General features: G+C 46.8%; 81 protein-coding genes and 1 pseudogene. 42 read left to right on the top strand and 40 right to left on the bottom strand.

What is annotated here, in order from left to right:
* The first annotated feature begins 70 nt into the window (after positions 1 to 70).
* From ACX0G9_RS11085 to ACX0G9_RS11075, 3 genes are all read left to right on the top strand, one after another.
* On the top strand, positions 71 to 1,120 hold the full coding sequence (locus ACX0G9_RS11085; RefSeq protein WP_459064965.1) for a dihydrodipicolinate synthase family protein: 1,050 nt from the start codon (positions 71 to 73) through the stop codon (positions 1,118 to 1,120).
* Positions 1,121 to 1,263: 143 nt separating this feature from the next.
* Positions 1,264 to 3,687, top strand: a complete 2,424-nt coding sequence (locus ACX0G9_RS11080) for an ABC transporter permease (RefSeq protein WP_459064964.1) — start codon at positions 1,264 to 1,266, stop codon at positions 3,685 to 3,687.
* Between the two features lie 115 nt (positions 3,688 to 3,802).
* Entirely contained in the window at positions 3,803 to 4,792 is a 990-nt protein-coding gene (locus ACX0G9_RS11075) for a GlxA family transcriptional regulator (RefSeq protein ID WP_459064963.1), read from the top strand.
* Between the two features lie 31 nt (positions 4,793 to 4,823).
* On the opposite strand, the gene ACX0G9_RS11070 is transcribed toward ACX0G9_RS11075, so the two are convergent.
* Positions 4,824 to 5,990 carry a hypothetical protein gene (locus tag ACX0G9_RS11070; protein ID WP_459064962.1) on the bottom strand — a complete coding sequence of 389 codons (1,167 nt, stop codon included), beginning with the start codon at positions 5,988 to 5,990 and terminating at the stop codon, positions 4,824 to 4,826.
* A 399-nt stretch (positions 5,991 to 6,389) separates the two neighbouring features.
* Between ACX0G9_RS11070 and atpD the strand changes: the two genes are divergently transcribed.
* From atpD to ACX0G9_RS11050, 4 genes are all read left to right on the top strand, one after another.
* Positions 6,390 to 7,889, top strand: a complete 1,500-nt coding sequence (gene atpD / locus ACX0G9_RS11065) for a F0F1 ATP synthase subunit beta (RefSeq protein WP_459064961.1) — start codon at positions 6,390 to 6,392, stop codon at positions 7,887 to 7,889.
* A 139-nt stretch (positions 7,890 to 8,028) separates the two neighbouring features.
* Positions 8,029 to 8,298, top strand: coding sequence for an ATP synthase F1 subunit epsilon (atpC, locus tag ACX0G9_RS11060; protein ID WP_459064960.1), 270 nt, complete (start codon positions 8,029 to 8,031; stop codon positions 8,296 to 8,298).
* Between the two features lie 176 nt (positions 8,299 to 8,474).
* Positions 8,475 to 9,137 carry a DUF4136 domain-containing protein gene (locus ACX0G9_RS11055; RefSeq protein WP_459064959.1) on the top strand — a complete coding sequence of 221 codons (663 nt, stop codon included), beginning with the start codon at positions 8,475 to 8,477 and terminating at the stop codon, positions 9,135 to 9,137.
* 85 nt (positions 9,138 to 9,222) lie between these two features.
* On the top strand, positions 9,223 to 9,843 hold the full coding sequence (locus ACX0G9_RS11050) for an outer membrane beta-barrel protein (RefSeq protein WP_459064958.1): 621 nt from the start codon (positions 9,223 to 9,225) through the stop codon (positions 9,841 to 9,843).
* A 67-nt stretch (positions 9,844 to 9,910) separates the two neighbouring features.
* On the opposite strand, the gene ACX0G9_RS11045 is transcribed toward ACX0G9_RS11050, so the two are convergent.
* Positions 9,911 to 10,462, bottom strand: coding sequence for a YqgE/AlgH family protein (locus ACX0G9_RS11045; RefSeq protein ID WP_459064957.1), 552 nt, complete (start codon positions 10,460 to 10,462; stop codon positions 9,911 to 9,913).
* A 147-nt stretch (positions 10,463 to 10,609) separates the two neighbouring features.
* On the opposite strand from ACX0G9_RS11045, the gene ACX0G9_RS11040 reads away from it, so the two are divergent.
* The gene (locus ACX0G9_RS11040; RefSeq protein ID WP_459064956.1) at positions 10,610 to 11,965 is read left to right on the top strand and encodes a sensor histidine kinase; all 1,356 of its coding nucleotides are present in this window, start codon (positions 10,610 to 10,612) and stop codon (positions 11,963 to 11,965) included.
* An 11-nt stretch (positions 11,966 to 11,976) separates the two neighbouring features.
* Here ACX0G9_RS11040 and ACX0G9_RS11035 read toward each other — a convergent pair whose 3' ends face one another.
* Positions 11,977 to 13,368 (bottom strand): S-adenosylmethionine:tRNA ribosyltransferase-isomerase, encoded by a 1,392-nt coding sequence (locus ACX0G9_RS11035; RefSeq protein WP_459064955.1) that lies wholly within the window; start codon positions 13,366 to 13,368, stop codon positions 11,977 to 11,979.
* Between the two features lie 256 nt (positions 13,369 to 13,624).
* On the opposite strand from ACX0G9_RS11035, the gene ACX0G9_RS11030 reads away from it, so the two are divergent.
* Positions 13,625 to 17,338 (top strand): hypothetical protein, encoded by a 3,714-nt coding sequence (locus ACX0G9_RS11030; RefSeq protein ID WP_459064954.1) that lies wholly within the window; start codon positions 13,625 to 13,627, stop codon positions 17,336 to 17,338.
* Between the two features lie 16 nt (positions 17,339 to 17,354).
* Here the strand turns inward: ACX0G9_RS11030 and ACX0G9_RS11025 are convergent, their stop codons facing one another.
* Positions 17,355 to 21,443 carry a hybrid sensor histidine kinase/response regulator transcription factor gene (locus tag ACX0G9_RS11025; RefSeq protein ID WP_459064953.1) on the bottom strand — a complete coding sequence of 1,363 codons (4,089 nt, stop codon included), beginning with the start codon at positions 21,441 to 21,443 and terminating at the stop codon, positions 17,355 to 17,357.
* 185 nt (positions 21,444 to 21,628) lie between these two features.
* Here ACX0G9_RS11025 and ACX0G9_RS11020 point away from each other — a divergent pair, with 185 nt between their 5' ends.
* The 5 genes from ACX0G9_RS11020 (at position 21,629) to ACX0G9_RS11000 (ending at position 34,969) form a co-directional block, all read left to right on the top strand.
* Positions 21,629 to 24,652 carry a SusC/RagA family TonB-linked outer membrane protein gene (locus ACX0G9_RS11020; RefSeq protein WP_459064952.1) on the top strand — a complete coding sequence of 1,008 codons (3,024 nt, stop codon included), beginning with the start codon at positions 21,629 to 21,631 and terminating at the stop codon, positions 24,650 to 24,652.
* A 55-nt stretch (positions 24,653 to 24,707) separates the two neighbouring features.
* Positions 24,708 to 26,183: a RagB/SusD family nutrient uptake outer membrane protein gene (locus ACX0G9_RS11015; protein WP_459064951.1), complete on the top strand. Its 1,476-nt coding sequence runs from the start codon at positions 24,708 to 24,710 to the stop codon at positions 26,181 to 26,183.
* Between the two features lie 202 nt (positions 26,184 to 26,385).
* Entirely contained in the window at positions 26,386 to 27,870 is a 1,485-nt protein-coding gene (locus ACX0G9_RS11010) for a SusF/SusE family outer membrane protein (RefSeq protein WP_459064950.1), read from the top strand.
* Complete coding sequence (locus ACX0G9_RS11005; RefSeq protein ID WP_459064949.1) at positions 27,871 to 29,670, top strand: endo-dextranase; 1,800 nt, start codon at positions 27,871 to 27,873, stop codon at positions 29,668 to 29,670.
* A 19-nt stretch (positions 29,671 to 29,689) separates the two neighbouring features.
* Positions 29,690 to 34,969, top strand: a complete 5,280-nt coding sequence (locus ACX0G9_RS11000; protein ID WP_459064948.1) for a TIM-barrel domain-containing protein — start codon at positions 29,690 to 29,692, stop codon at positions 34,967 to 34,969.
* A 19-nt stretch (positions 34,970 to 34,988) separates the two neighbouring features.
* Here ACX0G9_RS11000 and ACX0G9_RS10995 read toward each other — a convergent pair whose 3' ends face one another.
* A complete protein-coding gene (locus ACX0G9_RS10995) occupies positions 34,989 to 35,315 on the bottom strand; it encodes a hypothetical protein (RefSeq protein ID WP_459064947.1) in 327 nt (108 codons plus the stop codon).
* A gap of 441 nt (positions 35,316 to 35,756) precedes the next feature.
* On the opposite strand from ACX0G9_RS10995, the gene ACX0G9_RS10990 reads away from it, so the two are divergent.
* The 4 genes from ACX0G9_RS10990 (at position 35,757) to ACX0G9_RS10975 (ending at position 41,696) form a co-directional block, all read left to right on the top strand.
* Positions 35,757 to 38,780 (top strand): SusC/RagA family TonB-linked outer membrane protein, encoded by a 3,024-nt coding sequence (locus ACX0G9_RS10990; protein WP_459064946.1) that lies wholly within the window; start codon positions 35,757 to 35,759, stop codon positions 38,778 to 38,780.
* Between the two features lie 55 nt (positions 38,781 to 38,835).
* Positions 38,836 to 40,464: a SusD/RagB family nutrient-binding outer membrane lipoprotein gene (locus tag ACX0G9_RS10985; protein ID WP_459064945.1), complete on the top strand. Its 1,629-nt coding sequence runs from the start codon at positions 38,836 to 38,838 to the stop codon at positions 40,462 to 40,464.
* A gap of 195 nt (positions 40,465 to 40,659) precedes the next feature.
* Entirely contained in the window at positions 40,660 to 41,517 is an 858-nt protein-coding gene (locus ACX0G9_RS10980; RefSeq protein WP_459064944.1) for a serine hydrolase, read from the top strand.
* Entirely contained in the window at positions 41,481 to 41,696 is a 216-nt protein-coding gene (locus tag ACX0G9_RS10975) for a hypothetical protein (protein ID WP_459064943.1), read from the top strand. Before ACX0G9_RS10980 ends, ACX0G9_RS10975 begins: the two co-directional genes overlap by 37 nt.
* A gap of 38 nt (positions 41,697 to 41,734) precedes the next feature.
* On the opposite strand, the gene ACX0G9_RS10970 is transcribed toward ACX0G9_RS10975, so the two are convergent.
* The 4 genes from ACX0G9_RS10970 to ACX0G9_RS10955 form a co-directional block, all read right to left on the bottom strand.
* Positions 41,735 to 42,556, bottom strand: coding sequence for a universal stress protein (locus ACX0G9_RS10970; RefSeq protein WP_459064942.1), 822 nt, complete (start codon positions 42,554 to 42,556; stop codon positions 41,735 to 41,737).
* Between the two features lies 1 nt (position 42,557).
* Positions 42,558 to 43,343, bottom strand: coding sequence for a DUF6544 family protein (locus tag ACX0G9_RS10965; protein ID WP_459064941.1), 786 nt, complete (start codon positions 43,341 to 43,343; stop codon positions 42,558 to 42,560).
* Positions 43,344 to 43,480: 137 nt separating this feature from the next.
* Entirely contained in the window at positions 43,481 to 43,840 is a 360-nt protein-coding gene (locus tag ACX0G9_RS10960; RefSeq protein WP_459064940.1) for a hypothetical protein, read from the bottom strand.
* 11 nt (positions 43,841 to 43,851) lie between these two features.
* Entirely contained in the window at positions 43,852 to 44,691 is an 840-nt protein-coding gene (locus ACX0G9_RS10955) for a hypothetical protein (protein ID WP_459064939.1), read from the bottom strand.
* Between the two features lie 156 nt (positions 44,692 to 44,847).
* Here ACX0G9_RS10955 and ACX0G9_RS10950 point away from each other — a divergent pair, with 156 nt between their 5' ends.
* On the top strand, positions 44,848 to 45,888 hold the full coding sequence (locus ACX0G9_RS10950) for a zinc-dependent alcohol dehydrogenase family protein (RefSeq protein WP_459064938.1): 1,041 nt from the start codon (positions 44,848 to 44,850) through the stop codon (positions 45,886 to 45,888).
* Positions 45,889 to 45,936: 48 nt separating this feature from the next.
* Complete coding sequence (locus ACX0G9_RS10945) at positions 45,937 to 47,514, top strand: sensor histidine kinase (protein WP_459064937.1); 1,578 nt, start codon at positions 45,937 to 45,939, stop codon at positions 47,512 to 47,514.
* Positions 47,515 to 47,546: 32 nt separating this feature from the next.
* Here ACX0G9_RS10945 and ACX0G9_RS10940 read toward each other — a convergent pair whose 3' ends face one another.
* The 8 genes from ACX0G9_RS10940 to ACX0G9_RS10905 form a co-directional block, all read right to left on the bottom strand.
* Positions 47,547 to 48,251 carry a sulfite exporter TauE/SafE family protein gene (locus ACX0G9_RS10940; RefSeq protein ID WP_459064936.1) on the bottom strand — a complete coding sequence of 235 codons (705 nt, stop codon included), beginning with the start codon at positions 48,249 to 48,251 and terminating at the stop codon, positions 47,547 to 47,549.
* A 12-nt stretch (positions 48,252 to 48,263) separates the two neighbouring features.
* The gene (locus ACX0G9_RS10935) at positions 48,264 to 48,713 is read right to left on the bottom strand and encodes a FixH family protein (protein WP_459064935.1); all 450 of its coding nucleotides are present in this window, start codon (positions 48,711 to 48,713) and stop codon (positions 48,264 to 48,266) included.
* Positions 48,714 to 48,761: 48 nt separating this feature from the next.
* A complete protein-coding gene (gene ccoG, locus ACX0G9_RS10930; protein ID WP_459064934.1) occupies positions 48,762 to 50,162 on the bottom strand; it encodes a cytochrome c oxidase accessory protein CcoG in 1,401 nt (466 codons plus the stop codon).
* A 19-nt stretch (positions 50,163 to 50,181) separates the two neighbouring features.
* Positions 50,182 to 51,288 carry a cbb3-type cytochrome c oxidase N-terminal domain-containing protein gene (locus tag ACX0G9_RS10925; protein WP_459064933.1) on the bottom strand — a complete coding sequence of 369 codons (1,107 nt, stop codon included), beginning with the start codon at positions 51,286 to 51,288 and terminating at the stop codon, positions 50,182 to 50,184.
* Between the two features lie 16 nt (positions 51,289 to 51,304).
* Positions 51,305 to 51,463 (bottom strand): CcoQ/FixQ family Cbb3-type cytochrome c oxidase assembly chaperone, encoded by a 159-nt coding sequence (locus ACX0G9_RS10920; protein WP_459064932.1) that lies wholly within the window; start codon positions 51,461 to 51,463, stop codon positions 51,305 to 51,307.
* The gene (gene ccoN / locus ACX0G9_RS10915) at positions 51,460 to 53,571 is read right to left on the bottom strand and encodes a cytochrome-c oxidase, cbb3-type subunit I (protein WP_459064931.1); all 2,112 of its coding nucleotides are present in this window, start codon (positions 53,569 to 53,571) and stop codon (positions 51,460 to 51,462) included. Before ccoN ends, ACX0G9_RS10920 begins: the two co-directional genes overlap by 4 nt.
* Positions 53,572 to 53,619: 48 nt before the next feature.
* Entirely contained in the window at positions 53,620 to 53,826 is a 207-nt protein-coding gene (gene ccoS / locus ACX0G9_RS10910; RefSeq protein WP_459064930.1) for a cbb3-type cytochrome oxidase assembly protein CcoS, read from the bottom strand.
* Between the two features lie 97 nt (positions 53,827 to 53,923).
* Positions 53,924 to 56,395 (bottom strand): heavy metal translocating P-type ATPase, encoded by a 2,472-nt coding sequence (locus ACX0G9_RS10905; protein WP_459064929.1) that lies wholly within the window; start codon positions 56,393 to 56,395, stop codon positions 53,924 to 53,926.
* A gap of 188 nt (positions 56,396 to 56,583) precedes the next feature.
* Here ACX0G9_RS10905 and ACX0G9_RS10900 point away from each other — a divergent pair, with 188 nt between their 5' ends.
* On the top strand, positions 56,584 to 57,648 hold the full coding sequence (locus ACX0G9_RS10900; RefSeq protein ID WP_459064928.1) for a response regulator: 1,065 nt from the start codon (positions 56,584 to 56,586) through the stop codon (positions 57,646 to 57,648).
* Here the strand turns inward: ACX0G9_RS10900 and ACX0G9_RS10895 are convergent.
* A complete protein-coding gene (locus ACX0G9_RS10895; protein ID WP_459064927.1) occupies positions 57,637 to 57,939 on the bottom strand; it encodes a hypothetical protein in 303 nt (100 codons plus the stop codon). The genes ACX0G9_RS10900 and ACX0G9_RS10895 overlap by 12 nt on opposite strands.
* Before the next feature lie 158 nt (positions 57,940 to 58,097).
* On the opposite strand from ACX0G9_RS10895, the gene ACX0G9_RS10890 reads away from it, so the two are divergent.
* The gene (locus ACX0G9_RS10890; protein ID WP_459064926.1) at positions 58,098 to 61,052 is read left to right on the top strand and encodes a glycoside hydrolase family 9 protein; all 2,955 of its coding nucleotides are present in this window, start codon (positions 58,098 to 58,100) and stop codon (positions 61,050 to 61,052) included.
* A 36-nt stretch (positions 61,053 to 61,088) separates the two neighbouring features.
* Here ACX0G9_RS10890 and ACX0G9_RS10885 read toward each other — a convergent pair whose 3' ends face one another.
* From ACX0G9_RS10885 to ACX0G9_RS10865, 5 genes are all read right to left on the bottom strand, one after another.
* Positions 61,089 to 62,366, bottom strand: a complete 1,278-nt coding sequence (locus tag ACX0G9_RS10885; protein ID WP_459064925.1) for an HlyD family efflux transporter periplasmic adaptor subunit — start codon at positions 62,364 to 62,366, stop codon at positions 61,089 to 61,091.
* 39 nt (positions 62,367 to 62,405) lie between these two features.
* Positions 62,406 to 64,610 (bottom strand): peptidase domain-containing ABC transporter, encoded by a 2,205-nt coding sequence (locus tag ACX0G9_RS10880; RefSeq protein WP_459064924.1) that lies wholly within the window; start codon positions 64,608 to 64,610, stop codon positions 62,406 to 62,408.
* Between the two features lie 39 nt (positions 64,611 to 64,649).
* Complete coding sequence (locus ACX0G9_RS10875) at positions 64,650 to 66,257, bottom strand: vitamin K epoxide reductase family protein (RefSeq protein WP_459064923.1); 1,608 nt, start codon at positions 66,255 to 66,257, stop codon at positions 64,650 to 64,652.
* Between the two features lie 223 nt (positions 66,258 to 66,480).
* Positions 66,481 to 66,771, bottom strand: coding sequence for a hypothetical protein (locus ACX0G9_RS10870; RefSeq protein WP_459064922.1), 291 nt, complete (start codon positions 66,769 to 66,771; stop codon positions 66,481 to 66,483).
* A gap of 72 nt (positions 66,772 to 66,843) precedes the next feature.
* Positions 66,844 to 68,574, bottom strand: a complete 1,731-nt coding sequence (locus ACX0G9_RS10865; protein ID WP_459064921.1) for a DUF6734 family protein — start codon at positions 68,572 to 68,574, stop codon at positions 66,844 to 66,846.
* Positions 68,575 to 68,792: 218 nt separating this feature from the next.
* Here ACX0G9_RS10865 and ACX0G9_RS10860 point away from each other — a divergent pair, with 218 nt between their 5' ends.
* The 15 genes and pseudogenes from ACX0G9_RS10860 (at position 68,793) to ACX0G9_RS10790 (ending at position 88,609) form a co-directional block, all read left to right on the top strand.
* Complete coding sequence (locus ACX0G9_RS10860) at positions 68,793 to 69,599, top strand: hypothetical protein (RefSeq protein ID WP_459064920.1); 807 nt, start codon at positions 68,793 to 68,795, stop codon at positions 69,597 to 69,599.
* A gap of 318 nt (positions 69,600 to 69,917) precedes the next feature.
* Entirely contained in the window at positions 69,918 to 70,379 is a 462-nt protein-coding gene (gene mraZ, locus ACX0G9_RS10855) for a division/cell wall cluster transcriptional repressor MraZ (RefSeq protein WP_459064919.1), read from the top strand.
* The gene (gene rsmH / locus ACX0G9_RS10850) at positions 70,376 to 71,353 is read left to right on the top strand and encodes a 16S rRNA (cytosine(1402)-N(4))-methyltransferase RsmH (protein ID WP_459064918.1); all 978 of its coding nucleotides are present in this window, start codon (positions 70,376 to 70,378) and stop codon (positions 71,351 to 71,353) included. Before mraZ ends, rsmH begins: the two co-directional genes overlap by 4 nt.
* 76 nt (positions 71,354 to 71,429) lie before the next feature.
* Positions 71,430 to 71,972 carry an FtsL-like putative cell division protein gene (locus ACX0G9_RS10845; protein WP_459064917.1) on the top strand — a complete coding sequence of 181 codons (543 nt, stop codon included), beginning with the start codon at positions 71,430 to 71,432 and terminating at the stop codon, positions 71,970 to 71,972.
* 79 nt (positions 71,973 to 72,051) lie between these two features.
* Positions 72,052 to 74,151: a penicillin-binding protein gene (locus ACX0G9_RS10840; RefSeq protein ID WP_459064916.1), complete on the top strand. Its 2,100-nt coding sequence runs from the start codon at positions 72,052 to 72,054 to the stop codon at positions 74,149 to 74,151.
* 29 nt (positions 74,152 to 74,180) lie between these two features.
* Entirely contained in the window at positions 74,181 to 75,647 is a 1,467-nt protein-coding gene (locus ACX0G9_RS10835; RefSeq protein ID WP_459064915.1) for a UDP-N-acetylmuramoyl-L-alanyl-D-glutamate--2,6-diaminopimelate ligase, read from the top strand.
* Positions 75,648 to 75,795: 148 nt separating this feature from the next.
* Positions 75,796 to 77,076 (top strand): phospho-N-acetylmuramoyl-pentapeptide-transferase, encoded by a 1,281-nt coding sequence (gene mraY, locus ACX0G9_RS10830; RefSeq protein ID WP_459064914.1) that lies wholly within the window; start codon positions 75,796 to 75,798, stop codon positions 77,074 to 77,076.
* Between the two features lie 204 nt (positions 77,077 to 77,280).
* Positions 77,281 to 78,552 (top strand): annotated as a pseudogene (murD, locus tag ACX0G9_RS10825) (UDP-N-acetylmuramoyl-L-alanine--D-glutamate ligase); the annotation flags it as partial.
* Positions 78,553 to 78,667: 115 nt separating this feature from the next.
* A complete protein-coding gene (locus ACX0G9_RS10820; protein WP_459064913.1) occupies positions 78,668 to 79,897 on the top strand; it encodes an FtsW/RodA/SpoVE family cell cycle protein in 1,230 nt (409 codons plus the stop codon).
* A gap of 42 nt (positions 79,898 to 79,939) precedes the next feature.
* Positions 79,940 to 81,097, top strand: a complete 1,158-nt coding sequence (murG, locus tag ACX0G9_RS10815; protein ID WP_459064912.1) for an undecaprenyldiphospho-muramoylpentapeptide beta-N-acetylglucosaminyltransferase — start codon at positions 79,940 to 79,942, stop codon at positions 81,095 to 81,097.
* Positions 81,098 to 81,123: 26 nt separating this feature from the next.
* A complete protein-coding gene (gene murC / locus ACX0G9_RS10810) occupies positions 81,124 to 82,566 on the top strand; it encodes a UDP-N-acetylmuramate--L-alanine ligase (RefSeq protein WP_459064911.1) in 1,443 nt (480 codons plus the stop codon).
* 14 nt (positions 82,567 to 82,580) lie between these two features.
* Positions 82,581 to 83,708 carry a cell division protein FtsQ/DivIB gene (locus ACX0G9_RS10805; protein WP_459064910.1) on the top strand — a complete coding sequence of 376 codons (1,128 nt, stop codon included), beginning with the start codon at positions 82,581 to 82,583 and terminating at the stop codon, positions 83,706 to 83,708.
* 59 nt (positions 83,709 to 83,767) lie between these two features.
* Positions 83,768 to 85,144: a cell division protein FtsA gene (gene ftsA / locus ACX0G9_RS10800; RefSeq protein ID WP_459064909.1), complete on the top strand. Its 1,377-nt coding sequence runs from the start codon at positions 83,768 to 83,770 to the stop codon at positions 85,142 to 85,144.
* Between the two features lie 118 nt (positions 85,145 to 85,262).
* Positions 85,263 to 87,293, top strand: a complete 2,031-nt coding sequence (gene ftsZ / locus ACX0G9_RS10795) for a cell division protein FtsZ (RefSeq protein ID WP_459064908.1) — start codon at positions 85,263 to 85,265, stop codon at positions 87,291 to 87,293.
* Positions 87,294 to 87,625: 332 nt separating this feature from the next.
* Positions 87,626 to 88,609, top strand: coding sequence for a TIGR01777 family oxidoreductase (locus tag ACX0G9_RS10790; RefSeq protein WP_459064907.1), 984 nt, complete (start codon positions 87,626 to 87,628; stop codon positions 88,607 to 88,609).
* Positions 88,610 to 88,617: 8 nt separating this feature from the next.
* On the opposite strand, the gene ACX0G9_RS10785 is transcribed toward ACX0G9_RS10790, so the two are convergent.
* From ACX0G9_RS10785 to ACX0G9_RS10720, 14 genes are all read right to left on the bottom strand, one after another.
* Positions 88,618 to 89,421 (bottom strand): ABC transporter permease, encoded by an 804-nt coding sequence (locus ACX0G9_RS10785; protein ID WP_459064906.1) that lies wholly within the window; start codon positions 89,419 to 89,421, stop codon positions 88,618 to 88,620.
* 18 nt (positions 89,422 to 89,439) lie between these two features.
* Positions 89,440 to 90,333, bottom strand: a complete 894-nt coding sequence (locus tag ACX0G9_RS10780; RefSeq protein WP_459064905.1) for an ABC transporter ATP-binding protein — start codon at positions 90,331 to 90,333, stop codon at positions 89,440 to 89,442.
* Between the two features lie 102 nt (positions 90,334 to 90,435).
* Entirely contained in the window at positions 90,436 to 91,887 is a 1,452-nt protein-coding gene (locus ACX0G9_RS10775; protein ID WP_459064904.1) for a T9SS type A sorting domain-containing protein, read from the bottom strand.
* Positions 91,888 to 91,923: 36 nt separating this feature from the next.
* Positions 91,924 to 93,834, bottom strand: a complete 1,911-nt coding sequence (locus ACX0G9_RS10770; protein ID WP_459064903.1) for a S8 family serine peptidase — start codon at positions 93,832 to 93,834, stop codon at positions 91,924 to 91,926.
* A 53-nt stretch (positions 93,835 to 93,887) separates the two neighbouring features.
* The gene (locus ACX0G9_RS10765; protein WP_459064902.1) at positions 93,888 to 94,667 is read right to left on the bottom strand and encodes a tail fiber protein; all 780 of its coding nucleotides are present in this window, start codon (positions 94,665 to 94,667) and stop codon (positions 93,888 to 93,890) included.
* 40 nt (positions 94,668 to 94,707) lie between these two features.
* Positions 94,708 to 95,472 (bottom strand): phage tail protein, encoded by a 765-nt coding sequence (locus ACX0G9_RS10760; protein ID WP_459064901.1) that lies wholly within the window; start codon positions 95,470 to 95,472, stop codon positions 94,708 to 94,710.
* Between the two features lie 83 nt (positions 95,473 to 95,555).
* Positions 95,556 to 96,314, bottom strand: coding sequence for a phage tail protein (locus ACX0G9_RS10755; RefSeq protein ID WP_459064900.1), 759 nt, complete (start codon positions 96,312 to 96,314; stop codon positions 95,556 to 95,558).
* Positions 96,315 to 96,634: 320 nt separating this feature from the next.
* Positions 96,635 to 97,066, bottom strand: coding sequence for an Hsp20/alpha crystallin family protein (locus tag ACX0G9_RS10750; RefSeq protein ID WP_459064899.1), 432 nt, complete (start codon positions 97,064 to 97,066; stop codon positions 96,635 to 96,637).
* A 68-nt stretch (positions 97,067 to 97,134) separates the two neighbouring features.
* A complete protein-coding gene (locus tag ACX0G9_RS10745; protein ID WP_459064898.1) occupies positions 97,135 to 97,782 on the bottom strand; it encodes a peptidase M10 in 648 nt (215 codons plus the stop codon).
* Positions 97,783 to 97,855: 73 nt separating this feature from the next.
* A complete protein-coding gene (locus ACX0G9_RS10740; protein ID WP_459064897.1) occupies positions 97,856 to 98,995 on the bottom strand; it encodes a redoxin domain-containing protein in 1,140 nt (379 codons plus the stop codon).
* A 15-nt stretch (positions 98,996 to 99,010) separates the two neighbouring features.
* Positions 99,011 to 101,416 carry a 3-hydroxyacyl-CoA dehydrogenase/enoyl-CoA hydratase family protein gene (locus ACX0G9_RS10735; protein ID WP_459064896.1) on the bottom strand — a complete coding sequence of 802 codons (2,406 nt, stop codon included), beginning with the start codon at positions 101,414 to 101,416 and terminating at the stop codon, positions 99,011 to 99,013.
* A gap of 248 nt (positions 101,417 to 101,664) precedes the next feature.
* Positions 101,665 to 102,309, bottom strand: coding sequence for a hypothetical protein (locus ACX0G9_RS10730; RefSeq protein ID WP_459064895.1), 645 nt, complete (start codon positions 102,307 to 102,309; stop codon positions 101,665 to 101,667).
* A 452-nt stretch (positions 102,310 to 102,761) separates the two neighbouring features.
* Positions 102,762 to 105,038 carry a methionine--tRNA ligase gene (gene metG, locus ACX0G9_RS10725; RefSeq protein WP_459064894.1) on the bottom strand — a complete coding sequence of 759 codons (2,277 nt, stop codon included), beginning with the start codon at positions 105,036 to 105,038 and terminating at the stop codon, positions 102,762 to 102,764.
* A 96-nt stretch (positions 105,039 to 105,134) separates the two neighbouring features.
* The gene (locus ACX0G9_RS10720; RefSeq protein ID WP_459064893.1) at positions 105,135 to 106,043 is read right to left on the bottom strand and encodes a hypothetical protein; all 909 of its coding nucleotides are present in this window, start codon (positions 106,041 to 106,043) and stop codon (positions 105,135 to 105,137) included.
* 108 nt (positions 106,044 to 106,151) lie between these two features.
* Here ACX0G9_RS10720 and ACX0G9_RS10715 point away from each other — a divergent pair, with 108 nt between their 5' ends.
* Entirely contained in the window at positions 106,152 to 107,165 is a 1,014-nt protein-coding gene (locus ACX0G9_RS10715; RefSeq protein ID WP_459064892.1) for a S66 peptidase family protein, read from the top strand.
* Positions 107,166 to 107,239: 74 nt separating this feature from the next.
* Positions 107,240 to 108,148: a S66 peptidase family protein gene (locus ACX0G9_RS10710; RefSeq protein WP_459064891.1), complete on the top strand. Its 909-nt coding sequence runs from the start codon at positions 107,240 to 107,242 to the stop codon at positions 108,146 to 108,148.
* Positions 108,149 to 108,186: 38 nt separating this feature from the next.
* Here the strand turns inward: ACX0G9_RS10710 and ACX0G9_RS10705 are convergent, their stop codons facing one another.
* Positions 108,187 to 110,034: a c-type cytochrome gene (locus ACX0G9_RS10705; protein WP_459064890.1), complete on the bottom strand. Its 1,848-nt coding sequence runs from the start codon at positions 110,032 to 110,034 to the stop codon at positions 108,187 to 108,189.
* 316 nt (positions 110,035 to 110,350) lie between these two features.
* Between ACX0G9_RS10705 and ACX0G9_RS10700 the strand changes: the two genes are divergently transcribed.
* Entirely contained in the window at positions 110,351 to 111,775 is a 1,425-nt protein-coding gene (locus tag ACX0G9_RS10700; protein WP_459064889.1) for an AAA family ATPase, read from the top strand.
* 27 nt (positions 111,776 to 111,802) lie between these two features.
* Here ACX0G9_RS10700 and ACX0G9_RS10695 read toward each other — a convergent pair whose 3' ends face one another.
* The gene (locus ACX0G9_RS10695; protein ID WP_459064888.1) at positions 111,803 to 112,696 is read right to left on the bottom strand and encodes an isocitrate lyase/PEP mutase family protein; all 894 of its coding nucleotides are present in this window, start codon (positions 112,694 to 112,696) and stop codon (positions 111,803 to 111,805) included.
* Between the two features lie 247 nt (positions 112,697 to 112,943).
* Between ACX0G9_RS10695 and ACX0G9_RS10690 the strand changes: the two genes are divergently transcribed.
* The gene (locus tag ACX0G9_RS10690) at positions 112,944 to 113,702 is read left to right on the top strand and encodes a dienelactone hydrolase family protein (protein ID WP_459064887.1); all 759 of its coding nucleotides are present in this window, start codon (positions 112,944 to 112,946) and stop codon (positions 113,700 to 113,702) included.
* On the opposite strand, the gene ACX0G9_RS10685 is transcribed toward ACX0G9_RS10690, so the two are convergent.
* Positions 113,703 to 114,599 (bottom strand): AraC family transcriptional regulator, encoded by an 897-nt coding sequence (locus ACX0G9_RS10685; RefSeq protein ID WP_459064886.1) that lies wholly within the window; start codon positions 114,597 to 114,599, stop codon positions 113,703 to 113,705.
* A gap of 127 nt (positions 114,600 to 114,726) precedes the next feature.
* Here ACX0G9_RS10685 and ACX0G9_RS10680 point away from each other — a divergent pair.
* On the top strand, positions 114,727 to 115,343 hold a 617-nt coding region (locus ACX0G9_RS10680; RefSeq protein WP_459064885.1), incomplete at its 3' end, for an alpha-L-fucosidase.

The raw sequence follows: 115,343 nt of genomic DNA, 5'->3' as shown, positions 1-115,343 counted from the left end.
CGATTTTAAGTTGGGATAATGATCATTACGGATTTATTTTATATGTTTGCCTACCCTAAATAACCACCCCTTGAACAACAAAAAATCCTCACGCCGTATTTTTATAGAAAGAATTGCTGCAGCCTCCCTGAGCCTGCCCTTTTTCCTTCAGGCAACAGCCCGGAAAAATTCAAACGGAATTTCACCGGCTTATTCCCGGAGCCCGGAAAAAAAATTCGTTCCGGTCATGATCACTCCCTTTGGTACGGATGGAAAGATCGATTTTGACGGATTGTCCCGCCTTATCGATTTTTATCTCGCAGCCGGGGTAAAAGGTTTTTTTGCCAATTGTCTCAGCAGTGAGATGTATTCTCTTAGCGAAGAGGAAAGGCTGGCACTGACCAGACATGTAGTAAAAAAGGTAAATGGCAGGGTTCCCGTTGTCGCTACCGGATCCTTTGGGAAAACTATGGAGGAAAAGGCGGAATTTTCAAAACGTATATATATGACCGGTATTAGCGGGGTCATTTTGATCACCAGCCATTTTGCAGAAAAAGACGAGAGCGACGAAGTGCTGTTCCGCCGTTTTGAACAGTTCTGCAACCTGACCGATAATATTCCGCTCGGCCTGTACGAGTGTCCTTCTCCTTATAAACGGATCATCGGGCCCGGATTGTTCAGGTCTTTGCTGGATACCAACCGGCTGGTGTACTTTAAGGACACGACTATCGATATAGAAAAGGTAAAAGCCAAACTGGCCCTTATCGGTGATAACCGGCTGGAATTCTATGATGCGCATACGCCCAATGCCATGGATTCCCTCCGGTCCGGTGCAAAAGGAATGTCCTCGATTGCCGGTAATTTTTACCCGGAGATCCTCGTATGGATCTGCAATAACGCTACCAATCCGGACAGGCAGGAAGAAGTAAAATGGATGCAATCGGAGTTAACTAAGGCTGATATCATCGTGTCCCGGGGATATCCCATGAGCGCGAAATATTTCCTGCAAAAAAGAGGCTTGCCTCTTCAAACCATCAGCCGTTCTTCACCGGCTGAATTGACCCCGGAACACAAAAAAGACCTGGACAATTTACATTCGGTTTTTCTGGGTTGGTGCACCCGTTTGAAGATTCCTGTATAGTTTTAGCCGGACGAGTCAGTCACCATTCATTAACGTACATCCGGCGTATCAAAATCGTACAGCTATCTCCTTGTATTTTAGATTGCAAAGATCTGATTATTAATTACTTGTAAAACTGGCATTTTCTTGGCTTCCCACCTTGTATGCTAAAGAATTTTATAAAAATAGCCTGCCGGAGCCTTTGGCGGAATAAGGGTTTTTCTGCTATCAATATATTTGGCCTGGCTATAGGTATCGCTACCTGTCTTATCATCCTGCTTTTTGTGCAAAATGAGCTGAGTTACGACCGTTATAATGAAAAGGCGGACCGGATGGTAAGGGTAGTGATGCGGGGTTCAGTACAAGGAGAAAAGATGAAAGAGGCGAATATAATGCCCCCGGTGGCTCAAACGCTCAAACAGGATTATCCGGAAGTACTCGAGTCTACCCGTTTGCGCAATTATGGACTGCCCCGCATTTCCTATGGGACGCAGACCTTCCGCGAATTTGACCTTGCCTTCGTCGATTCCAATTTTTTCCAGGTCTTTACACTTCCTTTTGTCAAGGGAGATCCCGGGACTGCCTTATTACAACCCAATACGGTGGTCATTTCGGAGTCAATGGCCAAAAAATATTTTGGTAAAGAAGATCCCATCGGAAAAGTGCTTACGTTTAAAGATCAGCATGCCACTTGTAAGGTAACGGGAGTGATGCGGGAAATGCCGGCCAATTCGCATTTTCATTTTGACATCTTCGCTTCCATGGTCGGTTTGCAGGAAGCGCGTTCGACTTCCTGGCTGACTTCTGATTTTTTTACCTATTTGGTATTACCTAAGGGTTACGATTACAAGAAGCTGGAAGCCAAAATGCCCCAGGTCATTGAGAAGTATATGGGAGGAGCCGCGTTTGAAAATGCGCTGGGCATGAGCCTGGCGGAATTTCGCAAAAGGGGGAACGACATCGGTCTTTTTCTTCAGCCCCTTACGGATATTCATCTGCATTCTGATCTCACCAATGACCTGGCTCCCTCCGGTGATATCCGTTATGTGTATATATTGAGCGCCGTTGCCTTGTTTATGCTGTTGATCGCCTGCATCAATTTTATGAATCTTTCCACGGCCAGTGCATCGAAACGGGCAAGGGAGGTGGGCATCCGCAAAGTAATGGGTTCGGTAAAAAGACAATTGGTGGGCCAGTTCCTGCTGGAATCCCTTTTACTGACGGCTGTTGCTTTGGTGCTGGCCGTCCTTTTTGTGTATATGGCTTTGCCTGCCTTTAATCAACTGTCCGGGAAAAATCTGAGTCTTCAGTTTATGTCTGCTCCCTGGTTGCTGCCTGGTTTGTTGCTCTTAGGTTTACTGACGGGGGTTCTGGCGGGAAGTTACCCGGCCTTTTTTCTTTCTTCCTTCAATCCGGTCTCCGTGCTGAAAGGCCGGTTTACCTCGGGCAAAGGAAGCATCAGTCTGCGGAGCGGCCTGGTCGTTTTCCAGTTCTTTATTTCCATTACGCTGATGGTGGGTACGGCGGTGGTGTACAAACAACTTTCATATATCCAGAACAAAAAATTGGGCTATGAAAAAGATCAGGTATTGATCGTGCATGAACCTTACTGGCTGGGTGATAAGCAAGAAGCTTTCCGGCAGCAGGTCCTGGCTGATCCCAGGGTATTGCAGGTAAGCAGCTCCGGATTTCTTCCTGCCGGTCCTTCAGACAATAATAATTTCTTTGTTTCCCCGGATGACCATAATTCCCAAATGGTCAAGACGCTTCGTTACGATGTGGATTATACCTATATCCAGGCCATGGGGATGCAGATGGATTACGGACGGAATTTTTCCAAAGAGTTCGGTACGGATTCTTCCGGCGCGATCCTCAACGAAACTGCGGCCAAGGCCTTTGGCTGGGAAAAAAATGCCTTGGGTCATATGATCACCCGCAGGGAGAACGATGGAAAAATGCAGCAATTCCGGATAGTGGGCGTGGTAAAGGATTTTCATTTCAGATCCTTGCATGAACGTATTTCGCCCCTGGTGATGACCCTTGGAAATAATTCCGGGGCAATGATCATCAAAACAAAGACCAGGGATATAGGCGGTTTGTTGACCTCCTTAAAAAAACAATGGGCTATCTATACCCGTGAAGCGCCCTTTGCTTTTTCTTTCCTGGACGAGCGTTTCCAAAAATCATTCCAGGCAGAACAGACGATCGGGACGATCCTGGCTGTTTTCTCCGGTCTTACCATATTTGTGGCTTGTCTGGGATTGTTCGGTCTGGCCACTTTTACGGCTGTTCAACGCACAAAGGAGATCGGGATCCGCAAGGTGGTCGGGGCTTCTGTTGCCGGGATCGTGACCTTATTGTCCAAAGATTTTTTAAAACTGGTAGGTATTGCTTTTTTGATTGCGGCTCCTATTGCCTGGTTTGTAATGAATAAATGGATACAGGATTTTGCTTATCGAACGGATATAAGCTGGTGGATCTTTGGTCTGGCGGCAATAGGAACTTTATCAATAACCTTGATAACAGTTAGTTTTCAGGCGGTTAAGGCTGCTGTTTCCAACCCGGTTAAAGCCCTGAGAAGCGAATAGGGTGGCGTAGAGTGCCTAATGGAAATGCAGGTAAGGGACGGTTGGACGGTTATAATTAGTGTTTGGTGCGGCATTAATAAGGTAGATTTGTCGTAGTGAAAACAAACACCAAGCCATGAAAAAAATTGCCTTGCTGATCTATGAGGATGCCGTACCTTCTTGCATATCGGGAGTGATCGATATCCTGTCGGCAACAAATTACTTTTTGCAGCAGACCGGTAAACCGGAAGCGTTTACCCTGGAATTGATAAGCGAAAAAGGGAGCGCTGCAATTGGGTATCGATATGGGCCAGGGTCGAATATTTATAAGACCCTGGAGGAAGTAACACATACCGATCTGATCATCGCCCCTGCCTTTAACGGGAGGGACATTGAAGGCGTCCTGCAAAAAAATAAGGCCCTGACCGGGTGGATAAAGGAAATGAATAAAAAAGGTACCGAAGTGGCCAGCCTTTGTTTTGGAAGTTATTTCCTGGCGGAAGCAGGATTGCTTAGCGGAAAACCCTGCACTTCGCATTGGATGGCCATAGAAGATATGCGAAGGCGGTACCCGGATGTAAAATTACTGCCTGACAGGGTAATGACGGATCAGGATGGAATCTATACCAGCGGTGGAGCTTTCTCCTCTTTGAACCTGGTGCTATACCTGATCGAAAAATTTTGTGGCAGGGAGGTCGTGATCTGGGTAAGTAAAATGTTCTCCATCGATCTGGACAAATCGAACCAGTCGCATTTTGCCGTTTTCCAGGGACAGCATCAGCATGAAGATGCGGAGATATTGCAGGCGCAAAAGTTCATCGAGCAGAACTTCCACCTGGAGATTTCCGTGGAAACCATTGCAGAAAAAGTGAATATGAGCAAACGGAATTTTATCAGGCGTTTCAAAAATGCCACGCAGAATACACCGCTGGAATACCTGCAGCGGGTGAAAATGGAATCGGCTAAAAAAGAACTGGAAAAAAGCGCGCAGAATATTAATACGCTCATGTATAATGTTGGCTATAACGATGTAAAGACCTTCCGGAAGGTGTTCAAACGGGTGACCGGTCTTACCCCACAGGATTACCGGCGTAAATATTCCAGGACCCTGGCTCAGACAGGTTAGTAAGACCGCGAATCGATCTTATGCCAGTATCTTATGCGAGCATCGGATGCCTTTTGAATTCTTTGGACCGGTCGAAGAGGTAACGGTAGGTGGTTAGTTTCCGGCTAACTTCTACGTCTCCGAGACCTTTGGCTATGTTTACCATTTTGGGGTTGAAGTCTCCAATCCATTGCATTTCATATTCTATATAGGGGGTTTTATGTTTGACCATTTTGTCCGATTCCCCGATCAGGTAGGCATCCACTCCTTTTGACTGAAATTCCGGGACGACGGCAAAGACGAGACCTGTGAATTTTTTGCAGGCTCCCCGAAAACGCAGCCAGAGAAAATGCAGTTTTTGCAGCAGCCCGAATTTTCCATTAAAATGGGAAAAATATTGATTCAGATCGGGGATATTGAGGAACATGGCGATCGGGCTATCCTTGTAATAGGCAAACCAAACTACATGTTCATCGAGGATCGGTTTCATCTTATTAAAGATCTGCAGAGCCTGGTCTTTTTTCATTTCTTTCAACCCGCCATGCCCTGCATAGGCTTTATTATAAATAGTGACAAAGTCCTGAGCGTACTTTTCAAGCTTCTTTTTTTCAATGGTCCTGACCTCGTAACCGGGATCGGTAGCCAGGGTATCATGTCGTTGTTTGATCTTGGCATTCAGCGGTTGCTGAGGATCCATACTGAAACATAACTGATAAAAAAAGGGCCGGAAGCCATAATTTTCGAACAATTCCCGGTAATAAGGAGGATTGAAGTTCATGGAATACAAGGGTTTATGAAAACCCTCCGTCACCAGACCCCACCAGTTATCCCGTTCCCCGAAATTGATCGGACCGTCCATCGCTTCCATACCTCTTTGTGACAGCCAATGCCGCGCCACATCGAATAACATGTCGGCCGCCACCTGGTTATCGATACAGTCGAAGAAGCCAATGCCGCCGACGGGTACATCGTCTCCCTTGGATTTGTATTTTTTGTTGACAAAGGCGGCGATCCGGCCGATCAGGCGGTCTTCTCCGTCTTTTAAGATCCATCTCACGCATTCTCCATGCCGGTAGGCCTTGTTTTTGGCGGGATCGAATACCGTATTGATATCGTTGTCCAAGGGCCGTATATAGGCAGGGTTCCCCCGGTTCAGTCCGACATTGACCTGTATGAATTCTTTCGCCTGGGATGGAGAGTTGACCGGTATCAGTTGCATAGATGGGTAAAACGATTCAAAAGGATTCTTAAATAGCGACAAATTTAGAGACGGAATGGGGGAAAAGAATACCTTTTGAACATTATTCTTTTCCCCCATTCGAATAATTATGGTGAGCCTCAGCCTTCAGCTGAGCTCACAAACTGGGTTCCACCCAGTTAAAAGGGGGAAAATATCTTTTTTTCTTCCATCTTTCCATGATTTTTAGACAGATTTTAGGATTTTGGGACTTGTTTTTTGGACTTTCCTTTTCTGTCCCGTACTTTTGCAGCCGAAAAAGCAAACCATTGGTTTGCTGTCTGCTTAAGCGGACCATTCTTAGCAATTTTACGCCTTATGGGTGATTTTTTATAGCCATAAGGAGAAAAATTTGGAACCCCTTATATTTAAAATAACTATATGGCAAATACCGGTAAGATCAAGCAAATCATCGGAGCCGTTATCGATGTGCAGTTTGAAGGAAAACTTCCTGATATCTATAACGCCCTGGAACTTCAACGACCCACTGGTGAAAAACTGGTGATGGAAGTGCAACAGCATCTCGGAGAGGACAGCGTGCGTTGTATCGCTATGGATGGAACAGAAGGGTTGGTCCGCGGTCTGCCGGTCTCCGATACGGGAGCCGCTATCGCTATGCCGATCGGAGAGGGTATTAAAGGACGTTTGTTTAATGTGACCGGGGATCCAATCGATGGTCTGCCTGCCGTTTCGAAAGTAAATGGCCGTCCAATCCACAGCAAACCTCCCGCATTCGAAAATCTGAGCACCAGCACAGAAATATTATTTACCGGTATTAAAGTAATTGACCTGATCGAGCCTTACGCAAAAGGGGGTAAAATTGGTCTTTTCGGTGGTGCCGGGGTGGGTAAGACGGTTTTGATCCAGGAATTGATCAATAACATCGCCAAAGGATATGCCGGTTTGTCGGTTTTTGCCGGTGTTGGAGAACGCACCCGTGAAGGAAATGACCTGATGCGTGAAATGATCGAAGCCGGTATCATGAAATACGGTGAGGAGTTCAAACACAGTATGGAAAACGGTGGCTGGGATCTCAGCAAAGTGGATATGAAGGAGCTGGCTGATTCTAAGGCGACCTTTGTGTTCGGACAAATGAATGAGCCTCCCGGAGCACGTGCCCGTGTCGCCTTAAGCGGTCTTACCCTGGCAGAATATTACCGTGACGGAGATGGCAAGGGCCAGGGTCGCGATATCCTGTTCTTCGTAGATAATATCTTCCGTTTCACCCAGGCCGGTTCAGAGGTATCTGCCTTGCTTGGCCGTATGCCTTCTGCGGTTGGTTATCAGCCAACCCTGGCAACGGAAATGGGTCTGATGCAGGAAAGGATCACTTCTACCAAGAATGGTTCCATTACCTCGGTACAGGCCGTATACGTTCCGGCGGATGACTTGACTGATCCCGCTCCGGCAACGACCTTCGCCCATCTGGATGCAACTACTGTATTGAGCCGTAAAATTGCGGATCTTGGTATCTACCCTGCGGTGGATCCTTTAGATTCCACTTCCCGGATCCTTACTCCCAAGATCGTGGGTGATGCTCATTACAATTGCGCCAACAATGTTAAACTGATCTTACAACGTTATAAGGAACTGCAGGATATCATCGCGATCCTGGGATTGGATGAATTGAGCGACGAAGATAAACTGGTCGTATCCCGCGCACGTAAGGTTCAGCGTTTCCTGTCCCAGCCCTTCCATGTGGCTGAACAGTTTACAGGCCTGAAGGGTGTATTGGTACCGATCGAAGAAACGATCCGTGGTTTCAATATGATCATGAATGGTGAAGTGGATGATTATCCCGAAGCAGCGTTCAACCTGGTAGGTAGCATCGATGACGCTATCGAGAAAGGTAAGAAATTGATCGCTCAGGCTCAGGGTTAACACCCCCCAACCCCCTGAAGGGGGATCTATATCGAATAGATTTTGATAATGAATAGAAAGTATTATTATTAAATAATTTCAATTAAATTTCCTGCTTTTGTTCCCCCTTTAGGGGGCTAGGGGGTGGGATTGGGCAACTATGAACCTGGAAATATTAACACCCGAAAAAAAATTGTACAGCGGCGATGTATATGGAGTACAATTGCCGGGAGTGACGGGACTTTTCGAAGTGCTGGACCATCACGCTCCCCTGGTAAGCGCCCTGAAATCGGGTAGGGTAAAAGTGTTAAAGGATAAGAATAACCACCTTGCTTTTTTTGATATCCAAAGCGGTTTTGCCGAGGTAATCAATAATAAGGTGACCGTTCTGGTCGAAGGAGCAGTGGCTGTCGAATCCGCTTCCAGGTAATTTTCTACGTTATTTAAATAATTGAACCCCTGGCAGAATCGCCGGGGTTTTTTTTGTTCACTCCTTTTGCAATTTTAATAAGATTTTAAAGAGTGTTAGACCGGTGTTAAAGCAGAGCAGGTCATTAAACCGGGACATTTTATTTGCGTCTCATTAGTTAGCAAAAAATGCCCTTTATGAAAAAAAGCTTATCGACGAAGAGCCGTCAAAAAACCGGTTGGTTAGCGGGTGGTGTGTTAGTGGCGATCCTTGCCTTCAACAGTTGTAAAAAAGACGCGCTTAATAATCTTACCAATGAGGAGTCGCGTATTTATATCACCAACTATGATACGACTGCCAGTTTTTCCAGTTATAAGACATTCAGTATTACCGATTCCGTAGCGGTGATCCAGGACAATCAGCTTCTGGGGAAAGAGCTAAAAGCTTTTGATACGGCCGTTATCGCTTCCGTCTCGCAATCCATTCAGCAACGGGGGTATCAATTGGTGAGCAGAGAATCCGGCCCTGATCTGGCTATAAATGTATCCAGGGTGTATAACACCTCTACCGGTGTCTTTAGTTACCCCGATTATTGGGGGTATTATGGCAGTTACTGGGATCCGTATTATTGGGGTTATGGCGGCTATGGGTATTATTCACCTTACGCGGTTGGGATTTATTCCATCCAAACCGGCGGACTGGAGATCGATATCCTTGATTTGAAGAATGCAGCCTCGCATGCCAATAAGATTGCCTCGGTCTGGACGGGCCTTGCCCGGGGTGAGCAGGTCTTTACCACGGCCAATGCTGCAACGGAAGTGAAGGCGTTGTTCGATCAATCTGCCTATCTGAAAAATTAATAGGGAAACTAAGGCAATGAAACTAAGGCAATTAAAACAAGGTCATTGAAACCAAAGAATTGAAAACCTAAACATAAGGTCAATCATGAAAACAGTACTGTTAAAATACGGAGGAATAGCGGCGATCTTTATGATCACGTTTTCTGCAGCCCAGGCGCAAAATGAGTTGCAGATGAATATCAACTATAACGTGAATATTCCATCCGGTTCTTTTCGGGATTTTATTAAGAACCCTGCCTACAAGGGATTTACGGCGGGTCTGGCTTATCCCCTGAATGACCGTCTCAGCATTGGATTAAGCCTGGGTTATAACGATTATTATCAGAAATATCCCCGCGATGTCTACGACCAGGGTAAAGGAACCAATATCTCGGCGGTAGTAAGCAACTCTGTTCAGCAAATACCTTTATTGTTCACTGCCAATTATACCCTGGTTAAAAAGGGTTTTATCAGACCTTATATCGGAGCGGGAGCAGGAGTGAATTTTGTAAGTTTTGACCAATATCTGGGTGAGTTCGATGACCCGCATTCCCTGACCAAATGGGCTTTAAAAGGAGAGGCAGGTGTGCTTATTCCTTTAAGCAGTTATTCTTCCACGGCCCTGAAGATAGGAGCCAGCTATAATTATGCACCTTTTAATAGTTATGGGATCAGTAACCTGGATAATTGGGGCATACAAGCCGGGGTAAGGTTTCCGATACGATAAGATTAGCTTGCAGGTTGAAGTTTCCAGCTTGCAGCTTGAGGCTAATTTGGCTTGTGGCTTGCAGCACCTAATTCAACTGGGGATCGATCGGGAAATTAACCATGATCTCATAATCACCTCCCATATGGCGAAGGGCCTCTTTCCATATTTCGTCGGGATTCTTGTGAAAGACCAGTTTGCGGATCGCCTGGACCGTAAGCCAGGTCTTTTCTTTTAATTCGTCGTTTAACTGACCGCTTCCCCAACCTGAATAACCGATATAAAAACGAATCCTGGCCGGATCGATCTCCCCTGTGCGGATAAGTTCGATGGCTGTTTCGAAACTTCCTCCCCAATATACCCCATCTATGATCTCATAACCACCGGTAATCTTATCAGGGTATTGATGCAGAAAATGGATCGTATCCATTTGAACCGGGCCGCCTTGATAAACAGGGATTTGCAGGTCTTCCAGCCCGCTCACCAGTTCATTCAGGGTGTGGTCGTAATTTTTATTCAATACAAACCCGAAGCTGCCTTCTTCCTGATGTTCACACAGGAAGACGACCGTCCTCATGAAATTCGGATCTTTTAAAAAGGGATCCGCGATCAACAATATGCCTGCGGAAAGACTGTCCATAATCTAAATTAAGTAATTATCGGAATTTTTATCCTGAAATCCCCTTTCTTTGTGAAACCTGTGTTAAATACCCGTCCCTGGCGGCGCTTTAACAGGGGAGCCCTTTAAGCTTTTGGTAAATTTGCCGTTGGATTAAAAAGTACAGGATTGAAAAAAAGTTTCCCCGTCATTGTCGTTTTGATCACCTTATCGCTCATTGGGATTATCTATATCCAGGTCAACTGGATATTGACGATGGTTGAGAATAAGCGGGAATTATTCAAGCATAAGTTATATGATGCGATGAATGAAGTGGGCCAGCAATTGATCGAACAACGGGGAGCGGCGCCCAATCATAAATCCCTGCGTCTGAAACCCGGGTTTACCTGGAGACCATCCGACCAGTTCCTGATGGAGCTGATGCGTCCGCTCACCATTGCAGAGCGCTTTTCTGTGGAAGATATCAATGAAAAGCTGAGAAAATCCCTTGGCAATCGGGACGTAAAAAACACCAAATTCGAGTTCTGTATCTCTACAGACATGGGCCCCTCCAATCTGACCTACCGGGCTCCGGAGATAAAGTCGAAAAATTTTCTCGTCGAAGTACAGGATACCACACACAACCTAACCTTGTTCTATCCTTTGCAAGCGCCTTCCAACAGTCTGGCTGGAAGCCTGCTGCCGGATGAGTTGTTAATGGTGGTCGTACCCGATTTTAATAATATCGTCCTGGGGCAGATGAGGATGATGATCGCAGGCGCTATCTTTTTTACCCTGGTGATCATTGCTGCCTTTTATGTTACGTTGAGCGCCTTGCTGCGGCAAAAAAAGCTCAGCGAGATCAAGAACGATTTTATCAATAATATGACGCATGAATTCAAAACGCCGCTGGCTACCATTTCCCTGGCCGTCGATGCGCTCCGTAATGAAAAAGTGGTCAATGACCGGCAGAAGTCCGAGTACTTTTCCAGCATTATTAAGGAGGAGAACAAACGGATGAATAAGCAGGTGGAGACCATCCTGCAGGCTTCACAGCTCGATCGCCAGGAACAACAGCTCAATCTGCGTCCTATCCATGCGAATGCCGTTATCCAGGAAGCTATGGAGAATTTCCATCTGCAACTGGAAGGTAAAGGAGCCAGGGCGGAATTGCAATTGAATGCCAAAAATGATCTGCTGGAGGCCGATGAAGTACATTTTACGAACCTGTTCACCAACCTGATCGATAATGCGATCAAGTACTCCAAAGATAATTTACTGATTCGTGTCACTACGCACAGCGCTTCCAAAAGCCTCGTCATCCGGATAGAAGACAACGGGATCGGGATGAGTAAAGAAACACAAAGACGTATCTTCGAAAAATTCTACCGCGCGCATACAGGCAATCTCCATAATGTCAAAGGATTCGGGCTTGGGTTGAGTTATGTGAAAACCATTGTGGAAGCGCATGATGGAAAGATCAAAGTAGAAAGCCAGATCGGTAAAGGCACCATTTTCACCCTTGAATTTCCGTTGAAGAAATAAGTGCTCCCAAGCTAAAGGAAGGAGTTAGGGGGATACAACAAACATCCATCTCCATAACTCAGGAAACGAAAACCATTATCCAGCGCATAATTATAGACCTCCCTCCAATCGGGTCCGATCAGAGCGGCAATCAACAGTAGTAAAGTAGATTCCGGCTGATGAAAGTTGGTAACCAGGGCCTTTGTTATTTTCCATTCATATCCAGGGGTGATCAGCAATTGTGTTTTGGCAAGAAGCTGCTCCAAACCTTGTCGTTCCATCCAGGCCAGCAGGCTTTGTAAAGCGTTTGTAGGGCTTATTTTATTGAATTTCTGCTGATCGGTCTGGTTATTGGTCTGCTGATCGTTCTGCTGATCGGTCTGCTGGTAAGGATCCCATTGGTCCACAACCATGTCTTCGGGAAGAATCTCCGGATGCAGGATCACCTTTACCCCCAGCCAATAAAGGCTCTCCAGTGTTCGCAGGGAAGTGGTCCCGACGGGGATAATCGGCCCGGGGACTTGACGGCTTACCCCCATGTTCCGGTCTTTACCATCCGGTTCCCCGATATGTGCCAATACATTCAGGAGAGTGGTTTTGGTGACGGTTATAAACTCGACATGCATCGTATGCTGTCCCAGGGTCGGGGATTTTACCGGCATAAAGGTACCGGCCCCTACGTGAAGCGTCACGAAGTCGCGTTGAATATGTTTGGTTTCCAGGCTTTCGAAGATGACCCCGGTAAAATGAAGACCGGCAGTAGGGGCCGCTACCGATCCGTCATGACGGGCATAAATTGTCTGGTATCTTTCACTGTCGGACTGTTCCGCTGCCCGCCGGATATAGGGAGGCAAGGGGATCAGGCCAGCCTGGTGCAGGAGTTCCGCAAAGGTTAATGAGGCCGGGATCCAGGAAAGTTCGACCAGAAAGGATCCTTCCAGTTTCTCTATATAGCGGGCTTCGAGAACGACAGCTTCTTCCGTTCCGTCGACCCGGCCGGAAGTTTGGTCATCCGTTTGGGCAGACCTTTCTCCGGAACTTCCAATGGTTTTGGTGAGCACCTGGCCTGGCTTCCATTTGGAGGCGCCTCCGATCAGGCATTTCCAGCGGACTTTTCCCGTTTGCATCATGGCGGCGGCTATTCCCGGGTACTCCGCAGGCGGTTCGAGGCAGAACAATTCGATCTGCGCCCCTGTTGCTTTTTGGAACAGGATCCTGGCCTCTACCACTTTCGTGTTATTAAAGATCAACAAGGCGTTTTCGGGGATATAATGACTGATATTCCGGTAGATGTCCTCCTTGATCCTACCTTCCCGGTAGATGAGTAATTTGCCCGCATCCCGTTCTGCTAAAGGGTAATGCGCAATACGTTCCAGGGGTAGGTCATAGCTGAAACCGCTGATGGAAATGTCTTTTGGATGCATAGCAAGGGCGGCTGACTGCCGCCGGTTTTATCCGGCAAAGATAATACATTACTGGTTTTCAGGTATTAATACGGTTGCTATAGCCCCTTATTTTTAATACCTTTCAGTATCCGAAATCACGCTATCCAGGCTGTTGATCCAATATCTTCCCTGCTTTTCCATCTACCTTAACCCCCTTGCCGTTAATCAGCTACCCGGAATATTATTCCAATACCTAAGCTATCAGGATTTTGCTAACCAGAATTAATGGCTATCTATGGCAGATGTTAAAAAGGCAACTCCCAACACCCGGACGGTTACTGTACTGATCCTGGTCTTTTCTTTGCTGGCCCTGTTCCTCCTGCCTTATTTTTTTTACTTCATGCCGGTAAACGAGTCCACGCTTCATCAACAGGGTTTTCTTAAATTGAGCCGCGCTGCTCAGATCATTATCGATAAACAAAAGGATTATAAGAATTTCAGTAAGTATGCCAAGATCAGTATGGATACACTGAGTGATTCCAGTCTGAACACCCAGAGCTGCAGGAATAATAAAGGAGATTCGCTTTGTTTTGTTTACGATAATTCCGGAGGGTGGAAGATCGTTTATAAAATGAATAAGGTTCCTTCAAAGCCTTCCTCTTTCCTTACTTATCAGTTTCCGCTTTCCGATTTTGTAGCTCCTTGTCTTACTTCGGCCAAAGAGCTTTTTGAGTCCCTTAGCCTCGTTCATTATTGTGACCGGGGAGGCAAAGATTCCACGAGCGCACTGATCTATCAGGATGATCCGGAAAAGATGGAGTACAGTCTGAATGTGGATTCCCTGGCTCCCCGCAGACAAGGTGTCCGGTCCCCGGATATTACGGATATACGTATCGAAGGGATCAATTATAAAATGTTCACCTGGCCATTCCAGATAAGCAGCCACAAGTTGATCCTTTGTGGTTTCCTGAAGGCCTCCGCTTATAATTCCAGAGTCCGGGTTATGCCGGTATCGATCGTATATATCCTGTTCATCAGCTTGTTTTTATTTTTTCTTAGTCTGCCGGTCTGGAAAGTTTTCATCATGAATGAGCTGGACCGGTTGAATATGACCAATGTGAAGACCAGCATTGCTTTTCTGCTGATTTCATCCACCTTCCTTACCTTGGCCATTGTTCAGTTCTCCTTATTACACAGAGGCAACAGGGAGGTAAAGGAAAACCTCCGGAAATTATCGGGGAAGGTGGCTGCTTCGCTGGGCACGGAATTGACCGAAGCAAGGGATGAAATGATCTCCCTGGAAAAGCTGCGTCTAAAGAAATTAAAAGATTCCAGCCGTATGCGATCCGACACTGCCCGGCCGGATACCTCAGCAGGCACGAAGGTGCGTAAAGGAAAGGTACCGGTTTTCTGGTTCGGTAACATTCCGGATCCGAACAAGAACAAGGATAGTGCCGGTAGGGGGAGGTTAACAAGTGTAAAAGAAATATTATGGGACGATACTGCTTATTATCATAGTTTTTACCATGTATCCTGGATCAACAATGAAGGACAGGTAAGGGAACAGGGCTCTTTTTCCGATCTTCAGCTACTGAAGATCCTGGCCAAAAAAGGGTCCTCCTATAATTTCCTGGACGTGACCCAGCGGGATTATTATACCTATTTCAAAAACCGGAAAAGCAGGGAGCCGCTTTCGGATTCCCTGCTCCTGATCGCTCCCGTTTATAGTTGGACTAACAATGAATTCAGGGTCAATATTTGCCGGAAATCCAATCTTCCGGACAGGCTGATGCAAACCATGCAAACCAGGTTGTATTCCGTGTTAAATACTGTTTTGCCGGCCGGTTACGGATTTTGCCTCATCAGGGCGAATGGAGACGTACTGATCCATTCCAATCCCTCCAAAAGTCTTCGGGAAAACTTTTTTGAAGAGACCAACCGTTCCTACCAGATCCGGAGGGTCATCAACAGCCGTCAGACCGATTCTTTATCCAACGTTTCTTTTTACGGAAAATTTAATGAATTACGCATACAGCCTCTTGCGCAACATCCGTTATTCCTGGTATTCTATCACGATAACAGTTACCTGGAGCCTGTAAATATCCGGATCCTCTTTTTTGCTGTTTTATTTTGCCTGGTGGTTTATGCCTTTATGATCCTACTTATCCTTGCGTTTTACCGCGCACCGCGCAGAAGTTTCTTATTTTCTTCCACAGATTATTATAACTGGTTATTGCCTCAAAGTAATTTCAGGAGTATTTATTATAACGGAGGCATTTTCTTATTGTTTTTCCTGCTGGTCCAGGTCCTGTCGGCGATGATCATGAACGCAGCAGGCATGGATGATTTTGATTATTCATGGGTAGCCGTTACCGCTATTATCCCCTTTAATATACTGTTCGGGCTAAAACTTTTACGGTTAGGGAACAGGCCCTCTACCTATAAAAGAACGCTCGGGCACATAGCGGTTCCGGTTATGGTGAGCTGCGCATTGTATGGGTGGGCGGGGTTTTACCACCCCCTGCTCCTGTCTTCTTTTGTTGGTTTTGAAGGTGTCTTTATCCTGCTAATGGCCGGTATTTCCTATAAAAACGGAAAATTATGGTATGCATTGACGAAGGGCCTTTCCGATCGGGTAACGCGGATGAGATGGTGGAGAAGGGCTTCAGGCAAGGACCGGACCATTTTTCTGTACGGCTGGTTTGTGACCCTTTTCATACTGACTATGGCCATATTTCCCGGGTTGGTTTTCAGCTGGTTCGGCACCAATCACGAGTGGCGACAAACCATCCGGAAAGAACAGCTTTTACTGGCTCAGGGCCTGCGCAAAAGGGAAATGGATAACCGGTTCTTTATACGCACTTATCAGCCGGCAAAAAGCGTTGCCGGCGATCTTTTCAGCGATCTTCAATATACAAAGGGAATTTATCCGGTTTATCACGATAAGATCATTTATGGTATGGGACTCAGGCGAATCCCGGATTCCTCCGCACATCTCTGTCCGGCAGAGCCTTTTTACCTGGACATCACCAATGCCCTTGGAAGCAGGAATGACGATACCTCTTTTTTGCCGGCTTTAATGGACAGCTCTCAGCATGATAATCTGTATCACTGGGATAGTTATGCGGATACTATTGTCTTCGATTATTCCCATCCGGAATGGAAGGTCCCACCTGCCGACCCTGGAAAATCCAACCCTGACCTGGCCTTCCGGATAAGATCCTACAGCTCATCCGAATCTCCCTATTTCCTGGCTGCACCCCTGATGATCGTTCTCGTTACAATACTAATGGTCATTTGTCTGTTCCGGCTGGTAACGACAATGGCCGCAAAATTCTTTTATCCCAGGAAAACAGAGGAGATCGACGGGCTAATGACAAATAGCAAGGTACTGGAAGAGGGCATTTGGAAAAAATCATGGGACCAGGTCGTCGATAATTTTGCCTTAAAAGAAATTGTGTCAGGACCGGAAGAGATTCCTGCTTTATTGAAAAAAGAGTATGCCGATTTTATGGTCCACAAATCGACCGATATTGCGGAAATGGAAATGGAACTGACCCTGCGGGCGGAAAAATTAAAATTGCTATTCGATTGCGCCTGGAAAAATTGCAGTCCGGAGGAACGTTTTTTGCTATATGGTCTTGCGGGGGATGGATTGATGAATCATAAAAATGAATCACTTGTCTATAAATTATTGCGCAATAAGTTGATCTGCATCGACCAGGAAAGAATTAAACTGATCAGTTACAGTTTCCGGAATTATATTCTCTCCAAAAGGGGAACGGATGAAGAAAGGGAACTGCTGGTAAAAATGCAGACAGCAAGTTCCTGGACTACTATCAGAACGGTTTTTATTGTAATCATCCTGACTGTCCTTGTGTTCCTTTTCCTTACTCAGCAGGATGTTTCCGGGAAGATCATCGCGATCATTACGGGGCTTACTACGGTTATTCCTTTGCTGCTAAAATTCCTATCCCTTAAAAAAGACGAACCCGCAAAAAAAGATTAACTGCCGCCCGTGGGTGCTAACTGGGTTTACCCGTTGCATCGGATTGCAGGTTACGGGTATACTGGGACGGGCTTATGCCGAATTGTTTGTGGAAATCCCTTGAAAAGTTGGTGAGCAAACTGTAACCGACGATCCTGGCCACCTCATTAATTTTGTATTCTCCTCCCGCGAGCAATTCGGCAGCTTTTTTGAGCCGGGTCAGGTTGATTAGTTCATTCGGCGTCAGATTGGACAAGGCATTGATCTTTCTATATAAGCTCGTTCTGCTCATATTCATCATTTTGGATAACCGGTCGACGTCCAGATCCATATCCGTAATGTGTACGGAAATAGCATTACTCAGCTGCTCCAGGAATTGCCGATCTGCCACTGAGCAGGCGATCCCTTTGATATGGGTCAGCGGCGACCGGGCAAAATACTCCTTGATGATATTCCTGTTGGTGAGTAAATTAGAGATCTGCGCCTGCAGGTGTTCGAAATTAAAGGGTTTTTCAATATAGGCATCCGCCCCCACTTCCAATCCTTCGATCTTTGCCACTACGGAATTTTTTGCCGTCAGCAGAATAATCGGTACATGACTGTACTGGAGATCATTTTTTATCCGCCTGCATAATTCTATTCCGTCCATGACAGGCATCATAATATCGCTGATGACCAATTGTACATTTTCCCGGATAAGGATATCCAGTGCTTCCTGGCCGTTGGTTGCCATGAGTACGTTATAGGAACGGCTCAATTCCTTTTGAATGAAATGGAGGATCTCCCTATTGTCTTCAACCAGCAGGATTAATGGGCCGGAAGCAGGAACGGTTTGTTTTTCTTCGCTGGTATCGGGCCCGGTCGCCGGGATTTCATAATTCCCGAAGCTGATCTCTTTTTCCTGGTGAATGGGCAAGGAAAGTAAAAAGACATTTAAGACACCGTCCCGTTGTTTGAGTTCCAATGTCCCTTTATGTAATTCCGCAAGGGACCGGGAGAGTGCAAGGCCAATTCCGGTTCCTTCTTCCTTTTCGGTCTCTTTTATCCGGTAGAAGGGCTCAAAGATTTTTTCCTTTAATTCAGGAGGGATCAGGAAACCATCATTCCTGATCTCGACATGGAACAGGTTGTCTTCGCTGCTAAAAGGTAAAAGCCGGATGAATACCTGTTTGTCTGCATATTTAATCGCATTGTTAATAAGGTTGGTCAAAATTTTTTTAAGGGCCTCTGCGTCCACAAAAGCATATAGCGGCATCCGGGGCAGATCCAGACTATAGTGCAGATTCTTTTGTTCGGCGGAAGGGTTTAAACTGGTAAACACCTCTTTCAGGATATCCGCACTGTTCGTTTCTATAAAGTTAAGACTGAATTTACTGGCCTCCGCCTTACGGAAGTCAAGTAATTGGTTGGTAAGATCAATCAACCGGTTTGTATTTTTGTTGATCATCTGCAGGCTTTCATTTAAGGTTAACGTATCCGTTTCGTTCCTGATCAGTTTGTCCAGGGGCATTTTTATTAGGGTCAGCGGTGTTCTTATCTCATGTGCTACATTGGTAAAGAACTCTATCTTGGCGTTATAGATCTCTCTTTCCTTCCCGATCTCCAGCACCTCTATCCTGCGTTTGTTCTTTTCATCCAGTGCAATATAATAATACCGGAGGATAATGACGATGATGGCGGTCAGGATCAATATATAAAGGAGGTAGGCCCAGGGAGTAGCCCAGAAAGGAGGAGATATTCTTATCACCAGTTTTTTTTCCTGCTCATTCCAGATCCCTTCATTATTGGATCCTTTTACCAGAAAGGTATAGTCACCCTGGGGTAATTTGGTATAATAGATCTTCCGGTTGCTGGTTATCTGTGTCCATTCCTTATCCAACCCTTCCATTTTATAAGCATACTTATTCATTTCCGGAGCTGCATAACTTAAGGCTGCAATATCAAGGCTGATGGTGGAACTGTTGTAGGGTAGGGTCATTTTCTGGGCATAGGTGACAGATTCCTGCAGGGGGGAACCGGTTTCATGGATATCCAGTCCCTTGTTGTTGATCTGGAGCCCCGTAATATAAACCGGAGGGATAAAGAGATTCCGGGTGAAGGTGGATGGATTAAAACTGACCATGCCCTTAATACTTCCGAAGTATAAGGTGCCATCTGCGCGTTTAAATGCGGAGTTATAATTGAACTGATCGATTAGCAGACCGCTGGAAACCGTATAAACTTTGCTTTCTTTCATCCTCTGGTTAAAACAAACCAATCCTTTGGCTGTCGAAGCCCAGAATTGATGCGCTTCATCTTCCAGTATCCGGAATACCTGGTTATCCGGTAATCCGTCGGCAATAGTATAATTACTGAATTTACCAGTATGCGGATCATATTCGGATAGCCCTCCTTCCGTACAAAACCATAAATGTTTACGGCTGTCCTCTGTTATATTGTTGATATAGTCGTTGATGAGGCCCGCCGGGCGGCGGGCACCAGACATGATTTCCCTGCCGGCTCCGGTCTCCGGATGCGCCGGTCCTGCTCTCAAATGACCGCTCCTTCCTGTCAGGGGATTGTAAAAGGAAACACCATATCCATAGGTGCAGGCCCAGATCGTACCCTGCTGGTCTTCATGAATGGCCTGTATCTGGGTGTTAAAAAAGGGAAGTGCGGAAAAATTATCAGTCTTCCTGTTGTACCGGAATAGTCCGTTCCAGGTGCCCACCAGGATATCCTTACTCCTGGTCTGGTAAAGAGTGACGATAAAATTACTTTTTATGGAATTAGAATCATTGCCTGCGTCGTAATGACGAATGACCTTTTCGGTTCGCAGATCCATGACATCCAATCCATGTTCATAGGTGCCAATCCATAATTCATTCCCGGCCGCGACCAGCCCATGGACATTGTTAAAGGAAATGCTGCCCCTTCCGTTGGCGGAACCTTTGGCGCTAGCTAAGGCCGGGCCTTTGCTCTCCCTGGATTGAAAATGCCTTATCTGCCCGTTTTGCCCATCGATCTTATTCAAACCCGCATCCTCCGTACCTACCCATAAATTCCCATTACCGTCTTCGCAGATCTCATGGATCAGGTTTCCGCTCAGATTATCCACACCGTGATGACGGAAGTATTTTTGAAATTTATTGTACTGAGGGGAATAATAATTGACCCCCCCAAAAAAGGTCCCTATCCAGGTTCCTCCTTCTTTATCCATATAATAGGAATAAAGTACATTATTGGTAATGGAATAGGGATTGTCATATTCGTGCTGAATGAGGTCTGTCTTTTTTGTTTGCAGATTATAGATATAGAGCCCTGTTTCCGTTCCTAACCAAAGCTCATTTGTATGCTGCTCAAAGATGCGGTGGATTTGAATATCATGGCCCCAGGGGAACTGACTCAACAGGTTTTGAGCTTTTAAGGTGTTCAGATCGAATAACAAGGCGGAATGATTCGTTCCTACGATCACCTCGTTTTCGTTTAGCGGATAGATATCCTGGATCTGGTTGAATTCATTCTTTTTGAGCGATGCGGAAATGGAATAGGTGATGAAGAGGTCTTTTCCTGCATCGTATTTTTTTATAACTCCCGCACTGGTAGCAATCCAGAGGGTCCCGTTCTGCGCAATATGGACAGCCACGATACCGGCACTGTTCGCGGGGCTATAAGACAAGGTCCGGCCCGTTGACCGGTTAAACCGGTAAAGTTTAAAATCGGCGACGATCCAGATATTATGATCCTTATCTTCTTCGATAAATTTGATCTCTCCTGCCGGAACGGAAGTAAAAGGGGTAAACTTTTCTTTGGCAGGATCAAACAAGTAAATGCCGGAATGGGTACCGATCCATAACTGGTCCTGCTGATCTTCATGAAGACTGACAATGGAATTGCTGCCAAGACTGGCTGGATCGGTCTGGCTGTAACGAAAGATCCTGAATGCAGATCCGTCAAAACGGTTCAATCCGTTTCGGGTACCGAACCACATAAATCCTTTCCGGTCCTGGGTAATACAGGTTATGGTGTTGCCGGATATTCCGTCGCCGGTCTGGTAATTTTTAAAATAATAAGGTTTAGACTGCGGATAGACAAAGCAGAAGGGTACCAGGAACAGGGATAATATAAGAAGCGTTCGTTTTTTCAAGTTAAATGGGCTGCTTAAAGTTAGTTCTATTTATGTTATCTATTTTCTGCCTGTACCGGATTTGGGACGTTTTGAAAATAATATGGAATGGATAGATCAGCATCCCTCGGGAATTATCCTTTTCTTCGTACTCTATTTTTTAGTAGCTTTTTTAATTTCATCAATTTCTACCAAAACGATTGCGTATGTCATGTAAAAAGAGAAGCCATCTCCGGCTTTTTGTATCCCTCCTCCTTTTTTCCCTGCCTTTGCTTACCCTGGCCCAGAGCGGCAAGATAACAGGACAGGTACGTTCCAAAGAGGATAATAAAGGGTTATCCGGGGTTTCGGTGGCCATAGCGGGCTCTGCAGATGGTGCCTCCGGAGGAACATTCACGGATGTATACGGATTTTTTACCATTAATGCCTCTCCCGGAGCGAGGCTGATCATTTCTTCCATCGGTTATGAAACGGTGGAGTGGAAAGTCGCTGGTTCTGACACCATCCATATTTTGCTGACGTCTGCCACCAGGACAATGCAGGATGTAGTAGTCATTGGTTACGGCACTGTGAAAAGAAAGGACCTGACCGGTTCTGTCGCATCGATCGACACAAAGAATTTTTCTTCGATACCGGTGACCAATGCCGGAGAGGCCGCACAGGGGAAGGCTGCCGGCGTCCAGGTAATCTCTTCGGGGGCTCCTGGCTCTAATGTGACCTTCCGGATCCGTGGTGCGGGTACGATCAATAATGCAGATCCCCTGATCGTCATCGACGGCGTTCCCACAGATGCTCCGCTCAATAATATCAACACCAACGATATTGCTTCCTTTGAAGTGCTGAAAGACGCTTCGGCAGGCGCCATTTATGGATCACGGGGTGCGAACGGGGTTATTCTTATCACCACGAAAAAAGGATCGAACGGCCAGGGCCATCTTTCTTTTAATTTTTTTACGGGATTGCAGTCTGCGGCTAAGGTGGTGAAAATGTTGAACGGATCGGAATTCGCCAAATTAAACAATGAAATGCTGGTGAATAATAACCTGTCTGCCAATCCTGCCTATGCAAAACCGGATACCCTTGGAACCGGCACAGACTGGTTGGGCGCTTTGTTTCAAACGGCTCCTATGCAGAATTATACGTTGTCTTATTCCGGGGGCTCCGATAAATATAACTATTATGTCTCCGGCGGGTATTTTAATCAGCAGGGAATCGTGATCAATACCGGCTACAAACGGTTTACGATACAATTCAACAGCGAGGCCAAACCCCTTGATTGGCTCAGGTTCGGTAATAACCTGACCCTGACCCATGATCAAAAACCCAGCGGAGCTTATAATATCCGTAATGCTATGGCCGCCAATCCGACACAGGCAATTTATAATAAAGACGGAACATATGCCGGTCCTTCTGGTAATCCACAGTGGTACGGAGATGTGACCAACCCCATCGGTCAGGCAACGATCATTAATAATAATATCCAGGGTTACAATATCCTGGGCTCAGTTTATGGAGAAGCAACTATACTGCCCGGTTTAAAATTTAAAACTACCGGCGGCGTACAGGCACAATTCTTCGATAGCCTGACCTGGTCGCCAAAGTATAACTGGCAGCCCATTCCACAGCCTAATGCGTACCTGGCGCAACAATATAATAAAAGGCTTACCTGGCTCTGGGATAATTATTTTACCTATGACAGGGTCATTGCGGCGGATCATCACCTGACTTTGCTGGCAGGTACCAGTTCCCAGACCAATCGTTATGATTACCTCAGCGGCAATATAAGTTCCTTCGCCAGCGAGCTTACCCAGCAGATGAATAACGGAACGCTTAATCCAAATACAGGGGGTGACGCTTCCGAATGGTCCCTGCTTTCTTATATGGGCCGCATCAATTATGCCTACCAGGATAAATACCTCTTGACCGCAACAGTAAGGAGGGATGGTTCTTCCCGTTTCGGTCAAAATAATAAGTATGGCACTTTTCCTTCCGCCTCTGCCGCCTGGCGGATCTCCCGGGAAAGATTCTTCCATGCCGATTTTGTAAATGACCTCAAACTACGGGCGGGTTATGGCATAACCGGGAACCAGAATATTGGGAATTATTCCTTTGCCGCAGTCCTTCAAACGGCCCAGTATAATTTTAATGGAAATATTGTCAGCACCGTTATCCCACAGGTCCTGCCCAATCCGGGTGTACAATGGGAGACGGTAGCCCAGGGAAATATCGGACTGGACGCCACCTTGTTCAAAAACCGGTTGACTGTCACTGTCGACGGTTATGTCAAGAATACCTCCAATATGCTGGTACCGGCTGTCGTACCGGTGACCACAGGTTATTCCAGCACCAACGTTCCGTTTATCAACGCGGGAAAGGTTCGCAATACCGGAGTTGAACTAACCTTTTCCACGAAGAACATGACCGGTGAATTCACCTGGAATACAGATATTAATGTTTCCTTCAACCGTAATAAGATCGTCAGTCTCAACGATACGACTCCATTATACAACGGAAGTATCGGTCTCAATTATTACCTGGGGATCAATCAGGCCGGACATCCTGTCAACGAATTGTATGGATACGTGGCGCAAGGCATTTTTCAGAATCAATCCGAAGTCGACAAACATGCGGTTCAGCAACCTGGCGCCGATACGTATAACCGGACTTCTCCCGGTGATATCCGGTTCACGGACCTGAATAATGATGGTGTCATCGATGCCAAAGACCGGACTTATTTGGGTAATCCTAACCCGACGACTATTTTTTCGATGAATAACAGTTTTGCCTACCGGGGTTTTGACCTGGGAATTTTTATCCAGGGCGTAGCGGGTAATAAACTATTCAATGCCAATAATATTTTCCAGGAAGGCATGTCGGTAGCGCAGAACCAGACGGAGCGTACCCTGGGACGATGGGAAGGCGAGGGAACTGGTAATACGATGCCCAGGGCTATTTACAATGATCCTAATCAGAACACCCGGCCTTCCACCCGTTTTGTCGAAAATGGTTCCTACTTGCGCATCAAGAATATTACGCTGGGCTATACCCTGCCGCGAGCAATATTGCAGAAAATTAAATTCTCTTCTATCCGCCTGTATGCTTCCTGTCAGAACCTGCATACGTTCACCAAATACACCGGTTTCGATCCGGAAGTTTCTGCGAACGGGATCGATTACAGCGTATACCCTGTCACAAGAACTGTGAGCGTCGGTGTCAATCTAAATCTGTAAGTTCAATATTATGTCCAACGCAAAAGGCAATCAACACCATTTAACAGCATTCAATATGAAAATTATATATTTCCTAACCGGTTTAGCCCTGCTTACCTCTCTGGGGGGATGCAAAAAATACCTGGATAAAGCCCCCCTGGACTCTATCAACAGCGCAAATTTCTTTCAAAATGCAAACGATGCAGTAACCGCTGTCAATGGAGCCTACCAGCCATTGCAATGGCCCAAACTATTCAACCTGCGGATGTGGGCTACCGATATCGTTGCCGGCAACAGCGTCGTTGGTGCGGGCGGCGGCACGGATGGCATAGAAACAGTCCAGCAATCCAATTTTGTGACCGACCCGAGTAATGCCGGTGTACTCGATCTTTACAGGGGGCCATATCCCGGCATCCTTCGTTGTAACCTGGTTATCGGGAACGTACCGGGAATAAAAATGGATACGCTCTTACGGAACAGGATCCTTGGCGAAGCGCTGTTTCTGCGGGCGCATTATTATTTTATTCTCGTCCGTTTTTTCGGCGATATTCCCCTGATCACCAAACCGCAGACTCCTTCCGATAATCTGCGTCCCGCACGTACGCCGAAAACGCAGGTTTATCAACAGATCATTCAGGATCTTACGGCAGCTGCCGGACTCCTGCCGGCACGGGAAATTTATTCGGGCTCTGATGTAGGACGCGCCTCCAAAGGAGCGGCAACGGGTATGCTGGCAAAAGTATACCTGACCCTTGGGCAATATCAGCATGCCCTGGATCTTTGCAAACAGGTTACAGCTTTGGGGTACTCTCTCAATCTTAATTATACCGACAATTTCGATCCGGCCCATAAAAATTCCGTAGAGTCCTTGTTCGAGGTACAATATAGCGGAACTACCACCTATGGTTTTTTTAACGATCTGAATCAGGCCTCCTGGTCCAGTACATTTATGGGTCCGCGTAATGCCAACTTCGTAGGTGGGGGATATGGGTGGAACCAGCCGACCCAGGAGTTTGTGGATGCGTATGAAAGCGGTGACAAACGTAAGGATGCTACTTTGTTGTACCAGGGATGCCCTTCCTTCGACGGCAAATCCTATTCCGCGGGTTTTTCCACCACGGGTTATAATGTGCGCAAGTTCCTTGTGCCCTTATCCGTTTCGCCAGATTATAATACCAATCCGGAGGATTTCCCTGTTTTGCGTTATGCGGATATATTGTTGATGCAAGCGGAAGCCCTAAATGAATTGGACAAGACAAACGAGGCGGAAGCTCCGCTGAACCTCGTCAGGCAGAGAGCTGGTCTGCCTCCCATTGCTTCCGGTCTTTCCAAAACGGATTTCCGTATCGCGGTATTACACGAGCGTCGAATGGAGCTGGCTTTCGAAGGTCAGCGATGGTTCGATCTCGTTCGGGTGGACAATGGTCAGTATGGCCTGGACTTCCTGCATTCCATCGGGAAGTCGAATGCCGGTTCCAAATATTTGCTGATGCCGATTCCGCAAATTGAAAGAGATGCCAATCCCAATCTTACACAAAACACAGGCTATTGAAAATGCAGTGCTTATTTTTAAAATATGTCGCACTGCATTTTCTATACTCTTTGCGTCGCGGAACAGCCAAGGCGCAGTGCTTATTTACCAAAAATGCCGCACTGCATTTTCTAAACTCTTTGCGTCGCAGAACAGCCAATGCGCTGTACTATTTTCCCAAATATGTCGCACTGCGATTTCACGAACAACTAAACTAAAGACCATGCAAATCAATAAAATGGCCAATCTGTTACTGGCTCCCGTATTTGTTCTTCTTCTTTTTGTTGCCTGCAAAAAGACAGAAAATTTTTCTCCCCTTCCCGTCAATAATCCACTGGTCCTGTCAGCGGTTGATTCCGTATTGGTGTTGAATCAGGCGGATCAATATAATCCCGGTCTTACCCTGAACTGGACGACGGGAAGTAATCACGGAACGAGTTCCTCGATTTCCTACCTTGTGAAGATCGACAAAAAAGGGAACGGTTTTAATACGGCGATCATTGCAGATATGGGTAAGAATATATTCAGCCTGGTTTATAAAACCGGTGTATTGAACGATAGTTTGCTGGATCATTGGCATTTTACTCCCGGAACCGCTGCGCAGCTGGAAGCAAAAATTGTAGCGATCATTGGGGACGGCTCACATCAGCCGGATACCTCGGGAATTCTTAATCTGACGATCACGCCCTATACGCCGGTTTCAAAATCTTTGTATATTATAGGAGATGCCACGTCTACAGGCTGGGATCTTACTACCGCCGGTGCTTTGACGCCCGATCCCGCCATACCGGGTTTGTTTCATTACCAGGTTACTCTGACGCCGGGAGATTTTAAATTCATTACCACCCTCGGTTCGCTGTTGCCTTCTTACAACAAGGGTGCCGACAGCAGCAAGCTGGTTTGGAGAAAATCTGCTGCCGACCCGGATAATACCTTTGCTATTACTTCCACGGCTGTTTATGCGATCAGTGTAAATCTTATTGAAGATACGATCAATGTTCACCCCTTGGCTCTTTCGCCTTATTCCAAACTTTGGATAGTAGGTGACGCTACACCAAATGGCTGGAATATTGACCATCCGAATGAATTTTTCCTGGACCCTGTGAATTCTTTTTTATTTAAGTTTAATGCTGTATTAAAAACCGGGGAATTTAAGATCCCCGTGACTACCGGGAATTGGGGAGCCGATTTTTACCGGCCTTTGATCAATCATCCTGCCATTACGGATACTACGGTGCAATTTGTTCCGCATGGTCCTTCTCCGGCGGATGCCAATGATTATAAATGGAACATTACAACAGCCGGTCCTTATAAGATCAAACTGAACTTACAGTATCCGTCCATTACCATCACGCCTTTTACTCCTTATCCAACATTGTGGATGGTTGGAGATGCCACGCCGACCGGCTGGAATATCAATAATCCCACGATCCTGATCCTGGATCCTGCAAATCCTTATCTGTTTACGTATAATGGACCGATGAATGTGGGTGAGTTTAAAATTCCGGTCCGTACGGGAGACTTCGGTTGCGATTATTTCAGACCCTATATGAATCATCCGATTATTTCGGACACTACGGCTCAATTCGTTCCTGCGGGTATGGCTGTAGCCAACACGGACGATTATAAATGGAACATTACGGCAGCCGGTACCTATATGATTATATTTAACCAGTTGACCGAAACGATCAGTATACAAAAACAATAGATGAGCAGGGCCAGTATTTTTTTGATGATTTGTTGGCTGGCACAGGCATGCGCCAAATCGGGTTCAGGATCTGTGCGCAATCCTGTTACGCCGCCCTTATCGGATACGGTTGTCAGTCTCACCACGGATAAGGCCTGTTACCGGCCTGGTGACCAGATTACTATTACTATCGATAAAAATCTTCCTGTTTCGGCGAAGTTCAGGGTCTGGAAGTTGGATAAGATCATAAGTGAAATCCCGGTTACCGGGAAGATCTGGAACTGGACAGCCCCTTCCTCCGATTTCATGGGTTATATGGTGGAGGTCTGCAATCCAGTGGCGGCTGCAGGTTCGCCGGATGGAACGGGCGGAGCTGGCGGCGCGGAGAAAAGATATGGGTGTATTGCCGTTGACGTTTCCTCTGACTGGTCCCGTTTCCCGAGGTATGGTTTTCTTTCGGCCTTTGGACAGATCCCCGGTACTGCTATGGCTGCGACCCTTGCTGATCTGAATCGTTATCATCTGAACGGCATCCAGTTCCAGGACTGGGAGTATGCGCACCATCTCCCGCTGGCAGGTACCGTTGCCAGTCCTGCTGCTACGTGGAAAGATATTGCGAACCGCGATAATTACGCTTCTACCGTCCGGCAATATATCGACCTTGCCCATGGGTATAACATGAAGGCCATGACCTATAATCTCTGTTATGGTGCTTTAAGCGATGCGGCTTCTGCAGGTATCCCTGACCAATGGTATTTATATACAGATCGACAACATACCAAAAAGGAAGTGAACCAATTGCCCAAGCCGCCTTTCAAAAGCGATATTTATTTACTCGATCCATCCAGCCCCGACTGGCAGCAATATATCGTTTCAAAGACCAGCGATGTCTATTCCGTTTACGATTTTGATGGTTACCAGGTCGATCAGTTGGGGGACCGGTCAAAAAATCTGTATGCCTATGATGGATCGCTGAAAAATCCCGAAACGGGTTTCGGTGACTTCCTGGCCGCCATGAAAAAAGCCGCTCCTTCAAAAAGGCTGGTCATGAATGCCGTTAATCAATACGGCCAGCAGATGAGTATTGCCAAGGCACCTGTGGATTTTTTATATACCGAAGTATGGTCGCCCAATGAGGATTACAAGGATCTGGCCGCTATTATTCAGCAAAATGACGCATGGAGCAATTATACACAAAAGACAGTTCTGGCGGCCTATATGGATTATAACCTGGCTGAATCCCCGGGCTATTTTAATACGCCGGGCGTGTTACTGACGGATGCCGTTATTTTTGCCTTTGGCGCATCGCATCTGGAACTGGGCGAACACATGCTGGGAAAAGAGTATTTTCCAAACGGGAATCTGTCGATGAAGAATGATCTGCAGAAAGCGATGGTGAACTATTATGATTTCCTGGTGGCCTATCAGCATCTTTTAAGGGATGGCGGTCAGTTCAATACGCCCGGACTGACATCGACAGACGGAAAAATGATGCCTGCCAGCTGGCCTCCGAAAACAGGTGCCGTATCTTTTATAGGAAAAGATATGGGAACGGCCCAGGTGATTCATTTGATCAATTTTGCCTCCGCGTCCGGTTTTGACTGGCGTGATACGAACGGAAAGCAAACCGTGCCTGCCCCCTTTCAAAATACCGGACTTACCTGTACCGTAACCAAACAGATAAAAAAAATATGGTTTGCCTCTCCGGATATTGCCGGGGGCCTATGTTCCGAAATACCTTTTACCCAGACCGGCCATTCAGTGAGTTTTCTCCTGCCTGCCTTGTTCTATTGGGATATGTTGGTTTTGGATTATGAATAATAAAAGTAACAGGATTAATATGAAGAGTGTTATCAGGATGATCATGCCGGGGATTATGCTACTATGTTTTTTTCTTCGTTCGGCTGCGGCGGCAGGAGATTCAGGGGACATACACCCTGGTAATTGCCGGTCTTTTACCAGGACCGGGAATGTCTTTGTATTTCATTGCACTAACGGAAGCAAAGTATCGGTAAAGGTATGCAGCCGGGAAGTGATTAAAATAAGTTATGCGCCTTCCGGTAGTTTTAAACGGAATAATGCCTCCTTCGCGGTGATAAAGGAGGACCTTGAAACAATAAGCGCCGGAACGGTTCAGATGCAGGAACAACGACAAACCTATGAGATCCATACCGGAAAGATTCAGATCCGGATCGGCAAAAGACCGTTCCGGCTGGATCTTTTTGACAAAGACGGGAAATTGATAGTGGGTGATTTTAAAGACAGCGGTCTGATCAGGGAAAAGGATACCGCTAAAATCATCTCGTATAAAACACTCCGTCCGGATGAGCAGTTTTTTGGTCTGGGCGAAAAAGCCGGCCCCCTGAACAGAAGGGGAAGGACCTATAAAATGTGGAACAGCGATCAACCCTGTTATGGCCCCGATCAGGATCCATTGTATAAAAGCATTCCATTTTTCCTGAGCAGTTACCGCTATGGGATCTTTTTTGATAATACCTATAAGAGCGAATTTATATTCGGCAAAAGATCGGCTGACGGCGGACCGGCCACCAGCGGAGCGGACAACAGCGGACCGGACAATAGTTTTTCTTTTGGGGCTGCCGGCGGAGAACTCGTCTATTATATTTTGGCGGGGAAAGATTATAAGGATATCCTCGAAAAATACAAACAACTTACCGGTAGCCCGATCATGCCACCAAAATGGGCCCTCGGATTTTCGCAATGCAGAGGATTGTACACGCGGGAGGACCAGGCCAGGAATATCGCCGCTGAATTCCGGAAAAGAAAGATCCCCTGCGATATTATTTACCAGGATATCGGCTGGACGGATGGCCTTCAGAATTTTTCCTGGAGAAAAAGAAATTATACCGATCCGAAAGGCATGCTGAAGACCTTGGATTCGCTGGGCTTTAAAATGATCGTTTCACAGGACCCTGTGATCTCACAGGCAACGAAGGAACAATGGCGGGAAGCGGACTCCCTTCATTTTTTCACTATAGACGTCCGTACCGGTAAATCATACGATATGCCCTGGCCCTGGGGAGGGAATTGCGGTGTCGTGGATTTTACCAATCCGGCCGTGGCCGACTGGTGGGGAGCTTATCAGCAGAAACCACTGAACGACGGTGTACGTGGCTTCTGGACCGACATGGGTGAACCCGCCTGGAGCAACGAAGATGCCGGCGATCGTTTGTTTATGAAACACTATGCGGGGATGCATGAGGAGATCCATAATGTATATGGGCTGACCTGGGATAAGATAGTTAAAGAACAATTCGAAAAACGAAATCCGGGCAAACGTATTTTCCAAATGACCAGGTCTGCCTATGCCGGTTTGCAACGATATACCTTCGGATGGTCCGGAGATTCGGGGAACGGAAATGATGTACTGGAAGGCTGGGACCGGCTTGCCGGGCAAATACCAGTCGGTCTTTCTGCCGGGATGGGTTTGCTGCCCTTCTGGGCCTGCGATATTTCCGGCTATTGCGGAGATATAAAAAATTATCCGGCCATGGCGGAATTGTATACCCGATGGTTGCAGTTTGGGGTGTTTAATCCGTTGAGCAGGGCCCATCATGAAGGAGATAATGCCGCCGAACCCTGGCTTTTCGGTAAGGCTTCCGAAGACGCCTGTCGGGCTGCCATTGAGTTGAAATACCAATTATTCCCTTATATCTATACCTATGCCAGAGTGGCGCATGATAAGGGTCTGCCACTGATGCGGGCCCTGTTGCTCGAATACCCTGACGATCCCGAGGCAGTAAAGGCGGACGGAGAATTTCTTTTTGGTAAGGAATTGCTGGTGGCACCCGTAGTTGAAAAAGGAGCAGTTACGAAAAAGGTATATTTGCCAAAGGGAGAATGGATCGGTTTTAAGGATGGTCAATTTAATGGCGTCCAAAAATATTATACGGGAGGGCAATGGGTGACCGTCGATGCACCTCTATCCGTCACCCCTTTATTCGTTCGCCGTGGCTCGATCATCCCTATGATGCCGGTTATGCAATTTATTCATGAACAAAAGTCTTATCCCGTTGCCCTCCATATTTACCCCCCCGCTCTTAATGAAAAGGCTTCTTTTGAATTGTATGAAGACGATGGCGAATCTTTAGGGTATCAAAAAGGAGAATTTGCCAGGACGACCTTCCGTTGCAGTACGATAAAGAAAGATGGTTATCGTTTTCAGATTTTAGCAAAACAAGGAAAAGGATACAGTACGCCGGGACCAAGGAATTTTTTATTGGAATTTCACGGGATGGTTAAGCCCGGATCCGTTATCCTGTCTAATCCGCGCCAGGCAAAAAAACATTCTGTCCCCATCCTATGGACCTGGAATGAAACGACCCATACCTGTACCGTTACTCTTCCTGATACCGGTAAGTCAACAGAATTGGAGATATTACCCCCCATCCCGGATTCGGCCTTCTTCCTGAAAAGGAGTACAGGTCAACCCCAGGCCTCACCTATATGGTACACGCAGGAATTCTCCCTTTACCGGGATAGTATCGTACAGCAACCCGGTTTCGTTTCCCATGCCTTGTCTTCCACCCGGCTCGTATCCAATTACAGCAGCCAGGGAAGTACCTTTAAAAGTTCCTCCATAAGTTTTAAATTCTGTATCAATGGGAAGGATAATGAAATGCTCTCCGGTCACGATCATCTCTTTAGTTATATACCCGGGAAAAACAAATCGGGTAACGGTTATGAAGAAACACCCCTTATCGTATTCGGAGAGCAATACGTAGATACGGCAATCGTACCCGCGAATGTCTTTCTTCCGGTGAATGCCAAATGGAAGGTCCGGTTGGATATGCGTCAGGTATTCAGGGCTTTCCATGAAAAAGGATTCTACACGAATTTTAAGGGGGAGAGGATCTATCAGCAGGATTTCCGCTCTGTAAGCATTGCCGGTAGTTCTTACCCCTTGATCTGGGTTTTTGATAATATCGCCAGCTACCCGGAATTACAAGTAAAGGACGATGACGGAGACGGAATCTATGAAGCGATCATTACCCTGAACCCGGCTAATCCTCCAGGGCAAAATCCAGGAAGCTGGAGTCTGACAAAGGATATATCTTCCTTTCCCCAATACCATTCGGATTATCCCATAACCGATGCAGTATACAATATGGCCCTGGAGGAAATGCAGAAGGCCATAGAACCGGATAGCACTTTCCGGACCGGCAAGGAATGGGCTGGTGTTTGGACCCGCGATATCAGTTACAGTATTCTTTTATCCATGGCCCGTCTGCAGCCCCGGGTTGCCCGGTATAGTCTGCTTAAAAAAGTGAATAAGAACGGGAAGATCATACAGGATAACGGGACGGGTGGCGCCTGGCCGGTTTCCACCGACCGGCTGATCTGGGCTGTTGCAGCCTGGGAATTATATCAATCCACCGGGGATAAGGATTGGCTGGAACAGGCTTACCGGATCATTAAAAATTCGATCGAAGACGATCTGCCTGTGATCTATGATCCGCTGACCGGACTGGTTAAAGGCGAATCTTCTTTTCTTGACTGGCGGGAACAAACTTATCCGAAATGGATGCAACCTGCCGATATTTTTGAATCGGAAAACCTGGGCACCAATGCTGTGCATTACCAGGCAAATAATATCCTGGCGCAAATGGCCGTCCTGCTGCATGATCCTGCGACGGCTGCTAAACATAAAATTATCGCGGAAAAAATTAAGACAGGGATCAATCAGTATATGTGGATGCCTGAAAAAGGATACTACGGTCAATACCTGTATGGCAGGGGTACCAAACAGCTTTCTCCCCGTTCGGAATCTCTGGGGGAGGCACTGACCGTTATTTTTAATATAGCGGACAGCGGCAGGAAGCAACAAATTCTCGGGCATACTCCGGTCACTGCATTTGGCATTCCCTGTATTTACCCGCAAATACCTGGCATCCCGCCTTACCATAATAACGCTGTGTGGCCTTTTGTACAGAGTTTCTGGTTATGGGCTGCAGCTAAAACCGGTAACGAACGCTCAGCTTTGGAAAGTATGGCCGATATATACCGGCCTGCTGGTCTATTCCTTACCAATAAAGAAAATTTTGTAGCTGATAACGGGGACTATCAGGGTACGCAGATCAATTCCAGTAACATGCTCTGGAGCCTTTCGGGGAATTTAAGTATCGTCTATTCCGTTTTGTTTGGGATGGAGTACCGGCAGGACAGCCTCGTCTTTCATCCCTTCGTTCCAAAGGCTCTTGCAGGTAAAAGAACACTTACGAATTTCTCCTACCGCAACGCACGCTTATCTATTTCAATGGAGGGCTATGGGAACCGAATACGTTCTTTTAGCATCGATGGGAAACAAACGGATCAAGCGGCCCTTCCAGGGGGCCTGAGTGGGGAGCATACGATTCATATCCTGCTGGCCAGTCAGCCGTTCCCGGAAGCAGCCATACATAAAATGGCAGATTATACTTCACCGCCTACACCGGAGCTCAGATTGACAGGAAGGGAGATCCAATGGGAACCGGTGGCAGGCGCGGTTTCCTACCGTGTATTCCGGAATGGAAAACCAGTTGCCGGAACGCAGAAGATATCCATGGCTGTGCCGGACACCGGCTATGCTGTTTACCAGGTTGAAGCAGTGGACACCGGACACCAGGCTTCCTTTTTAAGTGAACCTGTTTCCTTTTCTACGCAGGAGGCGGCTTTATACCAGGCAGAGGAGTATGGGCAAAAGGAGTCTTTGGAGGAGTCTTTGGAAACATCTTCGGTTGTTTGTAAGGGATATACCGGCAGCGGTTTTGCAGAGATCAGCACGAAAAGAAATACCCGTATGACAATCCCTGTCGTTATGGCAAAACCAGGAAAGTATTGGATTGATTTCAGGTATAGCAATGGGAATGGACCAACGAACACAGAGAATAAATGTGCCATCCGCACACTGAAGATCGACGGACTTTTCATCGGTTCTCTGGTTTTTCCACAAAGAGGTAAAGGGGAATGGTCAAATTGGGGTTTTAGTAATGGCTTACCTGTTCAGCTAAGAGCCGGTAAACATTTTATAACGCTCTCTTTTGAGCCTTACAATGACAATATGAATGGGGAGATTAACCAGGCGATGCTGGATTATTTGCGGGTGACGAGGGTTGAATGACCTCCCGATGATAATACGTTTAGAACCTGTGAAAGCCGACCACTTCCACGGATCTCCGTGGACGTTGATCCCAACCACCTTCCGGACGTTCGATCCTGCCGGTGTCGATAAAACGCAAAGTGGCATGTATATTCAAATAAGTTTCCCACCTTGCTTCCTTAAAATCATCGGAAAGTATAATTTCATTGGTGCTGTCTACGATGAATACATGCCCCATGCCATCGGTTTGGGGATTGGAATATCGAAGGATTCCGTTGATTTCTATCCCTGGCTGAGCCACCTCGGTTTTATGACATCCTGCCCAAAAGACGCAGGACAAACAAAAAAGGAACAATAGTTTTTTCATTAGAAAGATGTGCTTTTTCCTTAGACATCATTTTTCCACGGATCGTTGCCTGCTGTCTTGTTAAATCCTTGCATTCGATTGGAAAGAATTCAATTTAAATTGCGGTATTTAGCTTTTTATACCTAAATAAAACTGCACAAATATGCAATTTCTGACATTAGTGGAAACATTTAGGTATAGTTTAAGGGTTTACTATTAATTTAAATTTTTAATTCACAGTATATCAACTATTTATATTTTAAATTTTATTCGGTAAAATGCTGCTTAATGCAATAGGTAGCGGTTTTAGCAATTATATTTTTGTGCTATTTTGGTTACGCTGCTGCTATTTTTATTTTTTTTGACCGGAAAAACAATTCTACATTTGATTAGTTGCCGTTTTATGCGTTTTATTGCGTTTTTAAAATGACCACTCAAAACCAACTAATTAACTAATTGTTTATGAACAAGAAACTCTTTCTCCTTATCCTGGGTGTATGGTTCCTCGTGCATCCGGGTTTTGCCCAACTTTTTAATGTGACCGGAAAAGTAACCGCAGAGGATGGTTCTCCTTTATCCGGCGTTTCAGTAAAAGTAAAAGGCGCCCGTGCCGGGATCAGTACTAATTCCGATGGCTTTTTCTCCATCAAGGCGCAAACCGGGCAGATCCTGATTTTTAGTTTTGTAGGTGCTACACCGCTGGAAAAGGTAGTGGATGCATCAGGGGTTCTGAATGTGCAACTCATACAAGGCGCCCAAACATTAAGCGAAGTTGCTGTTACCGCCTTCGGCGTAAAACAGCAGGTCAGGAGCCTGGGTTTTTCCACACAGAATATTAAACCCCGTGAATTGGTTGAGTCACAACAGCCCAATATCGTGAATGCCATGCAAGGGAAGGTCGCCGGGGTGCAGATCACCAATTCAAGTGGTTCACCCGGCGCTTCTTCCAGCATTATGATCCGCGGGGGAAATTCCCTGAGCGGAAACAATCAGCCCTTATTCGTGGTCGACGGGATTCCCATCGACAACTCAACACCCGTGGGACAGGGTGGAGTGGTAGCTTCTTATGGTCCGGCTACCAACAGGGCCATTGATATCAATCCGGAAGATATCGGAAGTCTTACTGTGCTGAAGGGGCCCGCCGCTGCTGCGTTGTATGGCATCCGGGCTGCCTCCGGGGCGATTGTGATCACCACCAAAAAAGGATCCGGCGGAGCAGCCCGGGTAACCTATCAGGGAACGGTATCCCTGGACAAGGTCAATAAGCTGCCTAAATTGCAGGATAAATTCAAACAAGGGGCGAATGGCGTCTACGATCTTACTCAGCCTACTTCCTGGGGTTCCGCCTTTGCACCCGGTGAAACCATTTATGATAACCTGAAAGACTTTTTCAAAACTGCCTTTACCCAAAGTCATGATGTGTCGGTCAGCGGCAGCAACGACCGGTCAAATTATTATGCATCCGGTTCCTATTTTGATCAGGGGGCGGTATTCGATAATTCCCGTTTTAAAAGATCGTCATTCCGGATCAATGCCGATACCAAGATCGGAGAAAAAATTACGGTTGGCGCCTCAGCCAATTATGTACGAACGGAAAGAACTTATCTTCCCCAGGGCGATGGGAACGGAATAATGGGTGGCGTTTACTGGCCGAAGAACGATAATATGAAGAATTACCTCGATTCCAATGGCAATCAACGGGTCTTAAGTCCCGGAAGTTTTGATAACCCTTATTGGACCATTCAGAAAAAACCCATAACGGATCAGGTCAACCGTATCCTGGTGGTAGGTAATGTAGATTATAATCCTTTTTCTTTTTTGAATATTTCTTACCGGTTGGGAACCGATTATTATAACGACAGTTATAAGTCGGTAAAAATGCCGACGGGTTCCTTTAAAGGATCCGTTGATCAATCCATCAGTAATAACCAGATCACAACATCCACCCTGATCGTAACCGGAAAAAAATCCGTCAGGGATTTTAATTTCAGTCTGTCTGTTGGCCATAACCTGGAAAATTCGGTTTACCAGAGCACGACTTCGAATGCCGTACGTTTCATCGATCCTACTTTTCCCAGTATCAATAATACGGTTGCAGCGGATCGCTCCGTATCTGAATACCTGACACGCAGAAGGATCGTAGGTTTGTTCGGTGATTTCAATTTCGATTGGAAAGGGATCGTCTATCTGAATGCCAGGGGAAGGAATGACTGGTCTTCCACTTTGCCCGTAAGCGATAATTCCTTTTTTTATCCCGCCATCAGTACTTCGGTCATCCTTACCGACCTGTTGAAGGAAACCGGTGTACATTTTAATGACCATGTTTTTTCTTATGGCAAGATCAGGGCGGCCTACTCCGAAGTGGGCAAGGATGCTCCTCCGCATACGCTGACCACTTCGCTGGAGACGACTACCAATACATTCACGATCAATCCCAGGGGTTTTATCACCAACGCCAACAATGCTTTTGGCAATCCATCCCTGAGACCGGAATTTACCAAGGCATTCGAAGCAGGCGCCGATCTTCGTTTTATCGACAACCGTATCGGGCTGGATTTTACTTATTTCAGAAGCCAATCGGATAACCAGATCCTGGCTACCCGCGTCCCTCCTTCTGCAGGCGCCTTTCTGACCTATCTGAACGGGGGCTCGATCCGTAACGAAGGAGTGGAAATCGTGCTTAATGCCCGGCCCGTTGTCAGCCAGCATTTTCGCTGGTCCATCGATGTTAATTTTGCCCACAATACGTCCTATGTTAAGGAATTGCCAGGTCTGTTGACCAAGGTAGAGCTGTCCGATGCCTGGGTGAACAATAACGCCGCTGAAGCCGCCGCTTTCCTGCACGGAAGTTTATTCGGAATAAACGGACAATCCTGGAAACGTAATGCCACAGGACAGTTATTGTTGAATGATAACGGTTACCCGCAGGTAAAGGACTATTCGAATATCGGGGACCGCAATCCCCGATACACGGCAGGCATCACCAATACTTTCAATTATAAGAGTTTTATGTTCTCCTTCATGGTCGATATACGCCAGGGAGGAAAGGTCTTTAATGCCACCGAAAATACCCTGGTGGTCTCAGGCTTAAGCCGCAAAACACTGGACCGCGGAACCAAAGTTTTTGACGGGGTCATCGAATCCACCGGTAAACCCAATACTATTGCGGTTCCTTTAAGCCAGGATTATTACCAGCAGCTCTACGCTAGCCAGGGTTATGATTTTGTTGAGGATGGAGGCTGGACAAGACTTCGTTATGCTTCATTGAGCTATAATTTCCCGGCCAGACTTATCGGATCACAGATCAAGGGGTTGTCGATTACCCTGACAGGCCGTAACCTGATCCTGATCACCAAATATTCCGGTGTCGATCCGGAGGTTTCCGGCAGTGGCGCGGGAGTGGGCGGATCCGGTTCCTTTGGTTTTGATAATCTAGGCGTTCCTGCAACCAAAGGTGTAGACCTGGGCTTAAAAATCACGTTTTAATTCATCTGTACGGGCAATTATCCATACGAGCCGTATAAAATAAAAACATCAGCGTATGAAAAATTATATAAAGTACATGGACAAAGGAATCGCCGCCATTTTATTTAGCGGTTTGATGTTGTCTGTTTCCTGTAAAAAATACCTGGACGTAAATAAAGATCCCAATAACCCTTCTGTTGTATCGGCGGCTAATCGTCTCGTAGGTGCCATTACCACCTCCAATGGCGCCGCCATGTGGCGGGGTGCCAGGGAAGTAGCGGCCATCACACAATATGGTTGTGCGAAAACCCGGAACAACGCCGAAACCTGGCGTATGACCTCGGCTTATTTCCTGATGCAGAATACCTATGTGTGGTCGATGCCCAATTGTGTCGATATGATCAATTTAGGTAGAACGGAAGGCAGCCCCGTCTTTATGGGCGCCGGCGAAACCTTGCTGGCCGTCAATTTCGGGTTGCTGACCGATCAGCTGGGGAGTATTGTGGTGGATGATTTTTATAATGGAACGTCCCAGCTTAATCTGCTGCCCAAATTTCAGGACCAGCAAACCGTTTATCTGCGGCTGGATTCCCTGCTGAATGCGGCCATCTCCCATCTCAGCGAAACCAATAATAAGACCACGCTGAACTCGGCGGGTGGAGATATCATCTATAAAGGAGATGCCTCCAAATGGAAACGGTTCGCCTGGGCGCTGAAGGCCAGGTATCTGAATCATCTTTCCAAAAAAACAAGTCTCTACAATGCGCAGAAGATCATCGAGGCTTGCAGCAATGCCTTCAACGGAGATGGCATGGACGCTGAATTTGCCCATCTGCATGTAGATCCCAATCAGAATACCAATCTCGATACGGACAGAAATCCCTGGTTCTCCTGGGGTGGTTTCGATACCGGGGGTATTACAGACCCCAACAACCCCAATTACAATCCAAGATATCTTTCCTGGAGCCAGTTTTTTGTGAATATGCTGACCTCTTTCCCGGTTACCAATAATTTGTACACCGATCCGCGGATCGGCAAGATCATGCAGCCTGCTCTTTCAGACGGGCAATACAGGGGTCAGCGGTCGGGTGGCAAACTGACCGGCGGTCAGGGTTTATTACCCGATGGTCAGCCTGGTGATGCGACGAAGACCAATGCCAATGATTTCGGCAGGTTCAGCAATAGCGGCTTTTATACGAACGAGACTTCGGCTACTGCTTTTATAACCTATTCCGAAGTCAAGTTCATTGAATCCGAAGCGCGGTTACGGTCAGGTGATAGTCCCGGTGCTTTGGCCGCTTATGAAGAAGGCGTGAAATCCAATATGCGCAAAATGGGTGTTTCGGTAACGGATATAAACACCTATTGGGCCGCACAACTCGCCGATGGATTGAACGCTCACTTTAGCGATCTTACCCAGGGCCTGAGCCATATTATGCGGCAGAAATATATTGCCCTCTGTCTGAACCCGGAAACCTGGGTCGATATGCGGAGAGCCGATTACAGCCAGGATATTTACGGGCCATCCCTGGTTCGTCCACTGGATCTGAATTCGACTGTATTTACAGCTCCCAATCAATGGATACTGGCCCTGTGTTACGAGAGCAATGAGGAGGTACGTAACCCGGCTGCCATTCTTTCTGCCGGGGGCAATACACCTCAGGTCCGTTTGCTCACGCCGCTTTGGTGGGATACGGCGAATTAATAAAGCAGGTAGTAAGTATTATAACATGAGCAACACACAGACAAACGGAAGCCCTTACCTTAGGGCTTCTTTTTTTGTGGGCCTAGCCCACAAAAAAGCCGAAGGCCGACATTAGCGATTAAGGGCAGGGCAGTTATTTTTTGAAGAAAACTGCCCTGCCCTTAATTTTGTTTTATTCAGGGAAAAAAGAAATTTATGCGGTTTTGTCATTCAGTTTATATTAAGTCAATACCTCTTCTGCTGATCGTTCTGTCAATGGGTTCATTCTCCAGGGTTTTCGCGCAGATCCCTTCACAGACTTCATCAGGGAATTCCGACTTTGCAAAGATCGACAAACAACTGGAGGCCAGACTACGGGTACTGGTGGACTCTTTTCACGGCACTGCCGGTATCTATGTTCGCAACCTTAAGACAGGAAAAGAGGCTGCGATAAATGCGGATACGATTTTCCCAACGGCCAGCATCGTCAAGCTACCTATTTTGATTGGTATCTTCGATAAGATCCGTCAGGGCGCCTATACCTACCATCAACCGCTGCGCTACAGGGATTCCATGGCGCGTGGAGGTTCCGGCCTGATGCAATATTTTAAAGACAGTACGGAAACCGATCTGAAAACGGCGATTACCTTAATGATCACGCAAAGCGATAACGCGGCCTCTGTTTGGTGCGAAAAACTGGCTGGCGGAGGGATCGCCATCAATGCCTGGCTGGCTGCTCATGGGTTCGGAAATACGCGGGTGAATGCCCGGACCCCGGGCAGGGAAGGAAATAAAGAATTATATGGCTGGGGACAGACCACTCCCCGGGAAATGGCGGATCTGCTTGCGATGATCCGCCAGGGCAAGGCAGTCAGCCCGGAGGCGGACGAGACCATGTACCGCATCCTTACACATATTTTCTGGGACGAATATGCTCTTTCTCAAATACCGCGTACCGCATCCTTACACATATTTTCTGGGACGAATATGCTCTTTCTCAAATACCGCCTTATATACAGACGGCATCCAAACAGGGAATGGTGGATGATTCCCGGTCCGAGGTGGTGCTGGTAAATGCCCCTCACGGAGATTATGTATTTTATGTGGCTACCAGGAATAACAAAGATCAAAGATGGGTCCCCGAAAATGAAGCCTGGCAATTGGCGCGAAAGGTATCTGCCTTCTTATGGAATTATTACGAACCACATTCCGGGTGGAAACCCGCAGCCGGTGCAGAGAAATATTGGGAGTAGGCAGGTAGGTTCAGCAAGGCTATTTAAGGAAACGGGTATTATTCATGAATGCTCATGACTGGTACAGAACAATGAGCCGCGATTTTCTTTGCATGGCTCCTGTGAAATTCCAACAGACTATGTTTTTTGGGAAAGACCAGCAGAAGATCAATCTGATTTTTTTCTACATATTCGTTGAGCCCCTCTTCTACCTTTTCGGCGTGGATAAAATGGACATCCGGGAAAATATCCCTGAAATTGTCCTTGCGGGAGTTATAAGCGAAAACGGTTTGGCCTTCCAGTTGTCTGTCTTTTTCCCCTGTGCTGATATGGATCACTTCCAGGCTGGCCGAAAAAATTTCCCGGAGCTCATTCAGAAAGGCAACCTGCATACCGGCAGTGAGGTCTTTGGGATCACATGCCAATACGATCTTTTTTATGGGTTGGAAAGAGCTTTTTGCCGGAACGATTATTAGGGGATAATGTAAATTATGGATGGCGACCTGCGTTTTACGGCCTGCCAGTAAAGTTTCAAACGAAGGAACAGAATTGCCCATGATCACCGCAAACGGGTTTTTCCGGGCGCAAAATTGTTCAAGCCGGTATTCCAGCGATCCCGTTTCCAGAGAGATAAAAATATTCTGTTTGCCCTTTGTTCTTTTGAGCAATTCTTCCCAGATCTCCTGGAGTCCTTCTGCCCCGTTCTTTAGCATTTCTTCGAAGATGGCGTCGCTCATAGGGATTTCGGCCGGAGTAACGGGCATCTCTACTACATGGATCAGGTGCAGGTCAGCCTGTATAGACTGGGCCATATCCGCGGCATAACGGGCAGCATTGTTGGAACAGACTGAAAAATTGACAGGAACTACTATTGTTTTCATGTTATTTTTTTCGTTTTGTACAATTGTATTCGATTTCTGTAATATCAAAATTGGCATAACAAAAATCTCCTTCCTCCAATCTCCAGATAGCCTTCGCCTTTGTAGGAATATGTACGCCATTGATTTCCTTATATGCATCCATTTGAAGGATCCATGTTTCCAGCCTTTTTTTGTCCATGAATCTTTTTGTTTCCATTTCGGCTATTTCTCCCTTTTCATTAAAATGCACCTTAAACTGCAGGAGCTGATCGTAATATCTCAAATTCAACATCGCCGTTTGCTCGTCGACCGGTATCCATTTTAAGACTTTATCCGGTTTATTCCGGCCATCAGGCATCAGGTTTGTCGGGAACCAGACGCTTTCACCCAGCCATCTCAGCAATTCACCCTGATTATAAGCTACTCCTTCGCCCTTCAAAATCCTGAACAGGGACAGGAGATATACCTGTAGCCGGCCTTTTCCTTCTAAATAGGAATCGAAGGCGGTAAAATACCGGGTGCTTCCTTTCCAGATAAATCCTGGGTTTTCGGTAGTAAAATATTCTTCTCCCTCTATATTCGTCCATTTGCCTTTAAGGCCGGTCTTAAATTGTCCCGTATGTCGAAGCCTGACTGAACTGATATAGGGCTGTCCTTCCTTCAATACATACCGGAAATACCGCTGAACCGGGCCTGGCAATCCTGTTAGCCGGCGGAATTGAAAAGTTTTATGGCAGATATCCGGCGATAGGGATAACAGACGGGTTAGGTCTCTCTTATAATTCCTGTTCGAAAGAATTTTTCCCATTATTCCCGCCATTATCATTATTATCACTAAACTGATTACAATACTCATAACCGACATTTCAAGGTCTAAAATACCCGATAAAAGCCTTGCAAAACATGATAGTAATGGGAGGGGAACATGATCTTGCTCATTGTCTCTTAAATATCTTCCGGGTGATAATTGATATGCCGGGAAATGGGATGCAAACTTTCCCATCTTTCAACCGGAGAACCGATTATTACACGGTGATCACCGGCAAAACAGGGTATTTTAAGGTGATTACTTAACTTGGCGGCGATGATCAGTTTTAATTCAGTCTGCTCCTTGTTTTCCAACTGCAGATCGGCCTGAATGGAACCACCTATTTCTCTGATCAGGTGATTGTCATACAAAAGCCTCTCCAGTTCCCAGTCCAGGACCGTGATATCAAATTCCCTGTCTCCGGTCTTTTGTTTGTAACGGATAACTGCATTGTAAGAATGCTCTTTATAATCGAAATCAATAAAAACTTTTTTCATGATTTTGTATTTTAGTAATGTGCGATAAAAATCGGAAGATTGACTGTCTTTACGATAAGCCGGGCATGACTGGGTTTAAAGAACCGGGATAACATGGTCCTGCCGTAAGCTCCCATTACCACGATCCCGTTTTTTCTTTCAATAAGGTATGCGAATAACTGATCCGATGGCTCTCCTTTTAGTATGACGAACTCCACATGGGAATAATGATTTTTTAGCCATTCCTTCATTTTGAATTGTTCCTCCAGGGCTTCCCCGCCGTCCCGGAAAACGCTGATCACTATGGCTTTTTTGTCCTTCAGTTCCGGGAAAAGGTAAGTGAATTGTTTGATGGCGAATACCGAAGATTTTGACCCGTTATAGGAGAAAAGGATATCATCGATACTTTCGAAGCTGTATGGGGAAATGATGACGGGGCATTCGGCCTCCACCAGCACCTCTTTCACGAAACGCCCTGGAAGTACCTCGTTGTTTTGGGTGAAAGAAGTCTCCGGGTCAATGACTACAATATCCGCAAATCGGCTCTCTTCTACAATCTCCGTTGACGGCACGCCCCGGTCACGGTGAACCCGGGTCTGTACCCCCCTGCAGTCGCAGGCCACTTTAAAGGTCCGGATAATTTCTTCAGTAATTCTGGTTTCTTTTTTTTCTACCAAAGAACTTGATCCGGATGCGCTATTTATATAGGGCGACCCTTGTACTATCTTCATTACGAGTCTTTCTCCAAAATAAAGGTCTTCCAGGAATACGCCTGTCAGATGGGAACGGGTAAGGCTGGCCAGGTAACACGCAAAATCGATGCTGCTCATATTTATGTTCTGCGGGTCGAGGGCTAACAATATCTTATCCATGATTATTATTTTTATAAAGTAACAACGATCGGAGACGGATAAAAATGAGCAAGGTCATTGGTTGATGTGATTGTCATCATTGCTGAGGCATCCGGAATAAGGGTACCTTTATCCCATAAAACGGTAAACTATCTCTCCCCATCTAAAAAAGAAAATATGAAAGCATTAGTATACGAAGGTCCCGGGAAAAAATCATGGATGGACAAACCAAAACCCGTAATTAAGGAACCGACCGATGTCATTGTCAGGATCCTCCAAACGACGATTTGTGGTACGGACCTCCATATTTTGAAGGGGGATGTGCCGGAAGTGGTGAATGGCAGGATCCTGGGCCATGAGGGTGTAGGAGTTATTGAGGAGACTGGCAGCCAGGTCAATCATGTCAAAGTTGGAGATCATGTACTTATCTCCTGTATCACTTCCTGCGGCCAGTGTGCATATTGCAAAAAGGGCATGTATTCTCATTGCGAAAAGGGAGGGTGGATATTAGGTCACCTGATCGATGGTACCCAGGCAGAATTTGTAAGGATCCCTTATGCTGACAATAGCCTTTATAAGATACCTGCAGGCATGGATGAAGAGGCGCTGGTCATGTTAAGTGATATATTGCCCACCGGATTCGAATGCGGAGTCCTGAATGGCAGGATTCAGCCTGGAAATACGGTAGCTATTGTCGGAGCAGGTCCGATCGGGCTCGCTGCCTTACTGACGGCACAGTTTTACTCCCCAGCAGAAATAATCCTTATCGACCTGGATGATAACCGGCTGGAAGTGGCCAGGCAATTTGGCGCAACCCGGACGATCAATAGCCGGACTGAAAAGGCTATAGAAAAGATTATGGAATATACCGGCAATATAGGGGTGGATACAGCAATCGAAGCGGTAGGCATTCCGGCGACCTTTGAATTATGTCAATCCATCATAGCTCCGGGAGGGACGATTGCGAATATCGGCGTGCATGGTAAAAGTGTCGAACTCCACCTGGAAACTTTATGGTCAAAAAATATTACTATTACCACACGCTTAGTGGACACCGTTACCACGCCGATGTTGCTAAAGACGGTACAATCAAAAAAATTGACACCTTCCCTGCTGATTACTCACCGGTTCAGGCTGGAGGATATCCTTAAGGCCTATGATACCTTCCATCATGCGGATAAAGAAAAGGCGTTGAAAGTGATATTAGCCAATGATTGAGGGAAAAACCGGTTACTTGCCGTAATTTAGCCCGAATCTTCTTCAATCATGTTCAAGGAAAAATCACTTCCTGTACTTTTATTCTGTTCCATCGTTACGATAGCTTCTGCTGTATTGCAGTATCTCAACCCGGGGTTCAGCTTTTTTGACGGAGGATTGATCGCTGCCATCCTGCTGACCATCTTCCTGAAAAATGACAGCTACACGAAATTGTTCGGTGGAGTCAGTATCCTTTTGATCGTGATCGCCTCTTTTTACGATTATGAAGGGATGCTCCGTCAACAGGTAATTATGCAGCACCTGTTCTCCCTGATCATCGTCATCATGGCGACGATCTTCGTGTTATATGTAAAAAAACTGTACCGGTCCATCGAATCCGAACAACAACAGGTGAATGCCTTATTCGAGCACGCGACGGAAGGGATTATCCTTACCAACGATAAAGGAAAAATAGTGCTTTTAAATCCTGCAGCATCAAAGCTGTTCGGTTATGAAAAAGAAGAATTGCTGGGAGGGTCAGTAGAATTATTGATCCCACAGCGGATCCATCCTTCGCATGAAAAATACCGGGAGGGTTTTTATCATAACCCGGGGAACCGGACAATGGGGCATGGAAGGGATTTGTTTGCCCGTAAGAAAGATGGAAAGGAATTTCCGGTGGAGGTGAGCCTAAGCTATTACCAGCAAAAGAGTGCTCTTTTCGTTATCGCTTTTATCGTAGATATTACCCAGCGCAAACAAGCCGAACAGGATTTACTGGCCCAGAAAACCCAGTTGGAAAAGATTACGGAAGATGTCCGGAAATTAAACATCGATCTCGAAACTAAAGTGGAGCAAAGAACCTTGATACTTCGGGAAGCCTTGCAGGAGCTGGAACGTTCGCAACAGGAATTGAACGATGCGTTGAGCAAAGAAAAAGAGCTGAGCGAGATCAAATCACGTTTTGTGTCGATGGCTTCCCATGAGTTCAGGACTCCTTTAAGTACTGTCCTTTCCTCTGCAGCCTTATTGTCCAGATATACCCGGTCAGAAGACCAGGACAAAAGGGATAAACATATCAAACGGATAAAGGATTCTGTCAAACATCTAAATGGCCTGTTGGAAGATTTTCTATCCCTGGGAAGATTGGAAGAAGGGAAAATATTGGCGAAACCGGAAAGTTTCCTTGTAAATGATTTTCTGGAAGAAGTAGTGGAAGAAATTAAAGCGCTGGCAAAAGATGGTCAGACAATCGATTATGAATATTCGGGTGCGGGTGAGTTTTTTAGTGATAAACGCCTGCTCCGGAATATCCTCATTAATCTTTTGAGCAATGCAGTTAAGTTCTCTACGGAAGGAGGGAAAGTCCGGTTAAAGGTCTCGGATACACCGGCAAACGGATTAACCCTGTCTGTAACAGATCAGGGCATCGGTGTTTCGGAAGACGACCAGCAACACCTGTTCAGCAGTTTCTATCGTGGAACAAATGCCTTGAATATAGAAGGAACAGGATTGGGCCTTCATATTGTAAAAAGATACCTTGATTTGTTAGACGGCTCCATCCGGTTGGAGAGTGTTTTGGATAAAGGGACTACGATAACAGTTACCGTTCCTGAAGGGAAGGGCCGGGAGGAGCGAATGGATTAAGGAATGGGTTAATGTGTGGGTTAATGTGTGGGTTAATGGCAGGAGATCGTTTGACCCGGCTTCCCGGCCAGAACGGGACTGATGAAAGGGATGCCGAGGTTAAGACCCCGTAAAATGAGAAGGATACCCATGAAGGCGATAAAGACCGGTATGCTCCTTTTAACCCGGTTGCGAAAGGACATGTTGATGAAACGACTAAAATAACTCAGACCCAAAAGGACAGGCAAGGTTCCTGCTCCGAAAAAAAACATGAAGATCACCCCCTCTTTTATGTGTGATGTGCTGAGCGCGCCGGCAATGGCGAAGTAGACCATACCGCAAGGGAGCAGTCCATTAGCCATCCCCAGAAAAACAAAACTGCTTTTTGCAGGAGATTCCCAGAGCCTGATAATCCATTGCTGTAACCTGTAATATAATTTGCCCAATAAAACCGGTCTCGCCCTTTTCCTGTTAAATCTTTTTGTCATCACCCAAAAGAGGAGTACTAAACCAAGCGTGATCGAAAAGCCTTGCTGAAAACCGGCCATATAAATACGTTGACCCAGCAAACCGGACACAAGACCAAGGCTGGCATAAATGAAAATTCTTCCGGTATGATAAGAAAGGATAGCAAAGATCTGCCAGGGGCGGGAAAGGCCCTGGACCGGAAGGGCCATGACCAGGGGCCCGCACATGCCAATGCAGTGAAAGCTGCTGACCATCCCCAGAAAAAGACCTGCTGTTAGAAACTGCCACATAAATTTATGTATTCACTGCACCAAAAATGGCTGTTCCGTAAAATAACGAACGCCTTTGTTTTCCCATTGGACCTTTACAGTATAATTTCCAGGCCGAAGAGCTTCTCCTCCTGTTGTTATCTCCTGACGGGCTGCGCTGTCAGGCTGCAGGATCATATGCCTGTCTTTCGTTACATCAGACGGGCAATAAAAAAAGATAATCCCTTTTAGTCCGGAGCCCGTGTTTCTCATTTCCTCCGGTAATTGCAGGGATAGGATCCCTGCTTCCTGCCGTATTTTTAATTTGCCGGATAAGGCATTCGCTTTTTGACTTCCGTCTATCACCTCCTGGTAGACCAGTTCATCCCGGTAGTATTCCTTGTTGACCAGGTCCACAGGTGTTTGCATACACCGGTAGACCATATAGGAGATCATTCCGCCGAAGGAGGCGAAAACGAGTAATAATTTATTTCCCCAGTTCATAAAAGATGTATTAATGATTCTATAGCCAAACCTGTTTTTATCCTTTCCTTATTCTTTGTCCGGGACCGGCCCCAGGAAATTCGTCCTGATCTCGTCGATTTTTTGGTTGCCTTCGTATAAACCAAGACGGATGCTCGTCTTACGATCATGTATCCATTGGCGGGGGAGGATCACAAAAAAATTGCCGGCTCCCTCCTCTTCCTTTTTGACAGGAATCGTCTCTCCCCCGATTACCTCGATTTGCCCAATCGCGTCTTCCAGTTTCAAACGCAAAGGAATCTGCCGGATGGTCTTATTGGCGATTTTTATGGTATACAGATTGGATACGCTATCGGTGCCCCTTTCCTGGAATAACATACCCGGAGTACGCATAATGGTGGCATCAACATCCTTACGGCTCAGCAGGAGGGCCGACAGGATCATCACCAGAATACCAAGCAGACCGGTATAGAGTTTCATCCGCAAGCTGTATCGCAAGGGTTCGTTCTGGGAAATCCCATTTTCAGAGGCGTAACGGATCAGGTCGGTGGATCGGCCAGTCTTTTCCATCATATGGTTGCAGGCGTCGATACAGGCCGTACAACCTATGCACTCCATCTGGGTTCCATTGCGGATGTCGATACCGGTGGGGCATACTTTTACACATTGAAAACAATCCAGGCAATCGCCAGCATGACTTTCGGCTTTTTTGGTGAATTTTTCCCTTGGCTCGCCTCTCTTGTAATCATAAGCTACGATCATCGAGTTCCGGTCCAGCAACACGCTCTGCAAACGACCGTAAGGACATACGACGGTACAGGCCTGCTCCCGGAAAAATGCATATACCGAATAAAAAACGCCGGAGAAAACCAGAATGGAGAACAGCCCGCCGATATGTTGTGAAACCGGCTCGGTCATGATCTTTCCCAACTCGCTGACTCCGATGATATAGGAGAGGAAGGTATTGCCAATGATAAAAGCCAACAGGAAAAAGAGCAGGTGTTTGACGGCCTTCTTACTGAATTTTCCAGCAGACCAGGGCGCTTTTTTCAATAACTTCTGGGCAGCGGCGTCTCCTTCGATGAGGTATTCCACTTTTCTGAACAACATTTCCATAAAGATGGTCTGCGGACAGACCCAGCCGCAAAAAAGACGACCGAATGCAGCGGTGAATAAAACCACGAAAATAATGAAGGTGACCATCGTCAGGCCGAAGATGAAAAAATCTTGTGGCCAGAAGACCTTTCCAAAAATAATGAATCGGGCGCTGGGAATATTAAACAGGAAAAGGGGTCTTCCCTGTACATGGACGAACGGCAGCGTAAAAAAAAGAATAAAAAAACCCCAACTGATATAACTCCGCAGATTGTACCATTTTCCGCTTGGCCGCTGGGCGAATATCCAATTGCGCCTGCCCGTTTCATCTACGGTAGCCAGGTGGTCGCGATATGATTGATTCAATGTTTCCATGTCGGGAGGCTGGTTTTATTCATTTGGATATGGTGCCTTGGGGTGGTTTCGGGTTTGGAGGATGTGTACCTCCCAAAGATTTTACATAACTGGTGATCTGGGCGATCTGGGAAGGTGAATAATCGTCCTTCCAGCTTTTCATACCCTTTTCTGGCCACCCGTATTTGATAGTCTTGAAAATCTCCTGTATGCTGCCGCCATGCAGCCAATATTCGTCGGTAAGATTAGGGCCGACTCCGCCTTCTCCGGCTTTCCCATGGCAGGGGAAACAGGTTGATTCAAAAATTGCTTTTCCCGGTGCAAGCTGATCTGCCCCTGTAAGTAGTTTCACCGAATTTTCGTCGATGTTATTAGCCGCTTTTTTAAGATAGGCTGTTTTCTGTATCTCAGCCTGCTGCATGGCGATCTGGTATTCTTCACTGCTTGATGGCGCCGAGTGCGATACATGATAACGCCACATATACACACAGGCGAAAAGAATGGTGCAATAGAAGCCATATAACCACCAGGGGGGAAGACGGTTATCCAACTCGCGGATCCCGTCATAATCATGACCCAGGTCCAGGGATATTTCCTGTTCGAGCGGTTTGAACCGGTTGAATTTTTCCCACCAGTTGATAGGAGGGACCGCAAGGATTGCGGCTTCCCGGAGAATATCTTTTTTTTGTTTCTGCAGGGAAAGCAGGAATCGCAGGTTATAAAGAAGTACCAGCAAGATCAACATTTCCAGGAAAACCACGCTGGTCAGGGTATAAAATGCCGTATCCGTTAGGCCATTGACCATGGAGGAAACATTGGAAGCGGTAATCAGCGTTTGATCTCCGGCCGGCACCTGCGCTCCGGCAGGAGAAGTAAGGAACAGGGCTCCTGCCAGGAGTATACCGGCCATCTGGTATGTCCCGGAAGCCTTGTCCCTGGCTGCCGAAAATTGTGCAGCGCCAAGCAGGACATTCGCCAGCAGCGAGATTGCCAGAGCGAGGATAATGATGATGATGATCATGATTATCACAAAAGGGCTGTCCGTCGAAGGATGCGGTGGCGGGCCTCCTGCCCTGGCGATTGTTGCCAGCAATATTGTAGTTATGAGTAATCCAATTGTTTTGCCGGTTTTTTTCCGAAACAACATATAAAATAATTTGAGTTTAATCCAATGGAATGTGCCTGATCTCCTCGATCATTTTTTTATCCGCCTTTACTGTCCAGATCAGCATGATCAGAAAGAACGAACCGAAGAAGAGCAGGGAAGTCAGCCCGTATATATTGATGCCGCTTATTTTTTCGAGATAGTTGATAAATTTCATAACGAGGTTTTTATATCCTTGCCCATTCTCTGCAGGTAGGCGATCAGGGCGACGATTTCTTTGAGTTCTCCGGATGGAACCTTATCTCCTTTTAAAGAGGTGCGGATGCCGGCGGCCTGGAATTGCAGATCTTTATTTGCAATCTCCGCATAGCCTTCTGGGTAAGGGACCCCCATTTTTTGCATCGCCCGGATCTTTCCCGGCGTGCTGGCTGTGTCGATGGTATTATCCAATAACCAGCCATAGGAAGGCATTATGGATCCCGGAGACATGGATTGCGGATCCATCATATGATTATAGTGCCAGCTGTCGGGATATTTCCCGCCTATCCTGGCCAGGTCGGGCCCGGTCCTTTTGGAACCCCACTGGAAAGGATGATCGTAGACGAATTCACCTGCTTTGGAATATTCCCCATATCGGGCGACTTCGTCCCGGAAGGGGCGGATCATTTGGGAGTGACAGAGATAACAACCTTCCCGGACATAAATATCGCGGCCCTGCAATTCAAGGGGAGTATAAGGTTTTACACTACTGATGGTCGGGATATTGGATTTTACGAGGAAGGTCGGTATCAGTTCGAGAATCCCCCCTATGGCCACGGCGATAAGGCTGAAGACCAACATCTGCATGGGGCGTTTTTCAATCCACCGGTGCCAGTATTGTTTACCATGTGGTTGAGCGGCTGCGGACAAAGGAGCCGCTTCCGCTAATTCATTGGGCATAAAGGCCCCTTGTCTGATCGTTTTACGCAGATTGTAGATCATCAGCAAAGCACCAATAAGATAAAGGGCGCCACCCAGGCTGCGGGTGATATACATAGGTAATATATGCGTGACGGTTTCCAGGAACTGGAATTTTAATTGTCCTTCTTCCGTGAAGGTCTTCCACATCATACTCTGGGTGAAACCTGCCCAGTACAGGGGAACTACATAAAGAATGATCCCGATGGTGCCGATCCAGAAATGGGTTCCGGCCAGCTTTTTGGAATAGAGCGGTGTATTCCACATTTTTGGAATTATCCAGTATAAGACTCCGAATGTCAGGAAACCATTCCAGCCCAGGGCGCCTACATGCACGTGGGCGATCGTCCAGTCCGTAAAATGAGAAATGGCATTTACATTCTTCAGGGCCAGCATGGGGCCTTCGAAAGTTGCCATCCCATAACAGGTAATGGCGACTACGAGAAATTTCAGCACGGGCTCTTCTCTGACCTTATCCCAGGCGCCCCTGAGCGTAAACAATCCGTTCAGCATTCCTCCCCAGCTTGGTGCTATCAGCATTATGGAAAAGACGACCCCTAAGGATTGCGCCCAATCGGGTAAAGCGGTATACAGAAGATGGTGTGGACCGGCCCAGATATAAATAAAAATGAGGGCCCAGAAATGGATGATGGAAAGACGATAAGAATAAATGGGCCTGTTGGCCGCCTTGGGTAGAAAGTAATACATAAGCCCCAGATAAGGGGTGGTCAGAAAAAAAGCTACAGCATTGTGTCCGTACCACCATTGTACCAGGGCGTCCTGCACCCCGGCATACCAGCTGTAACTTTTCCATAAGGAGACCGGCAGTTCAATGGAATTGACGATATGGAGCATGGCCACGGTAACCCAGGTGGCGATATAGAACCAGATGGCCACATAAAGATGTTTTTCCCTTCTTTTTAAGATGGTACCGAAAATATTGACACCGAAGATCACCCATATGACGGTGATGGCAATATCGATCGGCCATTCCAGTTCTGCATATTCTTTGCCGCTGGTCTTACCGGCCCATAAGGTGATGGCGCCGGCTACGATGATCAGTTGCCAGCCCCAGAAATGGATCTTGCTGAGCGTGTCACTGAACATTCTTGTTTTGCAAAGACGCTGCAGGGAATAATATACCCCCATAAAGATGCCATTACCCACAAAGGCAAAGATTACAGCATTGGTATGTACAGGTCGCATACGGCCAAAGGTTGTGGCAGGAAGCCCCAGGTTCATGGGAGGGTAATAGAGGGCAATGGCGCACCATAGCCCGGCCAGCATTCCTACTATACTCCAGAACAGGGTTGCGTAAGCGAACCATTTTACTGCTTTGTTGTCATAATAAAATCTTTCTATCTGCATACGGTGCTGTTTCGGTGTTGGGGAATCTCCCCGTTGAATTTTATTTATTTAAGATGGCTTTACTATTTTTGGCTGATCAGTGGCGCCAATAGGCAGGACAGGTGGCGGAACAGGCGTCGGGTCTTCGAAGAGGATACGGCGGGGAGGCGAATATCCATCCTCGAATTGCCTGTTCTTTACGCTCCAGATAAATGCCCCCAGGAAAAGAACGGCTACCGAGAGACTGGCGAACAACAGGAGAATAATGGCGCTCATATATTTCTTTCCTGTAAAACTATATTGCCGTGTGTGAATAAGAGATGATCTATCTCAACTATCGGGATGATCTGTCTCAAGGACCGGAATAAATTTTTCAAAGCCTCAGGTGTTTAGCCATCAGCTTACTGCTACCATAGGCGACCAACAGGATGCTGAGTGAGCTGGCGGGCATCAGCAATGCGGCAATAAGAGGAGAGAGATTTCCCTGTACGGCAAAAAATAACCCGATAAGGTTATATAGGATCGATACTATAAAACTGGCGATGATGATCCGCTTGTTGGCCACGCAAAGCCGGATGAATTTGGGAAGAAGGAACAATTGACCGGCCTCCAGGATAGCATCGCTGGCGGGTGTGAAATGATTGGTATTATCGGACAGAGCGATCCCGATATCGCTTTCCTGCAGGGCCCCGGCATCATTCAGGCCGTCACCGATCATCATGACCTTCCTGCCCGTACCTTGTAATTGCCGGATGTAATCGGATTTATTTTTCGGAGTCTGGTTAAAAAGGAGATTTGTATCCCGACCCAGCAACTTTTCCAGGTAGGGACGTTCATTTGCATTATCCCCGGAGAGGACCGAGACAGACTGCCCGGGTCTCAATGACCGCAGCATTTCAAATATCCCTTCCCGGTAATGATTGGCTATGCTGAAATGTCCAAGGAGGATCCGGTCGCGGGAAATGTACACCCCCGTACCGAAATTATCCTGCCCCTGTTTATTCCCGGTTACATATGACCGGGACCCAATTGCCAGTTTTATGCCATTGACAGACCCTTCCAGACCTTTTCCCGGTACTTCCAGGAATCCCATGAGATCGAACCTTTTTCTTTCAGGGTTATTTTTTTGCGCCCACTCCAGATGTTGCGCAAGGGCGCGGCTCAGGGGATGGGTAGATTGAGACGTAAGGAGGGCCAGGCCGCTTTGTTCCTCCCGCGTCAGGGGTGTTCCTTTATATACCATTTCCTGTTGCCCGTTTTGCGTGAGGGTTCCCGTTTTGTCGAACACGATATGGGAGACATCGGCTATGCGTTCAATGATCTGTGCATTGCGCAGATAAAACCGGTTTCTGCTTAAAATGGTCAGCATATTCCCGTTGGTGAATGTACTGGATAAAAGAAGGGCGCAGGGACAGGCGATGATCAATATGGCGGTGACGGCATTTCCGATCTTAGCCGGATCATGAAATCCCCAATACAAGACCGCGGCAGCAGCGATAGCCAGCACGATAAACGTGAAGTTCCGGCTTAGCAGATGGACAAAGGAATTTTTACCGGAACTGTCGGTGAGACTGTTTGCCGATCCTTCTGTATCTATGGAAGGTTGATCCTTGTCCTTCCTGTTCCATAGCTGGGTCAGGTAGCTTTGGACTACTTCTTTGACAACCAGGATTTCGATGACTTCCCCGGTTTGCTTGCCCCCGGCATAGACGATTTCTCCGGTATTTTTTATTACCGGGATCGATTCTCCGGTTACAAAGCTGTAATCGATCAGCGCCTTTCCCCGGGTTAGGATGCCGTCAGCCGGTATCAGCTCACCATTATGAATGCGAAGCGTATCACCGCACCGGATATCCGGAAGGCTGGTGGGGATCTCTTTATGGATGGATGATATTTTATCTTCCTTTAGTACACTGACAGCGATGGGAAAATAGGCCGTATAGTCCCGGTCAAAAGCCAATTGCCGGTATGTTTTGTCCTGTAATACCCTTCCGGCGAGCATCAAAAATACAATACCGGTCATGGAATCAAAATATCCCGGCCCTGTGCCGGAAAAGACTTCATAGACGCTGCGGCAAAAGGTTATGAGGATGGCCAGCGCGATTGGACCATCGATATTCATAAATTTGTGACGGATCCCTTTCCAGGAGGAAATAAAAAAGGGTTGTGCGCTGTAAAAGAATACAGGCAGGGATAAAGAGAAATTGAGATAACGAAAAAGGGTTTGAAGGGATCTTTCCGATCCATCCAATCCCAGGTATTCCGGGAAACTTAACAACATAATATTGGCAAAACAGAATCCTGCAATCCCCAGCTGATAGATTATTTTTTTTGAAACCACCGGGGGAGCCTGTCCCAGGTCACGCAGGCTTATATAAGGCTCATAACCCAGGGAGGTTAACAATTCCGCCAGTTCCCGGAGGGAAATTAACCGGTGATCGAAGATGATAAAGATTTCTTTGGCGGTAAAATCCATCCGGGAAGAAAGGACACCCTGATGTAACTGGGGTAGATTTTCCAGTAGGTAAAGACAGGAACTGCAATGAATTTGGGGAAGATAGAACGTTACATGTGTTTCGGCTTCATTATGAAAAATGATCAGCCTGCCGGCAATTTTTTCGTCATGCAGAAAGGCGAATTTGTCTTTTCTTACCGGAATACGCCGATTTATTCCGGATCGTTCATTAAGCTGGTAATAATCGCAAAGGCCCTTCCTGTCCAGTAATTGGAATACCATTTTGCAGCCTTCGCAACAAAACAAGTTTTCTCCGACCCTGAAGTCATCCGTCCCGCAATTTTCTCCGCAATGAAAACAGCCTGTCTTTTTTTCTGTGATTGTTCCCATAACCTTATATGTAAAAACTACCGGGGGCAGTAAATAAGTTAGAAGCAAGATAGGCTTCCGAAGTAAAAAGGGAAATGACGGATATCAGGAATTTCCCTGATCCTGATCAGGTATTCGCAGCCTCAAATTCTTAGAATTGCGAAAGTTTTTATCTTAATGTACCTTACCAGTCAAAATCTCCAAAAAATATGCGCAGATTGCTCGTTATTGATGACCATGACGATATCCGGGAGAATATTGCGGAGATCCTGTCTCTGGCAGGTTATGAAACCCAGACGGCTGAGAATGGAAAAAAGGGTGTGGAAAAAGCACTTAAAGAAACGCCGGACCTCATCATCTGCGATATTATGATGCCGGAACTTGATGGCTATGGCGTTTTACACCTGTTGCGGAAGAACCCTTCCACCGAGAATATTCCCTTTATCTTCCTTACGGCCAGGACGGAACGGGGCGATTTCCGCAAAGGGATGGAAATGGGAGCAGATGACTATATAACTAAACCCTTCGACGATATAGAACTGTTGAATGCCATCGAGATCCGTCTCCGGAAATACGATATCCTCCAGGCAAAATATTCTTCGGATGAAAAAGGAGCCAACAACCTGATAAAGGATCTGAACACCTCCGGCATGCTGAATATGAAGATGGATCTGTATGAAACGGAAGAATTATCAAAGAAAATATCCCTTTATATAGAAGGAAGAAGGCCCAGGTTCCTGTACTATCTCAAAAAAGGAAAAATTAAGGCTTTCCGTGTTCATGAAGACGGGAAGGAATATATCACTAATCTCTACGCTGCCGGGGATTTTATCGGCTACCTCCCCTTGTTGGAGAACAAACCCTACGAGGATACGGCAGAAGTCCTGGAGGACGCTGAACTGGCCATGATTCCCAGGGAGGAATTCCTGGAAGCTATTTATAATGATATCAGGGTTGCTTCAAAATTCATCGGCCTGATTGCGCAGAATGTTCATGAGAAGGAGGAGCGCTTGCTGAATCTTGCTTATGGTTCCCTGCGCAAAAGAGTAGCCAAAGCCCTGATCGATATCGATACGAAATTCATTAAAGAAGGGGAAAGGGGCTCAGGCGCACCCCTGGATATACCCCGGGAAGATATAGCCCAGTATGTTGGAACGGCTACGGAATCCCTGATCCGTACCCTTAGTGATTTTAAGGCAGAGAAGCTGATCGAGATCCGGGAGGGAAAGATAAGGATTACCGATCCGGCAAAATTGAAGAACTTATTGTATTAAAGCCTCTCCGTGTTCATTTTGCTGCGCTAGTGTCCAGTGTCTGGTCATGCGGGTCTCGATCCAGAGATTGCCACTTTTCCGGAAAACCTGTGCGGAAATACCGAACCGGGTTTCCAGCATTTTTTCCAAGTCTATAACTTTCATGGAATCGGAGACTTCCATTTCATTCACTGGTTCATTCCGGGGAATTTTCGCGGTTTGTAAAAACTCAATTTTAAGGAATGGATAGGTTTTACTGAATTCCTCCTGAACCTGTTTGATAAGATGATATTTGCCGATGAGAAATTTCATTGATTATTTTTGCCGGTTTCGGTACTAAAGATATCCCGAATGTTATCCTGCTTTGATGACTATTGTCAATAAGTCTCATGATTACTGTCATAATTTCGCGGGAGAAGATTACCGCTTTTTCGGTAGCTTTAAATCCAATTTGTAAAACTGCGGGCTTCATGAGAAATCACCTGTTTTCATTCGTACTGCTTATTTGTCTTTTTGGGTTCGGCTCGGTTCAGGAACCGCTACGCGAACCGCTGACTGTAAAATTTGAAAACTCCGCCTCTTATCGCTGGCTTAATAAAAAAGTGTTGGATAGCCGCCTGCTGGACGATATGGAAACACTTGACAATTGGAGCGGCTACACGGTTGGCGGAGATCCGATCGTGGATGCACGGGTAACCAATAAGGCAAAAGAAGCTGCTAATGTAGCTGATGTTTCCCTGAGTTCGGAACAGGTCCATAGCGGAAAACAATCCCTGCTGCTGCGTACACCCACCCGGCTCGAAGGACCGGCTCCCAGGAATGGCCGTAGCTGGGGGCGTTCTGGAATAAAACGTCATTTTGCCGGGGATGACTGGTCCGGGTTCAACCGCCTATCTTTCTGGATCTATGCCAACCTGCCGGGATTTTATACGACAGCCCTGGATCTCCGGCTTTATAATAACGGCAAACAAAAACTGCCCGGGCTTTTTGGCCAGGAAGGAGAAACCTCTATCATCCTGCGTAATCATGAATGGAATCATGTTGTCTGGGAAATTGGAAATGTCGCCAGGGACCGGATAAAAGATTTTGAAATTTCCTACGGTTTATCCGGTAGTGGGCCGGGGGAAGCCGATTCCATTAAATTTTTCTTTGATCGTCTGGACCTGGAACGGGTAGAACCGGACAAGACCGAAGGCTGGGAGGTATGGCCGGGCAGGATCTCCTATAGCCATGCCGGTTACCAGGCAGGGGGAGAAAAAACGGCTATTGCCAATGGCCTGGATGCTGCCGCTTTTGAATTGATCGATCAGGCAAACGGAGAGGTTGTTTTGTCAAAGCCTGTCCGGAATGAAAATACGCATTTGGGGAATTTCCAGGTAATGGATTTTTCGGAGATTCGCCAACCAGGGACTTATGTGCTCAGGGCAGGAGCGGTAAGCACACATCCCTTCCCGATAGGAGGAGAGGTATGGGAGTCTTCTGTCTGGAAAGCGCTCAACTTTTTCTATACGGAACGTTGTGGCGCGGAAATTCCCGGTGTACACGGTGTCTGTCACCGGGACTGGATCTGCGTACATGATAATAAAAGGATGCTGATCAATGGAGGCTGGCATGATGCGGGAGACCTTACCCAGGGTCTTGGCAATACCGGCGAGATCACCTATGGGCTTTTTAGCCTGGCGGAACGTTTGCATGAGCGGAATGAAAACCCGGCCTTATATGAACGGGTCCTGGAAGAGGCCAGATGGGGTTTGGACTGGATCCTCAAAACGAGTTTTGGTGATGGTTACCGAAATGCTGGTTCTATCAGCAGCCGCCGGACAAACGGAATCATAGGTGACGATGACGATCTGTCCGCTACAGCCCGAAATAATCCCCAGGATAACTTTGTGGCCTCAGCCGCAGAGGCCATTGCCGCCAGGGTTTTGAAGGAGAGCGATCCCAGGCTTGCCGCACAGGCGTTGAAAACCGCGCAGGCGGATTGGCAATTCGGAGTAGCCGGAATGGATAGTATCAAAAATAAGCTTATCAAATCTCCGGGCAGAGGAGCTTCAGCCGGAGTTACGGAGGGAATATGGACAGGAACATTTGATTCTGACAATATTGAATTCGAGACGGCCGCCGAAGGAATACTGGCCGCTGTGGATCTCTGGAAGGCCACCGGTGATCACCGGTATGAAAAGAAAGCCGCAGACTGGTCACAACTGATCGTAGGCGCGCAGCAGCGGAAAAGAACAGACTGGGATATCCCGTTGACAGGGTTCTTTTATACCGGGCGGGAAAAGGATCGGGTGCTTCATTTTGTACATCGCGGCCGTCAGCAGGCGCATATCCTTGCCCTGACTGAACTTTGCCAGGCTTTCCCGGATCATCAGGACTGGATGAAATGGTATTCCGTAGTGACCCTCTATTCAGAATATGTCAAGACGGTAACCAAGTATACGGAGCCCTATAAGGTGTTTCCAGCATCTATCTATAATGACAGCGAATACCGGAAGGTGCCCGAAAGCCGTCGGGAATCTTTTCGCAAACAGGTGTTGAACGGCGTTCCTTTAGGGAAAGGTAATTACCTGCGTTTGTTCCCGGTGTGGATGGACTACCGGGGGCATTTCGGAACGATCCTGCCGGAGGCCCAGGCCCTGGCAGCGGCTGCACAATTGAGGGGCGATCTTCCTTCCGCCCGTCTTGCCACGCACCAGCTGGAATGGGTGATCGGACGCAACCCTTTTTCTCAAAGCATGATGTGGGGAGAAGGGTACGATTATGTACCGCTGTATACCCCATCTTCCGGGGATATGGTCGGCGGCTTGCCGGTTGGAATCCAGACCCGTGAAGAGAACGATGTGCCCTATTGGCCGGTGCAGGCTACCTGGACGTATAAAGAAATCTGGGTGCATCCGGTAGCCAGATGGGTTTGGCTGATGAAGGATCTCCTGGGCCCGGCGCTGGTAGAGGGACAGGCTGCCGGAACCATCGTGTTTAAAGAACTGACTACCGGGCAGGAAACTGTCGTTGAACCCGGCAGGAATAATTCAACGTTCAGGGTTATGATTCCTGAAGGAAAATATATCGTTCGTTGCCAGGGAGAAGAACAAAGCCTGAATTGTTTGCCGGGGGCTTCTTATCATCTGGATCTTCGACCGGGCCGGATGTCTTTTGAAGTTACTGCAGTTACCTCAGCGAAAGGAGAGGTAACTATTCAGTTAAATGCACATGGAACGGGGAGTCATCATTTCACCATACGAGCGGATAACCTTAGTTTTTCCGGTAACAAACGATCCCTGATCCTCCAGCCGGGCCGTGATGGAAAGCTGGAGTGGCGGGCTACGATCGCTGCACAAGATACGCCATGGGTGCTCGTTGTGATACCGGACGATGATCTGACGCAACGAAAAGAGGTGAGAGGTGCGGCCTGGGAACATTAGCGAAGGAAACTCCTGAATTTTGTATCGACCGCTTTTCTATCTGCTGACCCCATTGCGGAAAGAATAATAGAACCGTTCCAATAAACGTTTGTTCTGTGTTATAATTAGTGCCTGTGATTTCAGACCATAGCGATATTGGATCTCTTTTTTATAATCCGTCATAAGACCTTCCGGTAAGGTGATAGTGGCCAGAAACCCGCTGTCCGTTGAGATTTTGGATATATAATCCAGATTCCCATTTACGACTCCGAACTCTTGGTAAGGATAGGCATCGAATCGAAGCTGTACTTTTTGACCGGCTGTAGCCTTGCCCAGATTATACTGGGGGAGATTCACCTGGGCATAATAGTGGGTATTAAAAGGATTTACAAAACCCAGGGATCTTCCGGACTGGATAAACTGATTTTCCTGGAGAGGCACGATAAAAACTATTTTTCCCGCGGATGGCGCCTTAATGATAAAACGGCTGATCCAGTCATCTACGAGGCTTTTGATCGTTTGTAATTCCTGCAGAAAAAGAACCTTCTGCTGGCTGATCGTATGCTCCAGTTCATTAATCTCTTTTTCTTTGTTGATCTGCTGGTTTTCATTGGTGAGTATGGCACTGTTCAGTTGAGGAAGACTCAATTGGCGATTAACCAGCCTGCTTCTTTGCTGCCGGAAATCCTCTTTGGAAATTACCTTATCTGCGTATAAGGAATTGCTGGAATCAACGGACTCCTGTGTCAGCTGTATATCCTGTTGGGTAAGGTCATTTTCTTTTCTCAGGGAAATGTTGAGCTTACGCAGAAAACTCAGATCCGCCAGGAGCGTTTTTTTCTTTTGATAATAGTAACCATTGACCAGGTAATCGTTAAACTGCATCCAGGAACCGGTAAAATGCTGGTAAGCCGTTTGCAGTTCTCCCAGGTTGAAAAAATGATCGATAAAAAGCCCGGATACTTTTTCCGTTTCATTTTCTGCCACCAGACCGATCCCTTTTTTGAGCAGAGACGACAAGGTGATGACGTTCTCATGGCTGGCTGTACTTTGGATCCAGGCTATCATTTGATCCTGTTGTACGATTGTATCGTTGTTCACGAATAACCTGATCAGTTTGCCATCCTGACGGGGCATAATTTCCATAGGCGCATTCGTTGCCGTCAATTTGGCGTTGGATTGAATGATGTCGGGATATTTGATGAACCAGGAGCTGGCCAGCAGCAGCAATAACAATAACAGAAAGAGCCATAAAGCCCAACGGGACAAAAAATCAGGCCTGGCTGAAATAAGTTCGGTGGCGGCTTCAGAGCGGCGTGGTTGTTCAGTTGGCATATTTTATAGTTAATTATGCATAATGTTTGTGCGGTCTTTTTACCCCAGGTCCAATTGATTTTTTACCAGTTCGAAATATTTTCCTTTTGCGGCCGACAAGGATAGATGGGTTCCTTCTTCCACAATACGGCCCTTATCCAGTACGATGATCTTATCGGCATTTTTTACGGTACTCAGCCGGTGGGCTACCACGACCACGGTTTTGCCGGTAAAGATCTGCTCCAGGTTCTCCACGATCAGTTTTTCGTTATGGGCATCCAGGGCATTGGTTGCCTCGTCAAAAAACAAATACTGCGGATTATGATAAATGGATCTTGCGATCAGGATCCGTTGTTTCTGTCCCTGGCTTACGCCCATTCCATTTACGCCCATTTGTGTTTCAAAACCATTAGGAAGGGATTCGATAAAAGGTAGGATATTGGCTATTTTGCAACAACGGATTAACCGGGCCTGATCGACAATGTCTTCACCCACTACGATATTGCTCGCAATGTTGTCGTTGAATATAAATCCGTCCTGTAAGACTGCCCCGCATTGTTTGCGCCAGAAGGAGGGGCTGAAGTGGCTGAAGTTAGTTTCCCCCACCCTGATCTGACCGTTAAAATCTGCATAGAACTTTAACAGCAACTTGATTAATGTGGTTTTACCGCTTCCGCTCAGTCCTACGATAGCCGTAGTTTTTCCCTCCGGTATTTCGAGATCGATGTTATCCAGAACGGGCTCATTTCCGGCACCCGGATAAGTGAAGGACAGATTCTCCAACCGGATCGTTTTTTGGTCGGGAAGGGCTCTTATATAGTTTTTGGAAAGATCTTCCTCATCTTTCAATTGATGGATCTCATTAAGGCGTTCCATACTGATTTTGGCATCCTGGGCACTTTGCATGAAGGAGACAAAGTGTTCGACGGGGCTGGTCAATTGCCCGATTATATATTGCACGGCCAGCATGGCTCCGAAGGTCAGCTCGCCCCGGATGACCAGACGGGCGACGATAAAAGTGATCACGGCATTTTTTCCTTCGTTGATCAAAAGAGCGCCCGCCTGCTGGACCTGACTATAGGAAAGGCTTTTAAAATTTAGTTTGAAGATCCCGGCCTGAATATTTTCCCATTCCCATCGTTTGGGCTGCTCTGCGTTATGGAGCCGGATCTCCTGCATACCCTGAACTAATTGCAAAGTGGCATCATTCTCTCTGGACGCAATGTAAAAGGTCTGGTAATTGATCTTGCGTCTGACGCGAAGAAAGATCCGGACCCAGACGAAGTACAGTATACTGCCCAGCGTAAAGATCAGGAATAATTGCAGGTTGTATAGTGCCAGTACGATCGCAAAGATGACAAAATTAAACAGGGAGAACAGGATACTCAGCGTAGTATCGGTTAAAAAGCCCTGGATCATTTTATTGTCATTCAATCTTTGCAGGGTATCCCCGGTATGCCGGCTATCGAAATAGGAGAGGGGAAGACGGGTCAATTTAATGAGGAAGTCGGACAGGATGGACAGGTTGACGACTATGGATATTTTCAGGAGTAACCGGCTTCGGATGAATTCCACAATGGCCCTGCTGAAAATAAGCATCAATTGGGCGATGAGCACGATCACTACATATTGCAGATTCTGGGTATTGATACCCGTGTCTACGATACTTTGCGTAAGGAAGGGAAAGATCAGCTGGAATATGGAGGTGATCAATAAGGCGATGAGCACCTGGAAGACCTGCCAGCGGCAGGTCTTAAGATACTGTAAGATCAACCGCCAGCTCAGTTTTTTTTCTTCTTCTCCTTTTTCCATATAAAAGGCTGGCGCAGGTTCTAATAACAGGGCTGTTCCGGTTTGTTCCCCCTGGGCATTGGTGGTACTTATCCAATGATTGAGGAACTCATGACGCGTATAGGAGGAAATGCCATCGGCAGGGTCCGCACAACGCTGGATGTCTTTGTTTCTTCTCCACCGGGCTTGGGGAAGGAGCACTACAAAGTGATGATGGTCCCAATGAAGGATACAAGGCAATGGGGCCTCCAGCGTCAATTGTTCATAATTGATCTGTACGCATCTTGTCCTGAAACCTATTTTCTCAGCGGCCTCGCTGATGCCGAGGAGGGAAACGCCTTCTTTGCCAAAACCAGTGATCTTACGCATGCTGTCCGCATTGTAATGCCTGCCATAATAACGGGCGATCATCCGCAGACAGGTTGGTCCGCAATCCATGGCATTCAGCTGTTGGTAAAAAGGGAATGATTTCATGCGTTGTTATTGAGCGGTTTGAAACAGGAGACCGGAAATTTAAAAAACCTGTTTTTGCAGGACTGGTATACCCGGTTCCGCAATCAGAGGGATCAATAGTTTCAAATCGTTCAGGGTATATTGTTTAGGTAATTCATAACCATTCAGGAAGACCGTTGGTGTATGTGTGATATTGTTTTGCATATACCAGTCGGCGTGTTTGTTAAGTAAAGCCTGATGCCGGTATGTTTCTTTACTGAGCAGGTTCCCATACTTGCTTTTCCATATTTCCGGGTCCATCGTAGCAAACCAGTCATGCAGGATCGTTTCCTGGCTGTTTTTCCCGTTGGGAGAAAGACAGGCGTCCAATAGAAGATCGATTGCCAGGTTCCGCCTGTCGGAGGGATCCCGGGAGATCACGGCCCAACGGATGATGACGCAGACAAGGTCCGGGTAAGCTTTTAGCAGCATCTGCAATTGAGTGTATTCCCGCGCACAAGGGATGCAATAGGGGTTGTTGACTACAAGAAGTTGAATAGGAGCGTTCCTGTCGCCCAATAAGATATCATCCTGCCATACCTGATTTTCCACCTGCCGCTGCTGATTCAAAAAAGTCGAAAAGATGCCGGCGTTTCGTTTCCAGGATAAAATATCAATTTCTTTACTATCGTAAAGCGCTGCTCTCCGGTAGAATTTTTTTATAAAAAACAAGGCGGCAAAAAAAAGAAAGAACAGGGTCAGGAAAAGAAGGGCGGCAGATAGTATACCGTTCGGCTCAAAACCATTTATCCATAGGGACCTGGCGCTTAATAAGAGGATCGCCTGTGCCCAGATGATGCCTGCCACGATCAGGCACATGCGACACCAGCCTTTAACCACCAGGCCCTGATACCAGAAAGAAACAAAGGAGAAAATAACGGAAAGCCCTGCGGGAATAACCAGTAAAAGAAGGTTGAGGCTGGAAGATAAGGTAAGCTGTCCCAATAACAGGAACAGGAATTGGGTGCTGAAATAAAGCAGGCCCAGGTCGGCCAGGCTCAGGAATCCCGGTATTTCCGCTCCTTTTGAATAAAGAACTTTGTCGCATCCTGACTGACCCTCCCCCTGACAAAGTTTTTTGCTGATCGCGTTTTCTTTGCCCAGACTACGGAGGACCAGCAGGCTGCAGATAAAACATCCTCCCGCACTAAGCAATGATACCATAAAAGTAACCGGTTCCCATTTCAGCACTATTGTGATTATATACATATGGGCTATTCCTGCGAGGGCTGCCAGGGATACCCATTTATTTATTTTTTCTTCTTTTAAAAAGTTCTCCTGTTCTTCATGAATGATCCTGCTGTTCTTATCAACCATCAATACAATACCATCCCATCTTTTAAGGAAACCTTCCTTGTTCCTGTTGACTTCTTTCAGGGAACGAATGATCTCAAATGCATCTGTTCCTTCGCTGGAGGTATGCACCAATACCGGGAATGGAAAGTCTTCCAGTTTTGTTTTATCGGCATCGATGACCAGATGTTCTATACCGAGATCATCTAATAGGTCAGTCAGGGAGGTCAGATAGGGATAGTCAGGATGAGATCTTAACTGCCGGGTAAGGAAGCGTGAACTAATAGTCAGACCACAGCTTTTTAAAAATTGTCTGGCGATGGCATCGAATTCCATATGGCGACTGGTTGGATTTTTTAGCCCTTAATTAATGAACGTATTTAAGAGTTTACATGTATTTAGCAGAAATCTTAGATACCGGTAAGGGTTTATGTTTACCGTTTTTTAACTTTTTGCATAATTGCTCCCCGGGAAAAACAATTATTCATTTTTTGGTTCCTACAAAAAAACTGCCCTAACCTTGCAGTTAAGGCAGCTTTTTTTTGGCTGGTTAGATTGCTTATGCGCAATACAGGAATGAACCATGGCCCGCTGCAGGACAATAGGCTGGCTGGCATCCGATCTGGCTGCTACAGCCATAAGGTCCGCAGGTGGGGAAAGGTCCGGAACCCCCGCCACTACAATAGGTTTGAGCGCCGCTTGGGGTAGTGCCGCCGCCGCCGGTTCCGCCGCCCCCGGTACAAGAGGGTTCATTGTACCCTCCGCATCCACCGACAATTTTCTTTTGCTCATTTTTGGAAAGTTCTACTCCAAGATTGAGTCTTCCGAAACTTTTGAATTTGTCAAGCATCGAAAAAAATTTAGACGTTAATAAATATGATACCCTGTTAAGGTAAAAAAATACCAGTATAAACAAAACCGGCTATGGACTGACCCCGAGTATTCCCGCGTAGGTCATCCGTTTGACAGAGTCGGTAATCAATTTAAAAAAAGCGGACAGGTTTTTGTCTACTTCCTCCTGCCCGAAGAAGGGTTTAATCTTATCCGCGATCTCATTTATTTGCTGCGGTTCCTTGCAGATCTCAGCGATGAGCATATCTATTTCATCCAGGTTATATTCATCGACTGACGCCTGTAAAACAGAGGGGATCAGGGCTATTTGCCTGAACAAGGCGGGTTCGCCGAATATTCTGGAAACTAAGGCTGGGATCTGTTCCACATATTCGTATCGCCAGCCCCAGTTCACATCCATCACCTCAACCATTTCGTTTAGTTTTACCCTGATGGTAAGCGCTTGCTCAGGAGTCCTTCCAAAAACTTCCTGGATGATGTTGAAACTGGTTACGTCCTGGTTATAAAGGTGGGTGAGTGTATCCGGGTCTGCAATCCATTTGACAAAGCTTTTTATTCTGGCAGACTCGAGTGCAAAAATTTCCAGGAGACAGTCTTTTTCGGATTTCTGAAGGCCGGGAATGTCGAATGAATCGATAAAAGCATACAGTTCCTCCTGCTGAAGATCTTTAATAGCCGGGTTTTCCTGGACCGGGGGGCCGGTATGTTTGCGTTGAAGCAGATCGATAGCCGCAATTGTTCTTTCAAAGCCGATGACCCCGTTACCCGGCGTCATACCCTTTACGAGGCCTCTGTCATCGGCATAATACCGAATATTCAGAGGGACTTCCGCCTTTTTTAACGTCCGTATGATCTTATAATAAAAGTCCGGGTAATCTTTTCTTAGTTTTTTGGCAAGCTGGTTGCAAATGTTGTGCATTTTTTTAAATCCCCCGACCGGATGGATCATTTTCAGAAAAGGATGATCTTCAAAACGTACATAGTCGCGGAACAACGGATTGTCCACAATATCCTCCATAAAATAATGGATGGGGATTTTCTGCTGTGCAGCCAGTTGATATAAAAGGTATTGTTCAAAAAGGAAATTCAGGTTGCCGGTATTGACCTTTTGCAGACAGTTCATATTCCGGTCAATAAAGTCGAAGGCGTTCCTGCAATATTTCGCTATGAAGCCCAGGTCATTGCCGCCGATGATCCCTGCATTACTGGAACGGATATCCTTGTTCTCATAATGGATTTGGGAAAAATACTCTGGGATGTAGCTGAAATTGGCATTGACCTCATCGAGAATTGTCTTGTAAAAAAAAAGATTCAATTCCTGGTTTTGAGATATGACCGGTGCATGCAGCAAATCCCGGTTAAATGGCTGCCAAAGGAATACATCTCCGTCGATATGTATGAACGGCTCTTTTTGAATGCTGTAGGAATGGACTTTTGCCAGCGCCCATAATTCTTTTGGATAATGATCGAGCGTACCTTCCAGACTGGTGCTGACTTTGGAATATGGCAGTCCCAGGGTATCGATCAGGACCTTTTTTCCTTTTTTGTCCGTTATTAATTCAACTTCCCCATATAGTTCTTTTAACCGCAGACAACTCAGCGCCCAGCTCATCCAATGGAATTCGGGGGACAGCCATCCGGCTTTTATCGACAGGCCGTTATCATGCATTAGTCCGTTGTCCCGGCCGGCAACAGGAAAACCATTATTGTCCCGTAGATCTTTTTTTCCCGGCGGTTCTTTTTTTTCCGACGGATCTGTATTGCCCGGTGGTCCCGACCAAAAAGTTTGTATGATTTTCATGCAGTATTGAAATGTAGAATTTTGCTTTCACCGGAAAATGTAATTGGCTTTTATTTAGCGGCCTCTAAGGGTTAACGCTATCCGGAATACAGGTTTTTCTCTATATTGCCATAGGTTTATCTCTTCACTTTGCCGCTCTTTTTAGTTTTAATCCGGAGTAATACCTAAGGCATTTGAGGTAGCTGGCCTGGAACAGGAATTGCATAAATAACCCCATCATGAAAAAAGCCCTGCCTATTGCTAACGGGATCGCTCTGATCATCACGATAATCATCAATTATCTTTCTAACAAGGGTGGGTTCAACGGCACCACCATTGCCGCTGTCTCAGCAAAATACCCGGCACTGTTTACACCCGCAGGTTACGCCTTTTCCATATGGGGTCTGATCTATCTTGGGCTGATTTGTTTTGTCGTTTTCCAGCTTCGCGGTCTTTGGAGTAAGCCCGGAACAATCACAAAAGCGGAGACGGATGTGCTCACCAGGCAGACAGGTTGGTGGTTTGTACTTTCCTGTCTGGCCAACAGCGCCTGGGTACTGGCCTGGGTGTTTGAATTTACAGGGCTTTCCGTGTTGATCATGGTTGTTCTCCTTTTTTCCTTATTAAAAATTATTCTGCGGACGGATATGGAATTAACCGATCCTCCTTTACGAACCATTGCTTTTGTCTGGTGGCCTTTTTCCCTGTATGCAGGTTGGATATCGGTCGCCCTGATTGCGAATGTCTCCGCCTGGCTGGTAAAAATAAACTGGAATGGTTTCGGGATTGGAGAGGTTAGCTGGGCCATTATCATGATCCTGGTCGCAGGCGGCATTAACCTTTTTATGACGTGGATGAGGAATATGCGGGAATATGCATTTGTGGGAGTCTGGGCTCTCGTCGCCGTTGGAGTGGCTAACCGGGACAGGGAATCGCCTGTTGCACCTACTGCCTTTTTCGTAGCGGGAATTTTATTCCTAAGCAGCTGTATCCACGGTTACCGGAACCGTAAATTCTCCCCCTGGAGAAAACGCCCCGCTCTATAAAATTCAAATTTTACCTCTTTTTTGAGCATTTATCCCATCTCCTGGCATCTGACCAATTTATGTTGTTATCTGGGGGCTATTTGATTATAATTCAGCTTTTCACATCGTAATCCACAGGTTATCCACCGTAATTCACAGTTAATCCACATCTTATAAGTGGTTTCCCTCATCTATTTGGCTCCGAATTACTTACTACGCCCATCTATCATGGGTAATGCACTGTTGTGGAAAAATTAAATTTTTCAAATCCCCCGCTGAAAGTGGGAAAATGTGTTATTTTGTGTTAGTTTTAGTTTAACTTGATTCAACACCTCATAAATGATTGGTTTTCTGGGCGAATACGAAGCTACGCTGGACTCAAAAGGTCGCTTCCTGCTCCCGGCTGGCTTCAAAAAGCAATTGCCGGAAGATGGAAACGCGCAGTTCGTAGTGAATAGAGGGTTTGAAAAATGCCTTACCCTGTACCCCATAAAAACCTGGGAACCCATTTTTGCCAAGATTAGCCAACTAAATGATTTTGATCCCAAAGTACGGGAATTCCGAAGATATTTTTTGAATGGGGCTACTATGACAGAATTGGACTCGGCCGGGCGGTTGCTGGTCCCTCAAAATCTGAAGGAGCATGCCAGCCTGGAAAAGGACATCGTGCTGGTATCGGCAGTTAATAAAATTGAAATCTGGGATAAAAATAAGTATCAACAGTTCTTTGAATCTTTTTCACCCGAATCATTCAGCGATCTGGCGAGTCAGGTGATGAACCCCGGAGGGGTCCAGCCTTGATCGGACAGGATGCCCATAAGGAGGATAGTTATCACGTTCCCGTGATGCTGCAGGAGGCGCTCGATGGATTGGAAATAAAACCGGACGGAATCTATGTCGACTGCACTTTCGGCGGCGGCGGTCATTCCAAAGGTATACTCGGACGTTTGGGGGAGGCGGGCAGATTGTTTGCTTTCGACCAGGATAGCGATGCTAAACGGAATCTGCCGAACGACACGCGCATCACCTTTTTGCCGCACAACTTTCGTCATTTGAGCCGCTTCCTTCGTTTGCACCAGGTCAAGCAGGTAGATGGTATACTAGCCGATCTGGGTGTCAGCAGTCATCAGTTCGACGAACCGGGAAGAGGGTTTTCCATCCGGTACGAAGGCGATCTGGACATGAGAATGGATCAGCGGCAGACGCTTACCGCTTCAGAGATCGTCCATACCTGGTCAGAAACCCGCCTGCACAAACTATTCGAACAATATGGAGAGGTGACGAATGCCAAAACACTGGCCAGGAGGATCGTTGAATTGCGAAACGCAGCGCCGCTAAAGACCATCGTTCATTTTAAAACGGCTCTGAACAGCGTGGTGAAAGGGAATCCCAACAAGTACTTTGCCCAGGTTTTCCAGGCTTTACGCATCGCAGTGAATGATGAATTGGGAGCATTACAAGAAATGTTGCAACAATTGCCTGGCCTGCTTCTTCCCGGCGGTCGCGCCGTTATGATCACTTTTCATTCCCTGGAAGACAGGATCGTTAAGAACTTTTTTAAAAGAGGTTCTTTCGGGGAAGAAGAAGAATCTACTGACCCCTTCGGACATTCTGCCACCACCCTTCTGCTCAAAGTGATTACCAAAAAACCGGTTATTCCGGGTGATCAGGAACAAAAACAAAACCCCAGGGCCCGTAGCGCAAAACTGCGCATAGCGGAAAAACTGGATTCCGGACCGGCGGGAACCGGAAAAAAAGAACGGAGAGCTGAATGAAGAGAGGGATGAAAAGAAAAGGAGCAAAGTGAGTTGTGAAAAGGCTGGCGGGGACGGCCCTTGAAAATTGAACGACATGAACACCATTAAACAAAACAAAAATAAAGAAACGGATCCGGTTGCCTTGGACGACGCGGATATAGAAGCTCCGGGTGCAACGCCGAAGCGCAAAAGAAAAAAGGCGCCGCTCACGGGTAGTGAAGATGCCGGAGGGGACATCGTAGATATAGAGGAAGATGAAACAGAAGGTTCGGAAAAGGGAGGAACGGAACTGGAGAAAAGCAGGGGAAAGGGCAGAAAAGGAAAGGATGGAGAACCGAAGGTTCGTTGGAGACCAACCCTGAGTTACCGCTGGATCATGAGGAATATCTCATTTTTCCTGTTTCTCGCGGCACTGGCAGTGGTTTATATCTATAATGGCCATTATGCGGATAAGATCGTCAGGGACATCAACAGAACGAATAAAGAATTGAAGGAACTGCAATACGAATATAAAACATTGAAGAGCGAGGTGATGTTCCGGAGCAAACAAAGCGAGCTGGCTAAAGCGGTTGAGCCTTTTGGACTGAAAGAACTGGTACAACCACCCATCATGCTGATCGACAGTGTGAAGAAATAAACCGGGCGGAAAAAGGCAGATAACTATCGATAAGAATACAATAAAAATAGTTAAGCATTAAATAAAGACAAACAAGAACTTGGAGATCAAACGCGACATATTATGGAGAGTATATCTTTGCTTCATCGGCATGGTGGTGATCAGCCTCTGTGTTCTCGGTAAGGCATTTTATATTCAGCGCGTCCAGGGGGCCTATTGGAGAGGATTGAGCGACAGTCTTCATCAGAAATTCATTGAACTGGACGCAGACCGGGGAACGATCTACAGCGAGGATAGCAGTATGCTGAGCACCTCCGTTCCTTATTTCAATATATATATAGATTTTGCCGCCGATGGCCTCCGCGAAAAGAACGGCAAACGGTTTAAAGAAAATGTCGATTCCCTCGCCCATTGCCTGGCCGGTCTTTTCGGAGATCAATCCGCTGCTGCCTATAAAAAAGATCTGCTGCAAGGTTACCGGAATACGGATCGTTATTATGCATTACAGGCTAATTTGTCTTTCGACCAATATAAGAAACTTCGCAATTTTCCACTTGTCCGCCAGGGGCGTAATAAGAGCGGTTTTATTGCGGAGGTAAACAGTAAAAGATTAAATCCGTTCGGCTTGCTGGCCAATCGTACCATTGGCCTGGCAAGAGCGAATGCCCAGAACGTAGGACTGGAACGTACCTACGATACTTTATTAAAAGGGGAAAGCGGCAAACGCCTGGTCCGTTATATTGCAGGAGGCACTTATATCCCTGTCGAAGGTTACGAGATCGAATCGGAGAACGGTAAGGATATTCTCACCACCCTGGACGTAAATATCCAGGATATCGCCGAGAATGCCCTGCTGAAGGCACTCACTGAAAATGATGCCGAACACGGAACCTGTATCGTGATGGAAGTCTCTACCGGTAAGATCAAAGCTATCGCTAATCTCGGAAAGCAGCCTGACGGAACGTATTGGGAAGACCTCAACTATGCGATCCGTGCTACCGAACCGGGATCCACCTTTAAGCTGGCTACGATGCTCACCTTGCTTGAAGATAAGCAGGTAAAGCTGACCGATATCGTTAATATAGAAGACGGGTGGAAAGTTGCCGGTCGTACGATCTATAATTCCGAGAAACATGAGAACAACAATGTAACCGTTAAAGAGGCTTTCGAAGTGAGCTCTAATGTTGGCATGGCCAAACTGGTTTACAATCATTATAACGATAACCCTACCCGGTTCATCGATCATCTGAAAAAACTGCAGCTGAATCGACAAACAGGCATTGACCTGGTCGGCGAGGCCATGCCGGTCGTCAAGACACCAAAATCCAAAACCTGGAGTAATACCACCCTGCCCTGGATGGCTTTCGGATATGAAGTGCTGGTGAGCCCGCTTCAAACCCTTACCCTCTATAACGCGGTGGCCAATAACGGACGAATGATGCGGCCTTACCTGGTGAACGCTATCCAGGTTTCGGGAATCACCGTGAAGGAAAATCAGCCGGAGGCGATTATCGAAAAAATATGCAGCGAGGAAACACTTCGTCAATTGAAGGAATGCCTGGAAGGGGTATGCACGGAAGGGACAGCAAAGGATCTTTTTAAAACGGCCTTCTATAAGTCTGCCGGTAAAACAGGAACAGCCCTGATAGCGAGTGGGACCCGTGGTTATGCAGAACATATCTACCAGTCTTCTTTTGCCGGGTATTTCCCTGCGAAGAACCCCCAATATTCCTGCATCGTAGTGATCAAGAACAAACCTTTTGCAAAAATATATTATGGCGGCAAAGTCGCAGGGCCGGTCTTCCGGGAACTGGCAGACAAACTGATGAGTGCGCAGGGCAGCCAACAGGAAGCTCCTGCACTGAAAAAGGATAGCGCTCAATTTTATTATGCAGGCTGTACCCGGGATATGAAAGAGGTGATCCGGTCCCTGGGGCTGGATTATAAGGATTCCGCAGGAAAGCAGGAATACAGCCGGTTATACGGCGCTGCCGGAGAACAGCCGGTGCTTAATCAGGAAAGGGTATCCCGGCAAACGATACCGGATGTAAAGGGAATGGGATTAAAAGATGCGCTGTATCTCCTGGAAAGTATGGAATTGCGGGTAGCGGCAAATGGCAAAGGAAAAGTAAAGACACAAAGTATAGAACCGGGATCGGCCCTTCAAAAAAATGAAACAATAATTCTTCAACTAAATTAAAACCCCTACCCTAAAGGGAGAAAGGAAGTATGGCACATCTGCAGGAGATATTGTATAAGGTTAGTATCCGGTCCGTTCATGGGGAGCTGGACAGAAAGGTGCCTGACTTGCAGACCGATTCCAGGAATATCGGATCCGGGTCTCTTTTTATTGCCGTCAGGGGAACCCATGTCGATGGTCATCTTTTTATCGATCAGGTAATAGAATCCGGAGCCGGTACCATTGTTTGTGAAGTGTTACCCGAAAAACTGGTAGCAGGGGTTACCTATATACAGGTTGAAGACAGTGCAGCCGCAACCGGAATGATCGCTCATAATTTTTACGGACAGCCTTCGGAAAAGTTAAAGCTCATTGGTGTCACCGGTACAAATGGAAAAACGACCATCGCCACCTTATTATATAAATTATTCACGGCTTTGGGGGCCAAGTGCGGATTGCTAAGTACCGTTCAGAATCATATCGGCGAACGGATCGTTCCTGCTACGCATACTACCCCTGATGCCATTCATCTCAACGCCTTGCTAAAGGAGATGGTGGACGAGGATTGTACGTATGTGTTCATGGAAACCAGCTCACACGCCATCCATCAGCACCGCATCTCCGGGTTGCGGTATGCCGGGGGGCTATTCAGCAATATTACGCATGACCACCTGGACTATCATAAGACTTTCGACGAATATATCCGGGTGAAAAAATCCTTTTTCGATTCCCTGCCTTCGGATGCCTTTGCTATATCGAATGCAGATGATAAAAGGGGACCGGTGATGCTGCAGAATACCCAGGCAAAGAAGTATTTCTATAGTCTGAAAACGCTGGCGGATTTCAAAGGAAAAATCCTGGAAAACAATCTGACAGGTCTGGTGATGACCGTCAACGACCAGGAAGTGCATTTCCGGCTCATCGGGGAATTCAACGCCTACAATTTACTGGCCGTGTATGGTGCGGCGATATGCCTGGGCGAGGACAAACAGGAAGTGCTGCGTTGTCTGAGTGTACTGACCGGTGCGGAAGGCAGATTCGATTATGTGCTGTCCCCCAAAGAAAGAGTGGTGGGTATAATTGACTATGCCCATACTCCCGATGCCCTGGTCAACGTCCTGGAGACCATTCACAAATTGCGGAAAGGGCATGAGCATATCATAACAGTAGTAGGTTGTGGCGGAGACAGGGATAAGACCAAAAGACCGGTAATGGCCCTGGCCGCCTGTGATTATAGTGATAAAGTGATCTTCACCTCCGATAATCCCAGGAACGAAGACCCTGCGCAGATCATAAAAGACATGGAAGAAGGTTTGAACACGGCGGCCAAAAGGAAGTATACGTCGATTGCCGACCGAAAAGAGGCGATACGAACGGCGATCAACCTGGCCGGACCGGAAGATATCCTGCTGATCGCAGGGAAAGGACATGAAAAATACCAGGAGATAAAAGGAGTGAAATATCCCTTTGACGATAGACAGGTGTTGCTGGAATTGTTTGAGTTGCTGGAGAAGTAATATTGCAGGGAATGCGCTTAATAAAATGTAGCACATTCCCTGCAAAGGGCTAAAGTCTGTCCTTCGGACGATCCGCTTCCAGCGGATCCGCTTAGGCAGGGAATGCGCTTAGGCAGGGAATGCACTTATTGAAATATAAAAGACCGACATGCTGTATTCTTTATTCGAATGGTTTAAACAGACTGGCATAAAAGTGCCTGGGGGAGCCTTGTTCCAATTCATCACCTTCCGGGTGCTGTTGGCAGTACTGTTATCGTTGGTCATCACCCTTATTTTTGGCAAACGCCTGATCAATTACCTGCGACGCAAGCAGGTAGGCGAGAGCGTTCGTGACCTGGGTTTGCCGGGAGAACAACAGAAAAAAGGAACACCGACCATGGGTGGATTGATCATTATCATGGCCATACTGGTTCCTACGCTGTTGCTGGCCAATCTGAATAAAGCTTATATACGGCTGATGATCTTCAGTACCATCTGGCTCGGCATTATCGGATTTATCGACGATTACCTGAAACTAAGGTCCAAACGCCTGGCTCAGCAGCAGGGGGTATCCTACAAAAAAGCCGATAAGGACGGTCTGGCCGGCTGGTTTAAGATCCTTGGGCAGGTAGTATTAGGTGTGGTCGTTGGAGCTACCCTTTATTTTAATTCCAATACAAAGGTTTGGCGGGAGTATGTAGGACAGGCACGGATTTCCGATACGACAGGGATCAAAGTGGTCGTACTGGACGGGAAGGAGAAAAAGTTCGTTGAGGCAAAGGAGCCTATCACTACCATTCCCTTCGTCAAAAATCATGAATTCAATTATTCCAAGTTATTGCCTGCCGCAGTGCGGGGTGCTACATGGGTACTATATATTTTGATCGTGATCGTTATTGTCACGGCCGTTTCGAACGGTGCCAATATTACCGATGGGTTGGATGGATTGGCCACCGGCACCAGCGCCTTTATTGGCGTCTGCCTGGGCATTTTCGCCTATGCCAGCGGCAACATTCGTTTTGCCGAATACCTGAATATCATGTATATCCCTAACCTGGGCGAGTTGTCCATTTTTATCGGGGCCATGGTCGGGGCCTGTGCAGGATTTCTCTGGTACAATGCTTATCCCGCGCAGGTGTTTATGGGCGATACCGGCAGCCTGACCCTGGGAGGTATTATTGCCGCCCTCGCCATTATCGTGCGGAAGGAATTGCTGATCCCTATTTTCTGCGGCGTATTCCTGGTAGAAGAACTGAGTGTAATCATTCAGGTCTCCTATTTCAAGTATACGAAAAAGAAATATGGAGAAGGTCGCCGGGTTTTTCTCATAAGCCCCCTGCATCATCATTATCAGAAGCTGGGTTATCATGAGAGCAAGATCGTAACAAGATTCTGGATCGTGACCATCCTCTGTGTAGGATCGGCTATCGCGACCCTGAAGATCAGGTAAACATATTTATGGAAAACCAAGTACCGGAACACGGCAATCAAATGACCCCCTGACGTAAAGAAATTGTGGTGCAGTGAAGTTCATACTTTTGAAAAACCCCACTTAATCCGCCCTTAAACCGGCATTGGAATGTTGTCCCCGCGAGGGAACCGGAAGGTTCGCCGGAGGAACCTGTTGCCTGAATGAATTGAAAATAAGGATGGGATGAACAAACGATTGGTCATATTGGGAGGTGGAGAAAGCGGTGTTGGGGCGGCTTTGCTGGCTGTTCAACGGGGATATGACGTTTTTGTTTCTGACGGCGGATCGCTAAAAGACAATTACCGGGAGGATTTGAAAAAGGCGGGTATCGCTTTTGAAGAAGGCGGGCATACGGAAGAAAAGATCCTGAACGCTGACGAGGTGATGAAAAGCCCGGGCATTCCGGACAAAAATGAAATGGTGAAAATGATCCGTTCAAAAGGGATCCCGGTCATCAGCGAGATAGAGCTGGCTTTCCGGTATAAGGGAGACAGTAAGATCATTGGCATCACGGGCAGTAACGGAAAGACGACGACCACCGCAATGACCTACCATATTTTTAAACACGGCGGTCTGGATTGCGCCCTGGTCGGGAATATCGGGTATTCCTTCGCCCGCCAGGTGGCAGAGGATCCGAAGAAGTGGTATGTGGTTGAGATCAGCAGTTTTCAGTTGGATGATATCGTGGAGTTCAGGCCGGATGTAGCCATTCTGACCAATATCACGGAAGATCATCTCGACCGTTACGATTACAAGTTTGAGAATTATATCCGCAGCAAGTTCCGGATCGTGATGAATCAGACAAAAGAAGATTTTTTTATTTATTGTGAAGATGATCCGGTGACAAAAAAGTATATAGACGAGGTTCCCTTTCATTCTAACCCATTACCATTTACTATGCAACACGAACTAAACAAAGGCGGATTTATCAGGAACGGACAAATGAACATTGAGACCGGCAGCGAGAAACTGCAGATGAGCATTTATGATTTTGCCTTGAAGGGCATTCACAATCAATATAATACTATGGCAGCAGGAATTGCATCGGCCACCGTGGGCATTCGTAAGCAAAAGATCCGCGAGGCGATCCAGAGCTTTGAAGCGCTGGAGCACCGTATGGAATACGTCAGTACGGTAAGGGGGGTGGAGTTTATCAACGACTCCAAGGCGACCAATGTCAATAGTACCTGGTATGCCCTTGAAAGCATGGATAAGCCAACCATTCTGATATTGGGCGGGGTGGATAAAGGGAACGATTATTCGCTGATCAGGGATCTGGTAAAGGAAAAGGTGAAGGCGATCGTTTGCATGGGAGTGGATAACCGTAAGATTCACGAGGCTTTTCAGAATGATGTGGCGCTGATGGTGAATACAGGGAGCGCGGATGAAGCGGTGAAAGCTGCCTTTCATTTTGCGACCAAAGGAGACACGATCCTGTTGAGCCCAGCCTGCGCCAGTTTTGATCTGTTTAAGAATTATGAGGACAGGGGCAAACAGTTTAAGGACGCGGTGAAGGATCTGTAACCCCCCAACCCCCTAAAGCGAGAGTAAAAAAGACCTGAATGCATACATGAATGAACGGGTAACGATAGAAAGAACTCCTTTCGGGAGTTTGCGGTCCAGGACCCAGGGAGATAAGGTCATCTGGACAACAGTGGTGCTGCTGGCTGTAGTGTCATTGCTTGTCGTGTACAGCTCAACCGGATTGCTGGCCTATAAGATGTATAAGGGAAATACGGAAGTTTACCTGTTCAAACAGTTTGCTTTTATCCTGGTTGGGGTACTGGTGATCTATTTTGCACACCAGGTAAATTATACGATCTATTCCAAAGTAGCGAGGATTTTGTTCATTCTGTCCATACCCTTATTGCTGTATACCTTATTCTTTGGGGTTAAACTGAACGAAGGAAGCCGGTGGATCCGTCTGCCGATCATCAATATGACCTTCCAGACTTCGGATCTGGCCAAACTGGGGTTATTTATGTACCTCAGCCGCCTGTTGAGCAAGAAACAGGATAATATAAAGGATTTCAAAACAGGCTTTCTGCCGGTGATCACACCGGTCGCCATCGTTTGTGTGCTGATCGCTCCGGCTAATTTGTCCACCGCCCTGCTGATCGGAGCAACCAGCCTGATGTTGTTGTTCATCGGAAGGGTAAGTGCAAAACATTTATTGCTGACCCTTGCCGTGGCACTTATTCCCGTCATTATCCTGGTAATGGCGGCCATGATTCGTCACAAAGGCGGAGATACCCCGGTAGAAAAAACAAAGCCGGAAGGAAAATCCAGGTTGTTCGTTCGTGTGGATACCTGGATCAACCGGGTGGAGACATTTATGTATGGCGGAGGAAAGGAAGATAACAATGACGATAATTACCAGGTGAACCAGGCTAAGATCGCCATTGCCAAAGGAGGGATCGTGGGGCTGGGACCGGGAAACAGTCAGCAGCGGAATTTCCTTCCCCATCCCTATTCGGATTTTATTTATGCGATAATCATAGAGGAATATGGATTGATCGGAGGGGCGTTTATCGTGTTTATTTACCTGGTGTTCCTATTACGCAGCATCCGCATTTTTCGCAGATGCCCTTTTGCGTTCGGAGCATTTCTGGCCTTGGGTCTCAGTTTTACGCTGGTGATCCAGGCCCTGGCCAACATGGCCGTTAATGTGAATCTTTTTCCGGTTACCGGGGTAACGCTGCCCCTGGTAAGTATGGGAGGAAGTTCGTTTTTATTCACCTGTCTGGCCATCGGGATTATTTTAAGTGTGGCCAGGAATGAGCACCCCCCAGCCCCCTAAAGGGGGAGTATGAAAATGAAGACCCTTAAATTAAACCATTGAATGAATGAAAATAACATAAAGAGTAGCGAGTTACCAAACTCCCCCTTTAGGGGGGTGGGGGGTAGTGGCCGAAGGAAGATCATAATCGCAGGCGGAGGTACCGGCGGCCATATATTTCCGGCCATCGCCATTGCGAATGCCCTGAGGCAACAGTTGCCAGATGTAGTACTGCTGTTTGTAGGTGCAAAAGGGAAAATGGAGATGGAAAAGGTGCCGCAGGCCGGCTATAAGATAGAGGGGATAGATATTGCAGGGTTCAATAGAAGTTCTTTGATAAAGAATATTTGGTTACCGTTCAAGCTCATTAAGAGTTTTTTTCAGGTGCAGAAGATCATCCGGTCTTTTATGCCGGATGCAGTGGTCGGTGTGGGAGGATATTCGAGTTTTCCCGTTTTGCGGTATGCGCAGGCAAAGGGGATTCCGACATTTATTCATGAAAGCAATTCCTTCGCCGGAAAGAGTAATATCCTGCTGGGCAAAAAGGCGACCCGGATTTTTACGGCCGGTACAGGTATGGACAAGTTCTTCCCGAAGGGAAAATTATTACTTACCGGTAACCCGGTTCGGCAATCAATAGTGCAATCGGCCATCAGCCGCAAACAGGCGTTGGAGTTCTTTGGTTTAAAAGAAGGAAAAACTACGGTACTGGCGACGGGGGGAAGTCTCGGAGCCCGGAGTATCAATGAGGCGATAGCGGCCCGCCTGGATGATTTTGAAAAGAACGATCTGCAACTGATCTGGCAGACCGGGCGGACCACAGCGGCTGAGTATGTAAAAAAAGGTGAAGGAAAAACAAATGTCTGGGTAAACGAATTTATCGGACAGATGGAAATGGCCTATGCTGCTGCCGATCTGGTCATTTCCCGTTCGGGAGCCATGACCATAGCCGAGGAGTGTGTAGCCAAAATGGCGGTGATCTTCGTACCCTTTCCTTTCTCGGCCGAAGATCATCAGACGGTCAATGCGCAGGCGCTGGTTGGTAGAAACGCAGGCTTGTTCGTAAAGGACGCCGAAACGAAGGAAAAGTTGATCGATACGGTGATCGCTCTTTCAAAGGATAAGGACCGGCAAACGGAATTGAAAAAAAATATAGGGGAATTGGCGGTCACCAATGCAGATGCGATCGTGGCCAGGGAGATCCTGAAAACGATTGGTTGAACAAATATTTGTAAGGGTTATAAAAAATGATGGATTTAAAAGATATAAAGAAAGTTTATTTCATCGGGATCGGGGGCATCGGGATGAGTGCGCTGGCTAGGTATTTTAAAGGCCAGGGAAAAGAAGTAAGCGGTTATGATAAAACAGCCACTGCCCTTACCCGGCAACTGGCCGCAGAAGGGATCGGGGTCCATTATGAAGACAAGGTGACGCAGGCTCCGAAGGATGTGGATCTGGTGGTATATACGCCCGCCGTTCCTAAGGATCATAAAGAATTGCAGTTTTATCAGCAGCACCAGTACCCGCTGTTGAAACGTAGTGAAGTGTTGGGTGTGATCACCAGGAGTTCTTTTAATATCTGTGTGGCAGGGACACACGGGAAGACGACCATAACAACCATGATCGCGCATATCCTGCGGCATAGCGGATATGGGTGCAACGCATTTCTGGGCGGGATCGCCGTGAATTATAACAGTAATTTCTGGAGCGACCCCCGCAATGTATGTGTGGTGGAGGCAGATGAATATGACCGGAGTTTTTTGCGTCTGTTTCCCGATATCGCGGTTATTTCTGCCATGGATGCCGATCACCTGGATATCTATGGAACGGCTGACGAGGTGGAAAAGGCATTCATCGAATTTTCCGGTAAAGTGAAACCCGGAGGTTTGTTGTTGAGCAAAAAGGGGCTGGCCCGGAATGCAGAATTGAAAGGAGACCGGCACCTGACCTATGGATTGGAAGGAAGACCGGCCGGCAGCCGGAATGCGACGGAAAACAAGGATGCCAATGAAGGAAATGATGGCAATGATGGTAGTCCTGATATCTGTGCGACCGGGATTACGATGAAGGAAGGCAGTTATATGTTCGGGGTGAAGACAGAGGATTGGTCCCTGGATAAGATCGTGTTGAATATGGGGGGAATGCATAATGTGGAGAATGTTACGGTTGCCATCGGAGTGGCACACCAACTGGGTATAACCGATGAGAAGATAAAACAGGCGGTGGAGGCTTTCCGGGGAGTAAAAAGAAGATTTGAGTATATAGTCAAAACAACCGGACGGTTATATATCGATGATTATGCGCATCATCCGGAAGAGTTGAGGGCGCTTATCAGTGGGGCAAGAGGGTTATTTCCGGGTTTGAAATGTACGGTGATCTTTCAACCTCATTTGTTTACCAGGACCCGGGATTTTACGGCGGGGTTTGCGGAGAGCCTGGATCTGGCCGATGAAGTTTTTCTGCTGCCCATTTACCCGGCCCGGGAAAAACCTATTGAAGGGGTGACCAGCGAAATAATCGTTGCCCTGATGGATAAAGGAAAAGCGACGGTTTGTGATAAAGAAGAGCTATTGAAGATTTTGACGGATAAGGTATTACATGGAGATGATCTGGAATTAGTGATTACAGCGGGAGCAGGGGATATCGATACCCTGGTGGAACCTATCGGTAAGGTATTAAAGGAAGGTTGATTATAAATTAGTAAATGGCAAAGGTCAGTATAAGCCGGATTGTTTTTTTGACGATGTGGTGCATCGTTGGGATCGGTGTGCTGGTATTGCTGGCTGCGGCGATCAATTACCGGAACAACAAAGTCTGCAAAGGCTATAAGATCGAGATCAGCGGACCAAAGGGCGAATGGTTTATTGACAAAAAAGAGATAGAAGTGATATTGGCATCGGCGGGAGCGGGAAAATGGCAGAACAAGCCAACGCTTTCCTTCGATCTGGGGCGAATGGAAACTACCCTTGAAAAAAATGTCTGGATCCGGGATGCGCAATTGTTCTTTGATAATAACGGGGTATTACGGGTAAATGTGATCGAGCGGGAGCCGGTGGCCAGGGTCTTTACCCGAAATGGAGATAGTTTTTATATCGACAGCAGCGGGATGCAGCTGCCTTTATCCTCCAAAATTCCGGCTAAACTTCCTGTATTCACCGGTTATCCCTTTGGAAAGGGGCGGCTGCATGGTTCCGATAGTGCGATTGCCTTCCAGGTGCGTGACCTGAGCGGATTTATCCGTAATGATCCTTTTTGGATGGCCCAGATCTCACAGGCGGACATTTCGTCTAACGGCAATTTTACCCTGATACCTACGATCGGCAATCATCTGATCGAATTCGGAGATGGAACGGACTATGAAAAAAAGTTTCACCGCCTCTATGTTTTTTATAAAGAAGTATTAAGCAAGACAGGGTTCGATAAGTACAGCCGGGTCGATGTGGAATATGCGGGACAGGTGGTCGGTACCAAAAAAGGGAGTGAAGGGACACGTTTCGATTCGATTCAGGGATTGAAAAATATCCAGCAGATGATCCGGATGGCACAGCAGCTGCAGCCGGATACGGGCCGGCAGCAGCAGGTCCGGCCCCTGGAGCAAAGTACCCAGACGGAACAAACCCTGACGAACTATGACATGATCCCTGATGGTGGGCCGGCTAAACCGGATAGCCTCCGACCAAATGCAGGCGCAGCAAAACCGGGGTCGGGAAAAGGAAAACCGGGCACGGGCAAAAAGGTTCTGGTTATCAGGAAACCTGTTCCGGTTAACAAAAAACCAGCCCCGAAAGCTGTTATGCCTGGCCCAAAAGCAGTTATGCCTGCGAGGGCCTGAAAAGAATAAAAACAGTAATAAAAACTAAAAAACAACTAACAAATAAAATAAACTAAACTATGAATGACGAGCAACCCATTATTGTCGGACTCGATATAGGGACGACGAAGATCGCTGCTATCGCCGGTCGTAAGAATGAGTACGGCAAGTTGGAGATATTGGGCTTTGGACGTGCTAATTCCAATGGAGTGAAACATGGACAGGTGCTTAATATCGACGAGACCATTAAAGCCATCCGGATGGCTCTGGATAATTGTTATAGTTCCAATCCCAATCTGGAGATCACGGAAGTATATGTCGGTATAGCCGGGCACCATATCAAAAGTCTTCAAACCCGGGGGGATATCGTTCGTCAGCACACGGATGACGAAATCACCCGTAAAGAAATAGATCAGCTTATTGCCGATCAGTATAAGACATATATCCCGGCAGGTGACCAGATCATCGATGTGATCCCCCAGGAATTCACGGTAGATAATTTTCAGAATATTCCTAACCCGATCGGTTATGGAGGCGTAAAAGTGGGGGCTAATTTCCACATCATCACCGGTGATAAGAACGCGATCCGTAATATTAACCGGGCGGTGGAAAAAAGCAACCTGCTGACCAAGGACCTGGTCCTTCAACCCCTGGCTTCGGCTGCGGCGGTTATGGGACCGGAAGACCTGGAGGCAGGGGTAGCGATCGTCGATATCGGCGGCGGCACTACTGATCTGGCGGTTTTTTATGAAGGGATTTTAAAACACACCGCGGTAATCCCATTTGGAGGTGAAAATATCACCAATGATATCAAGACCGGTCTGGGTGTTTTAAAAACGCAGGCCGAGCAGATGAAAGTCCAGTTCGGATCCGCTCTGTCCAACGAAGCAAAGGCAAATGCCTATATCACGATCCCCGGTCTTCGCGGTATGCCGGCTAAGGAGATCAGCGTAAAGAACCTGGCCAATATCATCCAGGCCCGAATGAGTGAGATCATGGATTTCGTGACCTACCATCTGAAACAGGTTGGTCTGGATAATAAGACGTTGAATGGCGGGATCGTAATGACGGGAGGAGGATCGCAGCTGCGGCACCTGATCCAGTTGACTGAATATGTTACCGGGCTAAATGCCAGGATCGGTTTTCCAACGGAACACCTGGCTTCGGGACATATCGAAGAGCTGGCCAAACCCACCTATTCCACCTGTATCGGACTTATTCTGAAAGGCTATAGCGACTATGAGCATAACCGTAAGCAGTTCGACAAGGATTACAAAAAAGTGGAAGTCCCGGATAACCTGAAGAAAATGGAAGCTCAACAGGAAGAGGCGGGAATGGAACAGGAATTGCTGCAACAGGAGAAGGTCAGGAACCGCAAAGGAATCAAGGATTTCTGGGGCAAGTTCAAAGACGGCATTATCGATCTCTTTAAGGAAGAAGAAGATCATGCGCTCTGACCTCATGTAATAATTAATAATACGTAAGAAAAAAGTTCGTTAATAAAGTTCCAGTTTGTTGTAATTGCTCTCTTGCCTTCCCATTAAGGGTGGCTGGCAGGGCGTAAAATTTAATGTTATGATCCATTTTGATCTACCGAAAGAGAAATCATCCATCATCAAGGTCATTGGTGTGGGTGGTGGTGGCAGTAATGCAGTGAACCATATGTTCAGCCAGAACATAGAGGGGGTGAATTTCATTATTTGTAACACCGATGCGCAGGCTATTGCGCAGAGCCGCGTGCCTAATAAGGTACAACTGGGGCCCCATCTGACACAGGGCCTGGGGGCCGGCGCCAATCCGGACATCGGGAGGCAAGCGACGGAAGAAAGCCTGGAGGAGATCAAACAGATCCTGGAAGTAAATACCAAAATGGCCTTTATCACCGCCGGCATGGGCGGCGGTACCGGCACCGGGGGAGCGCCGATCATTTCCAAAATATGTAAGGACCTCGGTATCCTTACAGTGGGCATCATAACGACCCCCTTCTCCTATGAGGGCAAGAAACGCCAGTTACAGGCCGATGAGGGTATCAAAATGATGAAACAATATGTGGACACCCTGCTCGTAATCAGTAACGATAAGCTGCGCCACCAGTTCGGTAACCTGAAAATGAAAGAGGCATTTGCCAAGGCCGATAACGTGCTGGCAACCGCAGCCAAGTGTATTACCGATGTCATCAATAGTACCGGCCAGATCAATGTGGATTTTGCCGATGTATGCACCGTTATGCGTAACGGCGGTGTAGCCATATTGGGCAATGCCACTGCTCAGGGTGAAGGTCGTGCACAAAGAGCTATAGAAGAGGCATTGAATTCCCCGCTGCTGAATGATAACGATATCCGGGGTGCCAAGTGGATACTCATCAATATCAATTCCTGCGAAGGGGAACATGAATTCACCATGGATGAGGTGGAGACTATTCAGAATTACTTATTAAGCCAGGCCGGCGAAGGCTCGGACGTTATCATGGGTCTGGGTTATGATAATTCCCTGGGCGCCGATCTGGGAATAACCCTGATCGCCACCGGCTTTGAATATAAAGATCCTTTTGTCAAAACTACCGGTATTAAACCCACCCCTAAGAAAGAAGAAAAGATCCTGATGCCCTTAGGTCTTCCCGCAGAAGAACAAAAATTGGAAAAAAGGCCTGTGCTTGCCACATCTGAAATTGCAAAGGAATCGTTAGGCTCAAAAGAATTGCAAGGCTCGAAAGCAGTATCTAATTCAAAAGACACACTGGTAATGGAGCAGGCAACGCCCGCTCCATTACCGGATGCCTTGCAGCCCAGACTGGTGGATACGGTACCGTCCGCTACTCCCCTCACCCTGTTTGCCAATGAGGATCTTCCGGTGAAGGAAGAAAGAAGCAAGGACGACGCCTGGCATTCTGGTGGCGACCAGCGCACGGCCAGTTCGGACATTCAAAAGGAAAAAAATGACCGGGCTCCCCGGATCGAATGGGTCCTTTCTTCCGAACCCGATCCTGCTCCCGCTCCGCCTCCTCCGGAAAAAATACAACCCCGGTCTGTAGAGAATAATTTTCCGCCTGCGTCCCAGCCTTCTTCCACCAGTTCAGGAGGTTATCTTACCAGGCCTTCCAATATTTACGCCGAAGATCCCCGGGTGGAAAAACCTTCCGGCCCTTCTAATTCCTACCAACCTGAAAGGGCTGCACCGGGAAAAGAACCGGTTCGTAATGCACCCAAACAGGAGTTGCCTGCGAACGAGGAAACTCCGGATATGGAATTGGTTTTCAGGGACTCTTCTGCATCGCAGGAAGACTCCGTTAATCATCATTCGACAAATCATACGATGAACAGCCCCTCTATGGAAGATGCTGCCATGCAGGATGAGGCGGATGATCCAAAAAGAAGGGCTGCCGAGCGGATCAATAAATTACGGAATCTGTCGTTTAATATTAATTCCGCTGACCCTAACAACGAGTTCGAAACCGTACCCGCTTATATCCGCCGTAACCTGGAGCTGTATAATACGATCTCCAATGTAGAAAATTTCTATAGCAGTTATGAAGTGAAGACCGACGAAAATAATAATACGGAGATCAGCACCATCAATACCTTTCTGGATGGGAAAAGGCCCGATTAAACCGGCTTTTGAACTTCATCAGAAGCATCATAGTTTGTTTTTAGTTGTTTTATTCCCCCTGGTTCTCCGGGGGGATTTTTTGTAAGGGCCCGGGGACTCCCCCTTGAAATTTGTCGTCTCCCGGGCCCTTACAAAAAATTTCCTATGCGTGGCGCCCAAGGGGGCACCCCTTGGGAATCCCCATTTTCAAATACACGGGGTATGGGGATACGAAATCATTAATTAGGATACTACGTCTTTATAAGACACTATCCTCTGAAGGTTTTGTCATTGGAAAAGACGCACACAATGGTTTAACTTTTAGCTATAATTTAAAGTTTTAACTTTGGTCTATGGATCAACAACCTAATAAATCCACTGTACTCATTACCGGCGGTACAGGCCTGATCGGTTCAGCACTAAGTCAGATGCTGACAGAAAAGGGGTATAAGGTTATCGTGTTGTCACGCGGGGACGTGGGAGATGAAAACGGGGGGGATAAAAAAAGAAAGGCAAGCACCGGAACCGGTATAGAGTGGCGCACCTGGGACCCGGACCAGGGAACTATCGATCCGCAAGCCATTAGCCAGGCAGATTTTATCGTTCACCTGGCAGGGGCAGGTGTGGCCGACAAGCGTTGGAGCGCCAAACGTAAACAAGAGATCATGGATAGCCGTACCCGCAGTAGTGCGGTACTGGTTAAAGCCCTGAAAGAAGTACCGAATAAAGTGAAAGCGATAGTAAGTGCATCGGCAATCGGCTGGTATGGCCCCGATCCTTCCATTCCCAATCCTCAGCCTTTTTCTGAAGAAGCACCTGCGGACGACGACTTCCTGGGAGAGACTTGCCGGCTTTGGGAAAATTCAATTGCACCGGTTACTGAATCGGGTAAACGTCTCGTTATCCTGCGGACCGGGATTGTCCTGAGCCCCAAAAGGGGTGCCCTGGCGGAATTTAAAAAACCGGTAAGGCTGGGGGTGGCCGCTGTCCTGGGCAGCGGAAAACAGGTGATCAGCTGGATACATATAGGGGATCTTTGCCGGCTTTATCTGCATGCCCTCGAGCAACCGGAATGGAATGGTATATACAATGCCGTTACTCCGCATCCTGTTGACAACAAGACACTGACCCTGGATCTGGCCAAACGACTCAAGGGACATTATTTTGTACAGATCTATATCCCTTCCTTTATGCTGAAGTTGGTATTAGGTGAAATGAGCATCGAAGTACTAAAGAGTACAACCGTCGCTTCCAAAAAAGTACGCAGGGAAGGATTCCAATTCCTTTATCCATCGATTGGCGAGGCGCTGGATAATTTGTTGAAGAAAGATGGATGATCACTCCTTTACAGATCGCTTTTCAGAAACCGTCTTCCTGTAAAGAGACAATAGACCACGATGTACAGAAAGGCGACCAGGAGATAGGTTGGGATATGACTTTCCCAAACACCGGGACCTTCAGAAGAGATAATCCCTTTTGCATAGGGAAAGGGAATGAGTTTGTCCGTTACTTCCTCCGGTAAATAATCGGCGGCCTTACTCTTATATAAATTGCGCAGGACACCAACCACTATATTTTCTACGATTAGGTAAATAAAGAAAATCCCCAGGGCCAGCCCCGCTCTTTTAATAAGCATGCTAAGCAGGAAAGCGATGAGCGAATAAGAAACCATTTGTACAAAATAAAAAAGGACAAACCGGCTTTCCTGCCAAATGGATATTTCGGCAGGGACTTTATTGCCAATAAATCCGAAGGCCAGGCTGGTCAGGGCCACCGTCAGCGTGGTGAGGACCGATAAAAGAAATACCTGAACTAATTTGACGGATATGAACTGGTTCCTGCTCCAGCCGTCGATGACGTTCTGCCGGTGGGTCTTGAACACGAATTCATTGGTAGTAAGGGTAATGATCAGGATGGCCGGGATAATGAATAACAGGGATGAGTTCCAGCTGACCGTCTGCCATACATCCGGAAAGGCAAAAGGACTACCTAATGCACTTTTACCATTTACTTTTGGGAAGGTATTGCTAAAGCCGTTATAGAACAAATAACTGACGCCGGGGATGCTGACCAGTGTGATGGCCAGCAGTATCCAGAAGGTACGATAGTTCTTTATTTTCATCCACTCCACCTGTAATAATCGTAGCATAAATAAGTTCTTTATTCGTTATTTGTGGGTCAGTTCCATGAATTTTGTTTCCAGGCTTTTTTTACGCAATTGAAGGTGGGTGAGGACGACCCCCTTTTCGAAGCAGGCCTGGTTGATACCCGCCAGATCCAGGGCGCCTTTCTCAAAGGATACCTGGAAATGCTGATTCTTTTCTTTTATCTGCTTCATACCCGGCAGGAGGGCCAGGATGGTGCGTAGTTTATTCATGTCGGCCGTGCCTAATTCAGCCAGCTCCTCATTTACCAATACTTCGTTGACATCCCCGGCCATCAGCAATTCACCTTTTCGTAAAATGGCAACATGTGTACATACTTTCTCCACCTCGTCCAGTAAATGACTGGCCAGCAGAATGGTCTTTCCCTGGCTGGAAAGATCCAGGATCAATTGACGGGTTTCCGCAATTCCCACCGGGTCAAGACCATTGGTAGGTTCATCGAAGACCAATACGGAAGGATTACCCAATAAACAGGAAGCGATGGCCAGACGTTGTTTCATTCCCAGGGAATAGCTGCTGAATTTGGAGTGTTTTCTTTCGCTCAGGTTCACGATCTCCAATACCCGCGCAATATCCTCATTCCCACGGCCTTTGATAGCTGCCGCAATTTGTAAATTTTTTTCTCCGGAGAGATAATGATAAAAATTAGGAGTTTCCAGTAAGGTCCCGATCCGTTGGCGTTGTTTCTCCGAGGGAGGTTCGCCAAACCAGGAATAGCTGCCCTTATTGGGCTGCAGGACATTCATGACCACTCCCAATAGGGTCGTTTTGCCGCTGCCATTGGGGCCAAGCACCCCGAATACCGATCCGGGAGGTACTTCAAAAGAAACTTCTTTTAATGCCCTGATACTGCCGTAATTTTTGGTGATCGATTGAATGGATAGGATGCTGTTCACGTTGTATAAGTTGTCGGGTCGTAAGGTAGACAGAATAAGACAAAAAACAAACAGCTTTTCTGTTAAGAAAAGCTGTTTGTTTTTTGTCTTAGCCGATTTCTTTTATTCGGTCTTTAACAGGCTCACTCCTGAAGTTTTCCAATTATCCCCAACCAGGAACAGGGTATACATTCCTTTGGCCATATTAAAACCAGGAATGGTATAAAGGTTGAGGCCACTGTTAACCTGTATCTGCCGGTTATAAACGATCCGTCCATTTATATCTGCCATTTGCAACCGGACCTGTCCTTTGGAATCTGAGGCAATAAATCTTACTTCGATATTCCCTCCCGATACTACCGGATTAGGGTACACGGAAAGCCCTTCCGTCTGTGCCAGGCAATTTAGTTTCACGGTCAGGACTGGGCTATAGGCCGAATTCCCGTCCAGGTCCACTAACCGGATACGATAAAAATCCTGTGAAATGCTCTGAGGAATGCTTGCCTGGTAGTGAGACGGAGTTCCGTTTGCCTTGACAAAGGCCACGGTAGTAAAAGTATTGCCGTCCGGACTTTGCCCGATTTCAAATCCACCGGCATTTGCCTCCAATCCGGTTGTCCACTCCAACAGGGCCTGACAATCTTTTTCTATACCTGTAAAAGAACTGAGGAGGATTGGTAAGGCTACGGCTGAGCTGCCGAAGGTAAAGGGGCTGAAGCTGATGATGGTATTACTGGGCCCTACAGTCCCGGTACTGCTGCCGGCTCCGTCTGCGCTGCTCCCGCCTTCCGATTGCCAGGCTCCTGCTGTATAATGTCCGACAAGCAGGCTGGCTGGCGCGGAGTGGTTCAGGGGTTTACGGGCATCGTTCCATTTCAAAGTCAGCCTGGCGGTGGCTGATCCGGAAGTAATTTGCACATCCCACCATTCCTTGTCCGAGACACCTCCGGTAACCAGGGGAGCATTGGTATTGTAGACCCCAAAGCCGCTGCCGGTATAGAGCGCCTGAAAGTCGGCAATTGCTGATAAGGCAGTGAGATCCAGGTCCGCCTTGTTCGTGCCGTCACCGATCGGAAAGGTAAAGTCGGTATTCCCGCTCTTTGTAGTATACCCGATGATATGATGGCTGGCATCAAATCCTGTATAGCCGGAGCCGGGATAAAAATATACATCCTGGGTTCCCGTTCCCGAAGTGATCTTTCCTGCGGTAAAGTTCAGCGTACCTCCGATACCATCTCCAATGGATAACCGGTTACTGAGGGTCAGGCCGGAAGTATTATTGAGGGTCAGGTTAAAACTTCTGAAATAGGCTGAGCCGCTCAGGGTTTGGGGATTGAGACCATTGAATATTGTCGTGCCTGCACCTGCAGGCATGGAAGTTTGGTCATTACTGACATTGCCGTCAAGATAAACGGTACCATCATTTTTATAGTTGGCGGTCGCCGTATTGGTAAAGTCTCCCAAGGAGGATAGTGTATTGGCGTTGCCCACATAAAGGATCCCGGTATTGTAGATCTGGGCATGGGTTGAACCCGCACACAACAACCCTGTAAAAATGAGTATAACATATTTCATACGAATCGCTTTTTAAGTGTTTGATTTAATCTTAACTTATTTGTCGACAGCCTGATAGTGCAATTTCCAACCCTTAAAGTTATTTTCCTCGCTTGTCAGGAACCAGATCAAAACCGTATTCCCCCAGCTTTTTACTGTTGGAGGGATCTTATGGCCGCTGAAAATGGCAAGGATCGGATCCTTGGTCGTGGTCCCGTTAAAGATATAGACCTGATCGATCTTTGGTTCCGTATCGAACTCTTCAAAAGATAATTGGATCTTTTTTCCTTCCGGAACGGTGAGCTGCCATTTACAATCATTCCTGCCCGTATAATTCAGCGTTCCGCTGCCGTCTTCCAGTATTCCTTCCGCCCCGGTAATTTCTGTAATCGTATTTCCGCAGAATAAAGTGCTGGAGTCGATAGTAGTTACTTCATAATACCACCAGGCGTCCTGAATAGGGGCCGGTCTGTTGGTGGAATTGGCGTGATAGGCGGCATATTGGCCAACCGGGGGCGCAACGGCAGCGGCCACAGGATGGGTATTGAATAAATAGATCGAATCGGCCGTGACAATAAAAGGATATTTCAGGCGATCTTTTTTTAGCAGGGTGTCCCTGGATAAACCTTCCTTAAAAATAGAGACCCGTATATCCGGAAGATGAGTCTCCTGTCGTAAATGTGGGGTTGCCCTTGTTGGTGATAGGGTTGCAAAAGGCGGGGAAGTTTGTAAAAAGAATTTTATGTTTTTGTATTTCCCGCCGGGAACGATTCGAACAGGTTGTTCCGTGGCCAGGGTTTGAAGATCTATGAAGGCTTTCGGTTGGCGAAATAAATGCCCCTGCTCTTTTTTTGTCAACCTGTCCTTTGTCGTCATCGGATATCTCAGTCCGGTCTTTTCCAATTCTTCCCGGATCCCGGAAACATTCAACAAACCCGCCCCTAAATTGCCCGCGTATAAAGGATTCTTATCTTCCAGGGGAGAGGCCGTATTCTTGATCAGACGCTCTATATCCCTGGGCGAAAGATCGGGGCAGGCGGATCGGATTGCCGCGACAACAGCCGCTACTACCGGAGTGGCGGCCGAGGTAGCCGATACATAGGATGCTGCTGTTTTTTGGTAAGGGCTAAAGGTGAACAGGGAGTCGCCGGGAGCACTGATATCCACGAAACTTCCATAATTGGATAATTTTAATTTGGCCCCTGTCCTGTCTGTTGCGGCGACATTGATGACTGAAGGAATAGCTCCGGGATATTGCGGTTGCATATAATAGAAATTGCCGGCAGCAGCAATGATCATTATTCCTGCTGCCTGCGCCTTTGCCATTATGGCTTTTTCCTCCGGGGCAATGAAGGAACCGGACCAGCTGCAGAGAATAATATCGGCCTTTTGCTCAATAGCGTATTCAATTCCGTTATACCCTTCCTTCAAATAATTATTCATTTTTTGATCCGATACCGCTTTTATGGGAAGGATATGGATAGCAGAAAGGTCACCATCCGATACCAGTTGTAACACTTCCCAAAATATTCCCAATACTTTTGTTCCATGCGATTCCTGTTTCAGATATTTTGGATCTGGTCTCACTTCTTCGTCATTATCCCCGAAGTCCCAGCCTTCGTAATCATCTGTTTTTCCATTATGGTCATCGTCGATATTATTACCGGGTATTTCCTTTGCATTTCGGGCAATATTTGACGCCCATAAGGGATTGTCGATATCAAAACCATCATCTATAATAGCGACCTTCAACGATTTTTTCAGATTTAGGAAATGTAAAGATGACGGGAGGTTGATGGCATTCCAGGCCCATTGATTGGATGGGCTGACGGAATGGGATTGATTTATGGGTAAGGTTTGCTGTGAACGGGTTGTATGGATAAGCAGGCAGCCTATCCATACCAACAGGAGCCTTGAAAAAGCAGATGAAGGGATGGTTATTTTAGCAGAACAATATGGTTGGTTCACAGTAATGATATAGTGAGTTTAGAAGTGAGTTTATAGGGAGTGGTTAAAGTATTTTAATGCGCAAAGATTTTTTGTTCAGTCCCCGAGGCCTGACCGATAATATAATTAGAGCTACCATTGTTTCCCTGGTGGATGGGGAGCCGGCCACGCAGATCGGGAATGCCAAAGGTATTTTGACCATCTCCACCATAGGTAGTGCCGATCAGTTGAAAAAGGACCTGATTGTCTGAAATGGCTAGGAGCTGACCATCGCAAAATGCCCATCCAACGGGTGCAAAATTGCAGCCCAGGAGAAAGATCTCGCCAACATAAGGCTGTGCCGCGTCATTTTGTGAAGGGAAGATTCCGAATAAGGAAATGCAATAGTTTAGAGCCAGGTAGGGCTGCCGGTTATCTATGGTGTGTGAAAAATGCAAAGGCGCCGGTTGGGCATTTACCCAGTTCGTTCCATCCCAGGTGATCAGATCTCCTGCCTGTGTACCCGGGTTAAGACTGACCTTATTACTGGTAACGGATAATGGCGTTTTTGCGGTAAAGGCAGTTCCGGTGGAAGGGGCCTGAAACGAGGATCCCGACCAGGTGACTAAATTTCCTGTCGTAGCGTCCACCACCATCATTCCCATTTCAGCGGGCGTTAGGATACCGGTCAGCGTCGTAATTTGAGCCGGAGTCAGGCGGGGCAGCAAGACCCCTTTTTGTGTACTCGTAATATCCAGGGCGGCCTTACTATCGGGAGTGGTCGTTCCGATCCCTATGCTTTGCTGGCATTGTGCTAGCTGATAACCTGTCAACAGGATTAGCAGGAAAATAGTGTGGGTAAAAAAAGTTCGCATATAATAATGTTTTGGAGTAGTACAGAGGAGCAGACAGGGTCTATTTTGAAATAGTATTTGTTTCAACGCCATTGACATCTCCCAGGGCATAGGGCGACAATCCGGCTCCCTGTCCGAAATGGACAGGAACCCTTCCCTGTAAATTGGGCAGTTGAAAATTGTTGACGCCGTTTCCACCATAAGTAGTGCCCATCAGGGAGAACAGCGCCTGATTCTGATTGATGGGAAGTATTTGTCCGTTACATAATGCAAAACCCTTAGGTGGAAAAGCAAAACTGAACAGATCGATCTCCGATAGAAAAGGTTCATTAGGACTTGGGAAAATACCTACCAGGGCTATACAATAGTTAAGGGTAAGATAGGGTTGAATATTACTCACGTTCACCGTAAAGGGCTGATTCGCCGGCTGCGTATTTACCCAGTTATTTCCATCCCAGGTAAGGAGATCTCCGGCAGCTGTTCCCGGATTCAGCGATACGATATTGGTGCTGCTGATAGTCAGCGGCGCGTTAGCGGTGATTGGGGTGGCCAGGTTTGAATGATCCTTCCAGCCGGTACCGTTCCAGTAGATCGTTTTACCGGAAGCGGCGTCCGTCACCATCATACCGGTTTGAGCCGGTCCCAGTGAGCCGAACAAAGTCGTTTGCTGTGCCGTGGTCAGACGGGGAAGTAATAATCCTTTCTGGCTGGCGCTCATATCCAGGGCGGCATTCGGATCGGGATTGTTCGTGCCGATGCCAACCTGCGCCAGGGCCAGCGTGGGAAGGACCGCAATTAATAAAAGAGAGATCAACGTTTGTTTCATAATTTCTTTATTTAGAAAAAAGGAATTCTGAATGGTTAGGATAGATTGTATTTCCTTATGGTGGGATAATTATTGCAAGATGGTTATTGCGAGATTGTTCCACTCTCCGTTCCTCCCGTCTCTCCCTGGATATAATCCGAAAGCCCGGGCCCCTGTCCGAATTTAAGCGGCGTCCTTCCCTGAAGATCCGGCAAGGCGAAATTAGATACCCCATTCCCTCCGTAATTGGTACCTAACAAGGAAAACAAGGCTGTATTTTGTGAAATGGACAGGATTTGCCCATTACAAAATGCCCATCCGTGCGGAGGAAAATTAAAAGGGAAGATCTGGATCTGGCTTAAGAACGGATCGCTGCGTGCGGGAAAAATACCCGTCATGGCAATACAAAAGTTAAGCGCCAGACAGGGCTGCCTGTTTTCCACGGTAAAGGTAAAGTGATGGGCCGGCTGCATATTTACCCAGTTATTTCCATCCCAGGTGATCAGGTCACCCGCCTGGGTACCCGGATTAAAAGAGATTTGATTGGTACTACTAACCACCAGGGGAGGATTGGCGGATAGATTGGCAATATCCACCCATTCTCCGCCATTCCATTCCAGGGGCTTTCCTGTCGTGGCATTCGTAACCAGCATGCCTTTTTCTGCAGCGGTAAGGGTTCCCGCCAGCGTGGCTAACTGACCTGCCGATAAAACGGGGAGTAAAACACCCTTCGTCGTAGATTGAATATCGAGCATTGCATTTGGATCCGGAGGGTTGGTCCCTATGGAAGTCTGACTGAATGCCGGACGGCCGCAAATGATAAGGACCGACAGAAGTACAGTTTTGGTAAATAGTGAATACATAAATTCCATTTTTCTGGTGATGAGCGTTGGTTCATGCGACGGGCAGGTACAGCAGGGCAGTCTGTACGGGAAATAATCAGATTCAAAAACTAACTGCGATAACAGACAGATGTTGTCGGGCAATGATGCGACGGGTTGACGGGCAGCGTGCGTAGGAAATTGGATGAGTAAGATGAATAACGGATTAAATGTATAATTAAAAACGCAGATTAAAAAATCGGAATATGTTAATGTAAAAAGGGCCACCCCGGTTTTCCGGAGCAGCCCCTTTTGATGTTTTGTCAGCGCGTTTTATTCCTTTTGGGACGGCCAGCTGACAACTAACTGATGGGTATTTCCTGTTGTACCCCTTCCTGGCCGGCAATAAGCGGCAGGCTCACTTCCAATACCCCATCCACGTATTTTGCCGTAATATTTGCGGAGTCTACGGATTCATCCAGGGCAAAGGTTCGCAGGAACCCTCCCCGGCTGTATTCACGCATGATCCATTCCGGTCTCTGAAATCCTTCCGGGGGAGTATAGGAAATGGTAAGTTCCTTTCCTTTTAACTCCAGATGAAAATGTTCCTTGATCCGGCCCGGAGCAAATACCAGCATTTCATAACTGGTGCCTGTCCTGTAAACGTTTACGGATGCTCTTTGCATCGATCTGGTAGACAGGTGTTGGTTCCTGTTCCCGTGCCGGCCATAGGGTCCGTGGTGCCCATAATGATCCTGGCGGCCTTTTGCGGCCCATGACTGATTGTAGTCCATGTTTGTTTCTTTTAAAATTAAAAAAATAGAATGTCTACAGAGGTAGACGAATGAGCCGGGGGAATATTTTAATGTTTTTCATGATACATCGAAGAAAAATCGCCTATCGCTGCCCGGCCATTGGAATCAAATGAATAACGCTGTAGTTTCAGATCCTCAATATCAGCGGGCAATACCTTGCGGGTGAAGGGATTGAGCGTTCCTCCTTTTTGACCCGGGGGAACGGTAGGTTCATATTGAAATTGAGGGTCACAGATCGTTCCGCGGGGATACATGATACCCGGCTGGCCCTTGCCTCTGATATCCAGGCTTTTGGGATGGTCCAGTCCAAGGGTGTGCCCATATTCGTGAGCTGCGGTGGTGGAATTGTTAAGTATATTGGCCAGTTTGAAATAACCGGTATTCGATCCCAATCCATCGACAAACGATATATCCTGCAGGGAAAATTCCTCGATACGGAAAAAATTGAACCGCGGATTCGTATTGTACCATACTGTTTCAGGTGAAAGATACTGTTGACAGATCCCTTCTATCTCGAATAGTATATCGTATAGCTCACCATGTATCCTGGTCTTTCCCTGAGCGTCATTCCAATGCTCTTCGATATTACGGGCAATCTGCCGGGACAGTTCCGCGCTGGCAGCATCGCCATAGAAATAAAACACGGAACGAATGATCAGCCGGTTACCGGCTTTTTTGAGTTCGGCCTCGCCCATGATCTTATTTTTTTAAGGGGAGCTTATTAGAGAATCTGCTTACTACAGAATTTGCTCTCTACCAGAATCTGCTCTAATTATGCAGAATTTCTCCTAATTTTTGATCCAGGTCTTTGCCCCTTAAACCTTTGGCAATGACCTTCCCATTTTTGTCCAGGAGAAAATTCATAGGAATGCCTTTTACCCCATAAAGCCCGGCAACATTACTTTGCCAACCTTGAAGTTCGGAGACCTGTGTCCAATCCAGCCCGTCTTTTTTAATGGCTTCTTCCCATTTTTCCTTATTATCATCCAGGGATACGCCAAGGATGGTGAAACCTTTTTTATGATATTCTTTAAAGACTTTTACAACAACCGGATTTTCATGACGGCAGGGGCCGCACCAACTGGCCCAGAAATCCACCAGCACATATTTGCCCCGGAATGAAGCTAAAGATACCGGTGTGCCTTTCGTATTGGGCAAGGTGAAACCCGGAGCTTCTTTCCCTATCGCGGTTTTCTGGGCGCTCTCCAGGGTCTTTTTGATTTCCCCTCCATAATAAGAACTCTTAATAGAGGAATCCAGTCCATTATAGATGGTGTCCAGTACTTCTGCATCGGGATTGTAGCTATATTTCGTAGCAATTCTATAGGCGGCTACATAGGAGCCTGGGTGAGCTTTTGCGTAATCTCTGGCCTGTTCATGATCTTTTTTGTCCAGCCCAATGTAGATCGTTTCAAGGCTATCGATCTTTTTCTCGTCCTTTATTTCCCTTGCTGCAGTATAAGCTGCGTCAAGGGGTGCGTTGGCTAAGTCGGCGGCCTTTTCCATGGCCAGCAGCATGAGGAATTCTTCCTGTGCCGGTACACCGACTACCACTGCATTATACATGGAATCTTTATTGCCGGTAAGAGTGAGTGTTCCATGCTGGAGGAATAATCCCAGTTGCATTTGTTTGCGCCCATCCTTTTCCAGACCCAAAAGGCAGAACTCAGGAACCGAGGCTTTTCCGGATAATGTAAATTGCCCGCCTTTGATCAGGGTAGAATCCATATTTCCTGATGTTGTTTGACGATGAAGTAAAAAGACTTTTTCGCCATCCGCACCTTGTATTTTGCCCGTGAGGGTATAGGTTGAGTCGGTTCCGTTTTTTCCGGATTGGTTTCCGGAAGACTGGCAGCCGGAGATAAGTGCGGCTAGTATGCAGGCGCTGAAAAAGGATACATAGTTCATTCGGCTAATTTACAATTAATTCCTTATTGGCTTGCCGCCTTTCAACACGCTCTGTATCCGCTCCAATGTTTTTTTCTCTCCGCAAAGACTTAAGAATGCCTCTCTTTCGAGATCAAGCAAATATTGTTCGCTGACAAGGGTTGGCTCGCTAAGGTCGCCGCCACACATGACAAAGGCGAGTTTTTTGGCAACTACCACATCGTGATCGGTGGCATAATTTCCCCGCCACATACCATTGATCCCGGCATACAAAGCACCCAGCATGGCACGGCCCTGCACCTTTACATCTTTCCTGGGTACCGGCATCGTATAGCCATCTTCGAATAATTCCAGAACGGAATTTTTCGCTTCCGCAATCCTGCGACCCTGGTTGATGCTTACAACATCCCTGCCCTTGCGCAGGATCCCCATATTATAGGCCTCATAAGCCGAGGTAGCTACCTTGGCGGTTGCTATGGTAAAGAAACGATCTTTCATCGTAATGTTCTCCGGCTCATCTTCATGCATGTCGTCGGCGGCACGGAGCGCAAATTCCTTGGTTCCGCCCCCTCCGGGAATCAGGCCTACTCCCAATTCCACCAGTCCGATATAAGTTTCTGCCGCTGCCACGATCCGGTCTGCATGGAGACTCAGCTCGCAGGCGCCTCCGAGGGCCAATCCATGGGGGGCGGTAACAACAGGAATGGCGGAATAACGGGCCCGCATAGTTGTATTTTGAAACTGGCGGATGGCCATATCCAATTCGTCGAAATCCTGTTCAATTGCCAGCATAAAGATCAGACCTACATTCGCACCGGCACTGAAGAGCGGTCCTTCATTGGCAATGACAAGGCCTTTGTATTTTTCTTCAGCCAGGCCGATGGAACGCTGAACGCCCTCCAGTACTTCTCCTCCGATACTACCCATTTTGGTATACCACTCGAGACCAAGTACTTCATCTCCCAGGTGATAGAGACGGCAAGCGCTATTTTTCCAAACAGTCTGACCTTCGAAGTTCTTCATAACCAAAAATGCCTCTCCGCCGGGCAGGGGCTTGTACGTTTTTGAAGGGATATCATAATAAAGACGTTTGCCTTGCTCCACTTTGTAAAAGTTCTTTATTCCCTGCGCCAGCATATCGTCTACCCATCCGGCCACACTGAATCCGGCTTCCTTCATTTTTTTTACGGTACTCTCCACGCCTAAAACATCCCAGCTTTCAAAAGCGCCGATCTCCCAGCCGAACCCGGCCATCATCGCATCGTCCACCCGGTAAAGTTCATCGCTGATCTCGGGGATACGATGGGAAATATAAGAGAAAAGCCCATAATGGAACTGACGAAAGAACTCTCCCGCTTTGTCACTCCCCTGAACCAGGGCCTTCAGACGGGTTTTGAGATCGTCGATCTGTTTGGCTGCCTCAACACTGGCAAACTTCGGTTTCTGACGGGGACCGTATTCGAGGGTATTTAGGTTGAGGACGAGGATTTCTTTCTCCCCTTTAGGGGTAGGGGGTGTTTTTTTGAAGAATCCCTGCCCGGTCTTATCACCCAGCCATTTATTCGCGACGACTTTTTCCAGCCAGGCCGGAATGGTAAAAACCTTGCCCTGTTCATCGTCCGGACAATTTTCCGCCAATCCGGAAGCCACTTTTACCAAGGTATCGATACCAACCACATCGACGGTACGGAAAGTGGCCGATTTTGGACGCCCGATAACAGGGCCGGTAAGCGAATCTACCTCGTCGATGGATAACCCCAGTTTATCAACCAGGCCAAAGATGGCCAGGATACCGTATACACCGATTCGATTGGCAATAAAGGCCGGGGTATCCTTACAAAGTACCGTAGTTTTACCCAGGTAGAGATCGCCGTAATGCATCAGAAAGTCCGTTACGGATGGATCTGTATGCGGAGTAGGTATAATTTCCAGAAGTCGTAAATACCTGGGGGGGTTAAAAAAATGTGTGCCGCAAAAATGCCGCTGGAAATCTTCGCTTCTGCCCTCGCCCATTAAATGAATGGGAATGCCGGAGGTATTGGAGGTGATCAGTGTTCCTGGTTTCCTGTATTTTTCCACTTCTGCAAAAACCTGTTGTTTGATATCCAGCCGTTCAACTACTACTTCTATGATCCAATCGCAACCGGCAATATCCTTCATGTTGTCCGTGAAATTACCTGTACTTATTTTTTTTAGTACGTCCTTGGTATAAACGGGAGAGGGATTGGATTTTATGGCTGCGGCCAGGGCATCGTTAACGATGCGGTTTTTTACGGAGGGGTGATCGGGAGAAAGATTTTTTGCCTTTTCAGCGTCATTCAATACTGTAGGGGCAATATCCAATAATAAAGTCTGAACGCCGATCCCTGCAAAATGACAGGCGATCCTGGATCCCATCACGCCACTACCTAATACGGCCACTTTCTTGATTATGCGGTTCATATGCAATTCAAATTAGTTAGTTAAACAACTATTGGGTTATGAAGGTAAGACAAATATTGGAAAATGAACAAGGGCACCACCCAGGGAAGTGCCTTACATCCAGCCCCAAAGTATCCGGAATAAATAAAAAGGTCAATGGGCAATGGCGAATGACTCCTGTAAGCGGGTGTGCTTAGTAAAAGTATTTACCATTGGCCATTGACCTTTCGGTTATTTGGACCAATTGATTAAGAGAGAATATTATTTTGTTATAGTATTTTGCTGAGCCTGTTTATTTCATAATTATCAGCATTGCTCAGGTGATCTTTTTTCAGTTTTAATTGCTCTTCCATCAGTGTTCTCGGATAAGTATCCCCGGTAAGATAACTGACCGTCAGATAAACACCTTTTTCGATGATCAACCGGTTACCGCATATATCCGTCATATGGACCCTGTCTTCATTCAATAAGGCACTGCTGCAATTGTATTTGCCCTTAATGGAATCCGACAGAATGGAACTGGTCTTTTCCGTAAAGGAAAGGAAGCTTAACTGGGAATAATAAAAGTATCCGTTGATGAAGTGAAATTGGATCATTACTTTCTGACGCAACAATTTCGTCCGGTAAAAAAGGATCTTATGATCCTTAAAATCGTTTATATCTTTTACCTGGAAGGATGGCATGCCAATTTTCCAGATAAGTTTGCGGGGCGACACACCGAACGGTACGTCATGGGGCGCAATGATCGTATTGGTCAGATAAGTGCCGGATTGATTATCAGGCGCTAATGCATGATGAGCAAATTCAAGATGATATTGATTGATAAAACTCCGGTAGAAACTCTCCCTCTCCTGGGAGAAGGAACTGTACCGGTTGTTATACGGCAGGAGCTTATATTGCAGATTCTGTTTCATAGCAAATTTGATATTAGATTGTTTGGGGCCCAACTGTGAAGTGGGGACGAACTTCTAAATAACAGGATTAGATATACTTATAGTATGCCAGCTCTCATATTTTATTCGTTTTATGGATAAATTATCAGGATTTTGTCCTATAGTCGTGAATAGTTGAGGTTTTTATATAATGCGTATATGTGGATATATAATCGAATTATAATGCGTGCGGGGTGGTGTGGATTTTTTACCCGGCCTTTTTTACCTGGATTACCCGTTTTTTAAGGGCATACTTTTTTATAGGTCTTTTTTCCAACCGTTGTGCAAAAATGAAAGAGCCGGCCATTTTTTGTAGCCGGCTCTTTCGTTTGTCCTTTATCGTTTATCCTTTATCGTCTCCCTTATCGTTTTCTTTATGTTCCTTTATCGTTTCCCCTGGGGTTTTCTTTATTGTTTCCGTAGGGTTAAGGCTGCTAGGAGACTCCCGATCCGGGGGCTATTTTTTCTTCCGGAGCCACAAAATGAAGTTTGCCGGAAGGATCTTCCGCCATGAGAATCATGCCATTACTTTCAATTCCCCGCATTTTGCGGGGGGCCAGGTTTGCCACGACGACTACTTGTTTACCGACGATCTCCTCTGCTTTGAAATGCAGGGCAATGCCCGAAACGATGATTCTTCGCTCATTACCGAGTTCTACTTCCAATTTCAGCAGTTTGTCGGCTTTTTCCACTTTTTCAGCCGAAAGGATAGTCCCTACCTTCAGGTCCAGTTTGCCAAAATCATCATATACGATCTGAGGTTTGACCGCTGTTTGGGTTGATTCCTCAGCTGGCTTGGGGGTTGCTGGCTGTTTGTCCCCCGCCTTACTGCCTTTGGACAGGGGAACCTCCGAAAGTCCGGAAAGGGATGGGTTTTGAGCGGCACGTAATTTTTCTGCTTCCTTGTATATCTCTGCGGACTGTTTCAATTTTTCCACCTGGGCTTTTATTTCATCATCCTCGATTTTACGGAATAATAACTCAGGGGCGCGCAAATTATAGCCTACGCTTAATAGCTTGAGTTTGCCCGCATTATCCCAATCCAGCATTTTATCCACCACCTTCATCAGGTGCAACATTTTCTGAGCCGTAAAAGGCAGGAAGGGATTGATCAGGATGGCCAGGTTCGCCGTTAATTGTAAACTTATATGCAGGCAATTATCAATCAATTTCTGATTTTCTTCGGAAACGGGGCTGGTGTTTGCTCCTGTTGCCGGTGCTCCGCCTGCAGCTGGCTGTTCTTTACTGGCCGCTTGTTTTTTGTCGCCTGGGGCTTTCTTCCACGGTTCTTTTTCCTGGAGGTATTTGTTGCCTTTCCGCGACAGATCGATCACCTCGAAGAGGGCTTCCCGGAATTTGTATTGTTCGAGCAGATTTTCCACTTTTTCTTTTGACAATCCTATTTCCCGGATGATCGTCCTGTCCGTATCGTCTAAAATATCCTCATGCAGCGGGGGAACCTTCCCCTTGCAAAGTTTGTGCATTAGTACCAGGGCCCTGTTGACAAAATTGCCGAATACCCCTACCAGCTCGCTGTTGGTGGCGTCCTGAAATCCTTTCCAGGTAAATTCGCTGTCTTTGGTCTCCGGCGAAATAGTGGTTAAATAATAGCGTAAGGTATCGGCTAACTGACTGCCTCCATTCTCCTTTTTTATAAAATCGTCGATGTATTCCTGCATGTCGAGTTTCCAGTTACGGCTCGTGCTCATCTTATCCCCTTCCAGGTTCATGAACTCATTGGCCGGCACATTATCCGGTAAAAGGTTCCCGTGTAATTTCAGCATCACGGGAAAGATGATGCAATGGAATACGATATTGTCCTTGCCAATAAAATGGACCAGTTTACTGTCTTTTTCATACCAGTATGGTTTCCAATCCCTTCCGGTATCGAGGCTCCATTGCCGGGTGGCGCTGATATATCCGATGGGCGCATCAAACCAGACATACAATACTTTTCCTTCAGCTTCCGGCAGGGGGACCTTTATCCCCCAGTCCAGGTCCCTGGTCACGGCCCTGGCCTGAAGACCTTCGTCGATCCAGCTTTTGCATTGACCCAGTACGTTATTTTTCCAATCACCCTTATGTTCTCCCAGGATCCATTCTTTCAGAAAGGCCTCGTGTCTGTCCAGCGGCAGATACCAATGTGTAGTCTTTCTTTTGACAAGGGGTTTACCACTTAAGGTACTATGCGGATTGATCAGCATTTCCGGGCTAAGAGTGCTGCCGCAGTTCTCACATTGGTCGCCGTAAGCACGGGCGTATCCGCAGACCGGACAGGTTCCCATAATATACCGGTCAGCCAGAAAGGTCTTTGCCTCATCGTCATAATATTGTTCGGTTTCCTTCACCTCTAATTCCCCCCGGCTATGCAGATCGGTGAAAAATTCCTGAGCAGTCTCGTGATGGATTGGCTCACTGGTACGGTGATAGATATCAAAAGAGATCCCCAGATCAGCGAAATTTTGTTTGATCAATGCATGATACTTATCGATAATGGCCCGGGGAGTCGTATTTTCTTTCATCGCCTGGATGGGAATGGCTGTTCCATGTTCATCACTGCCACAAACGAAAACCACATCTCTTTTTTGAGCCCTCAGGTAACGCACATAAGTATCTGCAGGCAAATAGGCCCCGGCCAGGTGGCCGATATGTTTAAGCCCGTTCGCATAAGGAAGCGCGGCCGTGATCAGGTATCTTTTTGGTTGGTTCATAAGCTAACCCTTCAAACCCCGGAAAAGGGGCTGATTTTTAGTGAGCTGCAAAAATAAACCAAATGGATCGCTTTATGTCTATAAACTGGGGAATCCTTACTCCTGGAGGTTAAATTCCACCATGGCATTGCGTTTGTAATCCGTGGACAGGAAGATGGTGTGTTTTTTACCTCTTACGGTAACTTCCAGCAGGGCTGTATTGGGAGGAAGTTTGCCCAGGTTTTCCGCAAATAAGACCAGGCGGTTGACGGGAAGGCTCCGGTCGATCCGGATCCATAAGGTTTTTGCCTGGGCCTTTAGTTCCAGGTGAGCGAGGATCCGCTCGTCATTCAGGTAAAGAGATACGGAATCTCCGTCGATCTCCCCGTTGTCGTAAAGTTCGATCTTTACGGAATCCAATCCCGCCGGCACAGGTACGGAAGAGATAAGTGGTGTTTGCCGCCCAAGTAAAGAAACCCATTGTTTTTCCCGGGCTGAGTCCTTTTTTGGATGATGGGTAACCGGAGGCAGGGGGATGAAGGGCGGCGCCTTTTTCTCCAGCCGGATAGAAACCGGTTCACGACCGCTCCAATGCCCTTCCAGCACTTCTTTATGCCCGTTACGTTTATAATGCAGAAGATAGCGGCCCTGAGGACCTTCTTCCTGCTTGGGTGTGCTGGAATTTGATGTACCTGAACCAGGCGTACCGGAATAATTGACGGTGGTCTCCTGTTTTTCTCCCGGGATCTTTTGGTCTGCACTGTCTTCCCGTATCGATAAGGTCGAATCCCTGGAATGGAAATGCCCGCTTACGATGAATTGGCGGAAATACTGGGTTTCGGGATAATACCAATGCAGGACTCCGCCAAATAAGGAATCTCCGGCCGAAATATTGAGGATTATTTTATGCTTTTTTTCGGAAAGACTGCTCGTGGAAGATCCCGTCCACTGTCCCGTAAGATCCTGAGCCTTTAAAACAAATGTTGAGCCCGGTAATAAAAACATGATCGCCAATAGAAACCGCATTTACCTAAAAGTAGTAATTTTAAAATTCCTTCCAGGGATGATCTGGAATACATAGCCTTGACGCGGCAATATTAATTCAATTGTTAAGATGAACCGAAAAAATTTCTGATGCGGCGTAAAAATTTTCTTTCTTCCTTATTGACAATAGGAGCCTTTCCTGTTTTGGCAGGAGCTGGTGATAAGCAGGTACGGCTTCCTCAGCAAACTCCGGCCTATCTGCAGGCCGGCGATACGATCGGGATCACCTGCCCGGCCGGGTTTATTACCCTTTTGGAGATCCAGCCTGCCATACAATTGATAGAAAGCTGGGGTTTCCGGATAAAAGTGGGCAGTACGGTAGGTAAAAAAGATTTTACGTTTGGAGGAACGGACACCGAAAGAGCAGCTGATCTCCAGCAGATGATGGATGATCCGTCTCTAAAGGCCATTCTCTGTGCCCGCGGAGGGTATGGTGCCGTTCGTATCATCGATCAGCTGGATCTGACCGGCCTGTCCCAATATCCAAAATGGATCATCGGGTTCAGTGATATTACCGTTATTCATTGTCATCTTCACCGCAACCTGAATATGGCCTCCATTCACTCGAAGATGTGCAATAGTTTTCCGGACGACTGGTCGAAGGCTGAGCCTGTTCAGGCGCAATCGATCCTTTCTATCCGGCAGGCGCTTATGGGAGAAAAGATGCTGTATACGGTCCCGCCAAATGAAAATAACCGGCCCGGTTCTGCAACCGGGGCCCTGGTGGGCGGCAATCTCAAAACGATTGAAACGCTGTCTGGCACCCGTTCGGATATCGATACCCGGGGAAAGATCCTTTTCCTGGAGGATACCGGTGAATATTTATATAGTATCGACCGGATGTTCTGGAATCTGGAACGTACGGGTAAATTATCCGGTCTGAAAGGCCTGGTGATCGGCGGTTTTAAAGTTAAACCCGATGATCCGGGAGATGATTTTGGCCGGACGCTGTATACGATCGTCCGTGACAGGGTGAAACAATATGATTTTCCGGCCTGCTTCGATTTCCCGGTTGGGCACCAAAAGAATAATTTTGCCTTGAAGATGGGGGTTGTGCATTCCCTGTTGGTGAAGACGGATCAGGTAAGTTTGACGGAGGCATAGCTTTTTTAGTCATTCCGCTACAAAGCACATCATATAAAGTTTTCAGGTAAAGTCTTAACTGTAAAGTCTTAACTATGGTCAAACTCCCTCCCTCCTTACAGCCCGGCGATACCATCGGGATCCTTTGCCCCGCTGGTTTTATGCCCCGGGCAAAAGCACAGACCTGTATCGACACCTTGCAGGACTGGGGATACAAGGTCCGGATCGGAAAGACCCTGGAGGGAACTTCCGACAATTATTTTTCCGGTACCGATGAGGAGCGCCTGGCCGATCTTCAGCAAATGCTCAACGATCAGGAGGTCAAAGCTATCCTTTGCGGGCGCGGCGGTTATGGTCTCAGCAGGATCATCGACAGGATAGATTTTTCGAAATTCAAAAAAGACCCGAAATGGATCATCGGTTTTAGCGATGTCACCGTTTTGCACACACATATTTACAGCAACTTCGGGATAGCGTCCCTGCATGCACCCATGACCTCGGCTTTTAATGACGATGGGAATAAAGATGTTTATGTTCAATCTCTTCATGAAGCGCTCGAAGGAAAAAAAGGACGGTTCCAATGCCCTCCTCATGATTTTAATAAGAAGGGCGAAGCGATCGGAGAACTGGTGGGTGGCAATCTTTCCCTCCTGGTCCATCTCACCGGAAGCGATTCCGAATTAAAAACAAAAGGAAGGATTCTTTTCCTGGAAGATGTGGGAGAGTATCTGTACAGTATCGACCGGATGTTCTGGCATCTGAAACGGAGCGGTAAACTGGACCGCCTGGCCGGGCTGATCATCGGCGGATTCACGGATAATAAAGATACCGAACGGCCTTTCGGAAAACCGGTTTATGATCTTATACAGGACGTGGTGAGAGAATATGATTATCCTGTCTGTTACGGTTTCCCGGTTAGTCATGGAAAAGAAAACTATGCCCTGAAGGTGGGGGTTGGGTATAAATTGAAAGTGGGCAAACATAAAGTGGTGCTGGAAGAATAAAGTGGCCTTTATGCCAGCGTGCCGGGGATCGGTAAAAATCACCGCGATTTCGATTTCGGTAATGAGTTGGGCCCGGGACCAGCTTCGCGCACCCTGGTTACTTCCTGTGAGGCAACCGGGTCGTTCTCGTTATTAAACTCTGCCCGGATAAAGGTAACGATAGAGGCTATCGCATGATCATCCAGAAAACCGCCATGTGCAGGCATTACCCCGTTATAGGTTTTGCCTTTTACCTTAATCTCCCCTTGCATGCCATTAAGGATGATGTTGATCAGACGTTCTTTATTCCCGGTTACCCAATCGGAACCGGCCAGGGGAGGATAGCGGTTATTATCCCCTTGTCCATTATGCTGGTGGCAACTCCTGCAATAGGAGGTGAACAAAACATTCCCTTCCATTTCACTGCCTTTGCCCATATTATCCCTAACCTCGTCCGGAGTTTTGATATAAGACCGGGATTTCCTTTTTTCCATACCGGCCAGTTCGTTCTCCCCGAAACTATTTTTGTTCCCCTTATACATGACCCGCCAGATCCTGCCTTTATTGGATTCGGAAATATAGAGGGACCCATCTGGCCCCGTTGCCAATCCCATCGGACGGAACAAGGCGTCACTGGTATTCATGACCGTGTCTACCCCTGTAAATCCATCTGCAAAAACTTCCCATTTTCCGTTCGGGGCGCCTTTTTCGAACGGTACAAAACATACGATATATCCGGCCTGTGGATATGGCGATCGGTCAGTAGAACCATGAAAGGCAATAAAGGCTCCCTTTTTGTAGCGATCCGGAAATTGATCGCCCTGGTAGAATAAAAGCTCCATGGGCGCCCAATGCCCGGGGAAAGCAATTATCGGGGTATCGAATTTAGCGGCCCTGCCCACTATTTTGCTATCCCCTCCATACGCAGGTTGGAGGATGTTTTTCCCCTGTATCTGATCATAATACGCATAAGGCCAGCCGAAATCCGAATTTTGGGTGACCTTTAACAACGGCTCTCCCGGAAGAACTGCTGCCTGCCAGGAAGAATAGACCTTTGGATACCGGGTATGGAAATTATCCATTCCATTCATGACGGCATAGAGGCTGTTATCCATGGGATTCCAGGCTATACCTAATACGCTTCTGATACCGGTGGCAAATCTGATCCCGTCTTTCTGGGTCTGACCGGTTTTAGCGGCATCGAATTTCCAGATTCCGGCATGGTTTTCCAGGTCCCCAGAGGGGTCCACACCCTTGCCTTCCGGAATTCCTCCCGGACCAGCCGTATGAATGTCCTGTCCGCCATCGGTGGGTGCGCCGAAAGGAACATACATGTTTCCCTGATTGTCAAATGCAAAGGGTTTGGCGGCATGCCAGTGATTCTTCAGGTTTGGGTCCGTATCGGTCATTATCACTTCCCTTTTATCCTCTGGGATCAATTCGCCCGGCGTCAGTTTATTCCGGAAGATCTCTTTCTCCGTAGAGGTATACAGGTAGCCTCCATGGATTAAAACACCGACTGGGAGACCTCCCTCATCGGTATAATCGCCAAAATAAGTGATCTCATCTGCTTTGCCATCACCGTTATTATCCCTTAATCCCACTGTTCCTCCGGATCCATGTAATGCATCGTTATACACAAGTTTGGCATAAATATCTCCATTTTCGTTGACCGTTATATGCCGGGCTCTTCCGATACTATCGGCTACCACTACTGCCTCAAAATTTCCGGGAAGGATAAGGCCTCCATTGTCTTTATCTCCTGGTGGAAGGTCTGCAGGGTTCTTATGGTGATTTTGACAGGCCGTTAAACTGCAGATCAGTATAATAATTGAAAAATAAGAAATGTTTGAACGACGAGGGAAGTGACGGAATTGTAAAAATACGCGGCAAGCGAATGGGAACATGATCTTTGTTTTAGGATAAAGTCTAAGGTTTAAAAGGTGCACTAAAATACGGTGTTTTATTAAGCGGGGAACAGCCGCTTGTCATTTAGCCATTAATTAATCTGCCCGTTCTTTCCGGTTCCTCTTCCTGCTCACTTACGCCAAATCGCATGAAAATAGTGAGATTTGGCGTAAGTGAATTCCTTCAGATCCGCCAAAAGTGGGGTAAAAATGGTACTTTTGGCGTAGGTGAACTCTTTCAGATCCGCCAAAAGTGAGGTAAAAAAGGTAGATTTGGCGGATCTGAACCTTAGTTAGAATAGAAAAATTTATGCAAATGGTTCAAAATCAAATAGCTGGACGAGAAGAAGAAATGGCGATCATGCAGGAGGTGCTAAAGTCTAAAAAGGCTGAGTTAATGGTTATTTATGGGCGCCGACGCGTGGGGAAGACTTTTTTGACAAGGACATTCTTTAAAGACCATTTGTGTTTTGAACTATCCGGCAGTCAGAAGGCCAACCTGGAAACACAACTATTTAATTTTGCCAACGCGTTAGGAAAATACATGCAAACCGGTATACTACCCCGTAGTCCTTTAAGCTGGCCGGAAGCGTTTATAATGCTGAGTGAATACATGGAACGTCTTCCGGGAGAAGAAAAAAAAGTAATCTTTTTTGATGAACTACCCTGGCTGGATAGCATGCACTCCGGTTTCCTGAGTGCATTCGATTATTTCTGGAACTCCTGGTGCACCAGGCATTCAAATGTAATAGTGGTAATATGCGGTTCTGCGGCATCATGGATGATAAACAAAATAATTTTCAATAAAGGAGGCCTGTATAACCGGGTAACAAGGCAAATTAAACTATTGCCTTTTACATTAACGGAAACACAGGCATTTTTTAAATTGAAGAATATTAAACTGGATCAATATCAGATAGCTCAGCTATATATGGTTATGGGAGGCGTTCCGCATTACCTGGAAGAAGTCAAAGGCGGCAAAAGCGCCATTCAAAATATCGATGACATTTGTTTTGCAGCCCAGGCCCCACTGCGACAGGAGTTTAACAAACTCTATCAATCTTTATATGATAATGCAGCGGTGCACATGGATATAATAAGGGCATTAAGCGCGCGACGGATGGGGCTAACCAGAAATGAAATAGTGGAGCAGGCTAAACTAAAAAGCGGCGGGTATCTTACCTCCGTATTGAACGAACTGGAAGAAAGCGCATTTATAACAGCTTATATACCTTTAAACAAAAAAGTGAAAGATGCCCTATACAGACTTACCGATGAATATTCTCTGTTTTATTTGAAATTCATAGAAAAAAATCAATCCTATGAAAAAGGAACCTGGGCACTTTTAAGCAGTCGCAGCAGCTGGAAGGCCTGGAGCGGATACGCATTTGAAAACCTATGCCTCAAACATATAAAAAAGATAAAAATGGCCTTACAGATAGGTAATATTTATTCAGAACAATCTGCCTGGTACGATAAGGGAGAAGGAGCCCAAATCGACCTGGTGATCGATCGGGCAGACAGATGCGTAAATATTTGCGAAATGAAGTTTTCTGAAACACCCTATACTTTAACTGCTAAATATGCCAAGGAACTGCAGCATAAAGTAATGGCGTACAAAAATAGCATTAAGACCAATAAGACCATTTTTACAACCCTTGTTACTACTTTTGGGGTAAAGGATAATGAATATTCGGCGCAATATGTTGACAGTACAGTAGTGCTGGGAGACCTGTTTTGAATGAACCCGTTTTCGACGCAGAAAAGTTTATAAAGCTGAATCACTGGAAGGTATCAAACCATTCAAAAAATCATGGGTCACCATATCACCGGTCACTATATCGTGTCCTTCCCCTTTTTGAATCGCCTCTGCCAATTCTTTCATCTTTTGCAGAATGGCTTTCATAAAGGAAGGGCCGAAGCTTACTCTGGCTACTCCCGCTTCTTTCAATGTTTTCAGATCCGGCGCCCCGGGCCGGGCCAGTATATTGATCGGTGCAGGGATTGCATTGACCAGCTTTTGGATAAGGTCTTTTTCTTTTAAAAAGATCGGGAAGATGCCGTCTGCACCTGCGGTTAAATAGGCATTGCTCCTGGCCAGGGTTTCCTGCCATTGCTGTTCGGGGGAAAGTTCTGCTTTCATAAAAGCGTCTGTCCGGGCGTTGATGAACAGGGGGATTCCCATGTTTTCGGCCGTTGTGCGTATCAGGCGGATCCTTTCTGCCTGGACATCTACCGGCAGGAGCTCGCCTGTTTGCCGATGGCTGTCTTCTATATTGATCCCTGCAATGCCGGTCGCGATCAGTTGGCGGATATTGGATGCCAATCCCTCGCTGGTTAAGGAATAACCGCTTTCGATATCAGCCGTTACCGGAACGCGTACCCGGGTTACGATCTTTTTCAGCACGGCTAACACTTCTTCAAAGGGCATATTCTCCCCATCGGTATAACCGCCGGCAATGGCCACGGACATGCTGCCCGTGGCGACCGCGGGATAACCAATGTTTTCCAGTAAAGCTGCCCCTAAGGGATCCCAGATATTCGGCAGGACTAAAAGCTTATCGGACCGGTGAAGGTTGGATAATAGTTGGGCCTTGGTTATCTGTTCCTGAGGGTCGTAGTGTGTCTGGGTGTTTTCCTGCTGGTTTTCTGGTAAAGACATATGTTAATTGGTTTGAGCGACCTGTTGAGGTTAAAGGTAAAAAAGAAAAAGGATTACCCGGGGGGCCAGTTCATTCAGGCCGGGTAGTCCATCTCTTAGGGGAAGTAGTCCATCACTCCGTCTGAATTGTCCAACCTGACCGTGATATAGATCACCTTAAAATAGTGAGATAGATCCTGAAAAAGAGGAATGGATAAGGCGGTTATCTGATGGTTGTTTCGCAATTTTACCAAAACAAATACTTTCTATGGAACTGGAGATCATCACAGAAAAATTACGCTTAATTGTACCTGGGAGTGCTTCGGATATGGGCGCTTACCTGGCAAGCCCGGCCGCTCCGGGAAAATATTCTGCAATAATTTTAGGTATGGAATTATTCGGGGTCACCGATCATATCTGCGATATTGCCCGCAGGGTCGCCAAACTGGGCTATCTGGCAATTGCGCCCGATTTTTATCACCGCACCCTTCCTGACTTTCCACTGCCTTATACCGAAGAGGGGCGGAGAAAAGGGTTTGAGTCGCTCCACCAATTGGATCGGGGTGGAGTAAAGGCAGATGCGCAGTCCGCCATCGATCATATCCGGTCCCGTCCGGAGGCTTCCGGTAAAGTTGGATTCATGGGGTTTAGCATGGGTGGGCATCTTGCTTATTACTCGGCTACCCAGTTGGATTTAGTGGCCACTGTTAGTTTTTATGGCGGATGGTTATTAAACACGGATATAAAGCTCAGTCAACCGGAACCTACGATCACCCTTACTTCAGGAATAGCCGGATACGGTGGCAAAATCTTGTATTTTGCCGGAGATAAGGACCCGCATATTCCCCCGCAGGACGTGAAAAAAATAAAAGAAGCCCTGGAAGCAGCGGGGGTCGGTCACGAAATCGTGAGTTATCCGGATGCCTCCCATGGATTCTTTTGCGATGCACGTCCGGATAATTATAACGAAGCTGTCCGTGATGATGCCTGGCTCCGGGTACAACGTTTTTTTGCCGGCGCTTTTTAATTAGATAATTACGAGGTGGCCCTCTCCCATTTTTTTTATATACTGCCGGTACTCCTGTGGGGTTTTGTTGGTTATTAATTTGAAAAATTTAAAGAAATTGACCGGGCTATTATACCCGCATTCATAACAGATGTTCTGCACTGAATATTCTTCATTTTGCAATAGTTTGCAGGCATGGCCGATCCTTAATTCATTCAGGAAACGGGTAAATGTTTTTTGCGTTCTTTTTTTAAAATACCGGCAGAAAGAGCTTGGCGCCATATTGCAGATCAGGGCCACCTCGCCCAGCATAATATCCGAGTCGAAATGCTGAAGCAGGTATTGGTAGACTTCATTGAACCGATCCATATCTTCGGTTTTATGCGAATTTTTATAACCGATGCTGGCCAGGTATTCAAACTCTTCCGTTCTGGTAATGACATCGATAACCAATAGAAAATAACCCAACTGCTCAAAGCCTTCGCTTGCCGCCAATTTTTTTATGAGTTCTATGATTTGTTTTTTGCTTTTCCCATAAAAACGTAACCCCCTGTCTGCCTTGTTCAACAAATTGGCGTAGCGGGATATACACTCCGCATCATCCGTAATGGCTGGGATGATGGCAGGTGGGAAATAGGTGGTGGTGGCCTTGGTAAAAAGATCCTTTTGTTCCTGATAAAAGACCGAATCGCATCTCCATAAATGTGGGAGCCCTGCATTTTTGAGTATGAGTTCCCCTTCTGAGAAATTACCCACATAATCGCCTATGATAAATTTTCCGTGGCCCTTTTCCAGCCAGACCAATTCACATAATTGATGGTAATGAAAAGGATGATCAAAATAGGGTTTATAAATTTTTTTTACCCAGATCCTCTTTTGCCCCAGAATAGGAGCATCTACGACCAATTCTGCTTTCATACACAAGTTTTATTAAAATATTTATTCGGTTGCATGGAACAAGGGGTAAAAAAGTGTACAAAAGTAGTAAATTACGGTATTCAATAGATAAACAAAGAATATAGGTTTGGCTATAAATTAAAATGATATGCTCTTGCCAAAAAAACTCATTCCCTTTACTTTCCTTTTTGTAAGTTGTTTTTCTTTCGCCTTGTCCTTCGTTGCGGCGCCGGCCTATGCCCAAACCAAACCTTCCATCGGTAAGGAAACGGCCGAACAAAAAGCTAACCGAATGCAGTGGTGGACCGATGCCCGTTTTGGCATGTTCATCCATTGGGGGTTGTATGCGTTGCCGGCAAGGCACGAATGGGTAAAAAGCTACGAACATTTGACAAACGAGCAGTATCAGAAGTATTTTGATCAGTTTAATCCTGACCATTTTGATCCGGCTAAATGGGCCGGAGAGGCAAAAGCTGCAGGGATGAAATACGGGGTGCTTACTACAAAGCATCATGATGGTTTTTGCCTGTTTGATTCAAAATATACCGATTATAAAGCCCCGAATACCGGCGCCAGACGTGATCTCGTGAAGGAGTTTGTAAATGCTTACAGGGCTAAAGGGCTTAAGGTCGGATTTTATTATTCCCTGCTCGACTGGCACCATCCTGATTATACCATGGATAATGTTCATCCGCTTGTTAAGGTGGATGGCAGCGATGCGAATTATGCCCGGCTTAATAAAGGCCGGGATATGTCGAAGTACAG

The organism is Flavitalea flava, assembly GCF_054461575.1.
This window is presented reverse-complemented; position numbering and strand designations above follow the sequence as displayed.

Bases quoted from the DNA above. Each gene is read 5' to 3' on its own strand.
- ACX0G9_RS11000 (WP_459064948.1), top strand. From the start codon at position 29,690: ATGAAGAGTGTTATCAGGATGATCATGCCGGGGATTATGCTACTATGT.
- ACX0G9_RS10995 (WP_459064947.1), bottom strand. From the start codon at position 35,315: ATGAAAAAACTATTGTTCCTTTTTTGTTTGTCCTGCGTCTTTTGGGCA.
- ACX0G9_RS11030 (WP_459064954.1), top strand. From the start codon at position 13,625: ATGGCAGATGTTAAAAAGGCAACTCCCAACACCCGGACGGTTACTGTA.
- ACX0G9_RS10895 (WP_459064927.1), bottom strand. From the start codon at position 57,939: ATGAAATTTCTCATCGGCAAATATCATCTTATCAAACAGGTTCAGGAG.
- ccoG (WP_459064934.1), bottom strand. From the start codon at position 50,162: ATGGAAACATTGAATCAATCATATCGCGACCACCTGGCTACCGTAGAT.
- ACX0G9_RS10845 (WP_459064917.1), top strand. From the start codon at position 71,430: ATGAACACCATTAAACAAAACAAAAATAAAGAAACGGATCCGGTTGCC.
- ACX0G9_RS10740 (WP_459064897.1), bottom strand. From the start codon at position 98,995: ATGAACTATGTATCCTTTTTCAGCGCCTGCATACTAGCCGCACTTATC.
- ACX0G9_RS10720 (WP_459064893.1), bottom strand. From the start codon at position 106,043: ATGCGGTTTCTATTGGCGATCATGTTTTTATTACCGGGCTCAACATTT.
- ACX0G9_RS10860 (WP_459064920.1), top strand. From the start codon at position 68,793: ATGAAAAAAGCCCTGCCTATTGCTAACGGGATCGCTCTGATCATCACG.
- ACX0G9_RS10820 (WP_459064913.1), top strand. From the start codon at position 78,668: ATGAATGAACGGGTAACGATAGAAAGAACTCCTTTCGGGAGTTTGCGG.
- ACX0G9_RS10730 (WP_459064895.1), bottom strand. From the start codon at position 102,309: ATGAAACAGAATCTGCAATATAAGCTCCTGCCGTATAACAACCGGTAC.
- ACX0G9_RS10990 (WP_459064946.1), top strand. From the start codon at position 35,757: ATGAACAAGAAACTCTTTCTCCTTATCCTGGGTGTATGGTTCCTCGTG.
- ACX0G9_RS10920 (WP_459064932.1), bottom strand. From the start codon at position 51,463: ATGAAATTTATCAACTATCTCGAAAAAATAAGCGGCATCAATATATAC.
- ACX0G9_RS10950 (WP_459064938.1), top strand. From the start codon at position 44,848: ATGAAAGCATTAGTATACGAAGGTCCCGGGAAAAAATCATGGATGGAC.
- ACX0G9_RS11005 (WP_459064949.1), top strand. From the start codon at position 27,871: ATGAGCAGGGCCAGTATTTTTTTGATGATTTGTTGGCTGGCACAGGCA.
- ACX0G9_RS10690 (WP_459064887.1), top strand. From the start codon at position 112,944: ATGGAACTGGAGATCATCACAGAAAAATTACGCTTAATTGTACCTGGG.
- ACX0G9_RS11045 (WP_459064957.1), bottom strand. From the start codon at position 10,462: ATGGACAGTCTTTCCGCAGGCATATTGTTGATCGCGGATCCCTTTTTA.
- mraZ (WP_459064919.1), top strand. From the start codon at position 69,918: ATGATTGGTTTTCTGGGCGAATACGAAGCTACGCTGGACTCAAAAGGT.
- ACX0G9_RS10870 (WP_459064922.1), bottom strand. From the start codon at position 66,771: ATGCTTGACAAATTCAAAAGTTTCGGAAGACTCAATCTTGGAGTAGAA.
- ACX0G9_RS10955 (WP_459064939.1), bottom strand. From the start codon at position 44,691: ATGGATAAGATATTGTTAGCCCTCGACCCGCAGAACATAAATATGAGC.
- metG (WP_459064894.1), bottom strand. From the start codon at position 105,038: ATGAACCAACCAAAAAGATACCTGATCACGGCCGCGCTTCCTTATGCG.
- ACX0G9_RS10890 (WP_459064926.1), top strand. From the start codon at position 58,098: ATGAGAAATCACCTGTTTTCATTCGTACTGCTTATTTGTCTTTTTGGG.
- ACX0G9_RS10875 (WP_459064923.1), bottom strand. From the start codon at position 66,257: ATGGAATTCGATGCCATCGCCAGACAATTTTTAAAAAGCTGTGGTCTG.
- ACX0G9_RS11070 (WP_459064962.1), bottom strand. From the start codon at position 5,990: ATGCAACTGATACCGGTCAACTCTCCATCCCAGGCGAAAGAATTCATA.
- ACX0G9_RS10905 (WP_459064929.1), bottom strand. From the start codon at position 56,395: ATGGGAACAATCACAGAAAAAAAGACAGGCTGTTTTCATTGCGGAGAA.
- ACX0G9_RS10760 (WP_459064901.1), bottom strand. From the start codon at position 95,472: ATGAAACAAACGTTGATCTCTCTTTTATTAATTGCGGTCCTTCCCACG.
- ACX0G9_RS10880 (WP_459064924.1), bottom strand. From the start codon at position 64,610: ATGAAATCATTCCCTTTTTACCAACAGCTGAATGCCATGGATTGCGGA.
- ACX0G9_RS10975 (WP_459064943.1), top strand. From the start codon at position 41,481: ATGGTGGATGATTCCCGGTCCGAGGTGGTGCTGGTAAATGCCCCTCAC.
- ccoS (WP_459064930.1), bottom strand. From the start codon at position 53,826: ATGAGCGCCATTATTCTCCTGTTGTTCGCCAGTCTCTCGGTAGCCGTT.
- ACX0G9_RS10925 (WP_459064933.1), bottom strand. From the start codon at position 51,288: ATGTTGTTTCGGAAAAAAACCGGCAAAACAATTGGATTACTCATAACT.
- ftsZ (WP_459064908.1), top strand. From the start codon at position 85,263: ATGATCCATTTTGATCTACCGAAAGAGAAATCATCCATCATCAAGGTC.
- ACX0G9_RS10935 (WP_459064935.1), bottom strand. From the start codon at position 48,713: ATGAACTGGGGAAATAAATTATTACTCGTTTTCGCCTCCTTCGGCGGA.
- ACX0G9_RS10790 (WP_459064907.1), top strand. From the start codon at position 87,626: ATGGATCAACAACCTAATAAATCCACTGTACTCATTACCGGCGGTACA.
- ACX0G9_RS10775 (WP_459064904.1), bottom strand. From the start codon at position 91,887: ATGAAATATGTTATACTCATTTTTACAGGGTTGTTGTGTGCGGGTTCA.
- ACX0G9_RS10900 (WP_459064928.1), top strand. From the start codon at position 56,584: ATGCGCAGATTGCTCGTTATTGATGACCATGACGATATCCGGGAGAAT.
- ACX0G9_RS10755 (WP_459064900.1), bottom strand. From the start codon at position 96,314: ATGTATTCACTATTTACCAAAACTGTACTTCTGTCGGTCCTTATCATT.
- ACX0G9_RS10765 (WP_459064902.1), bottom strand. From the start codon at position 94,667: ATGCGAACTTTTTTTACCCACACTATTTTCCTGCTAATCCTGTTGACA.
- ACX0G9_RS11035 (WP_459064955.1), bottom strand. From the start codon at position 13,368: ATGCATCCAAAAGACATTTCCATCAGCGGTTTCAGCTATGACCTACCC.
- ACX0G9_RS11050 (WP_459064958.1), top strand. From the start codon at position 9,223: ATGAAAACAGTACTGTTAAAATACGGAGGAATAGCGGCGATCTTTATG.
- ACX0G9_RS10940 (WP_459064936.1), bottom strand. From the start codon at position 48,251: ATGTGGCAGTTTCTAACAGCAGGTCTTTTTCTGGGGATGGTCAGCAGC.
- ACX0G9_RS11010 (WP_459064950.1), top strand. From the start codon at position 26,386: ATGCAAATCAATAAAATGGCCAATCTGTTACTGGCTCCCGTATTTGTT.
- ccoN (WP_459064931.1), bottom strand. From the start codon at position 53,571: ATGCAGATAGAAAGATTTTATTATGACAACAAAGCAGTAAAATGGTTC.
- ftsA (WP_459064909.1), top strand. From the start codon at position 83,768: ATGAATGACGAGCAACCCATTATTGTCGGACTCGATATAGGGACGACG.
- ACX0G9_RS10980 (WP_459064944.1), top strand. From the start codon at position 40,660: ATGCGGTTTTGTCATTCAGTTTATATTAAGTCAATACCTCTTCTGCTG.
- ACX0G9_RS11055 (WP_459064959.1), top strand. From the start codon at position 8,475: ATGAAAAAAAGCTTATCGACGAAGAGCCGTCAAAAAACCGGTTGGTTA.
- ACX0G9_RS10945 (WP_459064937.1), top strand. From the start codon at position 45,937: ATGTTCAAGGAAAAATCACTTCCTGTACTTTTATTCTGTTCCATCGTT.
- ACX0G9_RS10970 (WP_459064942.1), bottom strand. From the start codon at position 42,556: ATGAAAACAATAGTAGTTCCTGTCAATTTTTCAGTCTGTTCCAACAAT.
- atpD (WP_459064961.1), top strand. From the start codon at position 6,390: ATGGCAAATACCGGTAAGATCAAGCAAATCATCGGAGCCGTTATCGAT.
- ACX0G9_RS10710 (WP_459064891.1), top strand. From the start codon at position 107,240: ATGGTCAAACTCCCTCCCTCCTTACAGCCCGGCGATACCATCGGGATC.
- ACX0G9_RS10960 (WP_459064940.1), bottom strand. From the start codon at position 43,840: ATGAAAAAAGTTTTTATTGATTTCGATTATAAAGAGCATTCTTACAAT.
- atpC (WP_459064960.1), top strand. From the start codon at position 8,029: ATGAACCTGGAAATATTAACACCCGAAAAAAAATTGTACAGCGGCGAT.
- ACX0G9_RS10715 (WP_459064892.1), top strand. From the start codon at position 106,152: ATGCGGCGTAAAAATTTTCTTTCTTCCTTATTGACAATAGGAGCCTTT.
- ACX0G9_RS10745 (WP_459064898.1), bottom strand. From the start codon at position 97,782: ATGGGCGAGGCCGAACTCAAAAAAGCCGGTAACCGGCTGATCATTCGT.
- ACX0G9_RS10735 (WP_459064896.1), bottom strand. From the start codon at position 101,416: ATGAACCGCATAATCAAGAAAGTGGCCGTATTAGGTAGTGGCGTGATG.
- ACX0G9_RS11080 (WP_459064964.1), top strand. From the start codon at position 1,264: ATGCTAAAGAATTTTATAAAAATAGCCTGCCGGAGCCTTTGGCGGAAT.
- ACX0G9_RS11015 (WP_459064951.1), top strand. From the start codon at position 24,708: ATGAAAATTATATATTTCCTAACCGGTTTAGCCCTGCTTACCTCTCTG.
- ACX0G9_RS10965 (WP_459064941.1), bottom strand. From the start codon at position 43,343: ATGGGAAAAATTCTTTCGAACAGGAATTATAAGAGAGACCTAACCCGT.
- ACX0G9_RS10695 (WP_459064888.1), bottom strand. From the start codon at position 112,696: ATGTCTTTACCAGAAAACCAGCAGGAAAACACCCAGACACACTACGAC.
- murG (WP_459064912.1), top strand. From the start codon at position 79,940: ATGAATGAAAATAACATAAAGAGTAGCGAGTTACCAAACTCCCCCTTT.
- ACX0G9_RS10885 (WP_459064925.1), bottom strand. From the start codon at position 62,366: ATGCCAACTGAACAACCACGCCGCTCTGAAGCCGCCACCGAACTTATT.
- ACX0G9_RS11075 (WP_459064963.1), top strand. From the start codon at position 3,803: ATGAAAAAAATTGCCTTGCTGATCTATGAGGATGCCGTACCTTCTTGC.
- ACX0G9_RS10865 (WP_459064921.1), bottom strand. From the start codon at position 68,574: ATGAAAATCATACAAACTTTTTGGTCGGGACCACCGGGCAATACAGAT.
- ACX0G9_RS10750 (WP_459064899.1), bottom strand. From the start codon at position 97,066: ATGGACTACAATCAGTCATGGGCCGCAAAAGGCCGCCAGGATCATTAT.
- ACX0G9_RS10785 (WP_459064906.1), bottom strand. From the start codon at position 89,421: ATGCTACGATTATTACAGGTGGAGTGGATGAAAATAAAGAACTATCGT.
- mraY (WP_459064914.1), top strand. From the start codon at position 75,796: ATGCTGTATTCTTTATTCGAATGGTTTAAACAGACTGGCATAAAAGTG.
- ACX0G9_RS10805 (WP_459064910.1), top strand. From the start codon at position 82,581: ATGGCAAAGGTCAGTATAAGCCGGATTGTTTTTTTGACGATGTGGTGC.
- ACX0G9_RS10685 (WP_459064886.1), bottom strand. From the start codon at position 114,599: ATGAAAGCAGAATTGGTCGTAGATGCTCCTATTCTGGGGCAAAAGAGG.
- ACX0G9_RS10985 (WP_459064945.1), top strand. From the start codon at position 38,836: ATGAAAAATTATATAAAGTACATGGACAAAGGAATCGCCGCCATTTTA.
- murC (WP_459064911.1), top strand. From the start codon at position 81,124: ATGATGGATTTAAAAGATATAAAGAAAGTTTATTTCATCGGGATCGGG.
- ACX0G9_RS10705 (WP_459064890.1), bottom strand. From the start codon at position 110,034: ATGTTCCCATTCGCTTGCCGCGTATTTTTACAATTCCGTCACTTCCCT.
- ACX0G9_RS10700 (WP_459064889.1), top strand. From the start codon at position 110,351: ATGGTTCAAAATCAAATAGCTGGACGAGAAGAAGAAATGGCGATCATG.
- ACX0G9_RS10835 (WP_459064915.1), top strand. From the start codon at position 74,181: ATGGCACATCTGCAGGAGATATTGTATAAGGTTAGTATCCGGTCCGTT.
- ACX0G9_RS11020 (WP_459064952.1), top strand. From the start codon at position 21,629: ATGTCATGTAAAAAGAGAAGCCATCTCCGGCTTTTTGTATCCCTCCTC.